Here is a 115,343-nt window from a genome sequence, read left to right as displayed (position 1 = left end):
GCAGGCGATGTGCGGTGTCCTTGCCGATGGCCGGGTCCAGGTAGGCCTTGAGGAAGGCGTGGGATTCGGCGATGTCGAAGGTCAGGGCATCGCTGCCGATCTCGCACAGCTGGCCCATGGCACGCCAGCGCCCCAGCAGCAGAGGCGGGTCCCGGCGCGACGCCAGCACCAGGTGCAGGTTGGTCGGGGCGTTGTCGACCAGGGCCTGGACGACCGGCAGCACAGCGGAGGTTTCCGCCTGGTGGAAATCGTCGAGCAGCAGGTAGACCTCGTCGCCCCATTCCACCAGGGCGTTGATCAGGGGCGACACCAGGAAATGCGGATCGCCATCGATGCCACCGCCCTGCTCTGCCGGAATGCTCACTCCAGCGTGGCGCAGCGCGCCGGCCAGGTGCGGCACGAAGGTTTCAGCCTCGCCGTCGTCGGGCGTCACCGACATCCAGGCGACCGTCGCCCCCTCTTTCACCAGCATCTGTCGCCACTGCGCCAGCAGGGTCGATTTGCCGAAACCGGCCCCACCGATGATCAGGAACAACCGGCTCTCGCCGGCGGCCTGCAGCCGGCTGAGCAGATCCTCGCGAAACACCGCGCCGGGGCTTACCCGGGGCGGGGCAAACTTGGTACTGAGCATGGAATGTGGCCGTTGTCCGTATTGTTTTTCGGCCCGTCCGCCGGGACGGAGCAGCCCTCGCATAGTGATGAAGGGCTCTGGGCCTGTCCAGACAGGGTACCGGCGCAAGGCGCTGATTCAACCAGGGCGGGACCACGGTAGCAGTGCTGCAACCGTTTTGCCGGTCCACTCCCCTGGATGGCTATTCAACCACCCTTCGCCATGCCCCACCCCACTCCAGTCGAGTGGGGGATCGCGCCGGCCCACGCGCCTATCCTGCGGACACCTTTCACGCGGGCCAGCCCGCCTCCGCTCGACGAGACCGCGCATGACCCGTGCATTGCTCAACGAACGCGACCTGCGTTTCCAGCTCTACGAAGTGCTCGATACCCAGTCCCTGCTCCAGCGACCGCGCTATGCCGAGCACGACCGAGCGGTACTGGATGCCACCCTGGAAACCGCCCGCCAGCTCGCCAGCGACTATTTCGCGCCGCACAACCGCAAGGGCGACGAGCACGAGCCCACCTTCGACGGTGAGCGCGTGCAGCTGATCCAGGAAACCCAGCAGGCCTGGGACGCCTTCGCCGAGGCCGGCTTCCTCGCCGCCCACCACGACTATGCCGACGGCGGCCTGCAACTGCCCGAAGTCGTACTGCGCGCCTGCATGGCCTATTTCAATGCCGCCAATATCGCCACCCTGGGCTATTCCTTCCTCAGCATCGGCGCCACCAACCTGGTCAAGAGCTTCGCCAGCGACGCACTCAAGGCCCGCTACCTGCCGGCGATGCTGACCGGGCGTTTCAGCGGCACCATGGCGCTGACCGAGCCCGGCCAGGGGTCGGCGCTCGGCGACCTGCGCACCAGCGCACGCCCGGCGGGCGATGGCACCTACCGCGTCTTCGGGCAGAAGATGTTCATTTCCGGCGGCGACCACGAACTTACCGAGAACATCGTGCACATGGTCCTGGCCCGCATTGAGGGGGCGCCGGCCGGCACCCGCGGTATCTCGCTGTTCCTGGTGCCCAAGCGCCTGGTGAATGACGACGGCAGCTGCGGCGAGCGCAACGATGTGGCGTTGGCCGGCCTGCTGCACAAGATGGGCTACCGCAACACCACCTCCACCGTGCTCAACTTCGGCGAGCGCGACGGCGCCGTGGGCTATTTGATCGGCGAGGCTCACCAGGGCCTGGGCTACATGTTCCAGATGATGAACGAGGCCCGTGTCGGCGTCGGCCTGGGCGCCGCCGCGCTGGGCTATCAGAGCTTCGTCCACGCGCTGGACTATGCCCGCCAGCGCCCCCAGGGACGCCTGCCTGCCAGCAAGGACCCGTCCTCGCCACAGGTATCCATCATCGAGCACGCCGACGTGCGGCGCATGCTCCTGCAGCAGAAGGTCTACGCCGAAGGCAGCCTGAGCCTGTGCCTGTACGCCAGCAGCCTGGTGGAGGACAGCCATACCGCGCCGAGTCCGCAGCAGCGCCGCGACGCCGCCGAACTGCTCGATCTGCTGACGCCGGTAGTGAAGTCCTACCCGTCGCGCTACGGCCTGATCGCTTCGGACCTTGGCATCCAGGTGCTCGGCGGTGCCGGCTATACCCGTGAATACCCGCTGGAGCAGCTCTACCGCGACAACCGCCTGAACCCCATCCACGAGGGCACCGAAGGCATCCAGGCCATCGACCTGCTGGGCCGCAAGCTCGGTCCGCGCGGCGGCGACGGTTACCGCCTGTTCCTTGCCGAGGTCCGCCGCTGCCTGCTGCAGGCTGTCGATAGCTCCCAATGCGCCGGGCTGGCGGCAGAGCTGGGAGATGCCCTGGACCTGCTGGAACGGGTCACCCACGCATTGCGCGACCAGATCGGCGCGGACGCCACCCGTGGCCTGGCCAATGCCAGCGTCTACCTCGACCTGTTCGGCCGCGTGGTGGTCGGCTGGACCTGGCTGCGCCAGGCCCTGGTGGCCAGCACCGCGCTTGCCGAAGGCGCTGCCGGAGACGAGGCGGCCTTCTATCTGGGCAAGCTGCACGCTGCCCAATACTTCATGGCCTGGGAACTGGCGCCGCTGGGCGGCATGGCACGACTACTGATGGCGGGCGACAGCCTCGCCCTGGACATGCAGGACGCCTGGTTCTGAGTGGAACCGCGCACCTATCGGGAGCTATCGACATGACTGAACTCATTCACTACCGGCAGCAAGGCGAAATCGCCCTGGTGGGTCTTGCCCGCGCGCCGGTCAACGCCCTCGGCCAGCCCCTGCGTGCGCAGTTGCTGCAGGCTGTGGAGCGGGCCGCGGCGGACGCCTCGGTACGCGCCATCGTGCTGTTCGGCGACGGCCTGCCGTTCAGCGCGGGCGCCGACATCGGCGAATTCGCCACCCCGGCGTCGTTTGCCAGCCCCGACCTGCCGGGCCTGCTGCTGCGCCTGACGCAACTCGACAAACCGCTGATCGCCGCCATCGGCGGGGTGGCCCTGGGCGGTGGGCTGGAGCTGGCCCTGGCCTGCGGCTACCGCATCGCCCAGAGCAGCGCTCACCTGGGGTTGCCGGAGATCAAGCTCGGCCTGCTGCCCGGCGCCGGCGGCACCCAGCGTCTGCCCCGGCTGATCGGCATCGAGGCGGCGGCCGACATGATCCTTGGCGGCGAGCCGCTGAGCGCTGCCAAGGCTCTGGCCCTCGGTCTGCTGGACCGCGTCGTTGCCGACGGCGACCTGCTCGAACAGGCGATGGACTATGCCCGCAACCTGCTGGCCAAAGGTGCTCCTGCCCGCCCCGCCTGGCGCTGGGAACAGCCGGAGGCATCGGCTCCGGCCGGCTACCTGAATGATTATCGGCAGGCCCGGCAGAAGCAATGGAAGACCCAGCAGGCGCCCCTGCGCGCCCTGGCCGCGCTGGAAGCCGCCTGCACCCTGCCGCTGGAGGAGGGGCTGCGCCACGAGGGTGAGCTGTTCAAGGCCGCCGAAACCTCGGCGGAATCCGGCGCGCTGCGCCATGTGTTCTTCGCCGAACGCGACTGCGGCAAGCTGCCGGGCATCACCGCTGCCACGCCCCTGCGCACGATCGACCAGGTCGCGGTGATCGGCGCCGGCACCATGGGCGGAGGCATCGCCATGAATTTCGCCAATGCCGGCATTCCGGTAACGCTGCTGGAGCTCAAGGCCGAAGCGTTGCAGCGCGGCCTGGCGCAGATCCGCCGCAACTACGAGATCAGCGTGCAGCGCGGCAAGCTTTCCGCCGAGCAACTGGAACAGCGCATGGCGTTGCTGCGCGGCACGCTGGAGTATGCCGACCTGGCCGAAGCCGACCTGGTCATCGAGGCGGTGTTCGAGAGCCTGCCGATCAAGCAGCAGGTATTCCGCACCCTGGACGAGGTGTGCAAGCCGGGAGCGATACTCGCCAGCAACACATCCACTCTCGACGTCGACGCCATCGCCGCGGTGACCCGCCGCCCGCAGGACGTCCTCGGCCTGCACTTCTTCAGCCCCGCCAACGTGATGCGACTGCTGGAGGTGGTGCGCGCCGCGAAGACCGCGCCCGAGGTGCTGGTCACCACCCTGAAGGTCGCCCGGCGCATCGGCAAGGTGCCGGTGGTGTCCGGCGTGTGCTTCGGCTTCATCGGCAACCGCATGCTCGAGCCCTATTCCCGCGAGGCGCATCGCCTGCTACTGGAGGGTGCCACGCCGGCGCAGATCGACGGCGTGCTGACCAACCTGGGCCTGGCGATGGGCGTGATCGCCATGCACGACCTCGCGGGCATCGACGTCAGCTACCTGATCCGCGAGTCGCGGCGCGATGCCATCGCCCACGACCCCAGCTACTGCAAACTGGCCGACGAGCTGTACGCACTGGGCCGCTACGGACAGAAGACCAGCTGCGGCTACTACTTCTACGAAGGCCGCGAACGGCGCGACGATCCGCAAGTCGTCGCCCTGGCCGAACACATCGCCCTGGAGCTGGGCATTGCCCGGCGCCCGATCAGCGATACGGAAATCCACGACCGCTGCCTGTTCATGCTGATCAACGAAGGCATCCAGTTGCTGGACGACGGCATCGCCCTGCGCAGCGGCGATATCGACCTGGTGTGGATCAACGGCTACGGCTTCCCCGCCTGGCGCGGCGGCCCGATGCATTACGCCGAAACCCTCGGCCTGCCCCTGGTGCTGGAGCGCATCCGCCATTACCGCGACACCCTGGGCGCCTATGGGGCCATGTGGTTCCAGCCGGCGCCGCTGCTGGAGCGCCTGGTCGCCGCCGGCCGCACCCGTATCGAACGCCTCTGACTGCAGGAGCAGGACATGAAAGAAGCCGTCATTCTCTCCACCGCGCGCACGCCGATCGGCAAGGCCTTTCGCGGCGCCTTCAACCACACCACCTCGCCGAGCATGGCGGCCTTCGCCATCCGTGCGGCCGTCGAGCGCGCCGGCATCGAAGCGGCGGAAATCGACGACCTGGTGATGGGCACCGCGATGCCCGCCGGAACCGCCGGCTGGAACCTGGGGCGCATGAGTGCCCTCGCCTCCGGCCTGCCGCTGTCGGTCAGCGGCCAGACCCTGGACCGCCAGTGCGCCTCCGGCCTGATGGCGATTGCCACCGCCGCCAAGCAGATCATGGTCGACGGCATGCAGGTGACCATTGGCGCCGGCCAGGAGCAGATCAGCCGGGTGCAGAACCGCCACATGGAATGGGCCATGAGCGAACAGGACCCGCTGGTGCTGCGGCATGCCGAGCTGGCCTACATGCCCATGCTGCAGACCGCCGAGCTGGTAGCCCGGCGCTACGGCATCGGCCGCGACGCGCAGGACGCCTACTCCCTGCAATCCCAGCAGCGCACCGCCGCTGCCCAGCAGGCCGGGCGCTTCGCCAGCGAGATAGTGCCGGTACAGGTCACCCGCGCGGTCACCGACAAGGCCAGTGGTCAGGTCAGCTACGAATCGCTGGTCCTCGACCGTGACGAGGGCAACCGCCCGCAGACCCGCCTCGAAGACCTCCAGGCCCTCAAGCCTGTGATCGAGGGTGGCTGCATCACCGCCGGCAACGCCAGTCAGCTGTCCGATGGCGCCAGTGCCTGCGTGCTGATGGACGGCCGCCTGGCCGAACAACGCAACCTGGAGCCGCTGGGCGCTTACCGCGGCATCGCCGTGGCCGGTCTGGCGCCGGAGGAGATGGGCATCGGGCCGGTGCTGGCCGTACCCAGGCTGCTCAGGCAGCACAGCCTGACGGTGGACGATATCGGCCTGTGGGAGCTTAACGAGGCGTTCGCCTGCCAGGTACTGTACTGCCGGGACAAGCTGGGCATCGATGACCAGCGGCTGAACGTCAATGGCGGCGCCATCGCCATCGGCCACCCCTACGGCATGAGCGGGGCGCGCATGGTCGGTCACGCTCTGCTCGAAGGCCGGCGCCGGGGTGTGAAATACGTGGTGGTGACCATGTGCGTCGGTGGCGGCATGGGCGCCGCCGGACTGTTCGAAGTATTCCACTGAGCGAGGCAATGCCATGACCGAGCAATCACAGCGTTTTTCTTTGGCAGGCAAGATCGTCCTGATCACGGGCGCTTCCAGTGGCATCGGCGCACACCTGGCGCAGGTCGCCGCCGCGGCGGGCGCGCGGGTGGTGCTGGCGGCCCGCCGCGTGGAGCGCCTGGCCGAACTGGCGGCGCGGATCGCCGACCAGGGCGGCGAGGCGCTGGCGGTGCCACTGGACGTCACCGACCGGGCCAGCGTGGAGGCGGCCTTCGACACCGCGCAGGCGCGCTTCGGGGTGGTCGACGTAGTGCTCAACAACGCCGGCATCGGCCAGGGGCAGCGTGCCCTGGAACTGAGCGAGGACGATTGGCGCGCCATGCTCGCCACCAACCTCGACGGCGTCTGGCGTGTGGCCCAGTGCGCGGCGCAGCGCCTGGCCCAGGCCGGCCGCCCCGGCAGCATCGTCAACGTCGCGTCGATGCTCGGTCTACGGGTCGGCATGGGCTACAGCCACTACTGCACGGCGAAGGCCGGGGTGGTGCAGCTGAGCAAGGCGCTGGCGCTGGAACTGGCGCGCCAGCGCATCCGCGTCAATGCCATCGCCCCCGGCTACTTCATCACCGAAATGACCGACGGCTACTTCGACAGCGAACGTGGCCGCCAATACATCCACGACGCCATTCCGATGCGCCGCCTGGGTGAATTGTCCGAACTGGACGGCCCCTTCCTTCTGCTGGCCAGCGAGGCCGGCGCCTTCATGACCGGCAGCGTACTGGCGGTGGACGGCGGGCAGTTGGTCAACAGCCTGTAACCGGAAAGGGTTGGCCCCTCCCGTCCCACAGGAGTGGGGCGCGCGAGGGGGCAAGGTCCATAGCATGGCCGGCATCTCCGCGACTACAAGGAATCCCGTCGTGACCACCCATGCCATTTCGACCGTCCAGGCCCCCCGCCCCTCCGGCAAGGGCCTGCCCCTCACCTGGCGCACGCCCGTCCCGGACCGCGATGCGCGCGCCTTCCTGCGCATGCTCAACCTGGCCACGCAGATCAAGCCCGTCGAGTCCTACTCGGTGAGCGAAATCCGCGAACTGTGGCGCCTCACTGCCCTGGCGCTGGGCACTCGCCCGGCGCTCGACAGCGTGCGGCAGTATCAAATCGAAGGACCGGGCGGCGAACTGAGCCTGCGCATCTACAGCCCGGCGCGCAGCGACGCGCTCCGCCCGGCCTTCCTCTGGATCCACGGCGGTGGCTTCATGGTCGGCGGACTGGACACGGCGGAATCGATCTGCCGCAATCTCGCCCTGAGCGCCGGCTGCATTACCATCGCCGTCAGCTACCGGTTGGCGCCCGAGCACGATCTCAACGCCAACCGCGAGGATTGCCTGGCCGTGCTCGACTGGGTCATTGCCCATGCGCAGGAACTGGGCATAGACGCCGAGCGCCTGGCGGTCGGCGGCGACTCGGCGGGCGGCAACCTTACCGCGGTGATCGCCCAGGAAGCGCGACGCCGGGGTATCAAGCTGGCGCTGCAGGTCCTCGCCTACCCCGCCACCGAGCTGGTGGACTCCTTCCCGTCGCTGGCCGAGAACGCCGACGGTTACATGGTCACCCAGCACATGCTCGGCTATATCCAGCGCGCACTGGCGGACTCCACGGCGCACCTGGACACTCGTTCGCCCTGGCTGTCGCCCCGCCGGCAGAGCAATCTGCGAGGCCTGGCGCCGACGCTGCTGATCAGCGCCGGGCTCGACCCCATCCGCGACGACGGCCTGGACTACGCGGCGCGGCTGCGCCAGGCCCGCGTCCCGGTGCAACTGCTGCACTATCCGGGGCAATTCCATGGATTCCTCAACTTCGACGCCATCAACGGTGCCGCCGTAGACGCCCTGCAGCGCATCGGCGCCGCCCTGATCGAGGCCTTCGAAGGGCGCCACAGCGATGCCACGCTGGAAATCGCCGACGCCACGCACAGTACCAATGTCGCCGGCGAAGCCCGCGCCGCCGCGCTGACCTTCTGGAACGCCGCCGATGGCTGGCGCGACGCCCTGCTGGGCCAGGTTTCTCCCTGGCTGGCCCGCACCACTCGCTGGGCGCTGCTGCCCTACTCCGCCAGTACCCGCCCCTTGCGCCGCTGCCTGCAGGGCAGCGCTCCGCTTTCGGCACTGCAGACCTACCCCGCCTGACGACAGGAGAGTCCAGCATGACCGCATCACGCTTTCCCGACCCGCTGCAACTGTGCCGCGAGGCCCTGAACAAGCTCGAAAACGGCATCAACGGTTTTGCCGCCCGGAAGATGGACTCCACTGAATTCGCCCAGGCCATGACCGCCTACACGCGCGCCTCCACCGGCGCCCGCTACCTGGCGGAGCGTTCCATCGCCCGCCTGCTGGAACAGTTGGACCTGCCCAGCCGAGGTGAGGTCCAGGAGCTGGCCGATGCGGTACGCCGCATCGAGGACAAACTCGACCAGCTGCTTCCCGACTCAGCACCCAGCGCCTTGCTGCCCCGCCCGCCCCGTAGCCGGCAGCCCCTGGACCTGCAACCGGAGCAGGCGTTGAGCAAAGCGCGGCAGCGGGCCAGGCAGCCCGCGGCCAAAGCCAAGAGGAAGCCCTGAGCCATGCCATTCGAAAAGACCTTCACCGGGCGCCTGAAAAGCGAAGCCCGGCGCATGTTCAAGCGCAGGCTCAACGCGCTGGACTACATCAGTTCCCCCGGCCCGAAGGTGGGGGAAACGCCCAAGCGCCTCCTGCACCGCCGCGGCACGCTGAGCCTGTATCACTACCAGTCCACGGCCGATGAGGTGTATCGCGTTCCGCTGCTGCTGGTAATGGCCACCACCAACCGCGCCTACCTGTTCGACCTGGCCAAGGGGCAGAGTCTGGTCGAGTTTCTCCTGCACCGCGGCTATGACATCTACGTGGTGGACTGGAACCCGCCGACCCGGGCCGAGCAGCACCTGAAGATCGAGAACTACGTGCTCGACTTTCTTCCCGACTGCCTGCGCCGCGTGCAACAGGACTCGGGGGTAGAGGAAGTCACCCTGGTGGGCTACTGCATGGCCGGCATCCTCTCGTGCATCTACGCGGCGCTGCACCCGCAGGGTCCGCTGAAGAACCTGGTGTGTTTCACCACGCCGGTGGACTGGAGCGAGGTGCACTGGACACGGACCGTGGCGAACCCCGACTACTTCGACGTCGACGAACTGGCCGACCGCCTGGGCATCATCCCCTCGAAGATGATCCAGAACGCCTTCGACCTGCTCCGCCCGGCCGGCCGCATCGCGGGCCAGCTGCGCCTGTGGGACAACCTGTGGAACGACCAGTACGTCAAGGGCTACCGCATGATGACCGGCTGGGGCGCCGATACGCTGCCGCTGGCGGGCGACTACTACCGGCAGATCGTCAAGGAACTGGTCTGGCAGAACAGCCTGTTCAAGGACAGCCTGCGCATCGGTGGACGCGCCGTCCGCCTCGATGCGATCAAGGTGCCACTGCTGCACGTCATCGCCGAGCACGACACCCTGGTGCCTCCGGCCAGCGCGCAACCTTTGCTGCACAAGGTGAGCTCCGTCGACAAGGAAGAACTGATCATTCCCGGCGGGCACGTCAGCCTGGTCGCCGGGCCCGCGGCCATCAAGCGCATGTGGCCATCACTGGATCACTGGTTGGGAAAACGCTCCGTATGAAGAAGCCCACGCAACGAAACTACCCTCGTTACCTCGCACTCAACGACACCCAGGTGGAGTTCCGTCTGATGCGCATGGAGGACGGGCCGCCCCTCACCGAGTTCATCGCCGGGCTACCGATGCGCGACCTGCTGTTCGTGCGCCGCGACATCAGCCATCCCAAGGTCATCGCCGCCTGGCTGGGCTCCCTGGGCAAGGACGTCACCAGCCTGGTGGCCTATTCCGACGGCCAGATGGTGGGCTGCACCGCCGTGGTGGTGGACACCTGGTCCTGGTCATCCCATGTCGGCGACCTGCGCGTGCTGGTGGCGCCGGCCTGGCGCGGCGTGGGTCTGGGCCGGGCGCTGATCAAGGAGTGCGTCAACCTGGCCGTCAGCCTCGGCCTGGAGAAGCTGACCGTGCACATGACGGTGGACCAGAGCGCCGCCATCAAGGCCTTCCAGGAGCTGGGCTTCCAGGCGGAATCGGTGCTGCGCAACCACGTCAAGGATCACGACGGGCGTGCCTACGACCTCGCCATCCTCAGCCTTGAAGTCAGCGATCTTGCCGTGCGCGCCACCGGCCGGGGCATGACCACGGCGCTGAAGGAGTAGATGAAAAAAAGGGGCAGCTCGCGCTGCCCCTCTCGACGTCCCGCGCTCAGTTCGCCGGCGTGGCCTCGGGGAAGCGCCAGCTGCCCGCAAGTACCGAGGATTGCGGCTGGTACAGGCGGACCATGTAGTTCCAGCCCGGCATGATCGGCAGGCAGTTGGGTTGCTCATCGCAGTTCCCGAAGCGCACCCGGATAGCCCCATCGCTTTCCTTTTTGGCCGTCACGCTGTTGAGCGAATAGGCATTGCGCGGATTGGCGACGAAGTAGCCCTTGTCGTTGTAAACGCTGACCGACCAGAAGGCATCCACCGGCACGTCCTTGACGCGCAGCTCGTAGGGCGTGACGCCATCGTTGCGCTGCGGCGTGACGTTCAGGTAGATCGCGTCCTGGCTCGGGTTGCCGCCCCAGGCGGACGCCGTGGCGATCAGGTGGCGCACCGGATCGACCTCGTTCTGTCGACCAAAAGCGCGATTGAGATCAGGTTCCAGCTCCGCCAGTGCGAGCAGCGCCGCGCGCACTTTGTCCTGGCTGCTCTTCTCCCACGCCGGCAACTCCAGCCGCCCGCTGCCACGCTGCTCGACCTTGATCAAGTCCTGCAAGGCATGGGCCTCTTTCATATCCTGTGGACTCTCCGGGTCCGCGAGTACACGAATGCCCACAGCGGCGTAGCGGGTCCCCACGCTGTCGCGGGTCAGCTGGTGCACGCCGGGGCGGTAGAACATGCCCTGAACGAAGTGGTCCTCGTTGATGACCTGCATCGACAGATAGCGCTTGCCGGCATCGGGCAAAGTCACGCTTACCGGGCCCGCGTCGAGATCGAAGACGCCAACCGAATACAACGTATCGCGGTTCAGGCGGATAACTGTCTGTTTGTCGATGGACGCCAACTCGCGATTGTGCCGCAGCTTGCCCAGCCCATCGCGCTGCGCCATCGCCGCGAAGTAGCGATCGGACTCGGCCCTGACGAAATTATCGACGTTGACCGGAATCGCTGTGGACGGCGTAGTGGCGGCGGCTTGCAGGATGCACAAAGGGGTCAGTATCAGACCCGCCAAGTAACGGGATACCGGGGACTTCATGGTTCACTCCAGTTCATTGGAACACAAGTTGACGTCCTCTCTGTGAGGATCAATCCACCACCTGTATCGACGGTTTTCGCCACTCTCCGGAAAGCGCTTCAGGCATGGGCCAGTAGAGACGCATGGCGAGCAGGAACGGCCCTTTGGGGACGGGCAGCCAGTTGCTGCGCGCAGGCCCCTGCGGTGGCTCGCTTTGCAGATGCAGCGTGATGCCGCCGTCGGCATCGCGCTGCAATTGCGGCAACATGGCCGAGTTGATCAGGTAGCGCTGCAGTGGATTGGCGACCAGCGTACGTTGCGGCAAGGTGTAGGGCGTCAGGGACCAGAACGAGCGCACCGGGGGCAGTTGGTCCTTCTCGAAGCGCAAGGTATAGCGCTTCCGACTGCCATCGAGTTTGCTTCCCTGGGCATCCATGTAGTAGGTCGGATACAGCGCCTCTTCAGCGGAGTTGCCGTAGATACCCAGGGCAGCTCCGGCCATGCGGTACAGGTAGTTGCCCGCCATGTGTTCGCGGCTGCCGAAGACATCGGCGCTGCTGACCTTGCCCGCATTGCGCAGGCGTTCGAATTCGGCCATGGACTGGCTCCAGGCATCGGCCATACCCTCCTCCACGGCCTTACGCACTGACGGCGATAAAGTCTGCAGGTCGAAGGTGTGGCCTGGGCCGATGTTCAGCCGTGCGAAACGCTCCATCATGGGTTTTTCTTCGGGCAGTGTCGGGCAGTAGCTCAGCACGAAGTTCAACACCTTGAAGAAATCGGGCGAGCGACGCTCCTGCTCCGCCGTGAGCGGCGCGACAAAATCGATGGCCGGAGCCACCGGCGCCGGTTGGCCGAGGTACGCCGAGAGCGGCTGAACCGTGAAGCCCGCCTGAATCTTGCGCACCGCCTCCAGATCCTCGGCATTGAACAACTGGGTGCGATAGAACACGAAGGCGAACTGGGTATCGGCGCGGATCACCCGCGCAATGCCCGGCGGTGTCGGGCCGTGCCAGTCCGGGCCCGCCAACAGGTAGCGCGCCGCTTTGTTGCCGCCGTTGCTCCGGCTGCCCACGTAATCGAAGTTGTAGGTGTAAGCATCGACGAATTGCAGCGAGTAATAGCGCTCGGGCTCCATGTCGGGAACGCTCAATACCAGGGGCTCTGCCCGCAGGTCGGCGCCCAGTTGCGAATACGGCGTATCGGCGTTGGGCGACTGGAGGGCGGTATCGGCCGGTGTGTACAGGCGCGCCTCGCTGTGCAGGTGGTTCCAGGGGGCCTTGAACTCCGGGCTCGAACGATCCTGGAAGTAGGTGTACTGGATGCGGTAGCTGTCCACCAGCGGGAAGCCGTAGACATAGGCATCCCGAGCGATGGCGCGGGCTTCCTCGGGGGTGGGCTCGCCAGCCAATGCCAGCACGGCCAGGGCCATGGAAAGAGCCCCGATCAGCAATCGAATCATGAGTCGTCCTCTTGCGGCGGTAAGTTCGCCCAGGGCCTTTGGGCTGGCCCAGGGCCAGCCATCAGGCGATGTTGCGCGAGTGTTTTTCCCAGAACGGTTTGCGCAGCTCGTTCTTCAACACCTTGCCCACGCTGGACAAGGGCAGGCCGTCGCGGAACTCCACGCTGCGCGGGCACTTGTAGCCGGCGATCCGCTGCCGGCAGTGCTCGATGATCGCCTCCATGGAAGCCTCCTGCCCCGGCTTGAGGATCACGATGGCATGTACGCTCTCGCCCCACTTGTCGCTGGGAATGCCGATGGCGGCGCACTGCGCGACGGCGGGATGGCTGGCGATGGCGTTCTCCACCTCGGCCGAATAGACGTTCTCACCGCCACTGACGATCATGTCCTTGAGCCGGTCGACGATGTAGACGAAGCCTTCGTCATCCATGTAGCCCCCGTCGCCGGTATGCATCCAGCCGTTACGCAGTGCCTCGGCGGTCGCCTCGGGCTTTTTCCAGTAACCCAGCATCACGTTCGGCCCACGTACGATGATTTCACCCACCGTGCCTCTGGGCACCTCGTTGCCTTCGCTGTCGACGATACGTAATTCGACACAGGCCACCGGCCGTCCGGCCGAATACATCCTGCCGCTGGCCTGATGCTCGGCGCCGTGGAACTCGGCATCGAGCATGGTTCCGCCCGTGGTCAGCTCGGTCATCCCATAGCCCTGGAAGAAACCGGCGGCCGGGAAGGCCTGGCAGGCACGGTCGAGCAGGGCCACGGAAATCGGCGAGGCGCCGTAGATGATGTTGCGGATCCGCTCCAGGGGGACTTCGGCGAGTTCGGGATTGGCGCTTCGTGCATCCAGAATCATCTGGATCATGGTCGGCGCCAGCATCATATCGGTGACGCCTTCGTGCAGAATCGCGCGCACTGCGGCTTCGCCGCTGAAAGCCGGTAACGGCACATGCACACCACCGGACACCATCAGCCCATACAAGGCGGAGAAATCGGCGAGGTGGAACATCGGCATGGCGTGCAGGAACACGCTATCGCTGCGGAAGAAGCCTTTCGCCTGGGCGGCATAGGTGGCGAACGCGAGATTGTTGTGGCTGATCATCACGCCCTTGGGGAAACCCGTGGTGCCGCCGGTGTAGAAGATGCCTAGCAGGGCATCGCCGCCGCGCCGGACATCCTCCACCGCAACGGAGCTGGCAAGCAGTGATTCGTAGGAGAGCATGCCGGGCGGTGTTTCACCGTCTCCGGCGTAGATCACCGCACGGATGCTGGAAGCCTGCTCGGCGAGAACCGCGCCGACCTCGGCGAAAGCGTCGTCAACGATCAGCAAGGTGGATTCTGAGTCATCCAGCGAGTAGAGGATTTCGGCCGGGCTCCAGCGGGTGTTGACCGGGTTGAGCACCCCGCCGCCCCAGGGCACGCCGAACGCGTACTCGATGTAGCGCTGCGAATTGCGCGCCAGCATCGCTACGCAATCGCCGTTGGCCATACCCAACTTCCTGAGCGCACCGGCCAGACGCGCGATGCGGTCATGCAATTCGACAAAGGTGACGCTGCGCCCCTGATAACGGATGGCAGTGGCCTGTGGACGCTGTTGCAGATGGCGATGCAATCCCTGGGTGATGTACATCGATACCTCCATTCTTGTTGTTATGAACGATTGGCCGTCGGACCCTGTTCATTCGCGGTCGGGTGTAACCCCATGATCCGTACGACGTCGCCGTCGGCCCTGTAGGCATGGCAGGTGCCAACAATCCAGTGCGGTTTGGTCGCCGGGTTGTTTTCCTGCTCCTTGCGTGCGGCGTCGTACTTCAAGGTCGCGGTGGTCTGGATGGCCGTCGTCGCCAACGACCAGAGCAGATCGGTGAGATGGGTGCAACCCTTCTCGCTGCCGATCCGTTCCAGCGCGTTGGCACGAAAGCCTTGGGCGATGCTCAGCCCTTGCAGGGCAGCATAGGCGCCGTCGATTTCATAGCAGTAGGGCGTCGGCGCGGAGCCGGTGGTGCCCCTGATCTCGCGAATCACCAAGGCCTCGTCGAGCACCATGGTCATTTGCATGGAATGAACCGCCTCGCCGGCGGCAATCTCCCTGAAGGGCAAGGACGAGTCGTAGGTTTTGCGGTCGTGCAGGCTACCCTCGAATTCGAAGAGCTGATCCTGGCGCCGGTAGCCCTTGCAGACGATCTGCCGAACGTGCAGCAGTTGTCGTCCGTCCGCCTGCACGGAACCTTCGTCGAGCTGATTGGGTGCATCGTTCATACCGACTCCTCATCAGGGTAAGGGGTCTGACCCACGCCGCTCCCGTGGCAGAGCGGCATGGGCGACCTTTCCACATTACAGCGACCGACCGACCAGCTCGCGCTGGATCTCGTTGGCGCCGCCGTAAATGCGCGACACCCGTGCATCAGCGAACATGCGGGCAATGGGGTATTCGTTCATGTAACCGAAGCCGCCGAAGAACTGCAGGCAGGTGTCGATCACCTCGCCCTGACGGTCGGTCAGCCAGAACTTGCCCATGGATGCCAGGGTGGAGTCCAGCGTCCCGTCCACCCAGCGCTGGATGATCAGATCGACAAAGGTGCGCGCAGCAAGAACGGTCGTCTTCACCTCCGCCAGGGTGAACCGGGTGTTCTGGAAGTCCAGGATCGACTTGCCGAACGCCTTGCGGTCTCGTGTGTACTCCAGGGTCAGGGACAAGGCCCTTTCCATGGCCGCGACGGCCTGGATGGCGATCTCCGCGCGCTCGTAAGGCAATTGCTGCATCAACTGGATGAAGCCCTGTCCTTCCACGCCGCCGAGCAGGCAATGTTCGGGTACCTCGCAGTCCTGGAAGAACATCTCCGAGGTGTCCTGGCCGTGCAGGCCGATCTTGTCCAGGCACTTTCCGCGCTGGAACCCTGGCGTGTTGGTATCGACGATGAACAGGGAAATTCCGCGCGAGCCCTTGGCCTCGATATCGGTCTTGGCCACGACTATGACCATGTCGCTGTTCTGGCCGTTGCTGATGAAGGTCTTGGAACCGTTGATCACATAACGGTCGCCCTTCTTCACCGCGCGGGTCTTGACCCCCTGCAGATCGGAGCCGGTGCCCGGCTCGGTCATGGCAATGGAGCAGATGACTTCGCCGGAAGCGATGCGCGGCAGCCACTGGCGCTTCTGCTTCTCAGTGCCGCTGGCCAGGATGTAGTGGCCAACAATGTGGTTGATGCTCAGCGCGATGCTCATGGCACCTGCATAGGTCAGTTCCTCCATGGCCACCGCGTAGTAGGCCGGCGAGCCATCGACGCCGCCGTACTCGGACGGCATGTCCGGAAGGATCATGCCCATCTCGCCACAGGCGAGCCAGGCCTCGCGGTCGGAACGGTGCTGCTCCCGCCATTTGTCCTCGTGGGGCACCAACTGCTCGCGGACGAAGCGGCGGATGCTGTCGCGGAAAGCCTCCAGATCGGCATCCGCCCAGGGCGAACGATAATTTTCGACGCGCATCTTTCTACCTCCGGCAATCAGACCACGGTACCCAGACCACCGCCGCAGACCAGAACCTGGCCGGTGACGTAGTCGGACTCGGGAATGCAGAACATGTACACCGCGCCGGCGGCTTCGTCCGGCGTGCCCGGACGGCCCAGCGGGGTCATGTGTTTGGATTGCTCGACCAGTTGCGGGCTGATGCCGACGCGGATGTCGCGACCCTCGATCTTGACGGTCTTCACTTCGCCCTCGACCGGTACGGTCATACGGGTTTCGATATGACCGTAAGCCACGGCATTGACGTTGACCTTGTGGCGACCCCACTCCTTGGCCAGGGCCTTGGTCATGCCCATCACCCCGGCCTTGGCGGTGGAGTAGTTGATCTGGCCGGCGTTACCGCTGGCCGATACCGAGGAAATGTTCACCACCTTGCGATTGACCACCCGGCCTTCGGCGGCTTCCTGCTTGGCCGCCGCGCTGATGACCGGATAGGCAGCGCGCAGGATGCGGAACGGCGCGGTGAGGTGGCAGTCGAGGATGGCGTACCATTGTTCATCGCTCATCTTCTGGATGACGTTGTCCCAGGTGTAGCCGGCGTTGTTGACGATGATGTCGATGCCACCGTAGTTGTCGACGCCGGTCTTGACGAAGCGCTCGGCGAAGTCCACCGCAGTGACGCTGCCGATGCAGGCGACAGCTTCGCCACCGGCCGCGCGGATCTCCGCGACCACTTCCTCGGCGGGCGTCGAGTCCAGATCGTTGACCACCACCCGAGCGCCCTCGGCCGCCAGCTTCAGGGCGACACTACGGCCGATGCCACGACCGGAACCGGTCACCAGGGCTACTTTTCCTTCAAGCTTCTGCATGTTGTTCTATTCCTGCTAAGGGATTGGCTTGGGCGCTCAGGCCAGGGCTACAACGGCTTCGCCGATGATCTTGGGCTCGCCGTACTGGTTGGCGCACTGGATCTCCAGGCGTACCTGTTTTTCACCGTCACGCTCGAATTTCTCGGTGATGCGTCCGGTGAGATGAGGGATGTTGTCCAACTGGGTAATGCCGACGAAACGCACCGCCAGCCGGCGTAGCTGCGGCTGCGGTACCCACTGGGTGAGCAGACGTCCGAGGTAGGCGGCGGACAGCATGCCGTGGGCGAACACGTCGGGCTGGCGCGCCTTGCGGGCGAAGTCGATGTCGATGTGAATCTGGTTGTGATCGCCCGAGGCGCCGGCATAGAGCGCCAGCGTGGTGCGGTTGATCGGACGCAGCTTCAGCAATGGCAGCTCATCGCCCACCTGAACGTCGCTGTAGAGAGGAATGTTCATCGAGGCACCTCAGCGCTGCACGAGAGACGAGCGGATGTCGGCCACATGCTCGCCATCCTGGTTGGTGACACGGGTTTGCTGGACCACGAACTGCAGTGCCCCGCCCTTCTTCTCGTACACATCGGCGATGTGCGTATCGAAGGTCAGCACGTCGCCGGCAAACGCCATGCGGTGGTAGGTGAACTCCTGCTCGGCATGCAGGATGCGACCGAGATCGAAACCCATCACGTCCTCGACGATGGCCTGCGGATTACGGCCTTCGCTTTCCAGGCACATGAGGAAGGTCGGCGGTACCGGCAGCGAGCGGTAACCTGCGGCGCGCGCCGCCTGCTCGTCGAAATACACCGGATCGGTTTCGCCGATGGCCTTGGCGAAGAAGCGCAGGCGGCCCTTTTCCACTTCGCTGGTGGTCGTGCCGGTAGAACGGCCGATCAAGGATTTGTCTGCCATTTCAACCACGTCCGTACAGGGTGACGACGCCGGCGCCGCCCAGGCCCAGGTTGTGCTGCAAGGCGTGCTGCAAACCTTCCACCTGACGCTTGTCCGCCGTGCCGCGCAATTGATGCGTCAGCTCGTAGCACTGCGCCAGACCGGTAGCACCCAGCGGGTGCCCCTTGGACAGCAGGCCGCCCGACGGGTTGACCACCACCTGGCCGCCATAGGTGTTGTTGCCGTCCATGACGAACTTCTCGCCTTCGCCGACCCGGCAGAAGCCCAGCCCCTCGTAGGTCAGCAGTTCGTTGTGGGCGAAGCAGTCGTGCAGTTCGCAGACGCGAATGTCCTCCGGACCGACGCCGGCCTTCTCGTAGACTTCATAGGCGGCGTCATGGGTCATGCCGACACCGACAATGCTGATCATCGACGGCGGATCGAAAGCCTCGGGCTTATCGGTGGCCATCGCCTGGGCCAGGATGGTCACGTCGGTGCGCAGGCCGTGCTTCTTGGCGAAGCGCTCGGAGACGATGATCGCCGCGGCGCCGCCGCAGGTCGGCGGACAGGCCATCAGTCGGGTCATCACGCCTTCCCAGACCACCTGGTCGGCCATGACTTCCTCGGTGGTGACCACCTTGCGGAACACCGACAGCGGGTTGTTCGCCGCGTGACGGCTGGCCTTGGCGCGGATCGCCGCGAAGGTTTCCATACGCGTGCCGTACTTCAGCATGTGCTCCTTGCCGGCACCGCCGAAGAACATCAGTGCGCCAGGCATGCCCACGCCTTCGGGAAAGACTTCCGCCGCCGCGTCGAAGCCCTTGCCCATGGTCAGCGGGCGGTCGGTCCAGAAGTTCTTCAGCGCGCCGGGCTGCATCTGCTCGAAGCCGAAGGCCAGGGCGCAGTCCACCGCGCCGCTTTCGACGGCCTGGCGCGCCAGGTAGAGCGCAGTCGAGCCGCTGGCGCAGTTATTGTTGACGTTGATGACCGGAATACCCGTCATACCGACTTCATACAGTGCCGATTGGCCACAGGTGGAATCGCCGTAGACATAACCGGCATAAGCCTGCTGAACCAGGTCGAAACTCAGGCCGGCATCCTTCAACGCAAGGCGCACGGCTTCGGCGCCCATCTCGACGTAGGAGCCGCTGGCGCCGGGCTTGGCGAACGGGATCATGCCTACACCGGCAACATAGGTTTTCTGCGACATCGCGATCTCCATTGATCTGTGTGTGAAGGGCCCGCCTCAACCGGCGGACCCTGCCACCATGGTCTTGCATGCCTGCCGGGCTGTATCCCGCCCGAGAGGAGTGGGACCCACCCCACCACTCAGGCAATCGCCCCCTCCTCTCGCAGGGACTGCACCGAGGCTTCGTCCAGCCCCAGCTCCCGGAGAATCTCCAGGGTGTGCGCACCATTGCTGACCGGCGCGCCGGGGGTGGCGGGCGTCCGGCTGAAGCGCGGCGCAGGTCCCGGGTAGACGCCGTGGGCGTCGTGAATGAAGGTGCCGCGGGCGCGCAGGTGGGGATGATGGGTCGCCTCGTCGAAATCCAGCACCGGGGCGAAGCACACATCGGTGCCCTCCAGTAACTGGCACCACTGATCGCGGCTGCGCCCTCGGAACACCGCTTCGAGCTTGCTGCGCAGCTGCGGCCACTGCTCGCGCTCCCATTGCTGCTCGAAAGCGGGGTCATCGATTTCGCACAGCTCCAGTAACTGACGGTAGAACTGCGGCTCGATGGAGCCGATCGAGATCATCCGGCCGTCGGCGCAGGTGTAGCAGCCGTAGAATGGCGCACCGCCGTCGAAGAGATTGCTGCCCCGCCCTCCCCACTCGCCGCGCTGGCGGAACTCGTAATACATCGTCGACATCAGCGCCACGCCATCGCTGATCGCCGCATCTACCACCTGCCCCTTGCCCGAGCGTTGCGCCTCGAACAGCGCCGCCAGCACGCCGGCCACCAGGAACAGCGCGCCGCCCCCCATGTCCCCCACCAGATGCAGAGGCGGGGTCGGCTCCCGGTCAGCGTGCCCCATGGCGTGCAAGGCGCCGGTAAGCGCGATGTAATTGAGGTCATGGCCAGCTACCGGCGCCAGGCTGCCAGTCTGCCCCCAGCCGGTCATGCGCCCGTACACCAACCGTGGATTACGCTGCAGGCAGATTTCCGGCCCCAGGCCCAGACGCTCCATCACCCCGGGACGGAAGCCCTCGATCAGCACGTCGGCGCTATCGATCAGCGCCAGCAGGACCTCCGTCGCACCGGGCTTGCGTGGATCGATGCCAATGCTGCGGCGTCCGCGACCGATCACGCTGCCGTCGCCATTGAGGAAGCCCGATTGCAACCTATCGACGCGAATGACTTCGGCGCCCATGTCCGCCAGCATCATTACGGCGAATGGCGCAGGGCCTATCGCATTCATCTCTACGACCTTGATACCCGCCAATGGTCCCGCCATGCCTTCCCCTCTTGTTCTTGTGTCGTTCGTCCCTCAGGACGAACAGCGGCAGGTGCACGCTGCAACCCAGACACTAAAGGGCGGGTTAACAGGCACAATCGCTCGAATGGCTGAGTGGTCCGGATGAGATGGCAAGGCACGAGCGGCATGGCAATATGCGCGCAGGCAGTTTTCCGCTACCGATAGACGGAGCTCATTGCACAATGGCCGAGCAGCAGTCCCTTCTGGCATTCCTGGCGCGCACGCCGGAAGAACACGGGCAGCCCACCGAAAGCCGCGGCGAGTCGAGAGTGACCGCCGATCTGCTGCAAGGCAGATCCCGCGCTCCGCTACCGAGCAAGGCACATTTGCCCCGGCCACAACTCATCGCTCGCATCGATGCGCATCGCGAGGCGCGCCTGATCCTGATCCGTGCTCCCGCTGGATTCGGCAAGTCGACGCTCATGGCGCAACTGCACGCGGCACGCAGCAACTGTGCCTGGTTGAGTCTCGATGCCGTCGACAACGACCCCCGAATCCTCGCCCGCGCGCTGGCGCTGAGCCTGAACTCCCTGCTCGACGCCCCTTGCTCAGCCGCCGCGGCTCCATCTCCCGGAGACGTCGCGGCAAGCCAGCTGCTGGCCGGGCTGGAGGCGATCCGCAAACCGTTCACCCTGTTCCTCGACGAGTTCGAAGTGCTCAAGTCCACCGAGTCGCTCGAGCTGCTGCGCGAACTGTGGGAAGCCTTTCCACCTGATGCCCAGTTGGTCATTGCCAGCCGCAGCACCCCGAACTTGCGCCTCGGCCAGTTGCGGGCGCAGGGGCAACTGCTGGAACTGACGGCCGATGCGCTGCGTTTCGAGCTCGACGAGACTCGCCGTTTCCTCCAGGAACGCCTGGGTTCCGCCCTCTCGGAAAGCGCAATCGACACCTTGCAATCGCGCACCGAAGGCTGGGTGACTGCACTGCACCTCGCAGCGCTGTCCCTGCAGGACCGCCGCGATCCAGGCTCCTTCGTCGCCACGTTCAGCGGCTCGCAGCACGAACTGGCGGAGTACCTCACCGAGGACATCCTGGCGCACCTGCCTGCTGCCCTGAGTGATTTCCTGCTCAAGACCAGCGTCCTGGATCGTTTCTGCGCCCCACTGTGCAATGCCCTGACCGGACGCAGCGATGCCGCCGAGGTATTGGAGCAGATCCAGCGTCTGGGGTTGTTCCTGGTGCCGCTGGATAACCAGGGCGAGTGGTTCCGCTATCACCGGCTGTTCGCCGGATTTCTCCAGCACATGCTGGCTCGCCACTCCGACACTGAACTCAAGCAGCTTCACCGCATCGCGGCCCAGTGGCACCTGCAGTACGGCATCCCGCTGGCGGCCATCGAACACCTGCTGAAGATCGACGACGCCAGCGCTGCCGTCCAGCAGCTCGACCAGCATCTCAACGAACTGCTCGATGGCGGTCGTTATCGGGCGCTCCTGCGCTGTCTCGACCAGTTGCCCGTGGCGCTGGTCGATCAGCACCCGCGCCTGGCCCTGGTGCACGCCTGGACCCTTCTCCTGGCACGACGCTACCAGCAGGCACTGCAGTTGGTGGAGCGCAATCCGAGCAGCGTGGAGAGCGAAGTCATCCAATGCGTGCTGCTGGCCTTCAGCGACCAGATCGAGACCGCCTGCGAACTCGGGCTGCCCCTGTTCGCCCGGCTACCGGAAAAGGAATTCCAGCAGCGCGGCCTGCTGGGCAGCTGCCTCGCCTACTGCCTGTTCTCCAGCGGGCGCACCGAAGAAGCCCGCGAGGTGCTGGCCAGATTGGCCCGCTCCTCCGGGCAGAGCGCGCTGGTGGTCGTTGAGTCCGTTACCGATGGCATCGAGAGTGTGATCGATCTGGTGCAAGGCAATCTGGCGGCGGCCAGGGCCCGCTTGGAGGCGAGCGCATACCGCCACCTGACGGAGTCCCGGGAGCAATGGCTGGCCGGGCGTATTTCGGTCGATGCCATGCGGGCCCAGGTTCTCTATGAAGCCGGCGAAGTGGAACAGGCGCGGCAGATCCTGCTCAATGCCCCCACCTTTTCCGTCCTCAGCGCAGGACCGGATGTGCTGATCGGCAGCCACGTCCTGCTCGCCCGTATCGCTTACCTGCAAGGACAACGGGCGGCATGGATGAACCATCTCGCTGGCCTCGAACAGCTGGGACGCCAGGGCGGCCCCTGCCGCCTGATCTGTTCGGTGTGGCTGGAGCGTGCCCGCATCGCCACCCTGGAGGGGCATCTGGAGCAGGCGGCACAGGCACTGCGCTCGGCGGAATTCAACAACGGCTGGGAGCGCCCCGGCCTGCTGTTGTACGGGAACGACGTCGATACGCTGTTCATTGCCCGGCAGCGCTGGCGCATCGCCCGCGGCGAAGCCCAGTTGGCGGCCGCGGAACTGAGCGGCGCCCTTGCCGAGGCTGAGTCACGCGGCCATCGGCGCCGCGCGATCAAGCTGCGTCTGCTTCTGGCCATGGCGATGCATGCCAGCGCCCGCGAAGAAGACGCCTTCGAGACACTGGTTCCGGCCTTGCAATGGGCCAGTCGGGAAGGCTTCGTGCAGATCTTCGTCGAGGAAGGTGAACGACTGGGGCAATTGCTGCGGGACTGGCTGGTCAAGATCGGCCCCTCCTGCAGCAGCCTGGAGATTTCGTCCGACTTCGTGCACCGTGTGGCACAGAAGACCGGCAGCAGCTCAAGCCTTGCCGGAATAGAAGAGCAACCGCTCAGCCCCCGCGAACTGGATGTGCTGCGCCTGCTGGCCGGCGGCAACCGCAATCAGAGCATCGCGGACCGCCTGTGCCTGTCACTGCACACGGTGAAGACCCATCTGCGCAATATCAGCTTCAAGCTCGGCGCCGAAGGGCGTACCGAAGTCATCGCCATCGCCCGTGCCCGGCAACTGATCGATTAGGCAAGCAAGCCCAGATCCCGGGCGCGCTTGACCGCCTGGGTGCGACGCTTCACGCCGAGCTTGTGGTTGATGTGGATGGTATGGGCCTTGACAGTGTTGAGCGAAATGAACAGACGCCTGCTGATTTCCAGATTGGTCAGACCGTCGGCCATAAGCCGCAGTACCCCCATTTCCCGTGGTGTCAGCACGCGTGCCAAGGTCGTATCCGGAACCTCTTCAAACGCCGCCCAGGCCGGTTCGGCCAGCGTCGGAGCGGGTTCGGCCAGGACTAGCTCGACACGCGAGCGGGTCAGGCCATTGAGCCCTAGCCGCTCACAGGTTTCCCGCCAGTTGCATGATGCTTCCATGGCCGCCATGCGCTGACCGAGCCCCTCCAGTGTCAGCGCCAGCACTTGCTGGGCGCGATAGCGCAGCGAAGGTGCGTTCAGCGGTGGCAGCACATCGGGCTCGCACAGATCTTCCGCCAGGCTGCGCACCCGCCCCAGCATCTCAGTCCAGCGTTGTTGACGCGCCATCAGTCTCAATGCCTGCAACCTGAGGACCCGCTCGTAGCAGACCGCCTCCGCGCGCATGCACTCCAGATGACGCCGTACCTCGCGCAGGCATGCTTCGGCCTGTGCGACCTCTCCCCGGTGGATCGCGACCTCCGACAAACCGATACCGGCATGCAGGATGAACGGATCGCTGCAGCGGCGAGCATAGGCAAAGCCGCGCCGGTAGGACGACTCCCCTTGCTCCAGGTCGCCGCCCAACAATGCCATCTCGGCCTGCAGCAGATACAGTCGCCCGAGAAGCATCGGATGCTCGGTGCTTTGGGCATTGAGCAGGTCGAAATCGTGACGCAGCAGCTCGTCGGCCTGCGCCCATTCGCCGGTAAGGATCAGCAGACGCAGGCGATCGGTGTCGATCAGCACTTCACTGGCCACGCAGCCATGCCGGCGCGCCAGCCGCACAGCACACTCCAGCAACTCGGCGGACTGCGTCACATCCCCCTCGGACATGGCGATCCGTGCCAGGGTCGAATAACACAGGTGGATCGAGTGCCAGTCCCGCGCATCCAGGTCATCGAGCGCCGACCGGCAATGTGCCTTCGCCCGCTTGGCATCTCCACGCAATCCCATCAGAGTCCCCTGCAACGCCTCCCAGTTCGCGAGCATACGCCGCTGATGCTGGGCGCACGGTTGAGGCAGTTGCCAGCCGAGACGATCGATGCAGGTCTGCGCTTCGTCCAGGCGCCAACCGATGAGCAAGGCCTGGGCATTGAGATAGATCAGGAACGGCGTGCTTTCCAGCAGACTCGGAGAAAGCCGCTCGCGCCACCGCAACCAGCTGTTGAGGTGGGAGCCGGCGTACAGCCAGGCGAGAGCGACGCGCTCCATGTAGCTGGCCGCCGTATCCACCTGCCCTTCGCTGAGCGCCAATTCCACCGCATCGCCGACGAAGCCCGCATCGCGCAACAGGCGGCAGGCTTGCAGACGCAAGCGGCTGAGCTCGCGCGGCGGCAACTCGTCGACCAACGCCCGTGCCAGCGCCGGGTGCATCTGCCACCAGCGCGCCTCGGCATCCAACGGCATCAGCAGTCCCAACGACAACAGCTGGGTAGCGAACTCCCGGCTGGCATCCAGCTCCGGCCACAGTTCGGCGCACATGGCCGCGGATACCTTGGGTAGATGAGCGATGCCGCACAACATAGAGCGCTGCGCCTCATCCAGACGGGCCAGCAACTGCTCCCGGACATATTCTCGCTGGCGGAGCACCGGAGGCCGGATTGCATTATCCGCACCCTGCAGGCCCAGGCGCACCATCGCGCACCAACCCAAGGTCAGGTCCCACAATTCATCGCCGAACGACTCTGCGTCAGCATCCGCAGCCAACGCCATCAGGCGGTCGAACTCCTCGCGGCTGAAGGCGAGGCTGTCAGCACCCAGTTCGACCACGCCTCCTTCCAGCGCCAACCGCGCCAGTTGCCAATGCGGACGCTGCCGGGAACTGACCCAAAGCCGCACAGGGCTGCCGCCATCCTCCAGCAACTGGATCAGCCAGTCGTCCAGCTCGGGATCGGCGCCGGCGGGATAGTCATCGAGTATCAGGCAGATCCGGATCGACGACTGACACAGGCGCTCGCGAAGCGCCTCGGGGGCGAGTTCCGCCGGCAACCCCAGCTGACCCGCCAGAAGGCGCGAGAAGACGCAAAGCCCCGGTGTCCTTCCGTGCAGCGACAGCCAGGCGTAACGCACTCCTGCCGGCATCTGCGCAAGGCTCTCGCGCAGCAGGGCTGTCTTGCCGAACCCGCCCGGGGCATTGAGCAAGCACAGGCGGTCAGCGCCAAGTAGCTGGCGACTCAGACGTTCACGCGGCAGATGAGCGAGCGGGCTGGAAGTCGAGGACAGCATGCTGGAGGGCGCCATGGACCGAGTACCAGAGTGACTTTATGGTGATCCTTGTCGCCCATGAGGCTTTCCACCATCAGCCATTCGAGGTATTCGATTCAAACGGTTACAGCGCCGGTTACTTTTTTCCCCGAAACGCCATTTTGCATACGGTCTCCTTCGTTACAAGGGGAGCTCCGGGGCACCGGGTTACGCACGAAATTACCTGAACAGGCAATTCAGGGGCGCTGCACGACTCCCTAGCATGACCACTCCACTGACTCATCGAAGCGTTTCACTGGAGTACCGCATGACTACAAGAACAACAAAGAGCCGCGTCTTCCAGCCGCGTTTACTGGCTATCGCCGTCGCCATGGGCTGCGGCACTCAGGCCAACGCAGTTGATTTCACTATCGGGGAGATCGAGGGCAAGCTGGACTCATCGCTGACCTTCGGCACCAGTTGGGCCACCAGCGCACCCGACAAGCAGTTCATCTCGAACTTCAACTCCATGGGTGTCAAGGGAGGCAAGTCGTCGTCCCGCACCACCGACGACGGCCGTCTCAACTTCAAGAGCGGCGAGAACATCTCGACCGTCGTCAAGGGCATCCACGACCTCGAACTCAAGTACAAGGACAGCGGCGCTTTCCTGCGCGGCAAATACTGGTACGACTTCGAACTCAAGGATGGCCATCAGCACTTCTACGACATCGACGACCATGGTCGCGACCAGGCGGCCAAAAGCTCCGGCGCGATGCTCATGGACGCCTTCGTCTACCACAATTACAACCTCGGCGAATTGCCGGGGAACGTCCGCCTGGGCAAGCAGGTGGTGAACTGGGGCGAAAGCACCTTCATCCAGAACGGCATCAGCTCGATCAACCCGCTCGATGTCGCCGCCCTGCGCCGCCCCGGTTCGGAAGTGAAGGAAGGCCTGGTGCCGGTCCAGCTGTTCTACCTCTCCCAGGGGCTGACCGAGAACATCACTGCTGAAGCCTTCTACCAGATCAAGTGGGACAAGACCGTCACCGATAACTGCGGCACCTTCTTCGGCAGCGACGGCGTAGCCAAGGGCTGCGACGATCGACTGGTCGCCGCCGGCTACGACCTGGCCCCCGGCATCGCCCAGAATACAGGCGGCGGCGCGGCATTGGCTGGCGGGATCGACGACGCCTACATTCCCCGCGCCAAGGATAATGACGCCCGCGATAGCGGCCAGTACGGTCTGGCCCTGCGCTGGTTCGTGCCCGAACTGAACGAGACGGAGTTCGGCGCCTATGCCATGAAGTACCACAGCCGCAATCCCTTCCTCAGCACCGTACGCACCACCAACGCGAACGCGGCTAACCCCCTGGCATCCATTCGTAACACGAAATACTTCATTGACTATCCGGAGGACATCCGCCTCTACGGTCTGAGTTTTGCCACCAACCTGGCGGGAATCTCCTGGGGCGGTGAAGCCAGTTACCGGCCGAACATGCCGCTGCAACTGAACACCGCAGATTTGCTCAGTGCCACGCTGGCACCGCCTGGCGCCCCTTCGCTGTCACCTCTGATCACCACCGGGTTCTCCAGCGGCGTGCCGGCCGGCGGTGTCGTCAACGGCTACGATCGCAAGCCCGTGCTGCAGCTGCAAAGCACCGTGACCAAACTGTTCAATCAGTTCTGGGGCGCAGACCGCCTGACCCTGGTGGGAGAAGTCGGCTACAACCGCATCAATGGTCTGGGCGATGCGGACGGCAGCGATTTGCGCTTTGGCCGCAGCCCAGCCTTCGGCTCAGGCATCCTCCCCACTGCAGCCGGTGCAGCGACCTGTCGCGGCTCCAACCCCGGAAAGCCCAACGCCAGCAACCCGGCGCAGCAGTGCAACAGTCATGGCTTCTACACCGCTGACTCCTGGGGCTACCGGGTGCGCGGCCAGCTCGACTACCCGAACGTGTTCGCCGGAATCAACCTCTCGCCCAACCTGGCCTGGTCCCACGATGTGGAAGGCACTGGCCCGAACTTCGAGGAAGGCGCCAAGGCCGTCAGCCTCGGTCTGAACGCCGACTACCGGAACACCTACACCGCCGCCCTGAGCTACACGAACTACTTCGACGGCAAATACAACACCATGACCGACCGCGACTTCGTTTCGCTGAGCCTCGGCGTGAACTTCTGATTCGTAACCGCGGAGAAGCACACCATGAAGAACAACCTTACCCTGGGCGGCAGCGCACTGGCGCTGTCGCTGCTGGCCAGCAGCGCGTTGGCGGCCATCTCGCCCCAGGAGGCGGACAAGCTCGGTACCAGCCTCACGCCGATGGGCGCACAAAAGGAAGGTAATACCGACGGCAGCATCCCCGCATGGACCGGCGGGCTGAAGCCGGGCGCCGCGCCGGTGCAGAACGGTTTCCTCGGCGATCCCTATGCCAGCGAGAAGCCGCAATTCATCATCACGGCCGCCAACGCCGAGCAGTACAAGGACAAGCTGACGCCCGGCCAGCTGGCGCTGTTCAAGCGTTACCCGGACAGCTACAAGATCCCGGTGTACCCCACCCACCGCAGCGCCGCGGCGCCCCAGGCCGTGTATGACGCGATCAAGAAGGGCGCCACCCAGGTGCAACTGATCAACGACGGCAACGGCCTGTCGAACTTCGAAACCCACTACACGCCCTTCCCGATCCCCAAGAGCGGCGTCGAGGTGGTGTGGAACCACGAAACCCGCTATCGCGGCAACAACTTCCTGCGCTTCTCTTTCCAGGTGGTGCCCCAGGTCAACGGCGATTTCACTGCAGTCGGCTTCAAGGAAAGCGTCGGCTTCCCGCAGGCCATGAGCGACAACGATCCGGCGAAAACCGGCAACATCATGTACTACTACAAGCAGGAGATCATCGCCCCGTCTCGCCTGACCGGTACGGTGAACCTCGCCTACGAGACCATCGACCAGCTCAAGGAGCCGCGCCAGGCCTGGACCTACAACGCCGGCCAGCGTCGCGTCCGGCGCGCCCCCGAAGTGGCCTACGACGGCCCCGGCAGCGCAGCCGACGGAATGCGCACCGCTGACAATTCCGACCTCTACAACGGCTCGCCGGATCGCTACGACTGGAAGCTGATCGGCAAGCGGGAGCTGTACATTCCCTACAACAGCTACCGCATGATGTCGCCCAAGCTGAAGCTCGCCGACCTGGTGCGCCCCGGCCACCTCAACCCCGACAACACCCGCTACGAGCTGCACCGTGTCTGGGAAGTGGAAGGCACCCTGAAGCCGGGCGCGCGGCACGTCTACGCCAAGCGCCACATGTATTTCGACGAGGACACCTGGACGCTCGCAGAGGTCGACCACTACGACAGCCGTGGCCAGCTCTGGCGAGTTGCCGAAGGCCATCAGGCCGCCGACTACCAGCAAGGTATCAGCCTCTATGCAGCCCAGGCGCTGTATGACCTGGTCGCCGGTCGTTACCTGGTGATGAACCTGATCAACGAAGCCAAGCAGGGCACCCAATACGACCAGCAGTACACGGTCAACGATTTCACCCCGGCTGCACTACGCAACTCCGGCATCCGCTGACCCCCAATGGGCGCTCCGGCCACGGAGCGCCCATCGCTTGCCCCGCCAGTTCCCGCCAAGGTCAATGCCCTCACAGTCCACTTCCGAGCCCTGGGTGAAAACTTCCGGCGCTCAAGGACGGTCAACTCTTCAACAAGCCCCGATCGCCCCACTCGAAGAGAGGGGCGCTGCCCTGGACCGTGTCCGCTTAAATGCAGGCCTTCACACAACCAAGCCGCGCCGCTGGCTGCACAGGAGTTCCAACATGAGTGAGTACATCGCCCCGCTGCGCGACATGCAGTTCATCCTGCGCGAATTGCATCTGCTGGAAACCGTGGCCGAGTTGCCCAACCATGAAGACATGAGCGAGGAACTGGTGAATGCCATCCTCACCGAGGCCGGCCGCTTCGCCCAGGGAGTGCTGTCGCCGCTGAACGTCGTAGGAGACCGCCAGGGTGCACGCTGGCAGGATGGCCAGGTGACAACGGCTCCCGGTTGGCACAATGCCTACCAGCAGTTCGTCGCCAATGGCTGGAACGCCCTCTCCTGCCCTTCCGACTTCGGTGGCCAGGGCGCACCGCGACTGGTTTCCGCACTGGTGGAAGAAATGTGGAACGCCGCCAACGTCGCCTTTGGCCTCTGCCCGATGCTCACCCGCGGCGCCATCGAAGCCATCGAACTGCGCGGCTCCGACGAGCTCAAGCGCACCTGGCTACCGAAGCTGGTGAGCGGCGAATGGACCGGCACCATGAACCTCACCGAGCCCCAGGCCGGTTCCGATCTCTCCGCGGTACGCAGCCGCGCCGAACCCAGGGGTGACGGCACCTACCGGTTGTTCGGGCAGAAAATCTTCATCACCTACGGCGAGCACGACCTCACCGACAATATCGTCCACCTGGTGCTGGCACGTGTACCTGGCGCGCCCGAGGGCGTGAAGGGCATTTCGCTGTTCGTGGTGCCCAAGGTACTGCTGAACGATGATGGAAGCCTGGGCGAGCGCAACGACGTGCGCTGCGTTTCCATCGAGCACAAACTCGGCATCCATGGCAGCCCCACCGCAGTGCTGGCCTTTGGCGACCATGGCGGTGCCACCGGCTGGCTGGTGGGTGAAGAGAATCGCGGCCTGGAGTACATGTTCATCATGATGAACGCCGCGCGCTTCTCGGTGGGTATCGAAGGCATCGGCCTGGCCGAACGCGCTTACCAGCGCGCCGTAACCTACGCCCGGCAGCGCATCCAGGGCGGCGAAACCGGTAGCTCCAGCCGCGAAAAAGTGGCCATCCTGCGCCATCCGGACGTGCGCCGCATGCTGATGTCGATGCGTTCGCGCATCGAGGCCATGCGCGCCCTGGCCTGTGAAGTGGCGCTGGCCATGGACCAGGCTCACGGCCATCCCGTCAGCGCCGTGCGCCAGAAGCGACAAGCCTTCGTTGATCTGATGATCCCGGTGATCAAGGGCTGGTGCACGGAAAACGCCGTGGACATTGCCTCCCTGGGTGTACAGGTCCACGGCGGCATGGGTTTCATCGAGGAGACCGGCGCCGCCCAGCACCTGCGCGACGCCCGGATCACCCCGATCTATGAAGGAACAACCGGCATCCAGGCCAGTGACCTGATCGGCCGCAAGATCGCCCGCGATCGCGGCGAAACGGCAGCCGCACTGATCGCGGAGATGCGCGACACCCAACGCGCGCTGCCGGATGAGGATGCGCAACTGGCCGGCATCCGGCATCACCTGTTCCTGGCGATCAATGCCCTGGACGACGCCGTGACCTTCGTCGTCCATCACTACGATCACCAGGTACGGCAGGTGGCCCTGGGCTCCGTGCCGCTGCTGGAGCTGTTCGGCATCGTTGCCGGCGGCTGGCAGATGGCGCGCGCCGCACGGATCGCCCAACAGCATCTGACCTCCGGCAGTGGGGATGCCGCGTTCTACCGGGCCAAGCTGCGTACCGCGCAGTTCTACGCCGGACACATCCTTACCCGCGCGCCAGGGCTGGCGCAGAGCATCATCGACGGCGGTGACGCCGCCCTGAGCATGGATGACTTCGCGTTCTGACCACAGCAACGCTCACCGCCCGTCCGAAGTCCGGACGGGCGTGTGGAACGTGTAACGCCAGCTTTACACTCCCTCTGCCGTCCGCCGTTCCTGCTCCCTGCTTGCGCCATGCCTTACGGCAGAGCGCTTGGCTATTTCCGCTCCCCCCCTTATGCGGGATTGCTCGTTGACAGTCCGGTGGCGCTTCAGTGAGATGGCCTTTCGTTAAGGCAAATGGCATTGCCGGTTGACTGATGTGTGCGTTGTAGTAGCTGCGATGCCACGATGACGAAGCTCACGCGATCCCGACGGTCGCAGCGGGTTTCATTGATTCATCGACACAGGAGAGGCCGGCGATGCATAACCAGGCAGCCCGGAATACCCCGGAAGTCGATTACGACGATCAGTTCTTCCTCGCCTTCGAAATCCAGGTCCTGCAGAAGGCCCTGCCCGCTTTCGAAGAAGCCTCGCGCTTCGCCCGCGACCGAGGCCTGCGCTGTAGCGTGGAACTCGTCACCAACGCCGACGGCCACCCCGAACTCAGCCTGCTCGCCAGGCAGCGCGAGGACCTGCCGGACAGTTGTTATCGCCTCATTGCCGACCCGGTGACGCAGGGCATCGTCCATGAGGAATTCACCGCCGTAAGCCGGCGCACCCGGCGCCAGCCTTCGCACCTGGCATCGCTCAATGCACAGATGCTGGAGCTGCAATTGTCGGCGTTCTTCATGCATGCCTTCGGTATGCGCCTGGACTACGCCACAGAACGCTGACTCCCTTTCGACCCGCCGGTCGTCGGATCGGTCAGGTAGTTCCGTCGGAGCAGCCCGGTAAAGGATGATTTATGGCAACGCCGAGACAGCGAGAGTCGCTATCATTTGCGGCCTGTGCGCCATTTTGTGCGTGTTTCTCCGCTGTCGCTTTGCCATGAATGAATTCCTAGTCCACTTTCAGGACGGTCACTGCCTGGGCAAGACCGTGCTTCGCTCGTTCTCCCGCCACATGACCCTCTCCGAAGCTCGCGTGCGCCTGCAGGCCTGTTACCCGCTGCGCGTCCCGCACCTGCTGAACATCCTGCACCTCACCCCGATGCTGCCCGGCCGCTGAGGCCAGCCCTGCAGATTTCTCCACCTTTTTTGCCTGCCGATACGCTCCGGTTGTGGTGGATGCTGCTCGCGCCGATTTCACCGAGCACCGCGCCCACTGCGACCGCTCGGCCGAAAAATCGAAACAGGCCCCTCTGCGCCGGTCAAAGCCAGCACCCATAGACCCGTAAAGGAGTGCCGGCATGAACGTGAACATCGACAACCTCAATATCGCGCTGCCAGTGGGAAAGACGCCCACCGACACGCTGGCTATTGAGGTTCCCGGTCCAGTGGCTCTGGCGGAGTATCCAGAGCTGGTCACCCGACTGCCGGACGGCAGCCTGCAGCTCACCGCGCCAACCAGGGGAGCGGCGAGCAAGAGCGTCCATCGAACCCGCTGCGAATGGAAGGAGCCCATCTACTGGAGCCTGACCGGCGCCACCGAGCACGTGAATCACCAACTGATGAAGGTGACCCAGGTGAACTCGGCGCAGAAGGTAGTGGTGGCGCAGATGCACGTGAAGAACGACGACAGCCCGCTGCTCAAGGTGTTCTGGCAGAAAGGCAAGCTGACCATGGGCTTTCGCCAGAACTTCAACCAGACCACTCCGGTGAACAGTACGGTGCTGGACAACGTGCCGCTTGGCGCGGATTTCGACATCCTGATCCTGGCCACGTCCAGCCTGATGCTCAGCGTGCAGGCCAGCTGCAACGGCCGCACCTCCAGCGTGCCCACGATGCCGCTCGACGCCAGCTGGGCGGCGCAGACCTTCGACTTCCATGGCGGGGTGTACAACCAGGTGGACTTCAGCGACACCACGTTGGCCACCGATGCCTCGGTGTGCGTGATCAAGGATCTGCAGATCTGGCATATCTGAGAGCTGGTCGGATTGGCGGCCTGCGGCCGCCATCGCGGACGGAATCCATTCCTAGGTGTGCGTGACCCGTTCTTGTAGGAGCGGGCCATGCCCGCGATTCGCGCCCACGGGGCGCTCCTACGGGGAGAATTGGCGCCGGAATCGGTTCGCTAGCAAGCTCGCTCCTACAAAAGCGCGTCTTGTGGATTGGCTTTTGTAGGAGCGGATCTTATCCGCGATAAGGTGCCGCACCGGCGCGATGGCGGGGTCAGGAGGCGAGTGCCGATATCTCCGCATCGCGCTCCAGACTGACCGCCTCCAGCCGGCTGAACGCTGGAACCCTGACGCCGGCAGCCACCCGCACACCAGGGCCGAACACCACGCAGGGTTCCACCAGCACATCGGCGTCCAGTTCGGTGTCGGCACTGAAGTACACCGACTGTGCATCCGCCAACGTCACCCCCGCGCGCATCGCCTGCTGGCGGCGGCGGCGCTGGAACACCTGTTCGGCAGCGTGCAGTTGCTCGCGGTCGTTGACGCCGAGGATGTCTTCCTCCTCCACCTCCACCGCCGTCACCTTGAGCCCGGCACGGTTCGCCACTTCCACCACGTCGGTCAGGTAGTACTCGCCCTGGGCGTTGGCATTGCCGATGCGCTCCAGCAACCACAGGCAGTGATCGGCACGCAGCCCCATTACCCCGCCGTTGCACAAGCGCACCTGCAATTCCTCCGCCGTGCAGTCCTTGGCTTCGCGAATGGCGCGCAGATGGCCGTCTTCCACCAGCAACCGGCCGTAGCCGCCTGGCCGCTCGGTGGTGAAGCCCGCCACTGCCACCGCCGCGCCGTCGATCAAGGCGGCGCGCAGCCTGGCGAGGGTTTCGACGCTCACCAGCGGCGAGTCGCCGAACAGCACCAGCACGCAGCCTTCGTTGTGTTCCTCCAGCGCCGCGCGCGCCGCCAGCAGCGCATGGGCGGTGCCCAGGCGTTCGCGCTGGACGAAGCGCCGCGCCCCTGGCGCCTGGCGCGCCAGGTAATCACCCACCGCCGGCGTGTCCGGCCCCTGCACCACCGCCACCTGATCCACCCGCGCGGCTTCGCAGGTGGCCAGCACATGGCCGAGCAGCGGCCGGTGGCCGACGCAATGCATCACCTTGGGCAGCGACGAGCGCATGCGCGTGCCCTGTCCGGCGGCGAGAATCACCGCCAGAGTCGAGTAGTTATTCATAGGCCCTCCTCGGCGCCTGTCCGGAATCGAGCCAGGTCGTGCCGCGGCGCCATGGGTGCGCCGCGGCGGCTCGAAAAAAACGGGCGCTGATTTATCACAGGCCAATCGCAGCACCTCTCGGGGATGCGACGGCCTGCACGCGCCCTGATGGAACCTTGAACCGGTTCTCAGCCCTGGTAGAACACGTCGTCGGCGTAGGGGTACCACCAGGAGTGGAGCTGCGGCTGGTGATCGATGATCACCATCTTCGAGCGACGGAAGGCGTCCAGGCCCTGGCGGCCCAGCTCGCGGCCGACGCCGGACATCTTCGAGCCACCGAACGGCAGCGCGTCGTTGTCGATCAGCGGGTTGTTGACCCAGACCATGCCTGCTTCCAGCCGCTCGGAGGCTTCCATGACCTCCGCCAGATCGGTGGAGAACAGGCAGGCGCCGAGGCCGAACGGCGAGTCATTGGCCAGCTGCAGCGCCTCCTCGAAGTCCTTGACCTTGCGGATGGCCGCCACCGGTCCAAAGATCTCCTCGTGGCAGATATCCATGTCGGCAGTGACGCCGGTGAGGATGGTCGGCTCGTAGAACCAGCCGACCGGGTTCGCCGGCGGAATACGCCCGCCACAGACGACGGTCGCCCCCTTGGCCACCGCATCGTTCACCAGGCGGATCACCTTGTCGCGCGCCGCCTCGCTGACCAGCGGGCCGATCTCGCTGCGTTCCAGACCGTGACCGATGCGCAGCTTGCGGGTGCGCTCGGCGAAGCGGGCGACGAACTCATCGTGAATGTCCTCGACCACATAGAAGCGTTCGGCCGAGGTGCAGATCTGCCCGGTCAGGTGGAAGGCGGCGGTCACCGAACCGGCGGCGGCGATGTCCAGCGGTGCGTGCTTGCTGATGATCATCGGGTCGCTGCCGCCGGCCTCGATGACCGCCGGCTTCATCCGCTCGGCGCAGGCCTTGGCCACCGCCTGCCCGGCTGCGACGCTGCCGGTGAAGGCGACGGCGTGGGTGCGCTCGGACTGCACCAGCAGCTGGGCGGTCAGGGCGTCGCCCGGCACGCAGGAAACCAGGCCCGCGGGCAGCACGCGGAAGTGCTCCATGAACTTCAGCGTGCACAGTGTGGTGCCTTCGGCCGGCTTGACGATGCAGGCGTTTCCGGCGGCCAGCGAAGCGGCCACCGTCCAGCAGATCAGCAGGATCGGGAAGTTGAACGGCAGGATGTGGACGCTGACGCCATAGGGGTCGTAGCGCATGTGCTGGAAGGAGCCAAGCTGGGTGGTGCCGGCGATCTTGCCGGCATCGTCCCGGGCCATTTCCGCGAAGTAGCGGAATATCGGCGGGCAGTTGGCCAGCTCACCCATGGCCTCGGGGAACGGCTTGCCCATTTCCAGGGTCAGCAGCCGCGCCACTTCGCGCTTGAGGGCCTCATCCCGTTCCATCGAGTCGGCCAGGCGATGCAGCAGCGTGGAGCGGGTCTTGGCGTCCACCTGGCGCCAGTCCTTGTGCGCCGTGTTGGCGGCGTCGATGGCGGCTTCCACATCGTCCTGCTCGCACAGGGCGATGCTGCCGACCTGCTGCAGCGTGGCCGGGTCGATGTTGTGGCGCACGCGGCGGGTCACCGGAGCCCGGTAGTCAGGGTTGATGAACAGCGCGGGGGTATCACAGGTGAAAGTGGTCATGGCATTTCCTTGAATGTCAGAGGATTGGTTCGCGCAGGGCATCCAGGGCGGCGGCGGGAAGCTCGTCGCGCCAGGGCGCCAGGTTGCAATCGAGGAAGTCACGCAATGGATGCAGCACCGGCCTGTCCAGCGCCTCGCGGAACAGGCGCAGCACACGTGGCAGGTGATCGAGGTAGCCGAGCTTGCCGTCGCGCCGAGCCAGGCGGACGAAGATGCCCAGCACCTTGGCGTGACGTTGCGCGGCCAGCGCCTGGTAGTCGGCCATGAAGCGGCGGCCATCGACTTCCGGGCGCTGGTCCAGGTAGTGCGTCAGCAGCGACGCCCGCAGCGCCTCGGGCACATCGCGGCGGGCGTCTTCGAGCAGGGACATCAGGTCATAGGCGGGCGAGCCACACAGGGCATCCTGGAAATCCAGCAGGCCGCAGGCGGCGACGCCTTCCCTGCCCTCCAGCAGCATCAGGTTGTCGACGTGGTAGTCGCGCAGCACCAGCACCTCGCGGCACAGGGCGACTTCGCGGCACGCCGTGGCGAAGGCATCGAGATAAGCCCCGCGCAGTCGCGCTGCAGCCTGCTCGCCAACCAGCAACGGCGCGTACCAGTCGATGAACAGTGCCGCCTCCTCGTCCAGCTTCCGGCCGTCATAGGCCGGCACGCCATCGGCGGCCTGGGGGCCAGCCCGATGCAGGCGCACCAGCGCATCCACGGCGAGGCGATACAGCGCTTCCTCGTCGTGGCCGGTGGCGAGCAACCGGGTGTAGGTGGCGTGACCGAAGTCCTCCACCAGCGCCAGGCCAAGCTCGATGTCGGAGGCCAGCACCTTGGGCGCCGACAGCCCGCAGCCGCGCAGCAATTGCGCCACCTGCAGGTAAGGCATCAGCGGCTCGGCGCCGGGCGGCGAATCCATCAGCAGCAGGCCCTGCCCTTCCAGGCGGAAGTAGCGCCGCGCCGAGGCGTCCGCCGGCAGCGCGTGCAGGCGCTGGCCGGCATGGCCGCAGCCGGCGAGAAACATCTCGCGGGCGGCGGCACGGTGGGTTTCCAGGGTCAGGCTCATGGCATCACCGAATCATGTAGACCTTTTTCACCGTCTCGTGGACGGTGCACACGCCCTTCCAGTCCTTGGGGAAGAAGGCCGCAGTGTCCGGGGTGATCTCGATCACCTCGCCGGACTCGTGCACGTAGGTGCAGCGGCCTTCGAGGAAATGGCAGAACTCGTCGCTGGTGACATGGCAGAACCACTTGCCCGGCGTGCAGTGCCAGATACCGCATTCGGACTGGCCTTCCGGCCCCTTGTGCAGGACCACGCCGCTGACGTGGGATTCGCCTTCGAGCATGGTCGGGATCACGCCCCAGTCCTTGAGTTCGGTGACCTGCAGCGGGCGGTGGATTACGGGGGTCTTCATTGTTCACTCCTGTTCACAAGCTCGGACTCTCGCGCCGAGCTCTTGTAGGGCGGATAACCGCTTGCGGTTATCCGCCGATGGGCTTGGGTGGCAATCACGCCAGCATGTAGAGGTTGCGAATGGTGCTGTGCACGGTGCATTCGCCGGTCCAGCCGGCCGGGAACAGCACCAGAGTGTCGGCCTCCACCTCGATTACCTCGCCCTCGTCGGAGCGATAGGTGGCGCGGCCGGCGACGAAATGGCACAGCTCGTCGCGGGGGATCGACAGCCGCCAGCGGCCGGGAGTGCAGACCCACAGGCCGGTCTCGGGGCTGTTGTTCGGCCCCTTGAACAGCAAACGGCCGCTGGAGTGCGAAACGCCTTCGAGGGCGTCGGACTGCACGCCCCAGTCCACCAGGTCGTCGTAGTCGCGGGCACCGCGGATGTGCGGTGCAGTGGACTCTCCCTTGAAGAAAGCAGCCTTGAACTCAGGCATGGTTCACCGCCTTGCCGGCGATGAGCCGGTCGAGGATGCGCGCCGCATCTTCAGGGCCCTTGCGCGAACGCATGTAGTCGCTGGTGCGCGCCAGTCGCTCGCGCATCAGTTCGTCGCCCAGCAGCTGCGCAAGGTTCCGCGCCAGGTCTTCCTCGCTCCAGTCGTAGCGGTCCATGCGCAGGCCGTGACCGCTTTCCTGGGCGCGCATGGCGTTGTCGTGGCCGTCCCAGACGTAGGGCATGACGATGGCCGGCTTGCCGAAGAACAGGCACTCGGTGAAGCTGTTGTTGCCGCCGTGGTGGATCACCGCGTCGACCTGGGCGATCACCGAGGGCTGCGGGTACCAGTTGGAGACGATCACGTTGTCCGGCAGGTCGGTGTACTTCTCCACGTGCTCGCCGACGTTGAACAAGGCGCGATACGGCAGCTTGCCGACGGCAGTGACCAGGCGCTTGAGCAGGTCCACGTCGCCCGAGCCGAGGCTGCCGAAGCTGACATACAGCAGCGGCTTGTCGTTGTTCGCCTTGAACTGCGGGATGTCATACGGCTTGTCGGTCCGCACGCAGCCCTGCAGGTAGTGGAACTGCCGGGCCGGCAGCGGATGGCGGCGCTCGAACTTCACCGGGTCCGGGTAGAGCAGCAGGTTCATGTAGGGCGACTCTTCGAAGAACACGCCCAGCGGATACGGCCGCTCACCGCACTGGGAGAGGAAGTCGTTGAAGTCGGCATGGATGGGCGCGATCACCTCCTCGAAGCGCTTCTGGAAGCGCGCGTGCCCGGCCTTGTCGTCCACGCTCATGCCCGACAGGTACGGCGGGATGTCCGGATCGTGCACCTCGTTCTCCGAGCAGGAGATGATGCGCACCCAGGGCTTGCCGTACTGCTTGATGGCCGGGAAGAGAATCACGTTGTCGACGCAGATCAGGTCCGGCTTGATCTTGTCGAGGATCGCCGGCAGATCCTTCTGCGCCCACTTGGCGGTGGAGACGATGGCCTCCCAGCACTCCTTCACGTAGTTGTCGAGCTGGTCGATGGGAGCCTTGCGGAAGTTGGGGATGTGCCCGTTGATGAAGTCGGTCCAGTAGCGCGCCATCTCCTCGGCCGGCATCGGCTCGGACATGTTCACGTAGTGCTCCTCGAAGCCATAGGCCGAGTAGACCCCGGTCATGCCCGGGTCGGTGAGGAACACCGCCTTGTGTCCCAGCGCCTCGCAGGCCTGGGCGATGCCGACCGAGTTGAGGGCCGGGCCGTAGGCGGCCTCGGGGAAGAATGCGATGACTTTGCGTTCACTCATGGTGCTCTCCTGTAGGTCTTGTTGTTCTAGGCAGTCAGTGAGTCAGCACGCGGGCATGCCGCGCATCCCAGCCCAGGCGCACCGGCATGCCGGCGGCAAGGCGCAAGAAGTCGTAGTCCGAAGACGGCACGCGGACGATCAGCGGCTTGCTGGACAGCGCCGTGTTCACGTGCAGGTTGGTGTCCAGGCCGTGGTAGGCCACTTCGGCCACCTCGCCCTGGATCTGGTTGTCGGTGGCGGGCGTGGCGTCGGTAATCACCCGCAGGCGCTCCGGGCGCAGGGCCAGGGTCACGCTTTCCGGGCTCGATTCGGCGGTGGTTTCGATATGGAGAATCTGCTCGCCGGCCTGCAGGCGGTTGGTGCCCACGCGGCGGCCGTCGATCAGGTTGCTGACGCCGATGAAGTCGGCGACGAAGCGGTTGCCCGGGTTCTCGTACAGCTCGCTCGGGCTGCCGCACTGGCAGACCTTGCCGTCGCGCAGCACGGCCATGCGGTCAGACATGACCAGGGCTTCTTCCTGGTCGTGGGTGACCATGATGAAGGTGATGCCGCTCTCGTGCTGCAGGCGCTTGAGTTCCAGCTGCATCTTCTCGCGCAGCTTCTTGTCCAGCGCGCCGAGCGGTTCGTCCAGCAGCAGCACGCGCGGGCGCTTGACCAGCGCGCGGGCCAGGGCCACGCGCTGGCGCTGGCCGCCGGAGAGCTGGTCCGGACGGCGGTTGGCCAGTTGGCCGAGCTGCGCGGTTTCCAGCACCTGGTCCACCCGCTGGCGAATCTCGCTGGCCGGCAGCTTCTCCATCTCCAGGCCGTAGGCGATGTTGCTGTGCACGGTCATGTTGGGGAACAGCGCGTAGGACTGGAACATCAGGTTCAGCGGCCGCTTGTTCGGCGGCAGCGGCGAGATGTCCTGGCCGCCGAGGTAGATGGCGCCGGAAGTGGGCGTCTCGAATCCGGCGATCATCCGCATCAGGGTGGTCTTGCCGCAGCCGGAGGGGCCCAGCAGCGCGAAGAACTCGTTCTCGCGGATCGCCAGGGAAACCTGGTCCACGGCGGTCATACCCTCGCCATAGGATTTGCTCACCTGGTCCAGCACGAGCAGGTCGGAAGACTTATTCATGGGCTTTGGGCACCTTGTTCAGACGTTGGGAAGCGAACAGCGCGGTGAAGCTGACCAGCATCACCAGGGTGGCGAGGGCGTTGATCTCGGGGGTCACGCCGAAGCGGATCATCGAGTAGATCTGCATCGGCAGCGTGGTGGAGGCGCTGCCGGAGCCGGCGTTGAAGAAGGCGATGATGAATTCGTCCACCGACAGGGTGAACGCCAGCAGCCCGCCCGCCAGCACGCCGGGGAAGATCGCCGGCAGCAGCACCCGGCGCGCGGTGGTGAACCAGCCGGCGCCCAGGTCGATGCTGGCTTCGAGGATCGAGTAGTCGAAGTGCTTGAGCCGGGTGCGCACCACCGCGCAGACGAAGGCGATGTTGAACACCACGTGGCTGAGGATGATGGAGTGCAGCCCCAGGCTCATCTTCAGCAGGTTGAAGAAGCTCAGCAGCGCGATGGCCAGCACGATGTCGGGGATGATCATCGGCGCCATCAGCAGGGTGTCGGCGAGATTGCCGCCCTTCTTGCCGCCGCTGCTGCGCGAGCGCATCTCAACGCCCAGGGCAAGCAGCGTACCGAGCAGGCAGGCGATGAAGGTCGAGGTCAGCGCGACGATCAGGGTGTTCAGCGCGGCGTGCTGGATCGAGGCATTGGCCAGCAATTTGGCGTACCACTTCAGCGAGGCGCCGCCCCAGGCGGTGGGCAGGCCGCTGGCGTTGAACGACAGCAGGATCAGCACCAGGATCGGTACATAAAGGAAGGCATACACCAGCCAGAGGTGCGCACCGAGAGCGATACCGGAAGAGTTACGCATGGTTTTTGCCCTCCGCGCCCTGGGCCCGGCGCGAAACCAGGGCCTGGATGAACAGCAGGAGCAACATGATGCCGATCAGGAAGAAGCTCAGTGCCGAGCCGAAGGGCCAGTCCCGCGCGGTGAGGAACTGCGCGTAGATCAGGTTGCCGACCATCTGCACCTGCTTGCCGCCGAGCAGGTCGGCAGTGATGAAGTTGCCGATCGACAGCACGAAGACGAACACCGCGCCTGCCGCCACGCCGGGTACCGACAGCGGCAGGATGACCCGGCGGAAGGTGGTCCAGCCGGAGGCGCCGAGGTCCCGCGAGGCTTCCCAGAGCTCGTTGTCGATGCGCGACAGCGAGCTGTAGATGGCCAGGATGACGAAGGGGATGTAGTTGTAGACCAGCCCCAGCACCACGGTGGCGTCGGTGTAGAGCAGGTTGATCGGCTCGCCGCTGTAGCCCAGCAGGCTGAACAGCCGGTTGAGCAGGCCCTCGCGGTTGAGCAGGACGATCCACGCATAGGTGCGGATCAGGTAGTTGCTCCAGAACGGCAGCATCACCAGGAACAGGTAGGCTCCCTGCCGACGCGGCGAGGCGCGGGTGATGGCGTAGGCCGCCGGGTAGCCGATGAGCACCGCGAAGAGCATCGCCAGGCCGGCGATCTTCGCCGAGCGCAGGAGGATGTCGAGGTACAGCGGGTCCACCGCGCGGCGGTAGTTTTCCCAGGTGAACACATAGTCGATGCCACCGTAGGCACCGCGTTCGAGGAAGCTGTAGAGCAATACCAGCAGGCACGGCAGCAGCAGGAACAGGGCCAGCCAGCCCAGACCGGGCGCGAGCAGCCAGGCCGACAGTTTTCGGTCGGCGGACAAAGCGGTCATGCGTAGTTCCCCCAACCCCGCGAGGCGAGGTGGTTCAGGGTTGTCGTATGGGTGAGAAGCCGGGGCGCGATTGCGGCGCCCCGCTGGCAGGGGCTGTTACTGCGCCGCCATGATTTCCGTAACGGCGCGGGTATAGGCCTTCTGCGTGGACCCGCCGACGTCACGCAACTGCTGCTGCTTGACCAGCTCGGCCGGCGTGGTGGTGAGGTTCGGGTACTTGGCCAGCAGCTCGGGCTTGAGCGTCGACATCGCCGCCTGGTTGGGCACCTTGTAGAGGATGTTCTCCGCGACCCACGCGTGGTTGGCCGGTTCGAGCATGTAGTTGATGAAGCGGTAGGCCGCCTCGGGGTTCTTCGAGCTTTTCAGCACCACCATGGTGTCCACCCAGAGGTCGGAGCCCTCCTTGGGCACGACGAACTTGATCGCGTCGTTGGCCTGGGTGCCGTAGTTGCACCAGCCGTCCCAGGCGTGGGCCATCAGCGCCTCACCAGACGCCAGCTTGGAGTAGAAGGTGGTGTCGTCGAAGGACAGCAGGCGCTTCTTGGTGGTGATCAACTGGTCGCGCACCGCGTTGATCTGGTCCGGGTTGCCGTCGTTCACCGACCAGCCGTTGGCGAGGAAGCCCGCGCCCAGCAGCCAGCGGTCGGTGGCGAGCATGGTGGTCTTGCCCTTGAGGGCATCGGACGGTTTGAGCAGGTCGTTCCAGCTCGACGGAGTCGGGCTTACCTTGTCCGAGCGGTAGCAGATGCCGGTGGTGCCCCAGGTGTAAGGCACGGAGAAGTGGTTGCCCGGGTCGTACTCGAGCTTCTGCGCTTCGGGGTAGAGATTCTTGAGGTTCGGCACCTTGGCCGGATCGATGTCGGCGAGCAGGCCCTGCTTGTGCAGGATCTCGGCGAACGGAGAGGAAACGAACACCACGTCGTAGCCTTCGCCGCCGGAGGCCATGAGCTTGCCCATGATCTCCTCGTTGGTGGCGTGGAGCGACTTGTCGGCTTCAAGGCCCGTGGCCTTCTGGAACTTCTCGAGGGCATCCGGGGCCATGTAGCCGTCCCAGATGGAGATCACGAGATCCTTGGCGCTGGCGGTGGTGGCCGACAACGTAAGCGCGAGGGTGGCCCCCGCGTAGAGCATGGTCTTCAGCTTCATGTTGCGCACCTAACGATGGTTGTTGTTGTTTCGAAGGCAGCGGATCGAAAAAGCGTGTTACATGTCTTTTTTTCAAAATAAAAACCGAACGCCTGGCGAAGTCAACAACTTCCTGCATCCTTGTTGCACCACCCGCCCTGTGGCATAAGGGGCTCGCATCGCTGAAACCCCTGTCGGAGAGAGAACGGTTTGAGCAAGGACACCGAAAAAAAACCGCGTACCAATCATCTGGAACTCGCCCGACGGATCATCGAGCACGCCCAGGACAATGGCCTGGGTGATGGCGACGCGCTGTCCGAGCAGCAACTGGCGCGCACCTTTGGCGTGTCGCGGACGCTGATCCGCGCCGGCCTCGACCTGCTGCTGGAGCAGCAACTGGTGGTCCACGAGCCGGGCAAGGGCTACCGCCTGTGCGCCGACCCGTCCGCCCGGGTGCTCGGCCCCGCCCTGCCCCAGGCCGAGGAACAGGCGCTGGCCGCCTCCGTATTGCGTGACCGCATGGCCGGCCGGCTGGGCAACAGCCTCAGCGCCAGCGAGTTGATGCGCCGCTACGACATCAACCGTGCCGCCGCGCAGAAGGTGCTGGCGCAGCTCAGCGAAGACCAGGTGCTGGAACGCGGCGCCGGGCAGAGCTGGTCGTTCCGCCCGCTGCTGAACAACCTCGCGGCGCTGGAAGACAGCCTGCGCTATCGCCTGATCCTGGAGCCCGAAGCCCTGCTCGCCCCCGGCTTCGACCCGGATCTGGCGCGCCTGGCGCTGCTGCGCGGGGCCATGGAGGAACTGCTGGCGGCGCCCATCGAGCGCTTCGACGTGGCGCAGTTCCGCGAGCTGGACATCAGCTTCCACGAGCTGATTGCTCTGGGCTGCGGCAACCGCTTCGTCGGCGACGCGCTCTTGCAGCACCAGCGCCTGCGCCGCCTGCCCAACCTGTTGCCGATGGTCAGCGTGCACCGCCTGCAGGAAGCGCTGCGCGAGCATTTGCGGATCATCGAGCAGATCGAGCGCGGCCAGCTGGAAGTCGCCGCCGACCTGATGCGACTGCACCTGCGGCTGTCCGCGGCGCAGCGTCCGCAGACGGCCAATCGCGGAATTCCGCAATCACCGGCGGCTGCCCGCCGATAATTTTTTCATTCTCGGTGTTTTTTTTATCGAAAAAAGGCACTATCCATTTTACGCAGTGCCCGCTCGATCGTGGATGTGCCCATGACGCAAAGAAACAGAACCATCGCCTTCTTCCCTGAAGCCAGCTTCGGCGCCGCGCTGAACTGCATCGGTATCGCCCAGGCGCTGCGCGACCTCGGCGCGCGACCGGTGTTCATCTGCCATTCGCACTTCCAGGGCATCTTTGCCGAGTACGGTTTCGCCGAGTACCCGCTGCAACTGGACTCGCCGCTGTCCGCCGCTGACCACCAGCACTACTGGGAGCGCTTCATCGAGCGCAACGTGCCCTACTTCGACCAGACGCCGCTGGCGCAGATCGACAGCTACGTGGCGCCGGCCTGGGAAGCCATCATCGATACCGCCATCGAGTCGGAAAAGCCGCTGCAGCAACTGCTTGCCCGCCTGAAACCGGACGCCATCGTGCTGGACAACGTGGTCGCCTTCCCGGCCATCGCCGCCGCCGGCTGCCCCTGGGTGCGCATGGTTTCCTGCGCCGAGACCGAACTGCCGGACCCAGCCGTGCCACCCTACCTGTCCGGAGCCAGCAGCAGCGATCCCGAGGCCTGCGCGACCTTCCGCGAGCACTACCTGCAGGCGGTGAAACCCACCCACGAGCGCTTTGCCCGCTTCCTCGCCGAGTGCGGGCATCCCGCCCTGCCCCCCGGCCAGTTCCTCGAGGATTCGCCCTGGCTGAACCTGCTGCTGTCGCCAACGCCGATGCGCTACCCGCGCAGAACCCCGCTGCCGGCCGAACGCTACCTGTACCTGGACGGCTGCGTGCGCAGCGAGGCGCCTTACATCCCGCCGCAGTTCCCCCGGCACGATGATGCTCCGCTGATCTACGTGAGCTTCGGCAGCCTGGGCGCCGCGGACGTGGCGATGATGCGCCGACTGATCGACGCCGTGGCGCAACTGCCCTACCGCTTCCTGATCAACGTGGGCGCCTACCGCGAGCATTACGACACGGTGCCGGATAACGTCTACCTCGACAGCTGGTTCCCGCAGCCGGCGGTGCTGCGCGAATGCCAGCTGTTCGTCCATCACGGCGGCAACAACAGCTTCTGCGAGGCGCTCTACCACGGCCTGCCGTCGGTGATCATCCCCTACTGCTGGGACGGCCACGACAACGCCCGCCGCGCCGAGGAAGTCGGCGTCGCACGCTACCTGCCGCGTTTCGAGGACCCGATCGCGGCACTGCCTGAAGCCCTGTCCGAACTGCTCGCCGACCAGGCCATGGGCCAACGCCTGGCCGCCGTGCGCGAGCAGATGCAGGCATCCCGCGGGACCGAGATGGCGGCGCGAGCCATCCTCGAAATCTGCGCCGACTGACCATTCGCTGGCAGCGTCAGATGCACACCTGAATGGCTCTGCACAACGGACGCGGTGAACCAGCCCCCTGGTTTCACCCCGTCCGCCCCCTCAGATGCTTTTGTTCACAACGCCTTCATTTCGGCAATGTCGCGCGCCACCTGATCCGCAGAGTGGTCGAACATCGACTGCTCCTGGGCATCCAGCGGCAACTCGATCACCCGCACAAGTCCCTGGTCCGCCAGTACACAAGGGACGCCCATGGCGATGTCCGTTCGCCCGTACTCGCCCTCGAGAATCGCCACCGTCGGCAGAATGCTGTTTCGTCCATTGGCGATGGCATCCACCATCTGCGCAATGGCCACGCCCGGCGCGTCGCAGGCGCTCCCCAGCTTCTTCAGGCCGAGGATCTCGCCGCCACCCTTGCGGGTGCGCTCCACGATCCGCTCGATCTGCTCGCTGGACAGGAAATGGGACAGCGGCACCGAACCGATCGCACAGTAGCGCATCAGCGGCACCATGCTGTCGCCATGCCCGCCCAGTACCAGCGCCGTGATATCCCGCGCGGAAAAGCCTGTCTCGTCGGCAATGAAACACTTCATGCGCGCGGTATCCAGCACGCCCGCCTGGCCGAACACCCTGCCGCGCCCCAGCCCGCTGAGGCTCCAGGCCCGATAGGTCAGCACGTCGACCGGATTGGACACCACCAGCACCGTCGCCGCCGGGGCATGCCGATTGATATCCCGCATGATGCCGTCGAGAATCGGCAGGTTGATGCTCAGAACATCCTGGCGTGACTGACCCGGCTTGCGCGGCACGCCTGCCGTAATCACCACCAGTTCGGAATCCTGCAGCATTCCGGCATCGGCCCCGCCATGAACCCGGGTATCGGAACCGGACTCGACGGCCGCCTGCCAGACGTCCAGCGCCTTGCCCTGGGCCAATTCGCCCTGCACATCGATCAACATCAACTCACGACAGAACTCTTCCCGGGCGATGATCTGGGCCGCCGCCTCGCCCACCATGCCGGCACCCACAATCGATAGTTTGTTCACCTCACACCTCCCGGCGGCGCGCTACCAGGAACACGCCTGCCTGTACAGGGAAGTATTGCCCGCTCAGGCTAAAAGGCCACCCGATACGACCGGCGCCGTCTCCCGCCGACGTTCGCCGGCCCCGCGACGCTGGCAGACAGAAAAACGTCGGTGTGCTGCCTTCCCAAGCACGACAGGCGACCGGCAAGATAGCCCGACTCGCTGCCGCGTTTCGGTAGCCCAACCTGTCGACCTGGAAATCCCATGCAACCGCGCGACCTTGCCGCCTACCTGTTCCTGGCGATCGGCTGGGGGCTGTCCTTCCTGGTGCTGCTCAAGGCCATCGCCGGTTTCGGCTGGGTCGGCGCGGTCAGCTTTCGCGCGCTGATCGCCAGTTTCACGTTGTTCGCCGTGGCGAAGCTGTCCGGTCGCAAGCTGAATTTCGAGGGTTTGTGGAAGCCGCTGTGCGTGGTCGGCGCCACCACGGTGGCCGGCCAGTTGATCGGCATGACCTATGCCACCCCGCGCATCGGCACAGCGATGGCGGCGATCTTCGTGGCCGGGATTCCGTTGTTTTCCATGCTCATCGGCCGCGTCTGGGGCCTGGAGCGCATTACCTGGAGCGGACTGGGCGGGCTGGCCCTGGGCTTCTTCGGCATGGTGCTACTGGTGGGCTTCCCGGCGGTGCCGGTGACCCACGCGTTCATCCTCGGCTGCGTCGCCTCGGTGTTCGGCGCGGTGTGCGCGGCCTTCGGCAGCAACTATGCGAGCTTGCGCCTGCGCACGGCCGGCCCCTGGGAGGTGACCTGCGGCGCCTTCCTCATCGGCGGCCTGCTGACCCTGCCGCTGCTGATCTGGGTGCCGGTTCCGGGTACGCCGCAGCCGATGGATTTCCTCTACCTGTTGCTGTGCGGCTGCGTATTGAGCGCGGTGAACTACGTCGTTTACTTCAAGCTGGTATCGCGCATTGGCGCCACCAGGACCATCAGCGTGGAATTCGTGGTCACGGTGGTTGCCGTGCTGGTCGGCGCGCTGGTGCTGGGCGAGAGCCTGTCGCTGATCCAGGGCCTGGGCGCGCTGACCATCCTGGTCGGCTGCGCCCTGGTGCTCGGTCTGGTACCCGGCACCAGGGCACGCACCGCCAGTTAGACCACGGACGCCTGTGCGGCGCTCGGCGCCGAGTCGTCGCGGTCGATCACCTCCATAGGCAGGCGCGAGGTTTCGCGCAGCATCCAGGAGCAGAACGCCACCAGCGCCAGCGCTGCCGCGCCGTACAGGGACACGCCGAAGGGATTGCGATCGGTGGCGATGAGGATGGCGGTGGCGACGCTGGACGCCGTGCCGCCGCCCACTGCCGCGCCGATCTGGTAGCTGAAGGAAATCCCCGAGTAACGCATCTCGCGCGGGAACTGCTCGGCCAGGAACGACGGAATCGGGCCCTGGGTCGCGCCCATGAAGAAGCCCACGGCGATATAGGCCAGCAGCGCCAGCGGCAGGTTGTGCTGGCCGATCATCGGGAAGAAGGCGAACAGCCCCAGGGCCATGATGCCCGCCCCGAAGATCATCACCGTACGGCGACCGAAGCGGTCCGACAGATGCCCGAAGAACGGCGCCGAGACGACGATGGCCACCGACAGGGAGAAGTCGAACAGCAAGGCTTCGCTGCTGGTGTAACCGATGTCGGTCGCATAGGCGAGGAAGAAGGTGCTGCCGATGTAGGCAATGGTGACGTAGCCGAAAGCGATACCGATGCACAGCAGCAGCTCGCGCGGACGACGGCGGAAGGCTTCCATCAGCGGCATGCGCGCCGGAGCCTTGGTGGCGGCCTTGGGCTGCGACTCCACGGTGTTCTGCAGGCGCGCATAGAGGCCGATCAGCACCAGCACGCCGCCGAGCCAGAACGGAATGCGCCAGCCGATTCCGGTCAGGTCGTCGTTGAAGGCGAAGCTGACGATGGCGAACACGGCCGAACCGAAGATACCGCCGATACCGATCCCCATGCTGGTGAAGCTGCCCCACAAGCCACGGCGGCCCTTGGGTGCCACTTCGATGCCGAACAGCGCGGCGCCGCCCCACTCGCCACCGGCGGCGAAGCCCTGCACCAGGCGCAGCAGCACCAGCAGGATGGGCGCCGCGGCACCCAGCGCGTCATGGGTTGGCAGGAAGCCAATCAGCAGGGTGCTGCAGCCCATCAGCACCAGGGTGGCGACCAGCGCCTTCTGGCGGCCGTAGCGGTCACCCAGGTGGCCGAACACCACGCCACCCAGGGGGCGGGCGAAGAAGCCGGCACCGAAGGCCGCGAAGGCGATCAGCACGGCGGTGAGGCGATCCATGCCGGGGAAGAACAGTTGCGGGAAGACCAGCGCCGCGGCGTAGCCGTAGATGATGAAGTCGTAGAACTCCAGCGCGGTACCCATGCCGGAAACGCAGAAGGTGCGAAAGGCCGAACGGGACCCCGGTGCAGCAGGTGTGTGATCGATCATGGCGGTTCACTCTTGTTTTTGTGGCAACACGAAACCCGCGCGACGGCCGTCAGGCCGTCGCGGGGCACGAGGATCGGAACTACGGGATTACGTCAGAAGCGCAGGAAACCTTCGTCCGCCAGCTTCTTCGGCGTGCCGGCGACGTACTCCAGGGCGCAGCCTTCGGTGTCGATGCCGACGCTCAGCAGGGTTTCCCAGCGCTCGGTGTCCGGCTCGGACATATCCGGGTGGAAGCAGACGATGGCCTGGTCGCCTTCGGCGCCACAGAAGGCGGCGGCGCGCTCGCGCAGGGCCACGCCGGTCATGCCGGCGGTGCCGGCCTTGAGGTGGTCCAGGCGCGCATAGGTGGTGGAAACGTCGGCGGTACGCTCGCCCCAGCTCAGTTCGCCATCGAGGAAGTGGTTGGTGTGCAGCAGCCAGCCGTCCTCGCGCGGCACCACCACGGAGGTGTGCGCCGGGCTCATCTCGATGCTGGCGGCGCGGGCGCGCACGTCTTCACGGGTGAACACGCTGAGCACGGTGGAAGCGCTGACCCGCGCCGAACGCGCCATCTCGACGGCCTCGGTGACGCTGGTGGCCTCTTCCAGCACGCGGCGGGCAATGGCATGCACCGGCACGCCGGCGCTGCCGTTGTCGCTGGCGTGGTGCAGGATGTTGAAGTGCACGCCCAGGCCCGCGCTGTTCACGCCGATCTTGCCGAGCATGCCGAACTCGGTGAACAGCTTGGCGGTCAGGCCGGTGGCGCCGGGGAACTGCAACAGCAGGCCGTGGGGCACCAGGCTGTCGTGCCAATCCCAGGTCTGCAGGCTGCGCGGGGCGGTGGCGCCGGCGGGCGCGTGGATGGAGGTCGAGCACTCGCCTTCCACCGGCTGCTGCGGCATGACCGCCAGCACTTCGGTGCGCGCGTTCAGCGCGGCCAGCTGCCACAGCGGCAGGTTGACGCCGAGGGCGAGGCCCTCGACTTCACGGGCCAGCGCCGGGCACCAGTCGGCCAGCGCGCCGAGGCTGCCTTCACCGATGGAACGGGCCTTGTCGATCTCCACACCTACGCGCGGGAAGAAGTCCAGGTACAGCGCCACGGTCTGGCGGATCTGCTCGGCGAAGGTTTCGCCGATCTGCCGGCCACGCTGCAGCGGGTCGCGGATGTCGGTGGTGAAGGTGTGAAGAATCACGGCAAAGCTCCTGCAATTACTTTTTTCAGCGAAAGTGGAGCGCCGGGGCGCTCCGGGTGGATCAGAGTTTGTCGTCTGGACGACTATAGACTTCGCGGCCGGCGAACCAGGTCTTGAGCACCTGGGTGTCGCGTAGCGCTTCGGGCTCGACGGTGAACACATCGCGGTCGACCAGGATCAGGTCAGCCTGCTTGCCGGGCTTGAGCGAACCGATGCTGTCTTCGAGACGGATGGTGCGCGCGGCGTTGAGGGTGTAGGCCTGGAACATGGTCAGGCGGTCGATGTCCTCGGCGGCGTTCAGCACACCCTTGGGGCCGACGCGCTTGACTGCCTGGTAGATAGCCTTCCACGGATCGGGCGTGGTGATCGGCCAGTCGCTGGCGCCGGCGATGGTCGCGCCGTTCTTCAGCAGCGAACGCGCCGGGTACATGTGCATGAAGGCCATGGCACTGACGTAGGGCTTGACCAGGTCCACGCTGTTCTCGTCGGCGGCGGCCCAGTAGAGCTGCATCGAAGCGATCACGCCGAGCGGCTTGAAGCGGGCGAAGTCCTTCGGGTTGACCATCTGCAGGTGGGTGATGGAGTGCGGGATGCCGCTGTTGCGGTCCTTGCGCGCCTGCTCGATGCCATTGAGGGACTCGCGCACCGCGCGGTCGCCGATGGCGTGGACGTGTACCAGCCAGCCACGGGCGTCGGCGGCGCTGACCAGCTCGCCGAAGTGCTTCGGATCGATCAGCAGTTCGCCGAACTTCTTCGAGTTGCTGTAGGGCTCGAGCATCGCCGCGCTCTGCGCCGGCATCTCGGCCACGCCGTCGGCGAAGACCTTGATGCCCGGCAGGCTCAGGTTCTTCACGCCGAGGAACTGCTGGCGCACCTTGTCCAGTTCGTCGAGGTCGGCCGGGGTGGCCTTCGAATCCGCCATCAGCAGGGCTGCGACATGAGCGGTCAGCCCGCCCTGCTCCGACAGCATCTTGTACGCCGGCAGCACGCCCACCGAATCGTTGTGGATGTCGCCACCGGGGTTCTCGTTGGCAAGGGGCTCCATCCAGGCGGTGATGCCCAGCTCGTGGTAGTAGCTCTGCGCCCCCTTCAGGGCTTTGAGCAGCTCGTCGTTGGTCGCCAGCGGCAGCAGCGCCTGCACCGGGTAGAGGCCGGCATCGACCAGGAAGCCGTTAGGCTTGCCGTCGGCGCCGTGGCCGATGGTGGCCTGTTCTTCTCCTTTGAGCGACTGCACCTTGGCGGCGTCGATGCCGGCCAGATCGAGCAGCGCCTGGTTGGCCCAGCCGGTGTGGTAGTCGCCGCCGGCCAGAAGGATCGGTTGCTTCGCCCATTCGCCCTGGTTGAAACGCTGCTGCAACTCGCCCAGCTCGTCCCAGAAAGCCGTGGGCACGCCACCGACATAGAGGAACTGGCCACGGCGGGCGCGGCCATCGTCACGCCACTCGCGCAGCTTGCTCTCGAACTCGGCGATCGGCATGTCCTGGTTGTCCAGGTTGGCCTGGAGCATCTGCAGGCCGCCCTTGACCAGGTGGGTGTGGGAATCGATGAAACCGGGCATCAGCACCTTGCCGTGCAGGTCGATGACCTGGGTGCCGGCTTGCTTGAGCTTGAGGATCTGCGCATCGGAACCGACCGCGAGGATGCGACCGTTCTCCACCGCCACCGCCTGCTGCAGCGATTGCCCCGGCTCGGCGGTATAGACCTTGCCGCCATGGAGGATGAGATCAGCGGCCGCCATACTTTCCATCGAGGAAAAAGCGCATGCCATGGAAAGCAGCGTCGGAATCAGTAGTTTCATCGCAGATCCTTAGTTATTGTTGATCTGTGGCGAAGGTTAAGCAAAAGCCCTGTCGGCTTTAACACTGACTTCCCGCACAACTTCTATTCCCATCAGGAAGTAATCCTTGGACAAGATGACCGCGCTCACCATGTTTGTCGCCACGGCCGACCACGGCGGCTTCAGCCGTGCCGCGGAACAGCTGGGCAAGACGCCATCGGCGATCACCAAGGGCGTGGCGCAGTTGGAAGCCGAGCTGGGCCAGCGCCTGTTCGAGCGCACCACGCGACGAATGGCGCTGACCGAAGCCGGACACATCTACCTGGAGGGTGCGCGCCAGGCGCTGATGCAGTTGCAGCGCGCCAGCGAGGAAGTCGAGCAATTGCAGACCGAACTGCGCGGCAGCCTGCGCATCGCCGCCCCGCCCTCCTTCGCCCCGGCCTTCTTCAATGCCGTGTGCTGCCGCTTCCTGCGCGAGCATCCGCAGGTGCGCCTGGAGGTGGACCTGGCCGACGAATTCGCCGACCTGGTGGAAGGTGGCTACGACCTGGCCCTGCGCGACGGCCCCATCGACCTGCCCGACGTGATCGCCCAGCCACTGATCGAGAACCGCCTGATGCTCTGCGCCACGCCGGCCTATCTGGCCGGCAAGGGCATGGACGTGACCCTGGACAACTATGAGCAGCACGACTGGCTGATCTTCCGCCACCCGCTGCTGAACCGGAATTTCTGGTGGGTACAACGCGACGGCGAACGCATCCGCATCCGTCAGCCGACGCCGCGCGTCGCCAGTGACAACTACGACTTCCTGCTGTCCTGCCTGCTCGACGGTCAGGGGCTGCAGTTCCTCCCGCAATGGAGCGCGCAGCCCTATCTCGCGAGCGGCGAACTGGTGGAGCTGCTACCGGACTGCTGGCGCGACCAGAGCGCCTTCGGGCCCTGGGTACATGTGCTCTACCTGCCGCACCGGCGCAGTACGCGCAAGGTGCGGGTATTCATCGAATACCTGCGGGAGCATCTGCTGGGGAAAGGGTTGGTCTGACCTTCAGATCGACGCGGTGGCGCAATCGATCGCGGACGGAGTCCGCTCCTACGCAGCCAGAAATGCCGGCGTCCACCTGTAGGAGCGCGCCATGCGCGCGATCGCGGGCGCTGCCCGCCCCTATACGGGATTCCGGTTTTGCTTTCGTAGGAGCGGACCCTGTCCGCGAAATCCAGCGCGGCGGAGTCCGGCCCTCCCCGGTGACTGCAGTGCTCAGCGCCGAATCGTAGGAGCGAGCTTGCTCGCGAACCGGCCAAGCGCTAGCCCTGCCGGCGGATCGCAGGCATGGCCCGCTGCTACAGGGAGACACCGGCATGGCCGGTGCCTCACCACGCCTCACATCACTTGATGTACCACCCCCACGGCTGGTCGCTGAGGTACTCGGTGACCTGCTTGGTCTCCAGGTAATTATCCAGTCCCCACACGCCCAGCTCGCGGCCAATGCCGCTCTGCTTGTAACCGCCCCAGGGCGCCTGGGTGAAGGTCGGCTGCGAGCAGTTGACCCAGACTATGCCGGCGCGCAGGCCGCGACTCACCCGCTGGCAACGCGAAGGATCGGCGGACATCACCGCCGCCGCCAGGCCGAACTGGCTGTCGTTGGCCAGGCGCAGCGCCTCGGCTTCGTCCTTGCAGCGGCGCACGGCGAGGACCGGGCCGAAGATTTCCTCGCGCCAGACGGCGCTCTCCAGCGGCGCATCGATGAACACCGTCGGCTCGACGAACCAGCCCTTATCGCGATGGGCCGGACGCTTGCCGCCGGTGACCAGCTTCGCGCCATCACGCACGCCGGCCTCGATGGCCTGCAGCACCTTGGCGTGCTGTCCGGCGCTGACCAGCGGGCCGAGCAGCACGCCTGGCTCCAGGCCGTTGCCGAGGGTGATGCGGCGGCTTTCTTCCACCAGGCGTTCGATCAGCCGGTCGTGCAGGCCCTCCTGCACCAGCAGGCGCGAGGTGGCGCTGCACACCTGGCCCTGGTTCCAGAAGATGCCGAACAGGACCCACTCCACCGCCGCCTCGATATCCGCGTCATCGAAGACGATGAACGCCGACTTGCCGCCCAGTTCCAGGCTGACGTTCTTGATGTCCTGCGCGGCCGCCTGCATGATCGCGCGCCCGGTCGGCACGCTGCCGGTGAAGGCCAGCTTGTCCACGCCCGGGTGCGCCGAAAGCGGCGAACCGGCGTCACGGCCCAGGCCAGTGACCACATTGAGCACGCCCTTGGGCAGGCCCACGGCATCGGCGGCGGCCGCCAGTTCCAGGGCAGTCAGCGGGGTCAGCTCGGAAGGCTTGAGCACGGCGGTGCAGCCAGCCGCCAGTGCCGGCGCGACCTTCCACGAAGCCATCAGCAGCGGGTAGTTCCACGGGATGATCTGCCCGGCCACGCCGACCGGCTCGCGCAGCACGCGGCAGGCGAAACGCTCGTCGGGCAGCGCGACCACGTCCCCTTCTCCGTTCAGCCCTTCAGCCAGCTCGGCGTAGTAGTCGAAGCAGCCGATGGCGTCGTCGATATCCCACTGCGCCTCGGGCAGCGGCTTGCCGTTGTCCTGCACCTCCAGGCGGGCCAGGTCTTCGCGGCGGCCACGCAGGTTGTCGGCAATGGCGCGCAGGTAGCCGGCGCGCTCCTTGCCCGTGCTGCGGCCCCACTCGCCCTCATCGAAGGCCCGGCGCGCGGCCTGCACGGCACGGTCCACGTCCTCGCCGGTCGCGGCGGCGACTTCGGTCAGCACGGCTTCGCTGGAGGGTTCGTACACCTCGAAGCGGCCGCCCTGGGCGGGCGCCTGCCATTGGCCGTCGATATAGAGCTGGTCGCGCATGCAAGGTCTCCTGAGCGTGTTGGAATGCTTGTGGGCCGAGCATAGGGAAATGGGCACGGGATTGATAACGCGCCAGCCGTACATGCGGGCACGCGCGGAGCGGCCCGCCCCCTTGCTGAGGCTGTCTGTAGGAGCGAGCTTGCTCGCGAACCACCCAGCTGCGGAGCCGACGGGAATCCCCGTAGGATGGGTGGAGCTTGCGATACCCATCGGCAGGGTCACCCGCGATTGATGGGTATCGCTTCGCTCCACACCATCCTACAAATGCGATCCGCTCACGAAATCGCCTTCTGTTCCAGGTACGCCTTGGGCGACAGCCCCGTCTCCTCGCGGAAGCAGCGGTAGAAGGTCGACAGCGAGCGGAACCCCGCCGCCCGCGCCAGTTCGTCGATGCGGGTAACGCTGGTGGCGCCGTCGAGCTGGCTCAGCAGATGACGCAGGCGCAACTGGTTCAGGAACTGGTAGAAGCTCAGGCCCAGCACCTGGTTGAGGAAGTAGGAAATCTGGTTGCGCGTGTAGCCGGTGGCCGCCGCGACCTGGGGCATGTCCAGGTCGGGGTTGAGGAACGGCCGGCTCTGCTGGAAATACTGCTGGATATCGCCACCCAGTTGACTGAGCTGCCGGGCGGACAGCCCCAGGCGGCTGTCGGCCATGCGCGGTTGCGGGTCACTGGCGGGCTTTTGCGGCTGGCCGACCAGCGCCGCGTGCTCGTTGACCCGGACGATCCGGCCATCACGCACGGTGTACGCCTCGGTGGCGCGGAAGGACACCAGCCCCTGGGTGCCGCGCAGGGTCACCTGGTACTGCAGGAACGCCGTGTCGCCATCCACCCGCAGGCGGTCGGTGTAGACCTGCGACTCATCCCCCGCCGCCGGCATGCTGGTCCGCAGATACTCGCGCAGCTCCGCCGGATCGATCCGACGCCCCTGAAAGAAATCGGTGTACTCCACCTTCGGGTCGAACAACGCCATCAGCGCATCGATGTCATGGCTGCGCCAGGCCTGGTGATAGCGCATCACCACGGCGTGGGTGGCGGCGCTGTTCGGGTCGGCCTGGTAGGTCGCACCTTCGAGGGTGGCGCTCCAGAGCTGCTCATCGCTCATTCAAATTCCCCTGCCGGTCTGTGCCGGCTCCGATGCTCCGGGCGTGCCCGCAAAGAGCGGCGGACCGTATGCCTGGCCCCCGTGAGCGTTACAAGATTTCGGACGCGGCCCGCTGGCCGCATTTTTCTTCCGACATTCTGCCGGAGTTTTCCGATGACATCCGCCCAACTTGCACGCGCCACTCCCAGACCCTTCTGGCTCGACACGCTCGAACCTGCACCCGCCGCCCCCGCGCTGGAGGCCGATCGCCGCTTCGATCTGGTGGTGGTCGGTGGCGGCTTCACCGGCCTCTGGACCGCCCTGCACGCCCGCCAGCGACAGCCGGGCGCAAGCATCGCGGTGGTCGAAGCACGTCGTTGCGGTGGCGAGGCCAGCGGGCGCAACGGCGGCTTCTGCGCGCCGAGCATTTCCCACGGCGTAGGCAATGCGCTGCGCCGCTGGCCGGAAGAAGCCGAAACCCTGATCCGCCTGGGCCGACAGAACCTCGATGAGTTCGAGGCGGACCTCAAGCGCTTCGGCATGAACGTGGAATTCGAACGGCGCGGCAAGCTCAGCGTCGCCATGCAGCCCTGGCAGGTCGACGGTTTGCGCAGCATGCAGCGCAACTACCAGCGCTTCGGCATCGACTGCGAGTGGCTGGAAGGTGCGGAACTGGCACAGAAACTCGATTCGCCGATGTACAAGGCCGGCGTCTTCGAACCCAATTACGCGCTGCTCAACCCGGCGAAGATGGCCGCCGAGCTGCGCCGGGTGTGTCTGGAGCAGGGTATCGAACTGTTCGAGAACACCCCCGTGCACGAGCTGCACCCACTTGGTGACCGCCTGATGCTGCGCTGCGACCGTGGCGAGCTGGAGGCCGGACAGATCGCCCTGGCGACCAACATCGCGCCGCCGCTACTCGGCCACCTGAACACCAGCGTGATCCCGGTGTACGACTACTCGCTGGTGACCCAGCCGCTCTCCGACGACCAGTTGCGCGCCATCGGCTGGGTCGACCGCTACGGCATCGCCGACGCCGGCAACCAGTTCCATTACCTGCGCAAGACCGCCGACAACCGCATCCTCTGGGCCGGCTTTGACGCCATCTACCACTTCGGCAGCCGCCGCGACGAAGCCCTGACCCAGCGCCCGGAAAGCTTCCGGCGCCTGGCCCAGCAGTTCCACGAGGCCTTTCCCCAGCTCGGCCCGGTGCAATTCAGCCATGCCTGGGGCGGCATCATCGACACCTCGGCACGCACCACGCTGTTCACCGGCTGCGTGCTCGGCAACCGCGTGGCCTACGCGCTGGGCTTCACCGGCCAGGGCGTGGCGGCCAGCCGCTTCGCCGCGCTGAACATGCTCGACCAACTGGCCGGCGAGCGCACCGAGCGCACCCAGCTGCGCATGACCTCGCAGAAGCCCTTCCCCTTCCCGCCCGAGCCGCTGCGCTACCTCGGCGTACGCCTGGCCCAGCGTTCGCTGGCCAAGGAAGACCGCACCGGCCGCCGCGACCTGCTGCTCAAGACCTTCGATGCCTTCGGCATCGGTTTCGATTCCTGATGGAGACCTTCATGTCCACCCTGCCCCGCCACGTCATCGACTTCGCCAACCCGCAGCTCGCCCCCCAGGAGCGCGAGATCAACGACCCGACCATCGTCGATGCGCCTTACCGGAGCCGCAGCTGGCGACACTTCGCGGCGCCCGAGAAGAGCGCCATCGCCGGCATCTGGGAAGCGGGCGTGCACCTGGAGCGCTGCGAGTGCGACTACGACGAGCTGTGCCACATCCTCGAAGGCACCGTGCGCCTGACCGACGCCAACGGCGTGGCGAAGACCTTCGGCCCGGGGGATTCCTTCGTGGTCGCGGCGGGCTTCAAGGGCACCTGGGAAAACCTCACGCCAGTGCGCAAGGTGTATTTCATTCTCGGCTGAGCCCAACTCCAGGATGGATTCACAGGATTCGTAGGAGCGGACTCCGTCCGCGATTGGCTTCGCCCAATTCCGGACGACCCGCGCGGCGGTGATTCGATCGCGGACAGAGTCCGCTCCTACGCAAAGGTTGGCCTCTTCGAGAGAACCCCGCCTAATTGCCCCCGCCCGACACACCGGAACACCTGCGAGCCGTACGTCTGCACAAGCTCCAAGCCTGGCAGGAACGGTTATAACTAGCGGAACGAAACGGCGGACCGCCCAGGCTCCCCCTGCAACGACCGCCCCTGCTGGCCTCTATCCTTTGCCCGGATCAGGTTTCCCGGCCTGATCGGCGCTCGCGGCGCGGAGCGGTGTGATGACTTTCAGAGCAAGGCAATGGGCTCGCAGCAGCCTTCCCGGCTGCATCGGATTGGCTCTGCTGGTCGCGCCGCTTTACGCCAATGCCCTGTTCAAGTGCCAGGCACCTGACGGCACCGTCAGCCACAGCAGCCACGCCATACCCGGCGCGCGCTGCACCCTTCAGAATGGCAAGGCTGGTCGGAGCGGCAGGACGGGGACCAGTTCCCGCGCAGAGGCCACGGCCGCGCCAGGCACCGAGCTGGGAGCAAATCGCATCCGGGTGTACACCTTCGTCCACAATGGCGTGCGCCAGTATGTGAGTCGACGCCCCGTCGGCATCTCCGCGCGGGTCGATGTGCTGGAGGTGTATTACATCAAGGGTTGCTACCTGTGCCGGGCGCCGAAGGACTTCAATGTCGCTGCGTTGCGCCTGGATACCAACTCCTACCGGCGGGAGATCGAGGCCGCTTCGAGCCGCTACGGCGTCGACCGGGCCCTGGTCCGTGCGGTGATCCATGCCGAATCGGCGTTCCAGCCCAACGCCGTTTCCATCGCCGGCGCCCAGGGGCTGATGCAATTGATGCCCGACACCGCCGAGCGCTTCAACGTGACCAACCCCTTCGATGCGCGCCAGAACATCCGCGGCGGCGTGCGCTACCTGGCCTGGCTGCTCAAACGCTTCAACGGTAATCAGCGGCTGGCGCTGGCCAGCTACAACGCCGGTGAAATGACCGTCGACAAGTACAACGGGATACCGCCCTACGCCGAGACGCAGACCTACGTCGCCCGCGTGCAGTCGCTGACCGAGCGCTATCGCAATCATCGGTAAAGGTTCTGGTGCAGCGATGGTTCGCGAGCAAGCTCGCTCCTACAGCCAGGCCAAACTCCGGCGCGCTCTTTGTAGGAGCGAGCTTGCTCGCGAACCGCAGCGCACCGCAGCGGTGTGTAGGGGCGGATAACCTGGAACAGGTTATCCGCCGGACCGTCCTGCCCCGCGTAGGGGCGCTATCTGGGCATTTCCCGGTAAGAGCGGATTCATCCGCGAAAGATTTCGCGGACAAGGTCCGCTCCTACGGGAGCGGGTCCTCGCTCGGAACCGGCTTTTCGTAGGAGCGGAGCCTCTCCGCGATTCGCCGGCAAGGCCGGCGCCAGGGCGGTCCGCAGGTATCTGACCCGCTGCTCAGCCCTTCCGGTCGTTCAACAGGAAGTGCGACAGCGCCGGAATCAGCAGCAGCGCACCGAGCATGTTCCAGAGGAACATGAAGGTCAGCAGGATGCCCATGTCGGCCTGGAACTTGATCGGCGACCAGGCCCAGGTGATCACCCCGGCGGCCAGGGTCACGCCCACCAGCGCCACCACCTTGCCGGTGAAGATCACCGCCTGCTGGTAGGCCATCGCCAGCGGGAATCCGGCCCGTTGCAGCTGCAACTGCACGCTGAGCAGGTACAGCGCATAGTCCACGCCGATGCCCACGCCCAACGCGATCACCGGCAGGGTCGCCACCTTCACGCCGATGCCGAGGAACACCATCAGCGCCTCGCAAAGCATGGAGGTCAGCACCAGCGGCAGCATCGCCACCAGGGTCGCGCGCCAGCTGCGGAAGGTGATCAGGCAGAACAGACTGACCGCGCCGTAGATATACAGCAGCATGGTGCGGTTGGCCTGGTGCACCACGCTGTTGGTGGCGGCCTCGATACCGGCGCTGCCGGCGGCGAGGAGGAACTGGCGGTCCGGCGTGCTGTTGGCCTTGGCGAAGTCCTCGGCGATGGTCGTGACTTCTTCCAGGGTCCTGGCCTTGTGATCCTTGAGGAAGGCGATCACCGGCATCACCGAGCACTCGGTGTTGAACAGCTCGGGCGTGTTCACCGAGGCCTGCTGGGCCGAGTAGTTGAGCACGTCCTGGTTGCGCTGCAGGCTGGCGAACTTGGGGTTGCCCTCGTAGGTGCCGGCGGTGATCTGCCGTACCGCGTCGGCCAGCGACACGGTGGCCTGCACCCCCGGATGCTGCTGCAGCGCCCAGCCCAGGCGGTCGGCGAGGATCAGCGTCTTGTAGTTCAGGCAGCCTTCGGCCGGGGTCTTCACCATCACCGCGAACAGGTCGCTGGACAGCGCGTAGTGGCTGGTGATGTAGGCGTTGTCGCGGTTGTAGCGCGAGTCGGCACGCAATTCCGGCGCGCCGGCGTCGAGATCGCCGATCTTCAGGTGCTGGCTGACCATGAAGCTGCCGGCGCCGATCAGCGCGGCGACCGCCAGGGCGATGGTCGCCCAACGGCGCTCGGTGAAGCGGTCGAGCAGGCTCCACAGCCGGCCCAGGCCCTGCTCGCGGGCTTCCTCGTGCTCCTCGCGCAGGGCGCGGGCGGCGGCGCGCGGGCTGACGCCGATGAAGGACAGCGCCACCGGCATCAGCAGCAGCGAGGTGAAGACCAGCACTGCCACGCCGATGCTCGCGGTGATGGCCAGGGCCTTGATCACCGGGATGTCGATCAGCATCAGCACGCCGAAGCCGACGGCATCGCAGAGCAGCGCGCTGACCCCGGCCAGGAACAGCCGGCGGAAGGTGTTGCGCGCCGCCACCTGGCGATGGGTGCCGCGGCCGATGTCCTGCATGATGCCGTTCATCTTCTGCGTGGCGTGGGACACGCCGATGGCGAAGATCAGGAACGGCACCAGGATCGAGTACGGGTCCAGCGCATAGCCGAGCCAGGCGATCAGGCCCAGCTGCCAGATCACCGCCAGCAGCGAGCAGACGATCACCAGCAGGCTGCTGCGCAGGCAGCGGGTGTAGAGCAGGATGATGACGAAGGCCGAGACCACCGCCAGGCCGAAGAACATCATCACCCGCACCAGGCCGTCGATCAGGTCGCCGACCAGCTTGGCGAAACCGATGACGTGGATGCGCACGTTGCCCTTGCCCGGTTCGCCGGCCTCGAAGGCACGCTGGTCACCCTGGTATTCGTACTTCAGGCGCAGCGCGTCGAGCTGATGGGAGAACTGCCGGTAGTCGATGCCCTTGCCGGTGGCCGAGTCGTGGTCCAGCAGCGGCACCACCAGCATGCTCGAACGGAAATCGTTGGCCACCAGGCTGCCGACGATGCCCGCGCGGGCGATGTTCTGGCGCAGCTGGGCAATGCTCGGGGCGTCGCCGGCATAGCCGTCGGGCATCACCGGGCCGCCCTGGAAGCCCTCCTCGGTCACTTCGGTCCAGCGCACCGCCGGCGACCACAGCGATTTCATCCAGGCACGGTCGACGCCAGGGCTGAGGAACAGCTGGTCGTTGATCTGCTTGAGGGTGTCCAGGTAGGCCGGGGCGAAGATGTCGCCGTCGCGGCTCTCCACCACCACCCGCACCGAGTTGCCCAGGCCGCGCAGCGCGCCGCGATTGTCCAGGTAGTTGCGGATGTAGGGATGGCTCTGCGGGATCATTTTCTCGAAGCTGGGCTTGATCTCCAGGCGGGTCACCGCCATCCAGCCGAGCAGCAGCGTGACCACGGCGATCAGGCTGATGAAGAGGATCCGGTGGTTGAACACCAGGCGCTCCAGCAGGCTGCCGCTGTGCGCGTCGAAGTCCCGCAGATCGCTGATGACGGGCAGCTGCCCTTGCTTGAGGTCGACCATAGGAGGCTGTCTCTTTCTTATTGTGAGAGCGGCAACGCGCTGCGTTGCAGACCGCGATTGCCGACCAGCAGCAGGCTGTCGCCGCTGACCAGGGCGCCGCTGACCGGCGTGCGCTGGGCCAGGGTCAGGGGTTTGAAGGTGGCGCCGCCGTCGCGGCTTACCAGCCCCTGGCCGGCCTGGCTGAACAGGTAGAGGCCGCCATCGGCGCCCTCGCTGGCCGCGGTGAGGCTGACCGGCAGGCCGGTGGCCACCTCGCTCCAGTTCGCGCCGCCGTCGACGCTGCGCACGGCGTTGCCGCGCAGGCCGTAGGCGAACAGCAGGCCGGGCTTTCCGAGCACGCCGAAGAAGGTGCCCTTGTACGGCGAGTTCAGCGCGACGAAGCGCTGGCCCTGCGGGTCGAGCTTGAGCAGCAGGCCCTGCTCGCCGACGATGAACAGCTCGTCACCCACCGCCGACATGGCGGTCAGGTGCAGCGATTGAGGATTGTCGATGCGATGGTTCCAGGGCTCCCAACTGCGCCCGCCATCGGTGGTGTGCAGGATCAGGTTGAAGGCACCGATCACGAAACCCTCCTGGGCGTTGCGGAACCAGAGGTCGAGGAACGGCTTGTCGGCCCCCTCCTCCTTCATGCGCCGCGACTGCTCCAGCAGGGTTTCGTTATCCGCCTGGGGGTGGGCCGTGTAGTAATCGAGCATCAGTTGGCCGATGGCGCGGCCATCGAGCTGGCGGGTCCAGTGTTCGCCGCCGTCGGCGCTGTGCAGCACCACGCCGTCGTGGCCCACCGCCCAGCCATCGCGCGGCGTGGGGAAGCGCACGGCGGTGAGGTCGGAGCTGACCGGCACCTCGGCCTGCCGCCAGTCCTTGCCGTCGTTGTCGGAATAGAGAATGTGGCCGCGCTGGCCGACAACCACCAGGCGCTTGTCGGCGCGGGCGATGGCGGTCAACGGGCTGCTCATGGCCAGGGCGGTGGGCTGCGAGGGCAGGTCCAGCACGTCGACGAATTCGCCGGCAGCGGCGTGACCAGCGAGCAGCGCCAGTCCCAGCCCGGCGGAGGCCAGGGTGAGCTTGAAGGGAAATTGCATACGGCTACCTCGGTGGGAAAGGCGCGGCGGCCTCGTGAGCCGCCGCGACTGGACTCATCCGCTTAGCGGATACCGCTGCCCGCGAGGGCTTCAGGCGACCACTGGGTAGCGGCCAGCGGATCGATGTAGGTGATGCCGCCGTACGGGCCAACGACGCCGTTGATGTTGTAGGAGCCGGCGGTCAGGTCGTAGATCATGAACGGCGTGGCGTCCGGGATGCGCTTGTCGTAGCTCTGGCTGAGGAAGGCGAAGGAGCCGCGATACAGCTGGCCACGGGCGTCATACTGGTCGGAAGCGACAGCCACCCAGCTGTCCTCGTCGAGGTAGAAGCGACGCTTGGCGTAGATGTGGCGCGCACCGGACTTCAGCGTACCTTCGACGACCCACACGCGGTGCTTCTCCCAGCGCACATAGTCCGGCGACAGGTGATTGGGCGTGACCACCGGCTTGATGTCGCTGGTGTAGGTGAGGCGGTAGGTGTTGTACGGCACGATCATTTCCTGCTTGCCCACCAGCTTCCAGTCGTAGCGGTCCAGCGCACCGTTGAAGACGAACACGTCGTCGTAGGTGCCGGCGCCGGCCATACCGGGGTTCGGCGTGTCGTAGGCCAGGTTCGGCGCCAGCTTCACGCGGCGCTGGCCGGGCAGGTACTGCCAGGCGCGGCGCGGCTGCTGCAGCGGGTTGGCCGCGTCCTTGAGCATCATCGCCTCGCCGGCGCGGCGGGCCGGGCCGCTGTAGTACAGCTTCATCTGGTAGTAGACCTCGGAGCCCTTCACCGGCTGGGTGAGGTTCTCGTAGATCGGGTAGTTGATGAAGGCCTGGCCGGTGGTGGCGAGGTTCGCGCTGCCCGAGGAGTCGACGTTCCAGGAGTCGTACTTGGCCTTGATGTTCACCCCCTGGTAACGCAGCAGGAAGTTCCACATGGCCTCGGCGCCGGTCTTCGGAATCGGGAACGGCACGCCCGGCAGTGCGTTGTCGATGGCGGTGCCGCCTTCCAGGGACTGGGTGGCGACGGCGTTCTTCTTGCTGTTCTCCAGCACCGCGTCAGGCAGCGCGGCGGTGCGGTGGGTCGGGTAGACGTCGACGCGGAAGCTCGGGTAGCGCTTGGCCAGCTCGACGGTGGTGGCGGTCAGCTCGTTCTTGTACTGGTCGACGTTCTTGCCGTCGATCACCAGCAGCGGCTTCTCACCGGCGAAGGGGTCCGGGCGCATGCTGTCGCCGGCCTTGAAGCCGGCCGGGGCGCTGGTCAGGCCACCTGTGTAGGCCGGAATCGCACCATCGCTGCTGGCGGCCTTCTCGGCGCCGACCAGGGTCAGGGTGGAGCCCAGCTGGGCGGCATCCTGGGGCGATACGGCGGCCTGGGCGGCGCCGCAGAGGACCAGGCCGAGGGCCGTGGCGATCAGGGTAGGTTTGAAGTTCATGCTGTTTTTCTCCTGCTCCGGGTAGGGAGCCTGGGGTGAAATCAGAAGGTCGCCTTGAGGGACGCGGTCACCATGCCGCGGTCCTTCAGCAGAGGGGCGAGGCCGCCCTGCGAGGTGATCTGCCCGGGGATGCACTGGTACTGCCCATTAGCCCCGGGGGTGTTGTTGTCGTGTCCGCTTTCGCAGGTATCGAAGGGACCGAACGCGTCGACGTACTTCAGATCGACGCGGTATTTCTGATGGAAGTCCGCCGCCACGCCGACCGAGTAGCTGCCAGCGTCTTCGTTGCCGCCCAGCTGCACCGCCGAGTTGCCGTGCAGGCCGACGTTGTAGGCCACCGGCATGGACAGGTCGACGCCCGGGAAGGCCTGGTACCAGGTCGGGGTGAAGTTGGCGGACATGGCGTAGGCATTGGGGGTGACCTTGTCCACGCCGTGGTAGCTGGAGTCGCCCTTGAAGGTCTGTTCGCCTTCGGTGACTTCGACCAGGTGAGTCAGGGTGCCTTCCACTGCCAGGGACGAGGCGTCCCACAGCGGGGTGGCGCCGAAGGTCACCAGGCCGTTGAGCACCACGTGGAAGGTCTTGCCGCGGGCCAGACCGGTGTCGCCGTCGCTGGGCAGCGAGCCGATCAGGTTGGCGCCGTTGATCAGGCCCTTCTGGGCTGCCTTGTAGAGAGTCGAGTTGACGGTGGTGAAGTTGCTCGCCAGCGGCATGTTCTCGCGGTAGTTCAGGTCCATGCCGACGCTCACCCCGCCGACTTCCTTCGACAGGCTGATGCCGTAGATGTCGATGTCGTCGGCGTAGGCGGTGAAGTAGTTCATCCCCTTCAGGCCGGCCAGACCGGGTTTTTGCAGGTTCGGCGCGTCCACCAGCACCGCCGGCAGGGTGTCGGAGGTCTTGCGGAAGTAGAAGCCGAGGGTGCCGTCGAGCCATTCCGGGCTCCACTTGGCCATCAGGCCGTAGTCGCCGGTGTTGTCGGGCTCGCGGTCATGGCCGCGCGGCGCGCCATAGAAGGCATTGAGCGCCGGCAGCGGCAGCCAGAACACGTTGCCGCCGTCGTTGAGCATGTCGTAGGGGCCCATGTAGGTGCCGCCTTCGGGGAAACGCGAGTTCTCGAACTCGAGGAAATACTGTGCGGCCAGGGTCAGCTCCGGGTTCACCGTCAGCGACGCGGACAGCTGGTTGCGCGGCATGAACAGCTCTTTCGCCTCGGTGCCCGGCACGTTGTACAGCTTGCCCAGGTCCAGGGCTGACTGGCCGTAGTTGATGCCGTTGGCGGCACTGAACAGGGTCTCACCCCAGTACACGGTGTGGCGACCGAGCTTGCCGCTGAGCAGCATGTCGTCGCCCACCTGGCGGCTGCCGAAGACGAAAGCGTCGAGCAGCTCGCCGGAGGGGCCGTTGTAGTAGCGGTCGGCGAAGTTGCTCAGGCCGTCGGTGACGGGCTTGGCACCGGGCGGAACGATCACGTTGCCGTTCTTGGTGACCAGGTGGCCGGCGTTGCCTTTCTGGCCGGGGAACGGGTTGCTGGAGCCGACGTTTTCGTAGGCGTTGTCGTACCAGCCAGCGGCGCTGACACGGAAGCCCATGCTGTCGCGATAGACGAAGTCCAGCTCGCTGAGCAGGTCGAAACGCTGGGTCACCGGGCTGCCGGAAGAGAAGTTGCGATCACCGTCGTTGGTGTTGGCGGTGCCGGCGATCTTGCTGTTGGCCGCTTCCACCCGCTGCCCGTAGCTGAGCTTGACGGTATTGTCGAAGCGTACGGCGATGTCGGGGTTGCCGGTGTTCAGTTCGAACGCCTGGGCAGCGGTGCCGCCGAAGGCGCTGACGATTGCCGTGGCGAGAAGGCAGCGGCGCAGCCGCGGTGAGTTGCTCTGGTAGTGCATTCGTGTGCTCCATTTCTTGTTGTTATCGGGACGCTATCCGGGCCCGTCCCGCGGCCCTCGCCCGCGCCACCCTCAGGGCGCACGCGAGCCCGCCCCGGCGCCAGGCGCCGGAACGTGAACTTCCTGTCAGGGATCAGCGATCCAGCATCTGGATCAGGTTGTCCGCCTCCGGCCAGTCACCGAAGCCGGATGCAGGGTTCATGTGGCCGACACGGCCCAGCTCCACCAGGCTTGCGCCCCAGGTGTCGGCCATGCGCTGTACGGCCTCGGGCGTGGCGAGCGGATCGTTGTCGCTGGCCGCCACCAGGGTCGGAAACGGCAGGGGTTGCTGCGGCAGCGGCGACCAGCCTCGTTCGGCGAGGCTCGCCGGGCTTGGGTAGTGCTCCGGCCACTGGCCTTCGAGATCGGGCGGGGTCACCAGCAGCGCACCCTTGATCGGGCGGTCATGGCGGGCGGCCCAGTGCGCCACCATCAGGGTGCCGGCGCTGTGGGCGACCAGGATTACCGGGCCGTCGATCTGCGCCAGCTCGTGCTGGATGGCGGCGACGCGGGCGTCGAGGTCAAGCTTGTCCTCGGTCAGCGGCGGTACGCTGCGCGCATTGGGCAGGCGGGCCTGGAGATGGGTCTGCCAGTGTTCGGCCACGTGATCGCGCAGGCCGGGAACGATGAGGACGGTGGTGGAGTTGTTGTGTTTCACCGGGTCACCTTGCAGCTATTTTCGAACTTGTTGGACAAGACAGTAGAGGCAGCCCGGCTACGCTGCTTTGCATAGAACGTCAGGCACTTCGCAATTGATGACAGCACATTCGTCATCCGGCACTCTGTACCTGGGCCAAATCCCACGCATTACGCGAGCTAGGGCGGTTCGATGGCAGTCAGGACGCTGGTCGATATGCGAAACTTCGTACACGCTCTACTGAACTCACCGATAGAATCTGTCGTCATCGAACAAGCCATACGCGCTCCGGTGAGGGTTCGGCACCTGTCATTTGGTGACAGCCCCCACCGGCGCGACGCAGCCACAAGAACAAGAAGGCAATCGGCATGACCCCAATGGTTCGTATTGCGGCACTGACCAACTATCTGGAAGTGGCTCGCCACTTCGGCCTCAACCCCCAGCAACAGCTCAGCCAGGCGGGGCTCAGCCTGTCCATGCTGGAGCACCCGGAACAGCGCGTGCCGATCACCCCGGTGGTGAGCCTGCTGGAAGAGTCGGCCCGCGCCTGCGGCTGCGAGACCTTCGGCCTGCGCATGGCCGAATCGCGCCAGCTCGCCGATTTCGGCGTGATCAGCCTGCTGATCACCCACCAGGCGACCCTGCGCGAAGCCATCGACACCATCGTCCAGTACCGCCACCTGATCAACGAATCGCTGGCCCTGTACGTGGACCAGGAAGGCAAGACGGCGATCCTGCGCGAAGAGATCATCACCGTGCCACCGATGCCCATGCGCCAGGGCATCGAGCTGGCCATCGGCACCCTCTACCGCCTCTGCGCCGCCCTCCTCGGCCCGCACTGGCGCCCGATGAGCGTGAACCTCACCCACGACGCGCCAGCCGACCTGCAGGTGCACAAGCGCCTGTTCGGCTGCAAGGTGGAATTCGGCAGTGAGTTCAACGGCATCGTGATTCCGGCGGCCGACCTCGACGCCGCCAACCCCATGGCCGACCCGGCCATGGCGCGTCATGCGCGCAGCTTCGTCGACTCGCTGCCCGGCGCCACCGACGGCAGCACCCTGAACGAAGTACGCAAGGCCATCTACCTGCTGCTGCCCATGGGCCGCGCCACCATCGAGCAGATCGCCCAATCGCTGGGGCTTAACGTACGCACCCTGCAGCGGCGCCTGGAAGAGAACGGCGTGACCTTCTCCGACCTGATCAATGAAGTGCGCCGGGAACTGGTGCTGCGCTACATGGAAAACCCGCGCTACTCGCTGAGCCGGATTGCCGACCTGCTCGGCTACGGGATGCCCAGCTCGTTCACCCGCTGGTTCACCATCCAGTACGGAATGTCGCCGGCGGCCTGGCGGCGGGAGCATATGGGCCGGGAGTTGGAGTGAGGATTCGCTGGGAAGGGCTTTCGTAGGGCGGATAACGCCTAAGGCGTTATCCGCCGTTTTGTTCGGTGTTCATGCGCCGCTTCGGCGTGCTCGGATGTCTCTTATTTCGCCCCCCTACTCATCCCCCTCCGGCCGCAGGATCAGGCAGCCCAACGGCGGCAAATCCAGGCTCAGCGACTGCGCCTGCCCATGGGCGGCTTCCGGCTGGCTGCGCAGCACCCCCTGGCTGCCGGCGTTGGAGCCGGCGTAGGGCTCCGCATCGCTGTTGAGCAGTACCCGCCAACCGCCCGCCAAGGGCACGCCGACGCGGTAACCGGAGCGCGGTACCGGGGTGAAGTTGTGCACCACCAGCACGCAGTCATCCCCCGCCCGCCTCAGCCAGGCGTACACGCTGTTGCGCGAGTCATCGCCAATCAGCCAGTGGAAGCCCTCGGCGCGCTCGTCCCAGGCATGCAGCGCGGGCTCCTCGCAGTACAGGCGATTGAGATCGCGCACCAGCCATTGCACGCCCTGGTGCTCGGCGAAGCGCAGCAGGTACCAGTCGAGCTGGCCGTCGTGGTCCCATTCGCGCCACTGGCCGAACTCGCAGCCCATGAACAGCAGCTTCTTGCCCGGGTGCGTCCACATCATCGACAGGTACAGGCGCAGGTTGGCGAACTGCTGCCAGCGGTCGCCCGGCATCTTGCCCAGCAGCGAGCCCTTGCCGTGCACCACCTCGTCGTGGGAGATCGGCAGGATGAAGCACTCGGAAAACGCATAGAGCAGGCCGAAGGTCAGGCGGTGATGGTGGAAGCTGCGGTGCACGGGGTCTTCGCGGATATAGGCGAGGCTGTCATGCATCCAGCCCATGTTCCACTTGTAGGAAAAGCCCAGCCCGCCCTCCTCGGTCGGCCGGCTGACGCCCGGCCAGGCCGTGGATTCCTCGGCAATCATCAGGACTCCCGGCGCTTCGCTGGTTCGCCAACGATCCGGAGCGGGCCTCCGAGGCCGGCCGCAAGGGTGGCGAGCACAGCCATGGTGGCGGTCGCAGCTGATCACAGGAGGTGACCATGACTCATGGTGTCGAGGGCAGGTCCCCTGCCAGCATCATGACCTACCTAAAAGGGATCGACTATCCCGCCAACCGCAGGATGCTGATCGACAAGGCCAGGAGCAATGGAGCCGATGACAGCCTGATCGACGTGATCAGTCAGCTGCCCGACAAGGAGTACGGCAACATGGCCGATGTCATGGAGTGCTACAGCAGCACCTAGTCAGGAAACTTCAATTTGCCACGTAGTGTGTAGCGCCTGGCAGCCGAGGGTTGCCGGGCCGTTTTTTCGATTCATTTCCCGCAAGCGACTTCCCAGCCGGTGTGCCTGGCATCTGATCGTACTCGTGCCGCGCGCTCCGTTCATCACGGATGCCAGCTTCATCCCGGCCTGCCCTCCGCACTGCCCTTCGCAACCGCGACAGTCCGGCAAGCCCGTGTTTCCCGCCGGCCGCCGGTCCGCACACCTGAATGCGTTATCCCGGACGCTTGCCTTCACCGCCCCCGGCGACATCGATATCGTCGGGAGCGAATTCGGGCTGTTGGCGAGGCGGCGGGTCGGCGCGCCCCGCACCACGCTGCCCCCATTCGGGATGCAGCGGCTCGGGGATATTCTGTCGGCCGCGATCCGTCGCCTGGCGTGGCGGATGATTCTCAGCGTTCATCACGGGCTCCTTCCGGAATTGGGCGCCCCTGCTCGACAGGGGCTATTCATCGCCTGGCTGCGGCGAGCGAACGCTCAATAGCCGGACCCCGACGAGGAGCCGGAATCCTTCATGGTTCCGCTCTTCTCCTGCTGCTTGCCGTCCTGCTGCTTCTGATCCTTGGGCTTCACTTCACTGCTATCGTCGGTGCGGCCCTGATTCTTCTGGCGCTGCTGGGACTCCGGCTGCTGCGGCGTCTGGGTCGGTGCCTGGCCGTGGGGTTTCTCGTTGGTCGGTACCTGCTTGGGCTGTTCGGCGCCGTAGGCCGGAACCAGGCCGATAGACAGCCAGGCCAGCAGCAGGGCGGCGAACGGACGGGTGACTTTGCTCCGGGTGAGTTTGCTGTTCATGGTGCGCGTCTCCTTCCTTTCCAGTGATGGGCACAACGCCCTTGTCTGGACGACAGGTCACCAGGACGGCAGTTCAGAAATATCGCGCCAGCGGAAAGCGGCCAATGCACGTCACCCTGCTGCGATTGCTCACCCATTCTTCCCGGGTTTCTGCAGTGCCATCACCAGGTCGATGTCCTGGCTCAGCCTGTGCACCAGGGACGCCACGCCGGGAAGGCTGTCCCATTCGCTGCGCGAAACGTGGGGCACGATCAGGAACGGTTCCCGGATGCCGGGCTCATAGAACGACAGCATCATCTCGCTGTAGCGCTCGAGATGGCATCGGCAATGGTAGGGCGGAAAACTATCTTCCAGAATTCGTTTGGCTTGAAGATAGGTTTGCACAGGCATGTCCCCCCAGACGTCGAATTGCTCCTCATCGCTCAGCCGGCGACGAGCGTTCGTATCGGGCATTGAAAGCTTCGATGAAGGCGTTACGCAGAATGCCCAGCAAAGCCTCGAAGCCGTTGACGTCCTGGCGGTGCACGTTGCCGCTGATCGCTACGCGGGTGGCGAACTGGTCCTTCTGCTGGTTCTTCAGCGCCGTCTCGCCACCGCCCACCAGGGCCTCCCAGATCGAACGGAAGAGGCTCTTGTCGTGCGCCTCCACGTCCTGCTGCCAATTGAACACGTCCACGCCCCGCAGCAGCGGCTTCAGGTAGCCGCTCAGGCGGCCATGGTCGGCCTGGGCCTCGAGCACCAGGGTGCCCCGCCCCTGATTGAAGTCGAATTTTCCATAGGCTGATGCGAAGTCGTTCAACCGGCGCAGCTCGACGTCCTCGGCGCGCAGGCGCAATTGGAACTCGTCGAATCCGGAGAAGGGATCGAAGGTCGCCTGGACCTGCAGAGGGGCCTGTCCGAAGAGTTGCGCATGGCCGTCGAAACGCGCGACCCGGCGGCCGCGTTCATCGGCGACATTGGTGAGGTTGTAAAGGCTCGCCTGGACCGCACTCGCGCTCAGGTTCACCGGCGGCCTGGACTGGAAATTGCGGAAATGGATCCGCCCGTCCTCGACGCGCACTTCGTCGAGGGTGATCGGCAGCAGTTTCTCCAGCACCGCCCGCCAATTGGTGCCCGCGCCGGTCTGGGAGGACTGACTGTCACTGCCATCGACGAAGTTCAGCTCCGGGCGCAGGAACAGCACCCGCGCCACAATGGCCTGGTTGTGCCAGAGCGCCGACCAGCTTACCGACAGGTCGATGACCGGGGCGTCCAGCAGCGGCACCGGCACCTTGCCGGTGACCTTGACGATACGCAGGTCGTTGATGCGATAGGCACCCCGCCACAAGGCCAGATCCACATCGGTGATCTGCCCATGGTAGTCGCCCATATGGTCGAGCTTGCCGTTGAGGTAGTCGCGAATGACATAGGGCAGGACGATATGCGCGATCACCATCAGCAGCAGGATCACCATCACGAGCACAAGCGGCGCGCCGTAGCGCTTCTTCATGTCCACCTCCGGGAGTCTTCCGCGGTGGACTCGTGCGCCTGATGCAAGTTCAGCTTCGATCGTTGTTCCGTTCGCGACACCCGCAGGTTACCGGCTCCGCCTGCGCGGTCGCGGGGCCTGGCGGAACTCGCCCATGGCACGGCGCAGCGCGAAGGCCACGCCGGCGCCGAGGATGCCACCCAGCAAGGTGGCGACCAGTTGCGACAGCAGGGCCATGGCGCCCGCCAGGCTCAACTCGCGCAGGAAAGTGGCCGCTTCCGGCCAGAACGCCAGCCAGAGACCGATGAACAACAGCACCAGGTCATACCAGACGGCACTGACGCCAGCCGGGCGATAGCCCCGCACGAAGCGGATGAAGGCGCTGAACGCCAGGGCGAGCAGCAAGGTGCCGAGGAACCGGCTGAGCCCATCGGAAGCGAACATCGCCGTCACCCCTCGCCACCACGCAAACGCAGGCACGCGCGACGATGCAGGCCCAGCTGCAACTCGTCGAGCAGAGCATCGGCGCAGGACAGCGCGAATGCCGCCTCCTCGTCAGGCGCGCCGACCGCACGACTGAAAGCGTCGATCCGCAGCCCTTCCGCCACGGCGGGTTGCTCTACCAGCGTCCAGTCCAGCCCGCTCACCTCCAGGCTGCGCGCGAGGCCGGCTCCAAGCTGCTCGTCGTCGGACGTTGCGGGTTCCGTCAGCCACCGCCAGTGTCCGAGCAGGAACAGGCGAGGCACTCGCACGCGCAAGGCGCCATCGATCAACGCGCCGCACTGTGGCGGCAGGCGGTGCGGCGGCTCATGGCCGAGAAAGGCGAAGATCGCGTCGAGCCCCGCCACCGCCTCGCTGACGCTGATCGAGGACTCCAGGCTGCCCAGCTTGCAACGCAGGCCGGGACGGGCCTTGAGTCGATTGAGGTCGTCGAGCAGCGCCGTGACTTCATGCTGGCGATGCAGCGCAGCCGCAATCAGCGCCTGGCCCAGGCTGTCGAAAGGATGGAACAGCCCCAGCTTGACGGTTGGCGTTTCGAGATTGTGCATGACCTGTCCCTCTGCTGGCCCCCTTCGTTCGAAGGGCGCCGCCGCCGGAGGTTCCGGCAGACTCTCGAACGGTGCGTTCAGCCAAACGGACGAGCGCAGATTTCACAGCGCGCACATGGGCCTCGATCCAGCCCAGCCAAGCGAAACCTGCTCGCGTTCCCGCCGCTACCTGCCTTTCGTCGAGTCACCGAAGACGGATTCAACTTTCACCTGCACCGGCAGTCCCCCTTTCAGGGGACGGGCAGGTTTCACGTGCGCTTTCGGCCGCGCTTCGGGTCGCCCGTTCGCACGTCATCGCAAGGCAGCGTGCTGCCGCAATACAGGTGATCAATGACAGACATCCATTCACTGCTGACGTGGAGTGAGCCCATTCTGCGCGGCGGGCAGATCATTCTTATCCTGACCCTGGCCTGGCTGGGCCAGCGCCTGCTCGGACGGATGCTGAACCAGCTCAGCCGGCGCTATCCCCTCCCCCCGGAGCTCCTGCTGCCGCTGGGCACGGCGCTGCGCTGGCTGTTGCTCGGTTCGGCCCTGATCCTGGTACTGGAGCGCGTGGGCGTTTCGGCGAGTGTGCTGTGGTCGGCGCTGACCGGGTTCGCCGCCGTCGGCGCGGTGGCCTTCTTCGCCATCTGGAGCGTGCTGTCCAACCTGTTCTGCGCGGTGCTGATCTTCACGGTCGGGCCGTTCCGCCTGGGGGACCTGGTCGAAGTCGTGGAAACACCGGACCAGCCGGGAATGAAAGGCCGCGTGGTGGCGATCAATCTGCTCTACACCACGCTCAAGGAAGCCACCGAAGGCAGTGCCGCCTATGGAGCGCTGCTGCAGGTGCCCAACAGCCTGTTCTTCCAGAAAGCCGTGCGCCGCTGGCGGGGGCCGGATTTCCCTTCCCAGTGAGACCAGGTTCCCCTCACTGCCCGCCGAGGAACCATCGGTAATAGGGGTTATCGCCCTCCTCCCGAGCGATCTGCCGCACGTCCCGCGCCCAGGCCTCGCGCTCGCCACGGTAGGCGTGCAGGCTCAGGCCGTAGAAGCGGCGCAGGCTCTGCCACTGGTCATCCACCGCGCCGCGGAACGAGGGTTCGGCGCCTTCCAGCGGAGGCGGCGAACGTAGCGCCAGGAGGGTCGGCAGCACACGGGTGATTTCCCGCGAGCGTACCCAGGGGGCGTATTCGATGCGCGGCTGGTCGTCGGTCACTGCCGGGGCGTCGCCGGCATAGCGCTCAAGGCCTTCACGATCGGTGATCCAGGTGGCCAGCAAGGCTTGTGGCGAATCGACCCCCACCGCGCCCAGGGCCGCCGCGATCTCGGGCTGCTCGAAGCGCTGGCGGATGCGCGGGACATCCAGTTGCAGCGGTTGCAGCGAGCCGACCAGCAGCATCTCGTGGAACTCGGTGGTCCACAGCGAGGCGTAGGGGAACACGTCGATGAAGCTGCGCACCAGCGAGCGGCTGTCTTCGTCGTTCTGGGTCGGCAGCGGCAGCCACTGGGCGACCACGCCGTTCTCCCGCAGGCGGCGGGCGGCCAGTTGGTAGAAGTCCCGCGAGTACAGGTTGACCACGCCGGCCGCCGAGGGGGGCGGCGGCTCCAGGGTGATCATGTCGTAGCGCTCATCGCTGCGCAGCAGCTCGCGACGGCCGTCGCGCAGGCGGATGTCCAGGCGCGGGTCGCTGATCGCGCCGAAAGTGCCCTGGAAGTTCGGCGCGGCGGCCAGCACTTCGGGCAGCAATTCGGCCACCACCGGATGCTCCAGGTCGCGGTAGCGCAGCATCGCGCCAGCGGTGATGCCGGTGCCGAAGCCAATGACCAGCGAGGAGCGCGGCTCGCCCCGGTGGATCAGCAGCGGCAACAGGGCCTGCAGGCGCATGTAGCGCAGCGACGGCATGGCGTCGCCGGTATTGGATACGCCCTGGATGTAGAGGCGGTTGAAACGCCGGTCGCCCTTGCCCTGCTGCACCACGGCGACGGTGCCACCCCGGCCTTCCTCGTAGAAGGTGATCTGCCCGTTGCGCGCCGCCGGCATCAGTTCGGCCAGGTGGCGTGGCGGCGTCAGCACCGCGGTCGCCAGGGTCGCGAGGGCTATCGCCAGGACGGCGATACGCCCGCCCTTGCCCACGCCGCTGCCGCGCCATATCGCCAGCAGGCCGATGGCCGCGGCAAGAATGGCGAGCACCGCCAGGGTATGCACCAACCCCAGGGCCGGCACCAGCAGGAAGCCGGTCAGCACCACGCCGAGGATGCCGCCCAGGGTATTCAGCGCCACCACCAGGCCGACATCGCGGCCAACATGCCCGCGCTCCACCGCCAGGCGCAGCGCCAGTGGGAACGCAGCGCCCAGCAAGGTGGTCGGCAGGAACACCACGCTCAACGCGGCCACCGCGAAGCGCGCGGACATCCCCGCCAGTTCGCTGCCCCCCAGGCTCAGCACCGTCATCTCGACGGCGCTCTGCGCCGCCACCAGCCACTGCCCAAGCCCGGCGATCTGGAGGATGGCGAGCAGGCCGGCCGCCGCGATCAGCACCGCGAACACGCCCCAGGGGTCGCGCAGGCGGTCGGCCCGCCGCGCGTAGATCGCGCTGCCCAGCACCAGGCCGAGCAGGTAAGTGGCCAGCACCACCGCGAAGGCGAAGGTACGGGTACTCATGAATTGCACGATGGATTGCGTCCACACCACTTCGTAGCCCAGTGCGACACCGCCGGCGAGGCAGTAGAGCGCGGTGGCCATGCGCGCCGCCGGACTGCGCTTGCCACTGGCCGTGGCGGATTCGGCGACGGGTTCGACGGCGCCGCGCTGGGCAAGCAACGCCCCGGCGGCCGCCAGCAGGTTCAGGGCAGCCGCGGCGCAGGCACTGCCCACGACCCCAAGGGCCGGCAGCAGCAGGAAGGCGGCCAGCAGGGTCCCGGCGATGGCGCCGGCGGTATTGGCCGCGTACAGGCCGCCGCCGGCGCGGCCCATCTGCCCGGTGTCGGGCTGCACGGCGCGCATCAGTACCGGCAGCGTGCCGCCCATGAAGAAGGCCGGTACGCCCACCAGCAGGAACGGCAGCAGCCAGGCCAGCAGGCCGACGCTGTCCTCCAGGCGGGCAAAGGGCTCCGCGCAAATCGACAGGGCCAGCGTGGCGGCGACGCCGAGAATCGCCACCAGCAGTTCCAGGCCCGCATACAGAAGCACCGGACGCTTCAGGCGGTCGGCCCAGCGTCCGAAGGCCAGGCCACCCAGGGCCAGGCCTGCGAAGAATGCGCTGATCGCGGTGGTCACGGCGAACACTTCGACTCCCACCACCAGCGACAGCTGCTTGACCCACAGCACCTGGTAGACCAGCGCCGCGCCCCCGGAGACGAACAGCAACAGCGCGGGGATCAGCAGACGCGCCTGCCTGCCCTGGTGGATGCTGCGTTCTGCGCTGCGTGAGGTACTCATGCGGGAGGAGCCGGCGGCTGAGGACATCGGATAAGCCTTCTCAGACAGAGGAAAGCCCGCGACGGACAATCCGTCGCGGGCCGGGTTCGGACACCTGAGGCAGGCGCCCATTGCGCAGTTCAGATTACTTGGCGCCCTGCTTCATCTTCGCCTCGATCTTTGCATCCACGTCCTTGCGGATCTGGTCGATGCTGAAGCTGGCCGGACGCTGACTCGGCGGATAGTCGACGAAGGTCTGCAGGAAGGCTGCCGCCTTGCGAGTCCCCTGGAACAGCAGATAGTCGTTCTTGGTCAGCCAGTCGTAATACTGGTCGGAGACCACATCCGCCCGCTCGTAGGGGTCCATGCGCAGGTTGAACAGCTTGGGCACGCGCAGGCAGGTGAATGGCTCGCTCCAGACCTTCAGGCCACCCGGTGCGCGCTGTTCGCACCAGACGATTTTCCAGTCGTTGAAGCGCATGCCCACCAGCTCGGCCTCGTCGTTGAAGTAATAGAACTCCTTGCGCGCGCTCTCTTTGGACTTGCCGGTCAGGTAGTCCAGCTGGTTGTAGCCGTCCAGGTGCACCTTGAAGTTCTTGCCACCCAGATCGGTGCCTTTGAGCAGGCGGTCCTTGATGTCGGTGTCACCCACTGCCGCCAGCAGGGTCGGGAACCAGTCCAGGCCGGAGAACATCTGGGTGGAGACGGTGCCCGGCTTGACGTGGTTCGGCCAGCGGATCATCGCCGGCACCCGGTAGGCGCCTTCCCAGTTTGAGTTCTTCTCGTTGCGGAACGGGGTGGTTGCCGCATCCGGCCAGGACCACTGGTTCGGGCCGTTGTCGGTGGTGTAGACGACGATGGTGTTGTCGGCGATCTTCAGGTCGTCCACCGCCTTGAGCAGCTTGCCGACGTCGCCGTCGTGCTCGAGCATGCCATCAGCGTACTCGTTGCCCGGCATGCCGCTCTGGCCCTGCATGGATTCGCGTATGTGGGTGAAGGCGTGCATGCGGGTGGTGTTCATCCAGACGAAGAACGGCTTGTCGGCCTTCACCTGCTTGTCCATGAAGTTGATGGCGGCCTGGGTGGTCTCGTCGTCGATGGTCTCCATCCGCTTCTTGTTCAGCGGGCCGGTGTCCTCGATCTTGCCGTCGGCGAAGGAATGGATCACCCCGCGCGGCGAAGCGGCCTTGATGAAGGCCGGGTCGTCCTTCGGCCAGTACGGGCGCTCCGGCTCTTCCTCGGCGTTGAGGTGGTAGAGGTTGCCGAAGAACTCGTCGAAACCGTGGTTGGTGGGCAGGTACTCGTCGCGGTCGCCCAGGTGGTTCTTGCCGAATTGGCCGGTGGCATAGCCGTGGGCCTTGAGCGCCTGGGCGATGGTCACGTCACGGGCCTGCAGGCCCACCGGAACCCCCGGCATGCCGACCTTGGACAGGCCGGTACGCAGGATCGCCTGCCCGGTGATGAAGGTGGATCGCCCGGCGGTGCAGCTGTTCTCCGCGTAGTAGTCGGTGAACATCATGCCTTCCTTGGCGATGCGGTCGATGTTCGGCGTCTGGTAGCCGACCACGCCGAACGAGTAGGCGCTGATGTTGGTCTGGCCGATATCGTCGCCGAATATCACCAGGATATTCGGCTTGTCGGCCGCCTGGGCGACAGAGCACCCCACTATCGCCGTCGCCGCGAGGGCGAACCGCGATATCCATTTTCCCGTGCGCTTCATTGATGCTTCTCCATTTCGCTCACTGTGTCGTATCCGCGACTGCGCGCATTGGGGGCGCCGACGGCTCGGCTGGAATCCCCCCCTACCCTGCGGTGTGCTGGCATTCGCCCTGTTACTGGTCGAACGGATAGACGCGCTTCCATTCCGTGGCCATGTCCACGACCACCCAGCCTTTGCTCTTCGCCTCGTCGAGCGCCTTGTCCAGCCGCCCGACCTTGCTCTGCCGGTCATAGGCCCACTCTCGCTGGGCGTCGGTGTGGTGGACCAGCGCGGCCAGGCGCTTGCCCTTGCCGGCCATGGTCCACTGCAGCATCTGCAGGTCGCCGTCGGAGTTGCCGAAGGCCAGGATCGGCCGGCGGCCGATGATGCTGTCGATGCTTTCCGGCTTGCCCGGACCGTCATCGTTATGGACCAGCTTGGGCAGGCGTTGGATCGACAGCTGTCCGTCGTGATCCTGGAAGCGGCTGCCCAGGGTGGTGCCGATCACCTGTTCCGGCGGAATGCCATAGACCTCCTCGGCGAAGGCGCGCATGAACGCCACTTCGCCGCCGGAGACGATGTAGGTCTTGAAGCCGTTGGCACGCAGGTAGTCGAGCAGTTCCAGCATTGGCTGGAACACCATTTCGGTGTAGGGCTTGTGACTGCGGGGATGCCTGGCGCTGGCGAGCCAGCGGCGGGCGTTACCGATGAACTCGTCGGTGCTCATGCCTGCATGGGTCACGGCGACGATTTCCAGGATGCCCTTCATGCCGCTTTCGGCGAGAGTCTTCTGGTCATTCTCCAGCACCGCCTTGAACGGCTGCCGGGTCTTCCATTCCGGGTGCTGCGGCGCCTGCCGCTTGACTTCCTCCAGGGCGAACAGCACCTGGAAATACATCGGCTGCTCGCTCCACAGGGTGCCGTCGTTGTCGAACACCGCGATGCGCTCGGCGGGCGGTACGTAATCCGGGCCGCCTTCGCGGGTCACCGCCTCGACGAAGTTCTCGATGGCCTGGCGCGACTGGCCGTCGTTCCAGGATGCCAGTTCGGCGGCCTGGCCCAGCAACGGCAGGGTCAGCAACAGGGTGAACAACCAGCGGGAGGCAGCGTGTCGGTGCATGTAACGTCCTTGATGTGTACCGGCGCGATTCAGCGATTCAGCGGCTTCAGGCCGTATTTCTCCTGGGAAGCGGTTGATCGCCGGGCGGTGGCCTGGCGCAGCTCCGGCAGTGCGGCGACCAGTTGGCGCGACGCACTGGCGTTGCGTTCGCGCCCATAGCGAACTCTGAGGAAACCTAGCAAAGGTTTACGCACCGCGTCGGAAAGTTCTCGGGTGTGCGTATTCATTTCGCGACAACCGCTCGTCCGGCGAATCCACAGATACAGGGCGCCAAGTTCAGGTGGTGTACCGGTGAGCTGGCCGCGAATCTTCCCCCAGGCGTATTCCGGAGACTCCAGCCAGGCCTGATGGCGTACCTCGCGACGACGCTTCCAGGCATCGCACAGCGCGGTTCCCCAACAACTCCAGAGGTAACCCAGCGCGCCGGTGAGCAGCAGTGCGCCGAGCAGGAGCAGCCAGTGTCCGGCGATGCGCACCTGCGTCTTGCGGCCCAGTTCGCGCAGGTCCTCGGTGATCGAGAACGGCGCCTGGTAGCCGGCAGCGGCCGCCGCTTCGATTTCCATGGCCGGAACCGAGGCGGTACGGGCCTCGCCGCTCGCGGCGTCCCACCAGTGCAGCTCGATGGCCGGCAGCTGGTATGTGCCCGCCTCCCTGACCACATAGGTCACCGCATCGTCCCGCACCCCGCCGCTGACTCCGCCACGGCCGTCGCTCAAGGGGCGGACGCTGGGCGGCTGGACGTAGCGCTGCAAGCCGCCGATCTCCGCGAAGCCGGGCGCTGGGATCAGCATCGCCTGGGCGCCGGCGGCTTCGACGTGGAGGTGGCGCTCTACGCTGTCGCCGACCCGCAGCGGCTGGTGGGAACGCTTGAACGTCTGGTTCAGGGTGACCTGCCGGGCCACCAAGCGCTGTGGATCGCCCTCCCCCGCGCCAGCCGGCTGCCGGGCGATGAAGTGTTGCGGCGGGCTGCGCACCATGACCGGGCCGCTGCCCTGGCCGGGCGTGACCTGGATGTCCAGCGGCGGAATCTCGAACGAACCCGCCTGCTGCGGGGTTATCTGGTAGGTGAAGCGCAGGCCGAAGAACGCCGTGCCGTCGATCTGCTCGTTCAGGTGCTCCGCTTCGCCGCCGGGCTCGGAGACGACCGCACCGGCCAGGGTCAGCTTGGGCAGTCTCGGCGCGGCGGTGAACCAGGTGTCCACCAGCAGGTCGACTTGCAGGCTCAGGGTGCCGCCGACCAGGGCGGAGTCCGCCGGCAGCAGCTGGCTGCGCACCTTGACCTGGGGCTGCGCGGAGTCATCGGCTTCCGCGGCCAGGCTCCACAACGGCAGCAGAAGCATCAGCAAGACAGCGAACAATCTCATGGCGCACGCTCCCTGGCGGCATCCTGCAGCTGGAACTTGCGCCGCAGGAACTGTTCCGGCGAGGTGGTCAGGTTGTTCAGCCACAGCTGGTCGGAGCTGGCCTGCTGGCTCTTCAGTTGCACCGACTTGCCCTTGCCCGTGTCGTTGTCGAACTCGATCTTGTCCGCCTTTTCGCTTGGCGGCCCGGCCTCCTGCTGGTCATCGCGATCCTTCAGCAACGCCTCGGCCAGGGCGAGGTTGGCCTGGGCCTCGGGGAAGTCCGCCTGCACGTGCAGCGCCTGGCGATAGGCGGTGATGGCCTGTTCGAATTTCGACAGGCGCACATAGGTATTGCCCAGGTAGAAAAACCCTTGCGCACTGTCGAGACGGGCAAAGGTCGCCAGGGCGACGTCGAACTGCGCCGCGCGGTAGGCCGCCAGGCCTTTCCAGTAGGTGTCGTCGAAATGTTCGGCGGCTTGCGGGTAATGTCCGTGTTCGAAGGCCCAGCGTCCCTGCTGGTCCGGCGTGAAGAAGGCATCCGCCAGGGCGCCGGCCTGTGCCGGTTGCGGCGGCAAGCCCAGGCTCAGGGCCAGCAGCACGCCACTCAGCCAGTGCACCCGCCAGCCACGGCGCACACCGAACAGCGCCAGCAGCAACAGCGGCCAGCACAGCCAGTAGCCGGCGTCCTTCCAGTGCACCGTCCGGTCGTCACCGCGCACCGCCTGGAAGTGTCGCTGGGAGTGCAGCTCGATCCAGTCCAGCACGTCATCGTTCAAGGTCAGGCTGCCCAGCGGAGCGTCCGCCGCGTCGGCCAGGCGCTTCAAGCCATCCGCATCGAAGCGACCCAGTTGCGGCCGGCCCTGGTCGTCGAGACGCGACTGGCCGTTGCCGCCGGGCAACAACCCGCCATCCCGGCTGCCGACGGCCAGTACCAGTACCTGCAGGTCGCTGCCCTGCAACTGCCGGGCGATGGCCTCGAACTGGCTGGCATCGGCGCCATCGGTAACCAGCACCAGGGTGCCGGGGGACTGCTCGGCCGCCAGCAGGCGCTTGGCCAGCACGATAGCGCCCAGCGCATCCTTGCCGCTGCGCTCGATCAGCCGGGTCGACAGGGCTTGCAGGAAGCTGTCGAGCAGCGCCGGATCGTCGGTGGCGGGCAGCACCAGGTGTGCGCTGCCGGCATAGGCGATCAGCGCGACGCGGCTGCCGGCGCGGCGCTGGATCAGGTCGTGCAGTTTCTGCTTGGCCGCCGTAAGGCGCGAGGGCGGCATATCGTCGGCGTCCATCGACGGGGACAGATCCACGGCGAGGATCAGCGGCGCGCGATTGTCGAGGAAATCCGGGCGGTCCTGCTCCCAGGTCGGCCCGGCGGCCGCCACGCCGCCCAGCACCAGCAGCGCGCCCAGCAGGTGCACCGGGCGCAGGCGCTGGTTGTCGCGCGGGGTGATGACCAGGTGCTGCAACAGGTGCGGCGCGATAATGCCGTTGAGCCGGCGCGTCAGGTCCTGCCGGCGCGTCCACAGCAACGGCAGCAGCACGCCGGGGATCAGCACCAGCAGCCACAGCGGGCGCAGGAAGTGGAAGGCGCTCAGGTCGATGTTCATCTCAGCCCTCCTCCGCCGCCGTCTTCCGCCGCCGGCGCGGTGCACGTGCCCGCGAGGCCAGCAGCGCCACGCCATGGGCCAGCAGCAGCGCCAGCAGTGCCGCGCCCAGCGGCAGCCAGAACAGGTCGCGCTTGGGCTGGTGACTCAGGGTCTTCACCCGGTGCGGAGTGATCTGGTCGAGGGTCGTGTAGACCTGCTGCAGCGCATCGCGGTCGCCTGCACGGAAGAAGCGCCCGCCGGTGGTGGCGGCGATCTCCTGCAGGGTTTTCAGGTCGACCTTGGCGTCGCCGCTCGCCTCGGGGTCGCCGATGCCGATGGTATGCACCACGATGCCCCGGTCGCGGGCGATGGCGGCGGCGTGGTCCGGGGTGATGGCGCTGCCGGTGTCGTTGCCGTCGGTGAGCAGCACCAGCACCTTCTCCTCCTCCTGGGCGTTATCGAGCAGCTTCACGGTCAGGCCAATGGCATCGCCCAGGGCGGTGTTCGGCCCGGCCATGCCGATGCCGACTTCATCGAGCAGGATGCCGAGGCTGGCGTGGTCCAGGGTCAACGGCGCCTGCGGGTAGGCCGCGGTGCCGAAGACGATCAGGCCGATGCGGTCGTCCTTGCGCTTGGCGATGAAGTCCCGCACCACGCTTTTCACCGCCGTCAGGCGGTCCACCCGGGTGCCGTCCGGGGCATCGTAGTCGGCGGTCTGCATGGACTGCGAGATGTCGATGGCCAGCATCAGGTCGCGGATCGGCTGCTCGTGCTCGATGGGCTTTTCCACCAGTACCGGCCGCGCGCAGGCGGCGAGGACCAAGGCCCACACCAGCAGGTTCAGTGGCAGTTGCCAGCGCCCGCCAGCGGCACTCGCGCTGCCCGGTTCCTGTCCAGCGGCCCTGCTCATGGCCGCGAAGAACGGCACACGCAGCGCACTGCGCGCCTCGTTGTAACGCCCCAGCAAGCGGTAGGCCAGCCAGGGTAGCGGCAGCAGGAACAGCAGCCAGGGATAGTCAAACTGCCACACGGTGAGCCTCGATCCATTGCCGGCTCGCGCCGAGCAGCGCGTGCACTTCATGATCCGCCAGCGTCGCGACGCGCTCCGCCGGGGCATAGGCCAGCAACGCCAGACGCTGGGCGAAATCCGCTGGCAACGGTGCCGGGCCATGACGCTGGAGGAAGCTTTGCCATGGGCTGCCGCCCAATTGCGCGGCCCCTTCCCCTCCCGGCATCGACAGGGCTACGCGCTTGAGCAGCTGCGGCAGCTCACGGAGCGCGGCCAGGCGGCCCTGCGGGTCTCCCAGCGCCTGCGCCAGTTCATCGAGCCGCGCCAGCGCCTCGCGCCGGTAGCGATCGCGCCGCCAGCGCAGGTAACGCCAGACGCCCCAGGCCACCAGCAGCGCCAGCAACAGGAGCGCCAGTACCAGCCAGCCCCAGGTCTGCGGCCAGTAGCTGGCCGCCGGCGCAGGCAGGGCCAGTTCGCGCAGTTGATCGATACGGGGGACGTTCGCCGTGCTCATCGTTGCCCCACCGTCAGGCGGCCCAGCTCGGCGCGCAGTTGGTCGAGGCTGTCGCGCCCTGTGCTGAACATCATCAGCGGCACCTGGCTGCGGCGCAGCAAGGTCGCCACGTCCTTCAGCCGCCCGGAAAGGAACTCACCCAGGGGCCGATGCACCTGGCGCCGCTCCACTTCCAGCTCCACCTGCAGCTCGCCCTGGGTCACCGTCACCCGGCCCCGGTCGGGAATCTTGAGCGCGATTGGATCGAATACCTGCAGCGCCAGCACGTCGTTGTGGGTGTTGAGCTGGCGCAGCAGCTGCAAGGTCTGCTCGGACACCCCGGCGAAGTCGCTGACGATCACGATCAGGTGGTCATGCGTGGCGATGCCCAGGCATTCGCGCAACACCCGGTCCAGTTGGCCGGGCGCCTCGTCCTCGGTGCGCATGGCGTGCAGGGCATGGTTATGCCGGACGATGGCCGAACACAGCGCCTCGACCCGCGCCCGGCTGCGCAGCGGCCGCACGTGCTCGACCTGATGGTCGTCGAAGACGATGCCACCGACCCGGTCCCCGGCGTGGAAGGCCATCCAGGCACCGATGGCGCCCAGCTCGGCGGCGGTCACCGACTTGAAGTTGCGCTGCGAGCCGAAATACATGCTCATGCGCTGGTCGACCAGCAGCAGGGTCGGCCGGTCGCGCTCCTCGGTGTAGCTGCGCACGAAGGGCTTGCCGTAGCGCAGCGACGCGCGCCAGTCCAGGTGGCGCAAGTCGTCACCGGGGTTGTACTGGCGCAGCTCGTCGAAACTCAGGCCACGGCCACGCAGGCGCGCGGCGTGGTTGCCGGAGAGCACGCTGGAGAGCGGTTGCCGCGAGAGGAAGCTCAGGTCGCGAACCCGATGCTCCAGCAGCATCAGTTGCGGCAACGAGGCGTAGACGAAGCCGTCGGGATTGGGGCGTTGCTCCTGCATGGCCCTGCCCTACGCCGGAACCGCCACTTTGTCGAGCAGGCGGTCGAGCACCTGATCGGCGCCCACGCCATCGGCCACCGCGTCATAGGAAAGCAGCAGGCGGTGGCGCAGCACCGGGTGCAACACGGCGCGAACGTCATCGGGGGACACGTAGTCGTTGCCATCGAGCCAGGCGTGGGCGCGCGCCACGCGGTCCAGGCTGATGCCGCCACGCGGGCTGGCGCCAACCCTGATCCAGCGCGCCAGGTCCGCGTCGTAGTCGGCGGGCCGGCGCGTGGCGTTGATCAGGTCCATCAGGTAGCGGTCCAGCGGCTCGGACACATGCACGCGCCCCACTTCGCGGCGCGCGGCGAAGATCACCTCCTGCGGCAGCTGCGCGGGGGGCTCCTGGAGCGCACCGGTCTGCTGGCGCTGCTCCTCCTCGCGCACCAGGCGCAGCACCTGGGTCTCGTCTTCGACCTTGGGGTAGTCGATGAGCAGTTTCATCAGGAAGCGGTCCATCTGCGCCTCGGGCAGCGGATAGGTGCCTTCCTGCTCGATGGGGTTCTGCGTGGCGAGCACCATGAACAGCCCCGGCATGATGTGGGTCTGCCCGGCCACGGTGATCTGCCGCTCCTCCATCGCTTCCAGCAGCGCGGCCTGGACCTTGGCCGGCGCGCGGTTGATCTCGTCGGCGAGGATGACGTTGCCGAACAGCGGCCCGGGCTGGAACCTGAGCTGGTTGCCCGCTTCGGTCTGCTGGAGGATTTCCCCGCCGGTGATGTCGGAGGGCAGCAGGTCTGGCGTGAACTGGATACGGCTCATCCGCGCATCCAGGTGCGTGGACAGCGCCTTCACCGTGCGGGTCTTGGCCAGCCCCGGAAGGCTCTCCAACAGCACATGGCCGTTAGCCAGCAGGCCCAGCAGGATATGGCGAATGCCCTGTCGCTGGCCCAGTACCTGCGATCCGATGCTGGCTTCCAGGTTGACGATCTGCTCGCGAGTATCCACCGTGTTCATCCTTGTTCTGCTTGATTCGAATCGATTGCGCGGCCGCCACGGCGCGCTCCGGCGCCCCCGACGACGAGTCAGCATAGCCCGTCTGGCCGGGAGGCATAACCTGCAGTGTCCCTGCCGGGTGTCGCGAAATGAATAGATCAATTGGCGTAAAGAGCTGAGCGGCTCCCCCGCGGCGGATGGACAGGCTGCGCGATGGGACTGGCCTTTTCACGATGCAATGAAGACGTCAACGGCGTGGGGTATCTGCCGGGGCAGCGCCCTGTCGCTACCGCCAGTGACCATCCGGAGCATGGACTGGACGTACACGCCGCCTACACTCCTCCGTGGCTGGGCGATCCGAACGCAAGCACGACAAACCGCGCACCGGCACTACGCCATCGGGGGTTACGGGAACGGCGCACTGCAGGTACCGGGCGACGGTGAGGTAGAGGCATTACGAGGCCAGCCGCAACATTTCCATGACAAGCCGACTGCTATCACTGCCCATTGCCTTACCCATGACCATTAAGGAGCATCACGATGAAGTCGAAGTTTCTGCTGGCGACGCTGTGCAGCGCGTCCATTGCGTTGTCTGGTTGCGCGAGCAAGTACGTGGAGCCTGAGCAATATTCCGGGTTCCTGAAGAACTACAGCATCCTCAAGGAAGAAAAATCGCCCTCCGGTGCGGCGGTCATGCGCTGGATCGATCCGAACGTCGATGTGAGCCGCTTCTCCAGCGTCTACATCGAACCCAGCCAGCTCTATCCGCAGCCCAAGCCCACTGAGAAGATCCCGGCCAGCACCCTGACGGGCATCACCCAGTACTACGACCAGGCGCTGAAGACCCAATTCTCCAAGGCCCTGCCGCTGGCCAAGGGCCCCGGCCCGGGCGTGCTGGTGGTGCGTCCGGCGATCACCGCCGTCAGCGCCAAGACCAAGAGCCTGCAACCCTATGAAGTCATCCCGATCGCCCTGATCGCCGCCGGCATCAGCACCGCCACCGGCATCCGCGACCAGGACACCAGCATCGCCACCGAAGCGGCCTTCCTCGACGGCGGCAGCGGCAAGACCGTCGCCGAAGTCGTCCGCAAGGGCGCCGGCACTGAACTGGAGAACTCCGAACAGGTGATGCAGGCCAAGGACGCCCGCGCCGTGCTCGACGGCTGGGCCTCGGACATGCTCAAGTCCTACCAGACGCTGAAGAACAAGTAAGCCCACGGCCCGGCACGCACCGCGCGTCCGGGCCTTGTTTGCGCTTTCGCGACAACCCGCAATACTTCCCCACACCCGAGACCGGAACCGCTGGCAGGAGCCAGGGGTCTGTAGTACCCGCTTCCCCGTTTTTCGATTCAGTGTGATGACATGGACAGTATCCGCGGCACCGCTTTTCTCCAGTTTGGCGAACTGCTCTCCGAGCAGGGCGCATCGCTTCGCGACCACCTCTCCCCCCATCACGTCAGCCTCGACGTGGTCGGCGACTTCGAGAAGTCCTTCTCCTACAAGAGCCTCGTGCAGATCTACGAGGGCAGCGCCCACGCCATCAACATGCCCGAGCTCGGGCTGGAGCTGGCGGCACGCCAGGGCTCTTCGCTGCTCGGCCCGCTGCAGCACCTGGCCCGCTCGGCACCGACCGTGGGCGATGGCCTGGTCGCGGTGCTGCGCTACATGCACCTGTACAGCCCGTCGATCCACTACCGTCTGGAGCGCCGTCCCGGCAGCGCGATGCTGTACTTCGACAACGCCCTGCCCTGCATCGAGGACATTCCGCAGATCGTCGAGAAGTCGCTGCTGCAGGGCAAACTGCTGATCTCCGAGCTGATGGGGGCCGCATTCCGGCCGCGCTCGGTACTGTTCCGACACCAGCCCCAGGCCGATATCGCCGTCTACCGGCGCTATTTCGGCTGCCAGGTCCTGTTCGGCCAGGATCACAATGCCCTGGCGCTCTCGCCTGCATCGCTGCAACGCCCGTGCATCCAGCATGACGCGGTGCTGCACGCCATCGTGCGCTATTACCTGGAGGCCCAGAGCAGCCAGGATGAGGACCTGCGCAGCCAGGTGGCGCAGCATATCCAGATGCTCCTGCCCAAGTGCCGCTGCAATCTCCAGCAGGTTGCCCGCAACCTGGGTCTGAACCCGCGCACCCTGCAGCGGCGCCTGGCCAGCGAGGGCCTCGACTTCGAGGGACACGTCGAGCAGATCCGCCGCCAGCAGGCCGAACAGCTGCTGTGCCATACCAGCCTGACCGTGGCCCAGATCGCCCGCGAGCTGGGCTACAACCGTACGGCGTCATTCTGCCGGGCTCACCTGCGCTGGTTCGGCATTCCTCCACTGGAGCACCGGCGACTGCGTGGCGAGGGCCCATTCCGGGCGGCCACGGACGCCGACGGCTGATTCCCGGGCAGCCTGTCGCGCATCAAGGGCCGGCCTTGCCCAGCGTCTATCATCAAGGCCAGTCGCCGTCGGACTCATGGATGGAAGCATGGCCAAGGTACTCCTCATCGATCAGCAGGCGCTGAGCTCCCTCGGCGCCGAAACCGCCCTGCGCAACGCCGGCCACAGCCTGACCGGCATTGCCAGGAACGGCCTGGACGGCCTCGCCGCATTTCGCGAGCAGGCGCCCGACCTCGTCGTGCTGGAGCTGGACATTCCCAAGCTGGGCGGGCTCGACCTGATCAAGCGAATCGTCGCCAGGAAGACCGCGACCCGGATCCTGGTGCTGACCGCGCTGCCCGCCGACGTGTACGAACACCCTTGCCTGGCCGCCGGGGCGACCGGCTTCGTGTCCAAGGACGACTCGCTCGAAACCTTCCTCGATGCGGTGGCCAAGGTGCTGTCCGGGCGGACCTATTTCCAGGCCAGGGCCATTCACCTCGAAGCGGGTACGGCCGCCGAGGGCGCCGGGGAACAGCTGACGGCGCGGGAGGTGACCGTGCTGCACTACCTCGCCGAAGGCTATCGGGTGAAGCAGATCGCCGGTGAGCTGGCGATCAGCGACCGCACCGTCAGTACCTACAAGACCCGCCTGCTGGAAAAGACCGGGACCCACTCGCTGGTCGAACTGCTGCAGGTCGCCGCGCAGCGCGGCCTGCTCGAAGACCGGCCGGGCCGGCCGAAGCGGGATGCCGCCCCGAGCCATCCCGCGAACCACTTCAACGAACTGCTCGACCGGATTCCCGTCCCTGTCTGCCTGCGCGCGCCGGACGGTCGGATACAGGCCGCCAACCAGGCCTTCCTCGCGCTTGTGGGCCTCCCCCGGGACCAGGTGCTGGACGCCCGCCAGCGCGACCTGGGCGTGATCGACCAGGAACACCTGGACTATGCGCGCAAGACCTTCGAGACCGCCGTCGAACAGCGCATTCCCTACATGATGGTGATCGCCGTGCATGTGCGCGGCCAGCGGCGGGTGTTCCGCCACAGCGGCCATCCGGTGCTGGCCGATGACGGCGAGCTGCTGGGCATGCTCTGCACCTCCGTGGACCTGAACGAGGAAGCCGAGCAGATCCAGTCGCTGCGCAACCAGCTGAACTACCTGTCGTCGATCCAGAAGCGCCGCGCCCATTACCTGCTGCAACAGGGCGAGGACATCGCCGAGCACATCGCCGGCGCACGGCGAATCCTCCAGGGACGCGAGGCCAGCGATTTTCGGGGCGGCGTCGGCGCACTCCTGGAACGCGTCCTGGAGACCGTGCAGATGCTCGCCGAACTGATACGCCTGGAACAGGGCGAGACCGTGCTGGCGCCCTTCCCCGAGGACCTGAACGAGCTGACCCAGCAGTGCCTGCGGGAAATGCCCGGTGACATGGTCCCCCGCTGGACCCTCACGAAAGACCCCGCCCGGCCCCGCGGGTGGATAGACCCGGTTCGCTACGGGTATCTGCTCAAGGTCCTGCTGCTGCACCTGCAGCATTCGGGGGCGACGGCGGCAGCGATCCGCATCGAGTCGTTCGAGCGGGAGGCCGGACAGCTGGAGTGGACGCTGCACCTGTCGGGCGACATCGCCCCGGCTGGCAAGCACGCCGCACCGGTGATCTATCGCGCCCTGGCCGATGAGCTGAGCGATCTGCTGCACGGTAGCCTGCGGGTCATCCGGGACGACGAGCAGGTCTTCGAGGCCGCCGTGGCCATGACGGTGCCCATCGCCTAGGTCCCCGGGGGCGCGACACTCAGGATAGGAATCGCACTACAAGGCGTTGCCTGAACGCACGCTTACCCGGCCTCGGCCCGAGGCGAATCATTTCTCCTAGCTAACGCAATCAGGAGAAATCGATGAGCACTCAATCGAAGGCGGGAAAGGGACACCCCTGTTCACCGCTCACCACCCTCTGCATCGCCATCGCCCTGGCCTCGACCGGGGTCACCCTCCCTGTAACCCAGGTGCTTGCCGACAACCTGCCCCAGGGCGGCCAGGTCATCGGCGGCCAGGCGACCATCAGCCAGCAGGGCAAGCAGATGGACGTCAACACGTCCTCGGCCCGCACCGCGATCAACTGGCAGCGCTTCAACGTCGGCCCCGATCACAGGATCACCTTCAACCAGCCCGACGGTAAGTCCGTCACCCTCAACCGGGTGATCGGCGGCGATCCGTCGAAGATCTATGGCGCCATCACCTCCAACGGCCAGCTGATCCTGGTGAACCCCAACGGCGTGATGATCGGCCCCAACGCCCGCATCACCTCCAGCGCGCTGGTGGCCAGCGCCGGCTTCCTCACCGAGGAACAGGCCCGGCAGTTCAGCGCCACCGGCAAGCTGGACATCCAGCTCACCGGCGCGGTCACCAACCAGGGCCACATCACCGTCCATGACAACGGCATGGTCGCGCTGCTCGGCGCCCAGGTGAACAACGCCGGGGTGATCCAGGCCAAGAAGGGCATGGTGCAACTCGCCACCGGCCCCACCGCCACCCTCGACTTCCACGGTGACGGCATGCTCAACATCGCGGTGGGCGGCGAACCCGGCGAGCGGAACAGCGTCAACGGCGACGTCACCGGCGGCGTGCACAACAGCGGCGAGATCGATGTCGGCAACGGCACGGTGGCCATGAGTGCCCAGCGCGCGGCCAAGCACCTGGACTCGGTGATCAACGTCGGCGGCAACCTGGTGGCCGATTCGGTCAGCCACGACGGCGGCACTATCGTGCTGGGTAATTCGGACCGGACCAACGTGACCGGCAACCTCAGCGCCAAGGGCGTCAACGGCGGCCAGATCAAGGTGCAGGGTGACGACGTGAACCTTGCCGGTACCGCGAAGGTCGACGCCAGCGGCACCCAGGGCGCCGGCGGCAAGGTGCTGGTGGGCGGCAGCTACCAGGGCAGGGGCCCGGAACAGGCCGCGAAGTCCACCACCGTCGCCAAGGGCGCCCAGCTCAAGGCCGACGGCAAGACCGATGGCGGCCAGGTGGTGGTCTGGAGCGACGGCAAGACCCACTTCGCCGGCAGCGCCAGCGCCCAGGGCGGGCAGAAAGGCGGCGTGGTGGAGACCTCCGGCAAGCAACTGACCGTTGCGCCCGAGGCCCAGGTGAGTACGCGTGGCGGCCAGCAGTCAGGTAAATGGCTGCTCGACCCGGAGACCGTGAACATCAACGCCGATGGCGGCGCCCCCGGCAGCGACACGGTATCCGCCAGCGCCATCGCCTCGAACCTGAAGAACGGCGATGTCGAGATCGCCGCCAGCAACCGGATCAACGTCAACTCGGCGATCGTTGCGCCCGAGGCGGCCGGCCACACCTTGCGCCTGCTGGGCAACGGCAGCGTCGCAGCGCTCAGCGACTACCAGAACACCGGCAACGCCCTTGCGGACGCCAAGCGCAACGACAGCGGCTCGGTCTACATCAACGCACCGATCCTGCTCAGGGACGGCCACCTGTTCATCCTCGCCACCGGCGATGTGCTGCTCAACGACAACTCCGCCGGCAAGACCGGCGATGCCGCCTACCTGGGCCGCGCGATCATCGATGTCGGTCAGGGCACCGTGTGGATCAAGACCTCCAACAGTGCCTCGGTGATCCAGCAGGACAATACCGCGCTGATCGGCGACAAGGTGGCCGTGCAGGGCGCCAGCGTCCTGCTGCAAAGCCCGCTGAACTACGCCGGCACCCTCGCCGGCAAGGCCGGCAACGGCGTCTTCCACTACAACCAGACCGCCAACGGCGAGGTGAACACCGGCAAGGTGGACATCCAGAACAACGGCGTCACCGAGAGCCTCGACGGGATCAAGGCGCAGACCATCGAGAAGCTCGGCCAGCAGACCATCTGGAACCGCGAAGGCGACGAAGTCCACACCCTCAGTTACAACGGCCAGAGCTTCGAGTACCTGATCTTCGAAGCCATCGACTACGTCGACAACAAGGGCAACCCGCTGGACATGAGCGACAAGAAGTACAGCGCGCTCTCCGACACCGACTACAAGGTCAAATCCATCAGCTTCATCGATTCGGTAACCGGCGACCGCTGGACCATCAGCTCCAATCCCAATGCAGCCAGCCTGCTCAATGTCCTCAAGAACGGCGTCGCCACCACTGAACTTCCGCCGGGCTTCAGCCTGAGCGCAGCCCAGGGCGCCGTGGTCTCCGATACCGACGGCTGGGGCGTACTCGGCGGCGCCGGCGACCAGGGCAAGAACCCGCAGGCGCCTGGCATCACCGACAACCGCAGCACCGGGAAACGCGACCAGTTGCTGGTGGACCTGGGCACCAACACCACCCAGGCCCAGGCGAACTTCACCAGCATGTGGCACGACGGCAACGCGTACGAACGCGGGGTCGTGACCTACCTCGGCAGCCGCGACAACAGCACCACGGGCGGGGTCCAGCTCAACTCGCAGAAGGCGCAGCTCGAAGGCAAGATCGGTGACGTCCGGCGCGAGTACGGCGAAGCCAACCCCGAGCCGCAGATGGTCGGTGGCCTCACCGCGGGTCCCTCGGCGAACAGCCAGGCGGTCAAGGGCGTGGACGACTTCGTCGATCGCCAACTGAACCAGAACCGTTTCGACGCCAAGGTCACCGCTCACACCGATGCGACCGAGCACGCCAATGTCGGCGACTACAGGATCGACGGTCATGTCGACACCGACGGCTTCGTGGGCAAGCGCTATCAGGTCGCGGTTACCCCGGGGACGCTGAGCGTCGACCCTGCCGAGCTCACCGTCACCGCCAAGGACAAGAGCAAGGTCTACGGCGATACCGATCCGAAACTGGATTATGAGGTCTCCGGCGCCAAGCTGGACCAGGCCGGCGAAGACCTGCTCAACCGCGGCGCCCTCTCCCGCCAGGCTGGCGAGGATGTCGGCGAGTACGGCATCAACCAGGGCGGCCTCGGCCTGAACAACGGGCTGGGCGGCAACTACACCCTGAAGTTCGTCGATGGCAGGCTGGAGATCACGCCGGCCGAGCTCACGGTGACCGCCAACAACCAGAGCAAGATCTATGGCAATGGCGATCCGGAGTTCACCTACAAGGTCGATGGCTTCAAGTTCGAGGACGCGCAAAGTCCTGTGCTCAACGACGGAACCCTTGGCCGTGCCGCTGGCGAGGACGTGGGCAAGTACGCCATCAACAAGGGCACCCTCGCCCTCCTCACCGATGGCAAGGGCAAGAACTACACCCTCAAGTTCGTCGAGGGCAACCTCGAGATCACTCCGGCAGAACTGACGGTCAGCGCCGATGGCAAAACCAAGGTCTATGGCAACGCCGATCCGGCGCTGACCTACAAAGTGGTCGGTGGGCTGACCAACGGCGACCAGCTCAGCCAGTTGTCCTTCAGCGGCAACCTGGAGCGCATCGCCGGTGAGGATGTTGGCAACTACGCCATCAACCAGGGTGGCCTGGTGCTGCTCAAGGACGGCCAGGGCAAGAACTACACCCTCAAGTACGTGGGTGACCAGTTGCAGATCACCCCCGCCGAACTCACCGTCAAGGCTGACCCTAAGTCAAAAGTCTATGGCAACGCCGATCCGGAGCTGACCTACAAAGTGGTCGGTGGACTGACCAACGGCGACCAGCTCAGCCAGTTGTCCTTCAGCGGCAACCTGAAGCGCATCGACGGTGAGGATGTTGGCAACTACGCCATCAACCAGGGTGGCCTGGCGCTGCTCAAGGACGGCCAAGGCAAGAACTACACCCTCAAGTACGTGGGTGACCAGTTGCAGATCACCCCCGCCGAACTCACCGTCAGGGCTGACGATAAGTCGAAAGTCTATGGCAACGACGACCCGTCCCTGAGCTACTCGATCATCGGCGGCCTGAAGAACGGCGACAGTGCCGGGCAGTTCACCTTCCAGGGCAGCCTGACCCGCGACTCCGGGGAAAACGTCGGCGACTACCTCATCCGCCAGGGCGGCCTGGCACTGCTCAGCGATGGCCAGGGCAAGAACTACACCCTGAAGTATGTCGATGGAAACCTGACGATTACCCCCGCCACCCTGACCGTGACTGCCCAGGACAAGAGCAAGGTCTATGGTGACGTCGATCCGGCGCTCACCCATGTGGTTTCCGGCCTGAAGTTCAACGACACCGAAGCCTCCGTACTCAACGGCGGCCGCCTGGTCCGTGACGCCGGCGAGGACGTCCGCGCCGGCGGATACACGATCCACCAGGGCAGCCTGGGGCTGAACAACGGCCAGGGCAGCAACTACGTACTGGCATTCGTCGACGGCAAGCTGACCGTCACCCCCGCCTCGCTCAAGGTCAGCGCCGACAACACCGGCAAGGTCTATGGCGACCTCGACCCGAAACTGACTTACCAGGTCAGCGGGCTGAAGGGCAAGGACAGCGCCGCCGACGTGCTCAATGGCGGGCAGCTCGACCGGCAGGCCGGCGAGAACGCCGGCCAGTACGGCATCGGCCACGGTTCGGTGAGCCTGAACGATGGCAAGGGGCAGAACTACATCCTCAGCTATGAGGCCGGCACCTTCACCATCACGCCCGCCACCCTGCTGGTGCGCGCCGACGACCAGAGCAAGGTCTACGGCGAGATCGACCCCGCGCTCAGCTACAAGGTCTCCGGATTCAAGCGCGGTGACGATCAGGCATCGGCACTGGCTGGCAACCTGGCGCGCCAGGCCGGCGAGGACGTGAAGGCCGGCGGTTACGCCATCGGCCAGGGCGACCTGGCGAGCACCAGCCAGAACTACATCCTGCACTATGAAAGCGGCACCTTCACCATCACCCCGGCGTCGCTGCAGATCGATTTCGACAGCCACTCCAAGGTCTACGGCGAAATCGACCCGCACCTGAGCTACCGCATCAGCGGCCTGGCCAACGGCGACACCGCACAGGCCGTGCTCAACGGCGGCGCGGCCAGCCGGGTCGCCGGCGAGAACGTCGGCACCTACGGCATCGGCCAGGGCAACCTCGGGTTGAACGATGGCAAGGGTGGCAACTACATCCTGACCTTCAAGGATGGCCAGCTGGCGATCACCCCCGCCGAGCTGACCGTGACCGCCGACAACAAGACCAAGGTCTACGGAGATCTCGATCCGCGGCTGACCTACAGCGTCGATGGCCTCAAGCGCGGCGACAGCGCCGCGGGCGTGGTCAGCGGCGACCTGGCGCGGATCAGCGGCGAGAACGTGAAGGACGGCGGCTATGCCATCACCCAGGGCAACGTCGTCCTGAGCAGCGGCAACTACCGCATGGTGTTCAAGGACGGCAACCTGCAGGTCACCCCGGCGCAGCTGGTGGTCAGCGCGGACAACCAGGCCAAGACCGTCGGCCAGACCGATCCTGCGCTCAGCTACCAGGTCAGCGGCCTGAAGAACGGCGACAGCGCCGGTGTGGTGAAAGGCTCGCTCGGCCGCGAGGCCGGGGAAACCGCCGGCACCTACGCGATCGGACAGGACCAGGCCTTCACCGCCGGCAGCAACTACACCGTGGTCTTCCGCGACGGCGCCCTGACCATCACCGGCCCGCTGGCTCCGCTCGACCCGGTGCAGCCAGTCGACCCGCTGCCGCCCAGCAGCGGCACGCCGACAGGTCCCCTGCCGGTCACCGCGCAGTCCCCCGGCAACACCCGTTGCACAGCCCTGGAGTCGCCCTCGGCGGCCTCGGCCAACTACACGGTCTCGCCGGCGGTGGCCCGCACCTACGCCGTGCAACTGATCTGCAAACCCCGCGCCTATGGCGACAAGACCAGCACCACGCCGGACATCCGCGACGTGCTCAGTTACGCCAACAGCCTGATCAAGGACGGCAAATTCGTCGCCCCCACCTGGAACCGCAGCGTGATCCCCCACGACCTGAAGGTTCCGAGCAAGGGAGGTAAATAGTCATGAAAACCCATCCCTCAACCCTGACTCGCCTGGCCACCGCGGTGCTCTCCGTCATGCTGCTGGGTGCCCAGGTCCAGGCCGCTCCGCTGGGGCAGCTCAACCCCGGCCGGGTCGAAGTCCCGGATCGCAGCGGCGTCCGTAGCTCCCCCACGGAAATGCCCGGTACCCTGGAACTGCCGGACAGCGTGATCGTCCCGGAACTGCAACCCGAGCCGCAGGAACTGGAAGCCCTGCCGAGCACGCGCTTCCTGGTCAACAAGGTCACCCTCGAAGGCGCCACCAGCTACCCGCGCGGTACCTTCGATGCCGTGCTGCAACGCCTGGAAGGCCACCGGGTGACCCTGGGCGAAATCCAGGCGGTGGCCGACACCATCACCCAGCGTTACCGCAAGGCTGGCTTCCTGCTGGCCAGGACCTACATCCCGCAGCAGCGCCTCGAAGGCGGCAACCTGGTGCTGCGGGTGTTCGAAGGCAAGGTCAACGAAGTCAGCTTCCAGGGCCCGACCAACAAGGCCCTGCAACGCTACGCCGATAACATCCGCCAGGAAGTCCCGCCCACCAGCGCCACAATCGAGCGCAACCTGCTGCTGATGAACGACGTCTCGGGCAACAGCAGCCAGGGCACGCTCAACGCCTCCCCGGTGGAGAACGGCACCGACCTCGCGGTGCAGAACACCCTGCGCAAGTACGAAGGCTTCTTCGGCTTCGACAACCGCGACAGCCGCTACTTCGGCCCCTGGCAGGTGTACGGCGGCGTCGGGGTGAACGACCTGACCGGCAACGGCGACCACCTAGGCATCCGCGCCGGCAAGTCCATCGAAGGCGACAAGATGACCTTCTTCGAGGGGCAGTACGAGCTGCCTGTGGGCAGCCGGGGTGATGTGGTCAGCTTCCTGGCCCAGCACAACGACGGCCACGCCGACACCTACTCCTTCCTCAACGCCAACAGCCAGGGCGACACCTTCGCGGTGCGCATCACCCGTCCGTGGATTCGCCAGCGCGACCAGACGTTCAAGACCTCGGCCGCCTTCACCTACTACAACGGCACCTCCGAGTACCTGGACGACAAGAGCCTGCCGCCCTCCAGCGAAGACCGCATCCGCGCCATTCGCCTGGGCGCGAGCTACGACTGGTTCGACTCCTTCGGCGGCAAGAACCTGGTCAAGGCCGAACTGAGCAAGGGCCTGGCGATCATGGGCGCCAGCAGCGAAAGCCGCGCCAACCCGTCCCGCGAGGGCGGCGAGACCGACTTCAGCAAGCTGCAGGTCGACGCGCAGCGGCTGCAGGACCTGTCCAGGCTCATGGATGGCCTGAACCTCTACATCGCCGGCACCGCGCAGACCGCGTTCGGCCAGCGCCTGCTCTCGCCCGAGCAGTTCGGCGTCGGCGGCAGCGAGTTCGGCCGTGGCTACGACCCGTCGGAGATCACCGGCGACAGTGGCTTCGCGGTCAAGACCGAGCTGCAGTACAACCACCTGCATACGCTGAAGGACTACGCGATCCCGACCCAGTACTACACCTACTGGGACTTCGGTAAGGTCTGGAGCCGCGACCCCACCTGGGTCAGCAGCGAAAGCCTGTCCTCCACCGGTGTCGGCGCCCACTACAACGTCTACCCGGACACCTACGTCTCGCCGGAAGTCGCCTTCCCGCTGACCCGCTCGGTATCCGCCAAGGAGATCGACAACGACAACGGCAAGGCACCGCGTTTCTACATCAACTTCCTGAAGCTGTTCTAGAGGCCGGAGGGCAACGCCATGAGACCGCCATTCGATGCGCCCTGTACCATCCGCAGCGCATCCTTCAACAACGACATCGCGGCCGAACTGCTGCTGGAGCTGCAGCACCGTTACCTGCCACCGCCCGCCCTCGCCGCTCGCATCGAGGATGCGCTGCAGCACATGGACGAGGACGCCCGGGCGCTGGAAGCGCTCTATCAGTCCATCGCCCGGCGCGAGCTGCTGCTGGTCCGCCAGGTCTAGCAACCCGATGGGACGGTGAGCCCGGTTTCTTCCGGCTCACCGTCCCGTCTGCTCCCGCAGTCTTCCTACAGCGAATTTCGTGGCGTGCTATTCATCTGAGGATGTTTCAGCACCTGTATCATTTCGCGACAGCCAGCTTTCGCACGTTGGCAATAAATACCTTCCGAAATAATATTTTTCACCACAGATCACCTCAGATTTACCCCATCCCGCCCGCTTCTCTTCACGAACCATCGCCTGTCGTGAAATGTGCACCTGCGCCCCATTCGCCTTGCGCATCTCTTCTCGCGCTCTAGGCTGTCGTCCAAAGCCAACGAATGGCGCCGGGCGGTTTCGCAACGTTTCAGAACCCGCGGAATAGAGCTGGCCGCATGCCGTCACTGGTAGAGATTCAGCAGCAGGGGATGCTCATGAAGGGATACAAGAACCACGCCGCGCGGATCGGTCTGACGTCCCTGTGCGGACTGTTCGCCGGGCACGCGTTCGCCGGCGGCATCCTGATCTACGAAGCCGGCCAGGAAGGCGCGGGCCTTGCCAACGCCGGCGCCGCCGCCCTGGCCAGCGACCCCAGCGTGCTGATGAGCAACCCGGCGGGAATCACCGAGCTGGTCGGCACCCAGGTCAGCGCCAATGCCCAGGTGATTCTCGGCGACATTCGCTTCTCCCGCGATGGCAATAACCAGTTCAGCGGCAACGAAGGCGGCAACGCCCTGCAATGGCTACCCAGCGCGAGCCTGTTCATCAGCCACCGGATCGACGAGCGCTCGGCGGTCGGCTTCGGCATGTACGGCAATTTCGGCCTGGCGCTGGACTACGACGACGACTGGGCGGGCCGCTATTTCAGCCAGGAAACCGCGATCATCGGCGTGTCCTTCCAGCCCACACTCGCGCACAAGTTCACCGACGACCTGTCCATCGGCATCGGCCCGCGCATCCTGTATGGCTATTACCGCAGCGAAATGGCCATCAACAACAACCTGCTGGGCCTGGCGGACCGGCCGGACGGCCAGCTCGAATACAAGGACACGGACACCGGCGTCGGGGTCAACCTCGGCCTGCTCTATCGCGTCGACGAGCGCACCCAGGTCGGCCTTGCCTACACCAGCAAGGTGAAGCTGGAGTTCGAGGACAGCCCGGACGTGCGCAACGTCAGTAACCCGCTCATCAAGGCCGCGCTGAACCGCCTGGATGTCGACTCGCTGGAACTGGACATGAACGTGCCGCAGACCGTGGTGCTGAGCGTGGCCCATCAGCTCGATGCGCAGTGGAAGCTGCTCGGCAGCCTCGGCTGGCAGGACTGGAGCGACTTCGGCCAGATCGGCGTGGAGGTGGACGCCAACGCCGGCGGCGTGGATCGCACCGTCGACCGCCAGTACAAGGACACCTGGCACGCCTCCGTCGGCGCCCAGTACCAGGCCACGCCGAAGCTGCGCTGGAACATGGGCCTGGGCTACGACAGCTCGGCGGTGGACGACAAGGACCGCACCGTGGACAACCCCATGGCCGAGAACTGGCGGCTGGCGACCGGGGTGAACTATCAGCTCGACGAGGGGCTGGATGTGCACCTGGCCTACACCCTGGTGTGGCTCGGCGACATGGAAGACGAACAGACCAAGTTGCGCTCGGGCACCACGCTGTCGGGCACTTACCACAACGCCGCCCTGCACATCATCGGCGGCGGCGCGACCTGGCGCTTCTAGCGCCACGGACCGGCTCCCCGATCTACCGATCCTCCACAAGGAATGCTGCGATGAACTGGAAACTCCTGACCCTGCCGCTCTGCCTCACCGCCCTGACCCTTGCCGGCTGTGCCAGCAAGTACGTCGAACCCGAGCAGTATTCGGGCTTCCTCAAGGACTACAGCGGACTTGAGGAGCATAAGTCGCCCAGCGGCGCGGCGGTCATGCGCTGGATCCAGCCGGACCTGAACGTCAACCGTTTCACCAGCGTCTACATCGAGCCCAGCCAGCTCTACCCGCAGCCCAAGCCCACCGAGAAGATCCCGGCGAGCACCCTGACGGGCATTACCCAGTACTACGACCAGGCGCTGAAGACCCAATTCTCCAAGGCCCTGCCGCTGGCCACCGGCCCCGGCCCGGGCGTGCTGGTAGTGCGCCCGGCGATCACCGCCGTCAGCGCCAAGACCAAGGGCCTGCAGCCCTACGAAGTGATCCCCATCGCCCTGATCGCCGCCGGCATCAGCACCGCCACCGGCATCCGCGACCAGGACACCAGCATCGCCACCGAAGCCGCGTTCCTCGACGGCGGCAATGGCCAGGTCGTAGCCGAAGTGGTGCGCAAGGGCGCCGGCGCGGAGCTGGATAATTCCTCGCAGGTCATGCAGGCCAAGGACGCCCGCGCCGTGCTCGATGGCTGGGCCTCGGACATGCTCAAGTCCTTCCAGGCCCTGAAGAACCGCTAAACCCGAACTGGCGAAACCACCTTCCGGCCCTGCCGGAGGCCACCTCACGCCCTGGCGGCGCCGAAATGCACCGTCGTTATCCCTGTTGAAACGCACCACGTCAAACATCGCTGGCAGTTACCTGGACGGTACAGCGCACAAGGAAAGCAAGAAGGAGCTTGTCATGAAAGCAATCGCCCGATCCTCAATCCAGCCTGGCAGCCAGGCAGCAACCGGCCTGTGGAAACTCAGCGCCTCGTTCCTGCTCGCGGCCTCCATCTCGATGACCACCCAGAGCTGGGCGGCGGAGACAGCGAAGCCGGCATCGGATGCCACCAAGGCGGCCAACAACGCCCTGCTCAAGGAACTGCCCTTCGAGGACAAGACCTCGTTCGAGCTGGCCCACAAGGGCTTCATCGCCCCGCTGCCCCAGGAGCCGATCAAGGGCGCCTCCGGCAATATGATCTGGGACCCGGCCAAGTACGGTTTCATCAAGGAAGGCGAGGCAGCCCCGGATACCACCAACCCGAGCCTGTGGCGGCAGTCCCAGCTGATCAATATTTCCGGCCTGTTCGAAGTCACCGACGGCATCTACCAGGTGCGCAACTAGGACCTGTCGAACATGACCATCGTCGAGGGCAAGAGCGGCATCACCATCTTCGACCCGCTGATCTCCGAGGAAACCGCCAAGGCGGCGCTGGAGCTGTACTACAAGCACCGGCCGAAGAAGCCCGTGGTCGCGGTGATCTACACCCACAGCCATGTGGACCACTACGGCGGCGTGCGCGGCGTGGTGGACGAGAAGGATGTGAAGGCCGGCAAGGTCAAGATCTATGCGCCGGCGGGCTTCCTCGAACACGCCGTGGCCGAGAACGTGATGGCCGGTACCGCCATGAGCCGCCGCGCCAGCTACATGTACGGCAACCTGCTGCCGCCGAGCGAGACTGGCCAGTTGGGCGCCGGCCTGGGCACCACTACCTCCGCCGGCACCGTGACCCTGATTCCGCCCACCGACATCATCAGCAAGACCGGCGAGAAGCGGGTGATCGACGGCCTCACCTACGAGTTCCTCTACGCGCCGGGCAGCGAGGCGCCGGCCGAGATGATGTACTACATCAAGGAGAAGAAGGCCCTGAACACGGCCGAGGACTCCACCCACACCCTGCACAACACCTACTCGCTGCGCGGCGCGAAGATCCGCGAACCGCTGCCCTGGTCCAAGTACCTCAACGAAGCGCTGAAGATGTGGGGCGACGACGTGAAGGTGATGTACGCCATGCACCACTGGCCGGTCTGGGGCAACAAGGAAGTCCGTGAGCAACTGTCGTCGCAGCGCGACATGTACCGCTACATCAACGACGAGACCCTGCGCCTGGCCAACAAGGGCTACACCATGACCGAGATCGCCGAGCAGGTGAAACTGCCCAAGTCGATCGCCTCGCGCTTCTCCAACCGTGGCTACTACGGCTCGCTCAACCACAACGTCAAGGCCACCTACGTGCTGTACCTGGGCTGGTTCAACGGCAACCCCGCCACCCTGAACGAGCTGCCGCCGGACGAGGAAGGCAAGCGCTACGTCGACATGATGGGCGGCGCCGATGCCGTGCTGAAGAAGGCCAGGGAGTACTACGACAAGGGTGACTACCGCTGGGTGGCCGAGGTGGTGAACCACGTGGTGTTCGCCGACCCGGGCAACCAGGCTGCGAAGAACCTGCAGGCCGACGCGCTGGAGCAACTGGGCTACCAGGCTGAAAGCGGCCCGTGGCGCAACTTCTATCTCACCGGCGCGAAGGAGCTGCGTGAGGGCGTACAGAAGCTGCCGACTCCGGACACCGCAAGCCCGGACACCGTGAAGGCCATGGACCTGGACCTGTTCTTCGACTACCTCGCCATGCGCCTGAAAGGGCCTGAGGTGGCGGACAAGCACATCGCCCTCAACCTGGACTTCACCGACCTGAAGAAGAAGTACCTGCTGGAGATGGGCAACGGCGTGCTGAACCACACCGAAGGCCTGCAATCCAAGGAAGCCGACGCCACGCTCACCCTGACCCGCGACACCCTGAACAAACTGATGCTCAAGCAGACCACCCTCAAGGACGCGGTCGCGGCAGGCGAGCTGAAGGTCGACGGCAACCAGGAGAAGCTCGGCGAGCTGATGAGCTACATGGATAACTTCGACTTCTGGTTCAACATCGTCACCCCCTGATGCTCCTCCCGATGCCTGGAGGCATCGCTGGCAAGCCGTCGGCCAAGGCCGATGGCTTGCCTTTTTTCACGACGGCCTGGCGTCACGGGGCTGTCCGGGACTAAAACTGCTCCCAGCGCTGGAAGCGTAAAGCAGGACGTAACACACCATGGACACTATTCGCGGCACAGCCTTTCTGCAGTTTGGCGAACTGCTTACCGAACGCGGCGCCTCCCTGCGCGCGCACCTTGCGCCTCACCACATCGGCATGGATGTCGTCGGCAACTACGAGAAGAAATTCTCCTACCGCAGCCTGGTGCAGATCTTCGAAGGCAGCGCCCACGCCCTGGCAATGCCGGAACTGGGACTGGAGCTGGCAACCCGGCAGCGATCCACGCTGCTCGGCCCGATCCAGCACCTGGCGCAAACCGCCCCCACCGCGGGCGACGGCCTGATCGCAGCGGTGCGCTACATGCGCGTCTACAGCCCGTCGATCATCTTTCACCTGGAGCGCCGGGGCGATAGCACCCTGCTCTGCTTCGACAATGCCCTCCCCTGCATCCAGGAAATCCCGCAGATCGTGGAAAAATCCCTGCTCCACGGCCGACTGCTGATGACCGAACTGCTGGGCGAGCCGCTCAAGCCAACTGCCGTGCTGCTGCGCCACCCGCCGCAGGCGCCGGCCTCGGTGTATCAACGCTACTTTGGCTGCCCGGCGCTGTTCGGCCAGGAGTACAACGCGCTGGCGATCAGCCTGCGGGACATGCAGCGTCCCTGCGTCCGGCATGACCCGATGCTGCATTCGATCGTGAAGTTCTACCTCGAAGCCCATGCCAACCCCGATGAAAAGCTCGGCTTCGAAGTGGGACGGCACATCCAGGCGCTGCTGCCCAAGTATCGCTGCACCCTGGAGCAGATCGCGCTGATCCTCGACCTGCATCCCCGCACGCTGCAACGCCGACTGGCCAACGATGGCATCGACTTCGAGGAGCACGTCGACGAAATCCGCCGCCGTCGGGCAGAGCAGTTGCTGGGGCAGTCGGACCTGAGCATCGGGCAGATCGCCCACGAGTTGGGCTACCGGCGCTCCACCTCGTTCTGCCGCGCGCACCAGCGCTGGTTCGGCATGCCGCCGCTCGAACACCGGAAGCTGCTGAAGGCGTTGTGACAGCCAAGGGCGGGCGCGGGCATCGTTGCTCGGACCCTGGTGCGGTCTATAGGGCGGGAATCGCGGGATGGATGACCAGCGGCTTGCTGTACCCGGACGGGACAGCGGAAAGCCGCTGGATGTATCAACCGACCGGACAGGGACGCCCCACAGCGGCGCCCTGCCCGATCCGGGGGCTTACTCTGCCGGGGTCGGCTTCCAGTCCAGCAGGTGATGGGTGAAGCCAAAGCTGGCCGACTGGTAGTAGCTGATCGCGCGCTTCACCAGCGGGTCATCCGATTTCGCGCTCACTTCATCGCTCGCACCCAGGGCCTGGTTGTGGCGGCGCAGTGCGGCGCGCGGGCTGAGAATGGCGAGGTCCTGGCCATCGAAGAGGCCCAGGTGCTGGTAGTTGCCAATCACCACGCGCGGCGGCAGGGTGTTTTCCGCCATCAGGTTGCGCCCGTAGAAGGTCGAGGTGTAGCTCAGGTTCAGGATCGACAGCAGGGTCGGCGCCAGGTCGAGCTGGCTCGCCAACTCGCCGCGCTCACCCACGGGCAGCAGCTTGGGCGCATAGATGAACAGCGGGATCTGGTAGTTCACCACCGGCAGGTCTTCCTTGCCCGCGCTGCCGGCCGTGTGGTCGGCCACGAAGACGAAGATGGTGTTGTCGAACCACGGCTTGTCCTTCACCGCCTGGAGGAACTTGCCGATGGCGTAGTCGGTGTACTTGACCGCGCCGTCACGACCATTGCCCGAGGGGATGTCGATACGGCCGTCCGGGTAGGTATAAGGACGGTGGTTCGAGGTGGTCATCAGCTGCAGCAGGAACGGCTGGTTCTTGGCGAAGTCCTCGTCCGCGAGCTTGACTGCCTGCGCGTAGAGATCCTCGTCACTCATGCCCCAGGCATTCTTGAAGTGGATGTCGGACTCCTGGACGCTCGACTGGTCGACGATGCGATAGCCGTTGCCGCCGAAGAAGGCGTTCATGTTGTCGAAGTAGCCACGGCCGCCGTACAGGAAGACCGCATCGTAGCCGACGGCTTGCAACTGCTGGCCAAGGCTGCCGAAGCCGCTCTCGCGGCCGATGCGCTTGACGATGGAGCGTCCCGGGGTCGGCGGAATCGACAGGGTGATGGCTTCCAGGCCACGGTCGGTACGGGTGCCGGTGGCGTAGAAGTTGTTGAAGTAGAGGCTGTTGCGGCGCAGCTCATCCAGGTTCGGCGTGAGGTTGCGGCCATCGCCGTTGCTGCCCAGGTACTTGGCGCTGAGACTCTCGATGGTCACCAGGATGACGTTGTGCTTCTTCGGTGCGCCCTCATTGGTGATGGTGCGGCGGATGTCCATCGGATCGGTACCGACGAAGCGCGCGTTGGGCTCGGCCAGTTCGGCGCGCATCTGCTGGGCCACTTCCTGGGCCGGCAGCGTCGCATAGAACTGCGGGTAGTCCAGTTCGTTGTTGCGGAATGCGGCGAAGAACTGGTACGGGCCGTTGCTCTCCAGCTCGCGGGCATAGGTGTTGCCGCCCTGGCCGCGCGGGCGGTCCTGGTCAACCAGGAAACCGGCGAGCAGCGCCATCAGCACCAGACCTGCGCAGCCCAGGAGGCGACGACGGAAGGCCGGGACTTCGGATGCGCAGATCGCCCGCAGCGCCTTGAACAGGCCCAGGGTCACGACCAGCGAGGCGCCGGCCAGGATGCTCAGGAGCAGGCCGATGGGATAGGACTCGAGGATGTTGTTCAGGACTTCATCGGAGTAGACCAGGTAGTCGACGGCGATGAAGTTGAAGCGGACTCCGAACTCATCCCAGAACAGCCACTCGGCCACCGCGGTGAACAGCATCACGTAGGTACTGACGAAGAGCACGGCGGCCAGAATCCAGCGCCAGGACCTGGCACGCCAGAGCCGGGCGGGAAGCAGCAGCAGCCCTATTCCGAGCGGCAGCAGCGCATAGACCAGGAAGCTCAGGTCGTAGAGCAGGCCAATGACAAAGACCGAGACATGTCCGGCGCCCAGATCCGACAGGTGACCCGCCATGAGAACCACGCGGGTCACGAAGAAGACGATCAGCCACAGCAAGGCGGTCAGCGCGAGGAAGCGCATCGGGGCCGAACGAAGAAATTGCATGGATACTTCCTTATCGTTATGCGCGAGCCCTGGCGGCCTGCAGCGCTTCTAATGTGCCGAGAACGGCTAGCGGCCGTGACTGTACACCGGATTACGAAAAGAAATTGTCAAATTGAACGCGACTGCGGAGCGGTCACGCTTCAGTCCGATATCCCGCATTCGGCGGGGCACTACTCTCCGTGCAATCGGAATCACCACGACTTTTTCACATGTCCTTGACGAGACCTTGATCGCCCAACCCGATAATGGCGGTAACTGTCGAGCCTGTGCCCATGAACGAACCCCAACGCCCATTTGCCTCTGCCGGACATCGCGAGAACGATGGCGTTGCCAGCAACACGCTCAGTGCCTTCCTGCGCACCCGCATTGCCGAATGGCGGAAGAAGCGACTGCTTCGACTGGCCCTGCGCGTTGCCGAAGAGCCCATTCTCATGCTCGAAGTCTCGCAATCGCCAGGCGCCTTCTGGCCCGTGCTGCTGGAACACAGCAACCGGATCATCGTGGCGACCTCCCCGGCCGCCGACTCCCTGCTCGCCGCCCACCAGAAGCTGCCCAATGCCATGACCCGGCGCATCAAGACCATGCCGGGCCCGCTGGACTATTCGGAGCTGGGCGACGGCTCGGTCGATTGCATCCTGATCTCCGAAGTGCCTCCGACGGACTGCAACGCGGCCACCATCCGGCTGCTGGATCAATTGCACCCCGTGACCCGCGATACCGTGATCCTCTTTGCGCGGGTGGGCCGCCAGCGTCCGCTCGATGACACGCAGCAGCCCTGCCCTTGCGGCTCGGGCAGCGAATCCCACGCCGCAGTTCCAACTCCCACCAGCGCAAAGGCCCTGGAACACGCGTTCCAGCAGGTCGGCTTTTCGCAGATCAAGCACTACAACTTCCTGCCCGGCGTGGATGGCATTCGCGTTTACGTACTCAGGAAGTAACCCGCGCTCCAGCGAGGCCGCCCCGTAGCCTCTGGCGCCCCTCTCCCCCCACTGCTTGCCAGGCGCACCCTCCGCGCAATGTTTCGCTCGATTATCAAATGAGAATGACAATTTTTTAACAGGCTTCGAGCGATCATCTCCGTCATTCACCAGCAACGCCCCGGCCGGGGCGTTCGACAGAACCTATCCGGAGTTGCGATTGATGAAAGTACGCGGTGCCTCGTGGGTCTTCCTGGGAGCGGTTGGAGTAGCGGCACTGCTGGGCACGAGCCCGTCGTTCGCGGCGTCGGACAGCAACGGCATCGTGGTCTACAACGCTCAGCATGAATCGCTGACCAAGGCCTGGGTCGAGGGCTTCACCAAGGAGACCGGCATCAAGGTCACCCTGCGCAATGGCGACGACAGCGAACTGGGCAACCAGATTGTCCAGGAAGGCAAGGCTTCCCCGGCAGACGTCTTCCTGACCGAAAACTCCCCGTCGATGGTCCTGGTCGACAACGCCGGGCTGTTCGCACCGGTGGCGCCCACCACCCTCTCCCAGGTTGGCGCCCCCTACCGCCCGGCCAACGGGCACTGGGTCGGCATCGCCGCCCGCTCCACGGTATTTGTCTACAACAAGAACATGGTCAAGGAAGCGGACCTGCCCAAGTCGCTCCTGGACCTTGCCGAGCCGCAGTGGATCGGCCGCTGGGCCGCATCGCCGGCCGGTGCCGACTTCCAGGCCATCGTCGGCGCCCTGCTGGAGCTCAAGGGCGAGGCGGCAACCCTCGAATGGCTCGAAGCGATGAAGGCCGGCGCCAAGGTCTACCGTGGCAACAACTCCGTACTCAAGGCCGTCAACGCCGGCCAGATCGACGGTGGCGTGATCTACCACTACTACTACGTCGGCGACCAGGCCAAGACTGGCGAGAACAGCAACAACGCAGCGCTCCATTACTTCAAGCACAAGGACCCGGGCGCCTTCACCAGCCTCTCCGGCGGTGGCGTACTGGCGTCCAGCAAGCATCCAAAGGAGGCCCAGGCCTTCCTGCAATGGATCACCAGCAAGCAGGGCCAGGCCGTGCTGCGGGACGGCAAGTCGTACGAATACGCCGTGGGTGAAGGCGTGCAGTCGAACCCGAAACTCGTCCCGCTGGATCAGCTCGACGCCCCGCTCATCGACGTTTCCAAACTGGATAGCCGGAAGGTCGTGGACCTGATGACCCAGGCAGGCTTGCTGTAAGTGACCGCCCAACAGTTCGGGCCGAAGGCCCGTACCCAAGACGCCACGGGCGCGGAGAAATCCGCCCCCGTGGCGTTCCTGCGGCGTCGACTGCGCAATGGTTCCGGCCAGCAATGGATGCTGGCCGTTGCGCTTCTGGTTTCCGCGTTCGCCATTCTCCCGCTGCTCTTCGTGGCCAGCGCAGGCATCCAGGCCGGCTTTCCGCTGATCGCCAAACTGGTGTTCCGGCCACGGGTCGCGGAGCTGCTGTACAACACGCTCCTGCTGATCGCCCTGACCGTCCCGCTCTGCGTGCTCCACGGCGTGGCGATGGCCTGGTTGACCGAACGCACCCGGCTGCCCGGCCGGCGGCTGCTGTCCCTGCTGGTCGTCGCCCCGCTGGCGATTCCGGCGTTCGTCCACAGTTACGCCTGGGTCAGCCTCGTGCCGTCGCTGCATGGCCTGTTCCCGGCCGTGCTGGTCTCGGTGATCGCCTACTCGCCCTTCATCTACCTGCCGGCGGCGGCCGCGCTCCGACGCCTGGACCCGGTCCTGGAAGACGTGGCCGAGTCGCTGGGCGAACGGCCTTTCACGGTGTTCCGCCGTGTCGTCCTGCCCCAGTTGCGCGTCGCCATCTGGGGCGGTTCGCTGCTGGTGGGGCTGCATCTGCTGGCGGAATACGGCCTCTTCGCGCTGATTCGCTTCGACACCTTCACCACGGCGATCTTCGACCAGTTCCAGTCGTCCTTCAGCGGCCCCGCTGCGAACATGCTGGCTGGCGTCCTGGCCCTTGCCTGTCTGCTGCTGCTCACCGCCGAGTCGGCCACCCGCGGCTCTGCACGCTACGCCCGTATCGGCGCCGGCAGCCCACGCGCGCCTCGGCAGTACGCGCTGGGCAAGGCCTGCACCGGCATCGCCCTGCTGCTTTGCGCGACCTTCACCGCCCTCTCGCTCGGCGTCCCCCTGGTCACCCTGGGGAAATGGCTGTCGGCGGGCGGCATCGAAGTCTGGCGCTCCGACGAACTCCTGGTCTGCCTGGGGCAGACAGTGCTGCTTGGTGCGGCGGGCGCGCTGCTCACGACCATCGCCGCGGTGCCGATCGCCTGGATTTCGGTACGCGCGCCGAGCAGGCTGCAGCGCCTGCTGGAAGGCAGCAACTACGTCGCCAGCGCGCTGCCGGGAATCGTCGTCGCACTGGCGCTGGTCAGCCTGACCATCAAGTTCGCCCAGCCGCTGTACCAGACCGTCGCCACCGTGCTGCTGGCTTACGTGCTGATGTTCCTGCCGCGGGCGCTGGTCAGCCTCCGGGCCGGGCTTTCCCAGGCGCCCGTCGAACTGGAGAACATCGCCCGCAGCCTTGGGCGCACCCCGATGCAGGCAATCTGGGGCGTCACCATCCGCTTCGCCGCGCCCGGCGCTGCGGCGGGCGTGGCCCTGGTATTCCTGGCGATCGTCAATGAGCTCACCGCGACCCTGCTGCTGTCACCGAGCGGGACCGCCACCCTGGCCACCGCCTTCTGGGCGAAGACCAGCGAGATCGATTACGCCGCGGCGGCGCCGTACGCGCTGATGATGATCCTGCTGTCCCTGCCGCTGACCGGGCTTCTTTACCAACAATCCAAGCGAGTAGCAGGCCGATGAGCACTCTCGAACTCAAGTCCGTGTCTCGGTTCTTCGGCGCGTTCGCAGCGATAGAGAACTTCAGTCTGTCCGTGCCGGCGGGCGGCCGGGCGGCGATCGTCGGCCCTTCAGGCTCCGGCAAGACCACCCTGCTGCGCCTGATCGCCGGCTTCGAAGTGCCTGACCTGGGCTCGATCACGCTCGGCGATACGACGCTGGCGGACAACGCGACCTTCATCCCCGCCCATCGCCGGCTCATCGGCTATGTGCCGCAGGACGGCGCGCTGTTCCCGCACCTGTCGGTTGGCGAGAACATCGGTTTCGGGCTGCCCAGGAGCATGGAGAAGCGCTCGCAGCGGATCGATGAGCTGCTGGAGATGGTCTCGCTGAACAGCAGCATGGCGCAGCGCTGGCCCCATGAGCTCTCCGGCGGGCAGCAACAGCGGGTGGCGCTGGCCCGGGCGCTGGCGCAAAGCCCTCGGCTGATGCTGCTGGACGAACCCTTCTCCGCCCTGGACAGCGGCCTGCGTGCTTCCATGCGCAAGGCGGTCACCCAGGTACTGGGCGATGCCGGCGTTACTGCGATACTGGTCACCCACGATCAGGAAGAGGCGCTTTCGTTCGGCCATCAGTTGGCGGTGATTCGCCAGGGACGCCTGGTCCAGGCCGGCGCGCCCAAGGCGCTGTACTTCCGACCGGTCGACGAGGACACCGCCACCTTCCTGGGCGACGCCCTGGTGTTCCCCGCCGACATCCAGAATGGCTGGGCGCAGTGCCCGCTGGGCAAGGTCCGGGTCGACAGCCCGAAAGCCAGCGGACAAGGGCAGGTCATGCTGCGTCCCGAGCAACTCCACCTGCGCCATGGCCAGGCGCTTCCCTCCGGCACGGACGGCTGCTTCGGCACCGTGCTGAGCAGCGACTTCGGCGGCGACAAGTGCTCGGTCATGGTTCAGCTGGAGGCCCCGCATGCCGAAGCCTCCGCACTGTCGATCCACGTCAGGGTACCGGCGATGGATTGCCCCGACATCGGGACGCGTGTCCACATCGGTGTCAGCGGCGGCGCCCATCTGTTCCCTGCCAGCTAGATCGGTTCGCGGTATCGCCCCCGCGTGGCGATACCGCGCTTCTGCGACCACAGCGACGGCCGCCCCTCAGTCTCAGCTAAGTTTCACCCCTTAGGCTCTCTTCCACGCCAACTGATGCGTAGCCGAAGAGACGCCTCGCCATGACCACCAGCACAAGGGCCAACTGGCTCAATAAAGTCCCCGAGGTAACCCTCGCCTTCTGGGTCATCAAGATCATGTCCACCACCGTGGGCGAGACCTTTGCCGACTTCCTGGCCGTGGATGCGGGCTGGGGCCTCGGTATCACCACGGCAGCCATGGCGGCCCTGTTCGCCGCCGCCCTGGCCGGGCAACTGCGCAGCCGCGCCTACACCCCGTGGATCTACTGGCTGACGGTTGTCGTGGTGAGCATCCTCGGCACCCAGCTGACCGACATCCTCACCGACGTGCTGGATGTCAGCCTGTACACCAGCACCGCGGTGTTCGCCGGGCTGCTGGCGGTCAACTTCGCTGTCTGGTACGGCGTCGAACGCAACCTGTCCATCCGCGAAATCGTCACGCCTCGCCGCGAGCTCTTCTACTGGACCACCGTGCTCTGCACCTTCGCCCTAGGCACCGCCGCTGGCGACCTGGCCACCGAGGCGCTGAGCATGGGGTTCACCGTCGGAGCCGTTCTGTTCGGCGGCTTGATCGCGGCAACCTTCGCGGCCTGGCGCCTCGGAGTCAGCCCGGTGCTGAGCTTCTGGATCGCCTACATCCTCACCCGCCCGCTCGGAGCATCGCTGGGCGACCTCCTCACCCAGGCCAAGACCTACGGCGGGCTTGGAATGGGCGCTACCTGGACCAGCGCGATCTTCCTGTGCGTGATCCTCATCCTGGTCACGGCGGCGCAGCTTGGCGCCAACAAATCCCTCGCTCAATCGAATGCTTCCTGAGGAACCATCATGCCCAACTTCAAGAACGTGCTCTGCAAGGTCTCCCTGGCGTGCGCCATCGCCCTCCTCGGCCTCGCCGCCGGCTGCTCGAAACCGAGCGAGCCCAAGGCCGGCACCACAGCGCAAGCGGCCGCATCCGCCAGCAGCGCCACGCAGCTCGGCGATCTTTCCGAGTTCCGCGGCATCGCCGCCGACGTGACGGGAATGGTGGAGAAGAACGAGCTGGCAAACGCCAAGGCGCGAATCAAGGACCTGGAGCTCGCCTGGGACAATGCCGAGGCCGGGATCAAGCCGCGCGCCGCCAGTGACTGGCACCTGCTCGACAAGGCCATCGACCGGTCGCTCGATGCGCTGCGCGACAGCAGCCCGCAGCAAGCCACCTGCAAGGCGGCGATGGACGACCTGATGAAGACTTTCGACAAGCTCCAGGGCAAGCCGCAAGCCTGATCCAGCGCAGGCTTCCCCTGCAAGGGGCTATCGTCAGATGATGTCGGCGATGCGCAGTCCGCGCATCGCTCGTTCAGCTCCTCCGAGGCAGGGACATGCGAATTCTGTTGGTCGAAGACGACCCGATGATTGGCGAGGCCATCGAGGGCGCATTGAAGGACGCCGGCTACGCCGTGGATTGGGTGACTGACGGCCTGACCGCGCTCGCCGCCCTTGGTACCCATAGCTACGACCAGGTCCTGCTCGATCTGGGCCTGCCGGGGCGAGACGGACTGGGTGTCCTCGAGACGCTGCGGGCACAGGACAACCCCGTGCCCCTGCTGATCATCACCGCGCGGGACAGCCTGGATGACCGCCTGCGGGGCCTGGACGGAGGCGCCGACGACTACCTGCTGAAACCCTTCGAGATGGCCGAACTGCTGGCCCGGATGCGCGCCGTGATGCGGCGCAAGGGCGGCAGCGCAGCGCCTGTGCTGAGCAACGGCGTCGTGTCCCTGGACCCGGTCTCGAAGCAGGCCAGCAGCGCCGAAGCCCGGGACGTGCAGCTCTCCAACCGGGAGTTCAGCCTGTTGCAGGCCTTGCTGATACGGCCGGGAGCGATTCTGTCCCGCAGCGATCTGGAGGACCGCATCTACGGTTGGGGGCATGAAGTGGAGAGCAATGCGGTGGAGTTCCTGATCCACGCCTTGCGGCGAAAGCTTGGCAACCAGGTCATCAAGAACGTCAGGGGGATGGGATGGATGGTCTCAAAAGGCGACTGAACGAGTCGGTACAGTTCCGCCTCTCTGCCGCCCTGTCGGTCACCATCCTGATTGTCGCCCTGCTGGCCGGCCTCTTCGCCTTCGTCTCGGCCTATGACGAGGCGCTGGAGATGCAGGACAACACGCTCAAGCAGGTTGCGGCACTCTTCGAACGCCAGCAGATGACCCTTCGCTATCCCCTGGATACGCCCACTATCGCCGGCGATAACGAGGAAACGCGGGTTGTCGTGCAGTACCTCGCCGACGGGGCCAAGGCTCCGAAAGCAGGCGACAACAGCTTGCCGCTTCCCCTCCCCACCGGGCTGCCTGACGGTTTCTCTACCATCAAGGTTGCCGATGAGCAGTTCCGGGTGCTGGTCCGCACCACAACCACGGGCGAACGCGTCGCCATCAGCCAGGAAACCGAAAGCCGAGAACGCGACGCGCGCGAAAGCGCCTGGCGAGGCCTTGTCCCCTTCGTGATTCTCATACCGGTACTGCTATTGGTAGTGGCCGATCTGATTCGCAAACTGTTCCGCCCGATCGCGACACTGGCCGAGCAGATCGATCGACGGGACGAGCAGGACATGGCGCCTATCGACGCGAGCTACCTGCCGACGGAAGTCCGGTCCTTTGCACTGGCGATCAATCGCCTTCTCGGGCGAGTGGCCAGGTCGATCGAGTCGCAACGCCGATTCGTCGCGGACGCGGCCCATGAACTGCGTTCCCCGCTGACGGCACTTTCGCTTCAGGCGGAACGCCTGGCGGCTACCGAAATGTCCGGCCAGGCCAGGGAGCGGCTGGCGAAACTGAGGCAGGGAATCGACCGCGGCAGAAATCTGATCGATCAGTTGCTGATGCTCGCCAGTGCCCAGTCTTCGTCGCCTGGCACGGCATCGCCCGTCTCGATCCACAAGATCTATCGTACGGTTCTGGAAGACCTGCTCCCTCTTGCGGAGAAAAAGCAGATCGACCTTGGCGTGGATGGTGATGACTGCCAGATCGTCGCGAGCGAACTCGACCTTCAGGCGCTGATAAAGAACCTCGCCGACAATGCCGTGCGGTATACGCCTGCCGGCGGGAAAATCGATCTCCTGGTGCACCGCCGGGGGGAAAGGGTCGTCCTGCAGGTCAGGGATACCGGCCCCGGCATTCCGGAGTCCGAGCGAGAACGGGTGTTCGACGCGTTCTACCGGGTGCCTGGAAACCCGGAAATCGGCTCAGGACTGGGCCTGTCGATCGTGAAGACGATTGCGGCGCGAATCGGGGCGAGCGTCTGCCTGGACTTCACCGATCGCGCGGCGCGGACCGGGCTCTGCGTGTCGCTGGAATTCCAGACGAACGCGGCCTGACAGCCGCACCGGCGTGAAGGGGTCACGAGCGAGGGTTATGCCAATGAGCAACGCTGGCGTTCAACCTGCTGTACTGATCACGATGCCGCACAGCCACTACAGCGAAAAGGCGCGGTGGGCGCTCGACAGGCTGTCACTTCCCTATCAGGAACAACCGCATATCCCCCTGCTGCATCGCCTGGCCACAACACGCAATGGCGGTAGCAGCGTACCGGTGCTGGTTCATGGGGCTGCATATTTCACCGACTCCACCGATATCCTGATGCACGCAGACCGAGCGCGAGGCGGCGGCTTGCTGTATCCGCTCGATGCCGGTCAGCGACAGGAAGTCGAAGCATTTGAAACCCGATTCGACGAAGATCTTGGCATTCACGCGCGACGCTGGGCCTATGCGCAATTGCTGGCCGAGCGTTCCCTGCTCCGGCAAGCGATGTCACGCGGCGTGCCTAAGCTGGAAGCGGCCCTGCTTCCGCTGATCCTGCCGGCAATCGTGCGGGTCATTCGCAAAGCACTCCGAATCACACCGGAAAGCTCAGCGCGCTCCCTCGATCGGGTACGCAGCCTATTCAAGGAAGTCGGTGATCGACTGGAGGATGGTCGACAGTTTCTGGTCGCCGATCGTTTCACCGCAGCAGACCTGACCTTTGCGGCACTCGCCGCGCCGGTACTCTTCCCTACCGGTTACGGTGCCGCCTACCCCGCGCTGGACGAAGTCCCCAGCGCTATGCGCAACGAAGTCCTGCGCCTGCGCGACTCCGACGCCGGCAAATTTGCCCTGCGCCTGTACCTGCAGGAACGCAACCAAACGCTTTCGTAGGAGCGGACTCCGTCCGCGAGGCCGTTGCATCAGCTTGCACAACCGCCCAGGCTGGGCGTCATCCGGCCCACTTTCCCGCGCGCAAAAGCAAAGCCCCCGGCCAGCGATGCTGACCAGGGGTCTTGGGATAGGAGCTTGACGATGACCTACTCTCACATGGAGAAACTCCACACTACCATCGGCGATGCGTCGTTTCACTACTGAGTTCGGGATGGGATCAGGTGGTTCCAACGCTCTATGGTCGTCAAGCAATTCTTTATGGACGCTCGTGGCAAGTGCACACGTTCATCCAGATTCGGGTATGTGACAGGTCTTTGCGGTTCACACGAACTTTCGGTTCGTTACGTCTTCACCGTACAACACGCAAATTGTTTGGGTGTTATATGGTCAAGCCTCACGGGCAATTAGTATC

General features: G+C 65.7%; 94 protein-coding genes, 1 rRNA gene and 2 pseudogenes (1 of these 97 running past the window's edge). 46 read left to right on the top strand and 51 right to left on the bottom strand.

The annotated features are described in order from the left end of the window. Nucleotides 1–631, bottom strand: partial view of a LuxR C-terminal-related transcriptional regulator gene (locus ACQ5BL_RS25500; RefSeq protein ID WP_243808205.1) — the 5' end (the start) only. The gene continues 2,012 nt to the left of window position 1, outside the view; 631 of the gene's 2,643 nt are visible here — the first part of the coding sequence; it begins with the start codon at nt 629–631; its stop codon lies beyond the left edge, outside the window. A gap of 307 nt (nt 632–938) precedes the next feature. Between ACQ5BL_RS25500 and ACQ5BL_RS25495 the strand changes: the two genes are divergently transcribed. The 8 genes from ACQ5BL_RS25495 to ACQ5BL_RS25460 all read left to right on the top strand — a co-directional run bounded on the left by ACQ5BL_RS25495 (nt 939) and on the right by ACQ5BL_RS25460 (nt 10,342). Continuing rightward, nucleotides 939–2,741 (top strand): acyl-CoA dehydrogenase, encoded by a 1,803-nt coding sequence (locus ACQ5BL_RS25495; RefSeq protein WP_243808204.1) that lies wholly within the window; start codon nt 939–941, stop codon nt 2,739–2,741. A gap of 32 nt (nt 2,742–2,773) precedes the next feature. Continuing rightward, nucleotides 2,774–4,882 carry a 3-hydroxyacyl-CoA dehydrogenase NAD-binding domain-containing protein gene (locus ACQ5BL_RS25490; RefSeq protein WP_243808203.1) on the top strand — a complete coding sequence of 703 codons (2,109 nt, stop codon included), beginning with the start codon at nt 2,774–2,776 and terminating at the stop codon, nt 4,880–4,882. Between the two features lie 15 nt (nt 4,883–4,897). Then, nucleotides 4,898–6,085 carry an acetyl-CoA C-acyltransferase gene (locus ACQ5BL_RS25485; protein WP_243808202.1) on the top strand — a complete coding sequence of 396 codons (1,188 nt, stop codon included), beginning with the start codon at nt 4,898–4,900 and terminating at the stop codon, nt 6,083–6,085. Between the two features lie 13 nt (nt 6,086–6,098). Continuing rightward, the gene (locus ACQ5BL_RS25480) at nt 6,099–6,878 is read left to right on the top strand and encodes an SDR family NAD(P)-dependent oxidoreductase (RefSeq protein ID WP_243808201.1); all 780 of its coding nucleotides are present in this window, start codon (nt 6,099–6,101) and stop codon (nt 6,876–6,878) included. Between the two features lie 100 nt (nt 6,879–6,978). Then, nucleotides 6,979–8,247 (top strand): alpha/beta hydrolase, encoded by a 1,269-nt coding sequence (locus ACQ5BL_RS25475; RefSeq protein ID WP_243808200.1) that lies wholly within the window; start codon nt 6,979–6,981, stop codon nt 8,245–8,247. 17 nt (nt 8,248–8,264) lie between these two features. Beyond that, entirely contained in the window at nt 8,265–8,678 is a 414-nt protein-coding gene (locus tag ACQ5BL_RS25470) for a hypothetical protein (RefSeq protein WP_243808199.1), read from the top strand. Between the two features lie 3 nt (nt 8,679–8,681). Beyond that, nucleotides 8,682–9,749: an alpha/beta fold hydrolase gene (locus tag ACQ5BL_RS25465; RefSeq protein ID WP_243808198.1), complete on the top strand. Its 1,068-nt coding sequence runs from the start codon at nt 8,682–8,684 to the stop codon at nt 9,747–9,749. Continuing rightward, a complete protein-coding gene (locus tag ACQ5BL_RS25460; protein ID WP_243808197.1) occupies nt 9,746–10,342 on the top strand; it encodes a GNAT family N-acetyltransferase in 597 nt (198 codons plus the stop codon). Before ACQ5BL_RS25465 ends, ACQ5BL_RS25460 begins: the two co-directional genes overlap by 4 nt. Before the next feature lie 46 nt (nt 10,343–10,388). On the opposite strand, the gene ACQ5BL_RS25455 is transcribed toward ACQ5BL_RS25460, so the two are convergent. The 10 genes from ACQ5BL_RS25455 to ACQ5BL_RS25410 all read right to left on the bottom strand — a co-directional run bounded on the left by ACQ5BL_RS25455 (nt 10,389) and on the right by ACQ5BL_RS25410 (nt 20,537). After that, nucleotides 10,389–11,420 carry a DUF1214 domain-containing protein gene (locus tag ACQ5BL_RS25455; RefSeq protein WP_243808196.1) on the bottom strand — a complete coding sequence of 344 codons (1,032 nt, stop codon included), beginning with the start codon at nt 11,418–11,420 and terminating at the stop codon, nt 10,389–10,391. A 49-nt stretch (nt 11,421–11,469) separates the two neighbouring features. After that, on the bottom strand, nt 11,470–12,861 hold the full coding sequence (locus ACQ5BL_RS25450; protein WP_243808195.1) for a DUF1254 domain-containing protein: 1,392 nt from the start codon (nt 12,859–12,861) through the stop codon (nt 11,470–11,472). A gap of 61 nt (nt 12,862–12,922) precedes the next feature. Continuing rightward, nucleotides 12,923–14,491 carry a long-chain-fatty-acid--CoA ligase gene (locus ACQ5BL_RS25445; protein WP_243808194.1) on the bottom strand — a complete coding sequence of 523 codons (1,569 nt, stop codon included), beginning with the start codon at nt 14,489–14,491 and terminating at the stop codon, nt 12,923–12,925. A gap of 20 nt (nt 14,492–14,511) precedes the next feature. Then, on the bottom strand, nt 14,512–15,120 hold the full coding sequence (locus tag ACQ5BL_RS25440) for a DUF2889 domain-containing protein (RefSeq protein WP_243808193.1): 609 nt from the start codon (nt 15,118–15,120) through the stop codon (nt 14,512–14,514). Between the two features lie 75 nt (nt 15,121–15,195). Further along, nucleotides 15,196–16,347 carry an acyl-CoA dehydrogenase family protein gene (locus tag ACQ5BL_RS25435; protein ID WP_243808192.1) on the bottom strand — a complete coding sequence of 384 codons (1,152 nt, stop codon included), beginning with the start codon at nt 16,345–16,347 and terminating at the stop codon, nt 15,196–15,198. A 17-nt stretch (nt 16,348–16,364) separates the two neighbouring features. Continuing rightward, the gene (locus ACQ5BL_RS25430; RefSeq protein WP_243808191.1) at nt 16,365–17,195 is read right to left on the bottom strand and encodes an SDR family NAD(P)-dependent oxidoreductase; all 831 of its coding nucleotides are present in this window, start codon (nt 17,193–17,195) and stop codon (nt 16,365–16,367) included. 36 nt (nt 17,196–17,231) lie between these two features. After that, a complete protein-coding gene (locus ACQ5BL_RS25425; RefSeq protein WP_243808190.1) occupies nt 17,232–17,651 on the bottom strand; it encodes a MaoC family dehydratase in 420 nt (139 codons plus the stop codon). A gap of 9 nt (nt 17,652–17,660) precedes the next feature. Beyond that, nucleotides 17,661–18,101, bottom strand: a complete 441-nt coding sequence (locus ACQ5BL_RS25420; RefSeq protein WP_243808189.1) for a MaoC family dehydratase N-terminal domain-containing protein — start codon at nt 18,099–18,101, stop codon at nt 17,661–17,663. Nucleotide 18,102: 1 nt separating this feature from the next. Then, nucleotides 18,103–19,290 carry a lipid-transfer protein gene (locus tag ACQ5BL_RS25415; RefSeq protein ID WP_243808188.1) on the bottom strand — a complete coding sequence of 396 codons (1,188 nt, stop codon included), beginning with the start codon at nt 19,288–19,290 and terminating at the stop codon, nt 18,103–18,105. Nucleotides 19,291–19,409: 119 nt separating this feature from the next. Next, nucleotides 19,410–20,537, bottom strand: coding sequence for a CaiB/BaiF CoA transferase family protein (locus ACQ5BL_RS25410; RefSeq protein WP_243808187.1), 1,128 nt, complete (start codon nt 20,535–20,537; stop codon nt 19,410–19,412). A 203-nt stretch (nt 20,538–20,740) separates the two neighbouring features. Here ACQ5BL_RS25410 and ACQ5BL_RS25405 point away from each other — a divergent pair, with 203 nt between their 5' ends. Then, a complete protein-coding gene (locus ACQ5BL_RS25405; RefSeq protein WP_243808186.1) occupies nt 20,741–23,452 on the top strand; it encodes a LuxR C-terminal-related transcriptional regulator in 2,712 nt (903 codons plus the stop codon). Here the strand turns inward: ACQ5BL_RS25405 and ACQ5BL_RS25400 are convergent. Beyond that, the gene (locus ACQ5BL_RS25400; protein ID WP_430293329.1) at nt 23,449–25,845 is read right to left on the bottom strand and encodes a LuxR C-terminal-related transcriptional regulator; all 2,397 of its coding nucleotides are present in this window, start codon (nt 25,843–25,845) and stop codon (nt 23,449–23,451) included. The genes ACQ5BL_RS25405 and ACQ5BL_RS25400 overlap by 4 nt on opposite strands. Nucleotides 25,846–26,131: 286 nt before the next feature. Here ACQ5BL_RS25400 and ACQ5BL_RS25395 point away from each other — a divergent pair, with 286 nt between their 5' ends. The 6 genes from ACQ5BL_RS25395 to ACQ5BL_RS25370 all read left to right on the top strand — a co-directional run bounded on the left by ACQ5BL_RS25395 (nt 26,132) and on the right by ACQ5BL_RS25370 (nt 33,348). Beyond that, a complete protein-coding gene (locus ACQ5BL_RS25395; protein ID WP_243808184.1) occupies nt 26,132–27,982 on the top strand; it encodes a DUF1302 domain-containing protein in 1,851 nt (616 codons plus the stop codon). Nucleotides 27,983–28,006: 24 nt separating this feature from the next. Then, a complete protein-coding gene (locus ACQ5BL_RS25390) occupies nt 28,007–29,371 on the top strand; it encodes a DUF1329 domain-containing protein (RefSeq protein ID WP_243808183.1) in 1,365 nt (454 codons plus the stop codon). A 244-nt stretch (nt 29,372–29,615) separates the two neighbouring features. After that, nucleotides 29,616–31,409 (top strand): acyl-CoA dehydrogenase, encoded by a 1,794-nt coding sequence (locus ACQ5BL_RS25385; protein WP_243808182.1) that lies wholly within the window; start codon nt 29,616–29,618, stop codon nt 31,407–31,409. Nucleotides 31,410–31,744: 335 nt separating this feature from the next. Beyond that, on the top strand, nt 31,745–32,158 hold the full coding sequence (locus ACQ5BL_RS25380) for a hypothetical protein (protein WP_207887599.1): 414 nt from the start codon (nt 31,745–31,747) through the stop codon (nt 32,156–32,158). 154 nt (nt 32,159–32,312) lie between these two features. Next, the gene (locus ACQ5BL_RS25375) at nt 32,313–32,492 is read left to right on the top strand and encodes a hypothetical protein (RefSeq protein WP_207887598.1); all 180 of its coding nucleotides are present in this window, start codon (nt 32,313–32,315) and stop codon (nt 32,490–32,492) included. Nucleotides 32,493–32,673: 181 nt separating this feature from the next. After that, a complete protein-coding gene (locus ACQ5BL_RS25370) occupies nt 32,674–33,348 on the top strand; it encodes a polysaccharide lyase family 7 protein (RefSeq protein WP_243808181.1) in 675 nt (224 codons plus the stop codon). Between the two features lie 247 nt (nt 33,349–33,595). On the opposite strand, the gene ACQ5BL_RS25365 is transcribed toward ACQ5BL_RS25370, so the two are convergent. The 10 genes from ACQ5BL_RS25365 to ACQ5BL_RS25320 form a co-directional block, all read right to left on the bottom strand. After that, nucleotides 33,596–34,552 carry an NTP transferase domain-containing protein gene (locus ACQ5BL_RS25365; protein ID WP_243808180.1) on the bottom strand — a complete coding sequence of 319 codons (957 nt, stop codon included), beginning with the start codon at nt 34,550–34,552 and terminating at the stop codon, nt 33,596–33,598. A 167-nt stretch (nt 34,553–34,719) separates the two neighbouring features. Further along, nucleotides 34,720–36,222, bottom strand: coding sequence for an aldehyde dehydrogenase family protein (locus tag ACQ5BL_RS25360; protein WP_243808179.1), 1,503 nt, complete (start codon nt 36,220–36,222; stop codon nt 34,720–34,722). 16 nt (nt 36,223–36,238) lie between these two features. Next, nucleotides 36,239–37,273, bottom strand: a complete 1,035-nt coding sequence (locus tag ACQ5BL_RS25355; RefSeq protein WP_243808178.1) for an aminoglycoside phosphotransferase family protein — start codon at nt 37,271–37,273, stop codon at nt 36,239–36,241. Nucleotides 37,274–37,277: 4 nt separating this feature from the next. Beyond that, nucleotides 37,278–37,622 (bottom strand): cupin domain-containing protein, encoded by a 345-nt coding sequence (locus ACQ5BL_RS25350; protein ID WP_243808177.1) that lies wholly within the window; start codon nt 37,620–37,622, stop codon nt 37,278–37,280. A gap of 94 nt (nt 37,623–37,716) precedes the next feature. Next, entirely contained in the window at nt 37,717–38,097 is a 381-nt protein-coding gene (locus ACQ5BL_RS25345) for a cupin domain-containing protein (RefSeq protein WP_243808176.1), read from the bottom strand. Then, entirely contained in the window at nt 38,090–39,391 is a 1,302-nt protein-coding gene (locus ACQ5BL_RS25340; protein ID WP_243808175.1) for a glycosyltransferase, read from the bottom strand. The genes ACQ5BL_RS25345 and ACQ5BL_RS25340 overlap by 8 nt, the downstream gene beginning before the upstream one ends. A 34-nt stretch (nt 39,392–39,425) precedes the next feature. Then, nucleotides 39,426–40,505, bottom strand: coding sequence for an ABC transporter ATP-binding protein (locus tag ACQ5BL_RS25335; protein ID WP_243808174.1), 1,080 nt, complete (start codon nt 40,503–40,505; stop codon nt 39,426–39,428). Further along, nucleotides 40,498–41,304: an ABC transporter permease gene (locus ACQ5BL_RS25330; RefSeq protein ID WP_207887589.1), complete on the bottom strand. Its 807-nt coding sequence runs from the start codon at nt 41,302–41,304 to the stop codon at nt 40,498–40,500. Before ACQ5BL_RS25330 ends, ACQ5BL_RS25335 begins: the two co-directional genes overlap by 8 nt. Beyond that, nucleotides 41,297–42,169: an ABC transporter permease gene (locus ACQ5BL_RS25325; RefSeq protein WP_243808173.1), complete on the bottom strand. Its 873-nt coding sequence runs from the start codon at nt 42,167–42,169 to the stop codon at nt 41,297–41,299. The genes ACQ5BL_RS25330 and ACQ5BL_RS25325 overlap by 8 nt, the downstream gene beginning before the upstream one ends. A gap of 96 nt (nt 42,170–42,265) precedes the next feature. Continuing rightward, entirely contained in the window at nt 42,266–43,315 is a 1,050-nt protein-coding gene (locus tag ACQ5BL_RS25320; RefSeq protein ID WP_243808172.1) for a polyamine ABC transporter substrate-binding protein, read from the bottom strand. Nucleotides 43,316–43,504: 189 nt separating this feature from the next. On the opposite strand from ACQ5BL_RS25320, the gene ACQ5BL_RS25315 reads away from it, so the two are divergent. Together ACQ5BL_RS25315 and ACQ5BL_RS25310 are read left to right on the top strand one after the other, a co-directional pair. After that, on the top strand, nt 43,505–44,437 hold the full coding sequence (locus ACQ5BL_RS25315) for a GntR family transcriptional regulator (RefSeq protein ID WP_243808171.1): 933 nt from the start codon (nt 43,505–43,507) through the stop codon (nt 44,435–44,437). Nucleotides 44,438–44,518: 81 nt separating this feature from the next. After that, entirely contained in the window at nt 44,519–45,805 is a 1,287-nt protein-coding gene (locus ACQ5BL_RS25310) for a glycosyltransferase (RefSeq protein WP_243808170.1), read from the top strand. Nucleotides 45,806–45,909: 104 nt separating this feature from the next. Here the strand turns inward: ACQ5BL_RS25310 and ACQ5BL_RS25305 are convergent, their stop codons facing one another. Beyond that, the gene (locus ACQ5BL_RS25305) at nt 45,910–46,839 is read right to left on the bottom strand and encodes a malate dehydrogenase (RefSeq protein WP_243808169.1); all 930 of its coding nucleotides are present in this window, start codon (nt 46,837–46,839) and stop codon (nt 45,910–45,912) included. A 243-nt stretch (nt 46,840–47,082) separates the two neighbouring features. On the opposite strand from ACQ5BL_RS25305, the gene ACQ5BL_RS25300 reads away from it, so the two are divergent. Beyond that, nucleotides 47,083–47,967 carry a DMT family transporter gene (locus ACQ5BL_RS25300; RefSeq protein WP_243808168.1) on the top strand — a complete coding sequence of 295 codons (885 nt, stop codon included), beginning with the start codon at nt 47,083–47,085 and terminating at the stop codon, nt 47,965–47,967. On the opposite strand, the gene ACQ5BL_RS25295 is transcribed toward ACQ5BL_RS25300, so the two are convergent. The 3 genes from ACQ5BL_RS25295 to ACQ5BL_RS25285 all read right to left on the bottom strand — a co-directional run bounded on the left by ACQ5BL_RS25295 (nt 47,964) and on the right by ACQ5BL_RS25285 (nt 52,271). Next, on the bottom strand, nt 47,964–49,301 hold the full coding sequence (locus ACQ5BL_RS25295; RefSeq protein WP_243808167.1) for an MFS transporter: 1,338 nt from the start codon (nt 49,299–49,301) through the stop codon (nt 47,964–47,966). The two genes, ACQ5BL_RS25300 and ACQ5BL_RS25295, sit on opposite strands and share 4 nt — an antisense overlap. Nucleotides 49,302–49,393: 92 nt before the next feature. Continuing rightward, the gene (locus tag ACQ5BL_RS25290; RefSeq protein ID WP_243808166.1) at nt 49,394–50,473 is read right to left on the bottom strand and encodes a C45 family autoproteolytic acyltransferase/hydolase; all 1,080 of its coding nucleotides are present in this window, start codon (nt 50,471–50,473) and stop codon (nt 49,394–49,396) included. A gap of 61 nt (nt 50,474–50,534) precedes the next feature. Next, a complete protein-coding gene (locus ACQ5BL_RS25285; protein ID WP_243808165.1) occupies nt 50,535–52,271 on the bottom strand; it encodes an amidohydrolase in 1,737 nt (578 codons plus the stop codon). A gap of 106 nt (nt 52,272–52,377) precedes the next feature. Here ACQ5BL_RS25285 and ACQ5BL_RS25280 point away from each other — a divergent pair, with 106 nt between their 5' ends. Further along, nucleotides 52,378–53,292: a LysR family transcriptional regulator gene (locus ACQ5BL_RS25280; protein WP_243808164.1), complete on the top strand. Its 915-nt coding sequence runs from the start codon at nt 52,378–52,380 to the stop codon at nt 53,290–53,292. Nucleotides 53,293–53,633: 341 nt separating this feature from the next. Here ACQ5BL_RS25280 and ACQ5BL_RS25275 read toward each other — a convergent pair whose 3' ends face one another. Together ACQ5BL_RS25275 and ACQ5BL_RS25270 are read right to left on the bottom strand one after the other, a co-directional pair. Continuing rightward, nucleotides 53,634–55,106 carry an aldehyde dehydrogenase family protein gene (locus tag ACQ5BL_RS25275; RefSeq protein WP_243808163.1) on the bottom strand — a complete coding sequence of 491 codons (1,473 nt, stop codon included), beginning with the start codon at nt 55,104–55,106 and terminating at the stop codon, nt 53,634–53,636. Nucleotides 55,107–55,381: 275 nt separating this feature from the next. Beyond that, entirely contained in the window at nt 55,382–56,122 is a 741-nt protein-coding gene (locus ACQ5BL_RS25270; protein WP_243808290.1) for a nuclear transport factor 2 family protein, read from the bottom strand. A 240-nt stretch (nt 56,123–56,362) separates the two neighbouring features. Here ACQ5BL_RS25270 and ACQ5BL_RS25265 point away from each other — a divergent pair, with 240 nt between their 5' ends. The 3 genes from ACQ5BL_RS25265 to ACQ5BL_RS25255 all read left to right on the top strand — a co-directional run bounded on the left by ACQ5BL_RS25265 (nt 56,363) and on the right by ACQ5BL_RS25255 (nt 59,287). Continuing rightward, a complete protein-coding gene (locus ACQ5BL_RS25265) occupies nt 56,363–57,748 on the top strand; it encodes an NAD(P)/FAD-dependent oxidoreductase (protein ID WP_243808162.1) in 1,386 nt (461 codons plus the stop codon). 11 nt (nt 57,749–57,759) lie between these two features. Beyond that, nucleotides 57,760–58,119, top strand: a complete 360-nt coding sequence (locus tag ACQ5BL_RS25260) for a cupin domain-containing protein (RefSeq protein ID WP_243808161.1) — start codon at nt 57,760–57,762, stop codon at nt 58,117–58,119. A 355-nt stretch (nt 58,120–58,474) separates the two neighbouring features. Beyond that, nucleotides 58,475–59,287, top strand: a complete 813-nt coding sequence (locus tag ACQ5BL_RS25255) for a lytic transglycosylase domain-containing protein (protein WP_243808160.1) — start codon at nt 58,475–58,477, stop codon at nt 59,285–59,287. 351 nt (nt 59,288–59,638) lie between these two features. Here the strand turns inward: ACQ5BL_RS25255 and ACQ5BL_RS25250 are convergent, their stop codons facing one another. The 5 genes from ACQ5BL_RS25250 to ACQ5BL_RS25230 form a co-directional block, all read right to left on the bottom strand. Further along, on the bottom strand, nt 59,639–62,074 hold the full coding sequence (locus ACQ5BL_RS25250; protein ID WP_243808159.1) for an efflux RND transporter permease subunit: 2,436 nt from the start codon (nt 62,072–62,074) through the stop codon (nt 59,639–59,641). 17 nt (nt 62,075–62,091) lie between these two features. Beyond that, nucleotides 62,092–63,156: a WD40/YVTN/BNR-like repeat-containing protein gene (locus ACQ5BL_RS25245; protein WP_243808158.1), complete on the bottom strand. Its 1,065-nt coding sequence runs from the start codon at nt 63,154–63,156 to the stop codon at nt 62,092–62,094. Nucleotides 63,157–63,218: 62 nt separating this feature from the next. Continuing rightward, entirely contained in the window at nt 63,219–64,577 is a 1,359-nt protein-coding gene (locus tag ACQ5BL_RS25240) for a DUF1329 domain-containing protein (RefSeq protein ID WP_243808157.1), read from the bottom strand. Nucleotides 64,578–64,618: 41 nt separating this feature from the next. Beyond that, the gene (locus ACQ5BL_RS25235) at nt 64,619–66,463 is read right to left on the bottom strand and encodes a DUF1302 domain-containing protein (RefSeq protein WP_243808156.1); all 1,845 of its coding nucleotides are present in this window, start codon (nt 66,461–66,463) and stop codon (nt 64,619–64,621) included. Between the two features lie 133 nt (nt 66,464–66,596). Beyond that, complete coding sequence (locus tag ACQ5BL_RS25230) at nt 66,597–67,160, bottom strand: RBBP9/YdeN family alpha/beta hydrolase (RefSeq protein ID WP_243808155.1); 564 nt, start codon at nt 67,158–67,160, stop codon at nt 66,597–66,599. A gap of 356 nt (nt 67,161–67,516) precedes the next feature. Between ACQ5BL_RS25230 and ACQ5BL_RS25225 the strand changes: the two genes are divergently transcribed. Continuing rightward, nucleotides 67,517–68,521: an AraC family transcriptional regulator gene (locus tag ACQ5BL_RS25225; RefSeq protein WP_430293348.1), complete on the top strand. Its 1,005-nt coding sequence runs from the start codon at nt 67,517–67,519 to the stop codon at nt 68,519–68,521. Nucleotides 68,522–68,635: 114 nt separating this feature from the next. On the opposite strand, the pseudogene ACQ5BL_RS25220 reads toward ACQ5BL_RS25225, so the two are convergent. Continuing rightward, nucleotides 68,636–69,475 (bottom strand): annotated as a pseudogene (locus tag ACQ5BL_RS25220) (alpha amylase C-terminal domain-containing protein); the annotation flags it as partial. Nucleotides 69,476–69,477: 2 nt separating this feature from the next. Between ACQ5BL_RS25220 and ACQ5BL_RS25215 the strand changes: the two are divergent. Both ACQ5BL_RS25215 and ACQ5BL_RS25210 read left to right on the top strand, forming a co-directional pair. Next, nucleotides 69,478–69,555: pseudogene (locus tag ACQ5BL_RS25215) on the top strand (general stress protein); the annotation flags it as partial. 15 nt (nt 69,556–69,570) lie between these two features. Then, nucleotides 69,571–69,774 (top strand): DUF2795 domain-containing protein, encoded by a 204-nt coding sequence (locus tag ACQ5BL_RS25210; RefSeq protein ID WP_430293328.1) that lies wholly within the window; start codon nt 69,571–69,573, stop codon nt 69,772–69,774. A gap of 253 nt (nt 69,775–70,027) precedes the next feature. On the opposite strand, the gene ACQ5BL_RS25205 is transcribed toward ACQ5BL_RS25210, so the two are convergent. The 6 genes from ACQ5BL_RS25205 to ACQ5BL_RS25180 all read right to left on the bottom strand — a co-directional run bounded on the left by ACQ5BL_RS25205 (nt 70,028) and on the right by ACQ5BL_RS25180 (nt 73,122). Further along, entirely contained in the window at nt 70,028–70,216 is a 189-nt protein-coding gene (locus ACQ5BL_RS25205; RefSeq protein ID WP_430293326.1) for a hypothetical protein, read from the bottom strand. Between the two features lie 74 nt (nt 70,217–70,290). Continuing rightward, nucleotides 70,291–70,605, bottom strand: coding sequence for a hypothetical protein (locus ACQ5BL_RS25200; protein ID WP_430293325.1), 315 nt, complete (start codon nt 70,603–70,605; stop codon nt 70,291–70,293). Nucleotides 70,606–70,734: 129 nt separating this feature from the next. Next, the gene (locus ACQ5BL_RS25195) at nt 70,735–71,058 is read right to left on the bottom strand and encodes a hypothetical protein (RefSeq protein ID WP_430293324.1); all 324 of its coding nucleotides are present in this window, start codon (nt 71,056–71,058) and stop codon (nt 70,735–70,737) included. Next, a complete protein-coding gene (locus ACQ5BL_RS25190) occupies nt 71,021–72,094 on the bottom strand; it encodes a DUF748 domain-containing protein (RefSeq protein WP_430293322.1) in 1,074 nt (357 codons plus the stop codon). Before ACQ5BL_RS25190 ends, ACQ5BL_RS25195 begins: the two co-directional genes overlap by 38 nt. Before the next feature lie 87 nt (nt 72,095–72,181). Then, nucleotides 72,182–72,517 (bottom strand): hypothetical protein, encoded by a 336-nt coding sequence (locus ACQ5BL_RS25185; RefSeq protein ID WP_430293321.1) that lies wholly within the window; start codon nt 72,515–72,517, stop codon nt 72,182–72,184. 5 nt (nt 72,518–72,522) lie between these two features. Then, nucleotides 72,523–73,122, bottom strand: a complete 600-nt coding sequence (locus ACQ5BL_RS25180; protein ID WP_430293320.1) for an NAD(P)H-binding protein — start codon at nt 73,120–73,122, stop codon at nt 72,523–72,525. A gap of 330 nt (nt 73,123–73,452) precedes the next feature. On the opposite strand from ACQ5BL_RS25180, the gene ACQ5BL_RS25175 reads away from it, so the two are divergent. Further along, nucleotides 73,453–74,016 carry a mechanosensitive ion channel domain-containing protein gene (locus ACQ5BL_RS25175; protein WP_430293319.1) on the top strand — a complete coding sequence of 188 codons (564 nt, stop codon included), beginning with the start codon at nt 73,453–73,455 and terminating at the stop codon, nt 74,014–74,016. A 13-nt stretch (nt 74,017–74,029) separates the two neighbouring features. On the opposite strand, the gene ACQ5BL_RS25170 is transcribed toward ACQ5BL_RS25175, so the two are convergent. The 9 genes from ACQ5BL_RS25170 to ACQ5BL_RS25130 all read right to left on the bottom strand — a co-directional run bounded on the left by ACQ5BL_RS25170 (nt 74,030) and on the right by ACQ5BL_RS25130 (nt 85,733). Beyond that, nucleotides 74,030–76,540 (bottom strand): fused MFS/spermidine synthase, encoded by a 2,511-nt coding sequence (locus ACQ5BL_RS25170; RefSeq protein WP_430293318.1) that lies wholly within the window; start codon nt 76,538–76,540, stop codon nt 74,030–74,032. Nucleotides 76,541–76,664: 124 nt separating this feature from the next. Continuing rightward, on the bottom strand, nt 76,665–78,239 hold the full coding sequence (locus tag ACQ5BL_RS25165; protein WP_430293317.1) for an arylsulfatase: 1,575 nt from the start codon (nt 78,237–78,239) through the stop codon (nt 76,665–76,667). A gap of 112 nt (nt 78,240–78,351) precedes the next feature. After that, nucleotides 78,352–79,338, bottom strand: coding sequence for an HAD family hydrolase (locus ACQ5BL_RS25160; protein WP_430293316.1), 987 nt, complete (start codon nt 79,336–79,338; stop codon nt 78,352–78,354). A 29-nt stretch (nt 79,339–79,367) separates the two neighbouring features. Further along, nucleotides 79,368–80,702: a hypothetical protein gene (locus ACQ5BL_RS25155; RefSeq protein ID WP_430293315.1), complete on the bottom strand. Its 1,335-nt coding sequence runs from the start codon at nt 80,700–80,702 to the stop codon at nt 79,368–79,370. After that, nucleotides 80,699–82,285: a VWA domain-containing protein gene (locus tag ACQ5BL_RS25150; RefSeq protein ID WP_243808078.1), complete on the bottom strand. Its 1,587-nt coding sequence runs from the start codon at nt 82,283–82,285 to the stop codon at nt 80,699–80,701. The genes ACQ5BL_RS25155 and ACQ5BL_RS25150 overlap by 4 nt, the downstream gene beginning before the upstream one ends. A 1-nt stretch (nt 82,286) precedes the next feature. Further along, nucleotides 82,287–83,294: a vWA domain-containing protein gene (locus tag ACQ5BL_RS25145; RefSeq protein WP_430293314.1), complete on the bottom strand. Its 1,008-nt coding sequence runs from the start codon at nt 83,292–83,294 to the stop codon at nt 82,287–82,289. Then, on the bottom strand, nt 83,281–83,787 hold the full coding sequence (locus ACQ5BL_RS25140) for a DUF4381 domain-containing protein (RefSeq protein ID WP_243808076.1): 507 nt from the start codon (nt 83,785–83,787) through the stop codon (nt 83,281–83,283). Before ACQ5BL_RS25140 ends, ACQ5BL_RS25145 begins: the two co-directional genes overlap by 14 nt. Further along, nucleotides 83,784–84,734, bottom strand: coding sequence for a DUF58 domain-containing protein (locus ACQ5BL_RS25135; protein WP_207888295.1), 951 nt, complete (start codon nt 84,732–84,734; stop codon nt 83,784–83,786). Before ACQ5BL_RS25135 ends, ACQ5BL_RS25140 begins: the two co-directional genes overlap by 4 nt. 9 nt (nt 84,735–84,743) lie before the next feature. Further along, the gene (locus tag ACQ5BL_RS25130; RefSeq protein ID WP_243808075.1) at nt 84,744–85,733 is read right to left on the bottom strand and encodes an AAA family ATPase; all 990 of its coding nucleotides are present in this window, start codon (nt 85,731–85,733) and stop codon (nt 84,744–84,746) included. A gap of 519 nt (nt 85,734–86,252) precedes the next feature. On the opposite strand from ACQ5BL_RS25130, the gene ACQ5BL_RS25125 reads away from it, so the two are divergent. The 11 genes from ACQ5BL_RS25125 (at nt 86,253) to ACQ5BL_RS25075 (ending at nt 103,711) form a co-directional block, all read left to right on the top strand. After that, nucleotides 86,253–86,924 (top strand): DUF3313 domain-containing protein, encoded by a 672-nt coding sequence (locus tag ACQ5BL_RS25125; RefSeq protein WP_243808074.1) that lies wholly within the window; start codon nt 86,253–86,255, stop codon nt 86,922–86,924. Between the two features lie 150 nt (nt 86,925–87,074). Continuing rightward, on the top strand, nt 87,075–88,103 hold the full coding sequence (locus ACQ5BL_RS25120) for an AraC family transcriptional regulator (RefSeq protein WP_243808073.1): 1,029 nt from the start codon (nt 87,075–87,077) through the stop codon (nt 88,101–88,103). A gap of 88 nt (nt 88,104–88,191) precedes the next feature. Beyond that, nucleotides 88,192–89,856, top strand: coding sequence for a LuxR C-terminal-related transcriptional regulator (locus ACQ5BL_RS25115; RefSeq protein ID WP_243808072.1), 1,665 nt, complete (start codon nt 88,192–88,194; stop codon nt 89,854–89,856). Between the two features lie 122 nt (nt 89,857–89,978). Further along, nucleotides 89,979–95,972 carry an MBG domain-containing protein gene (locus ACQ5BL_RS25110; RefSeq protein ID WP_430293313.1) on the top strand — a complete coding sequence of 1,998 codons (5,994 nt, stop codon included), beginning with the start codon at nt 89,979–89,981 and terminating at the stop codon, nt 95,970–95,972. A 2-nt stretch (nt 95,973–95,974) separates the two neighbouring features. Continuing rightward, nucleotides 95,975–97,714: a ShlB/FhaC/HecB family hemolysin secretion/activation protein gene (locus ACQ5BL_RS25105; RefSeq protein WP_243809296.1), complete on the top strand. Its 1,740-nt coding sequence runs from the start codon at nt 95,975–95,977 to the stop codon at nt 97,712–97,714. Between the two features lie 18 nt (nt 97,715–97,732). After that, nucleotides 97,733–97,957 (top strand): hypothetical protein, encoded by a 225-nt coding sequence (locus ACQ5BL_RS25100; RefSeq protein ID WP_207888287.1) that lies wholly within the window; start codon nt 97,733–97,735, stop codon nt 97,955–97,957. Between the two features lie 410 nt (nt 97,958–98,367). Next, entirely contained in the window at nt 98,368–99,657 is a 1,290-nt protein-coding gene (locus ACQ5BL_RS25095; protein WP_430293312.1) for an OmpP1/FadL family transporter, read from the top strand. 50 nt (nt 99,658–99,707) lie between these two features. After that, a complete protein-coding gene (locus ACQ5BL_RS25090; RefSeq protein WP_243809292.1) occupies nt 99,708–100,379 on the top strand; it encodes a DUF3313 domain-containing protein in 672 nt (223 codons plus the stop codon). A gap of 163 nt (nt 100,380–100,542) precedes the next feature. Next, on the top strand, nt 100,543–100,968 hold the full coding sequence (locus ACQ5BL_RS25085; RefSeq protein WP_430293311.1) for a hypothetical protein: 426 nt from the start codon (nt 100,543–100,545) through the stop codon (nt 100,966–100,968). A 12-nt stretch (nt 100,969–100,980) separates the two neighbouring features. Beyond that, entirely contained in the window at nt 100,981–102,564 is a 1,584-nt protein-coding gene (locus tag ACQ5BL_RS25080) for an alkyl/aryl-sulfatase (protein WP_430293310.1), read from the top strand. Nucleotides 102,565–102,712: 148 nt separating this feature from the next. Further along, entirely contained in the window at nt 102,713–103,711 is a 999-nt protein-coding gene (locus ACQ5BL_RS25075; RefSeq protein WP_243809289.1) for an AraC family transcriptional regulator, read from the top strand. A gap of 177 nt (nt 103,712–103,888) precedes the next feature. On the opposite strand, the gene ACQ5BL_RS25070 is transcribed toward ACQ5BL_RS25075, so the two are convergent. After that, entirely contained in the window at nt 103,889–105,817 is a 1,929-nt protein-coding gene (locus tag ACQ5BL_RS25070; RefSeq protein WP_243809288.1) for an LTA synthase family protein, read from the bottom strand. A gap of 272 nt (nt 105,818–106,089) precedes the next feature. Here ACQ5BL_RS25070 and ACQ5BL_RS25065 point away from each other — a divergent pair, with 272 nt between their 5' ends. The 9 genes from ACQ5BL_RS25065 (at nt 106,090) to ACQ5BL_RS25025 (ending at nt 114,931) form a co-directional block, all read left to right on the top strand. After that, nucleotides 106,090–106,755: a hypothetical protein gene (locus ACQ5BL_RS25065; RefSeq protein ID WP_243809287.1), complete on the top strand. Its 666-nt coding sequence runs from the start codon at nt 106,090–106,092 to the stop codon at nt 106,753–106,755. A 202-nt stretch (nt 106,756–106,957) separates the two neighbouring features. Next, on the top strand, nt 106,958–107,977 hold the full coding sequence (locus ACQ5BL_RS25060; RefSeq protein ID WP_243809286.1) for an iron ABC transporter substrate-binding protein: 1,020 nt from the start codon (nt 106,958–106,960) through the stop codon (nt 107,975–107,977). 117 nt (nt 107,978–108,094) lie between these two features. Further along, entirely contained in the window at nt 108,095–109,597 is a 1,503-nt protein-coding gene (locus tag ACQ5BL_RS25055; protein WP_243809298.1) for an ABC transporter permease, read from the top strand. Then, a complete protein-coding gene (locus tag ACQ5BL_RS25050; protein WP_243809285.1) occupies nt 109,594–110,661 on the top strand; it encodes an ABC transporter ATP-binding protein in 1,068 nt (355 codons plus the stop codon). Before ACQ5BL_RS25055 ends, ACQ5BL_RS25050 begins: the two co-directional genes overlap by 4 nt. 140 nt (nt 110,662–110,801) lie before the next feature. Continuing rightward, on the top strand, nt 110,802–111,575 hold the full coding sequence (locus ACQ5BL_RS25045; RefSeq protein ID WP_430293309.1) for a COG4705 family protein: 774 nt from the start codon (nt 110,802–110,804) through the stop codon (nt 111,573–111,575). A gap of 9 nt (nt 111,576–111,584) precedes the next feature. Further along, the gene (locus ACQ5BL_RS25040) at nt 111,585–112,022 is read left to right on the top strand and encodes a hypothetical protein (protein ID WP_243809282.1); all 438 of its coding nucleotides are present in this window, start codon (nt 111,585–111,587) and stop codon (nt 112,020–112,022) included. A gap of 95 nt (nt 112,023–112,117) precedes the next feature. Beyond that, nucleotides 112,118–112,783: a response regulator transcription factor gene (locus ACQ5BL_RS25035; protein ID WP_243809280.1), complete on the top strand. Its 666-nt coding sequence runs from the start codon at nt 112,118–112,120 to the stop codon at nt 112,781–112,783. Then, on the top strand, nt 112,759–114,114 hold the full coding sequence (locus ACQ5BL_RS25030) for an ATP-binding protein (protein WP_430293308.1): 1,356 nt from the start codon (nt 112,759–112,761) through the stop codon (nt 114,112–114,114). The genes ACQ5BL_RS25035 and ACQ5BL_RS25030 overlap by 25 nt, the downstream gene beginning before the upstream one ends. 43 nt (nt 114,115–114,157) lie before the next feature. Further along, nucleotides 114,158–114,931: a glutathione S-transferase family protein gene (locus tag ACQ5BL_RS25025; RefSeq protein WP_430293307.1), complete on the top strand. Its 774-nt coding sequence runs from the start codon at nt 114,158–114,160 to the stop codon at nt 114,929–114,931. Nucleotides 114,932–115,064: 133 nt separating this feature from the next. Here ACQ5BL_RS25025 and rrf read toward each other — a convergent pair. After that, nucleotides 115,065–115,180, bottom strand: a 5S ribosomal RNA gene (gene rrf / locus ACQ5BL_RS25020). Between the last annotated feature and the right edge of the window lie 163 nt (nt 115,181–115,343).

The organism is Pseudomonas sp. B1-22 (assembly GCF_050474425.1).
Classification (GTDB): Bacteria; Pseudomonadota; Gammaproteobacteria; order Pseudomonadales; family Pseudomonadaceae; genus Pseudomonas.
Note: the sequence above shows the minus strand (reverse complement) of the source record. Positions and strands in the feature narration are given on the sequence as shown.

Coding starts and splice junctions, on each gene's coding strand:
- ACQ5BL_RS25495 (WP_243808204.1), top strand. CDS start 939: ATGACCCGTGCATTGCTCAACGAACGCGACCTGCGTTTCCAGCTCTAC.
- ACQ5BL_RS25490 (WP_243808203.1), top strand. CDS start 2,774: ATGACTGAACTCATTCACTACCGGCAGCAAGGCGAAATCGCCCTGGTG.
- ACQ5BL_RS25485 (WP_243808202.1), top strand. CDS start 4,898: ATGAAAGAAGCCGTCATTCTCTCCACCGCGCGCACGCCGATCGGCAAG.
- ACQ5BL_RS25480 (WP_243808201.1), top strand. CDS start 6,099: ATGACCGAGCAATCACAGCGTTTTTCTTTGGCAGGCAAGATCGTCCTG.
- ACQ5BL_RS25470 (WP_243808199.1), top strand. CDS start 8,265: ATGACCGCATCACGCTTTCCCGACCCGCTGCAACTGTGCCGCGAGGCC.
- ACQ5BL_RS25465 (WP_243808198.1), top strand. CDS start 8,682: ATGCCATTCGAAAAGACCTTCACCGGGCGCCTGAAAAGCGAAGCCCGG.
- ACQ5BL_RS25460 (WP_243808197.1), top strand. CDS start 9,746: ATGAAGAAGCCCACGCAACGAAACTACCCTCGTTACCTCGCACTCAAC.
- ACQ5BL_RS25455 (WP_243808196.1), bottom strand. CDS start 11,420: ATGAAGTCCCCGGTATCCCGTTACTTGGCGGGTCTGATACTGACCCCT.
- ACQ5BL_RS25450 (WP_243808195.1), bottom strand. CDS start 12,861: ATGATTCGATTGCTGATCGGGGCTCTTTCCATGGCCCTGGCCGTGCTG.
- ACQ5BL_RS25445 (WP_243808194.1), bottom strand. CDS start 14,491: ATGTACATCACCCAGGGATTGCATCGCCATCTGCAACAGCGTCCACAG.
- ACQ5BL_RS25440 (WP_243808193.1), bottom strand. CDS start 15,120: ATGAACGATGCACCCAATCAGCTCGACGAAGGTTCCGTGCAGGCGGAC.
- ACQ5BL_RS25435 (WP_243808192.1), bottom strand. CDS start 16,347: ATGCGCGTCGAAAATTATCGTTCGCCCTGGGCGGATGCCGATCTGGAG.
- ACQ5BL_RS25430 (WP_243808191.1), bottom strand. CDS start 17,195: ATGCAGAAGCTTGAAGGAAAAGTAGCCCTGGTGACCGGTTCCGGTCGT.
- ACQ5BL_RS25425 (WP_243808190.1), bottom strand. CDS start 17,651: ATGAACATTCCTCTCTACAGCGACGTTCAGGTGGGCGATGAGCTGCCA.
- ACQ5BL_RS25420 (WP_243808189.1), bottom strand. CDS start 18,101: ATGGCAGACAAATCCTTGATCGGCCGTTCTACCGGCACGACCACCAGC.
- ACQ5BL_RS25415 (WP_243808188.1), bottom strand. CDS start 19,290: ATGTCGCAGAAAACCTATGTTGCCGGTGTAGGCATGATCCCGTTCGCC.
- ACQ5BL_RS25410 (WP_243808187.1), bottom strand. CDS start 20,537: ATGGCGGGACCATTGGCGGGTATCAAGGTCGTAGAGATGAATGCGATA.
- ACQ5BL_RS25405 (WP_243808186.1), top strand. CDS start 20,741: ATGGCCGAGCAGCAGTCCCTTCTGGCATTCCTGGCGCGCACGCCGGAA.
- ACQ5BL_RS25400 (WP_430293329.1), bottom strand. CDS start 25,845: ATGCTGTCCTCGACTTCCAGCCCGCTCGCTCATCTGCCGCGTGAACGT.
- ACQ5BL_RS25395 (WP_243808184.1), top strand. CDS start 26,132: ATGACTACAAGAACAACAAAGAGCCGCGTCTTCCAGCCGCGTTTACTG.
- ACQ5BL_RS25390 (WP_243808183.1), top strand. CDS start 28,007: ATGAAGAACAACCTTACCCTGGGCGGCAGCGCACTGGCGCTGTCGCTG.
- ACQ5BL_RS25385 (WP_243808182.1), top strand. CDS start 29,616: ATGAGTGAGTACATCGCCCCGCTGCGCGACATGCAGTTCATCCTGCGC.
- ACQ5BL_RS25380 (WP_207887599.1), top strand. CDS start 31,745: ATGCATAACCAGGCAGCCCGGAATACCCCGGAAGTCGATTACGACGAT.
- ACQ5BL_RS25375 (WP_207887598.1), top strand. CDS start 32,313: ATGAATGAATTCCTAGTCCACTTTCAGGACGGTCACTGCCTGGGCAAG.
- ACQ5BL_RS25370 (WP_243808181.1), top strand. CDS start 32,674: ATGAACGTGAACATCGACAACCTCAATATCGCGCTGCCAGTGGGAAAG.
- ACQ5BL_RS25365 (WP_243808180.1), bottom strand. CDS start 34,552: ATGAATAACTACTCGACTCTGGCGGTGATTCTCGCCGCCGGACAGGGC.
- ACQ5BL_RS25360 (WP_243808179.1), bottom strand. CDS start 36,222: ATGACCACTTTCACCTGTGATACCCCCGCGCTGTTCATCAACCCTGAC.
- ACQ5BL_RS25355 (WP_243808178.1), bottom strand. CDS start 37,273: ATGAGCCTGACCCTGGAAACCCACCGTGCCGCCGCCCGCGAGATGTTT.
- ACQ5BL_RS25350 (WP_243808177.1), bottom strand. CDS start 37,622: ATGAAGACCCCCGTAATCCACCGCCCGCTGCAGGTCACCGAACTCAAG.
- ACQ5BL_RS25345 (WP_243808176.1), bottom strand. CDS start 38,097: ATGCCTGAGTTCAAGGCTGCTTTCTTCAAGGGAGAGTCCACTGCACCG.
- ACQ5BL_RS25340 (WP_243808175.1), bottom strand. CDS start 39,391: ATGAGTGAACGCAAAGTCATCGCATTCTTCCCCGAGGCCGCCTACGGC.
- ACQ5BL_RS25335 (WP_243808174.1), bottom strand. CDS start 40,505: ATGAATAAGTCTTCCGACCTGCTCGTGCTGGACCAGGTGAGCAAATCC.
- ACQ5BL_RS25330 (WP_207887589.1), bottom strand. CDS start 41,304: ATGCGTAACTCTTCCGGTATCGCTCTCGGTGCGCACCTCTGGCTGGTG.
- ACQ5BL_RS25325 (WP_243808173.1), bottom strand. CDS start 42,169: ATGACCGCTTTGTCCGCCGACCGAAAACTGTCGGCCTGGCTGCTCGCG.
- ACQ5BL_RS25320 (WP_243808172.1), bottom strand. CDS start 43,315: ATGAAGCTGAAGACCATGCTCTACGCGGGGGCCACCCTCGCGCTTACG.
- ACQ5BL_RS25310 (WP_243808170.1), top strand. CDS start 44,519: ATGACGCAAAGAAACAGAACCATCGCCTTCTTCCCTGAAGCCAGCTTC.
- ACQ5BL_RS25300 (WP_243808168.1), top strand. CDS start 47,083: ATGCAACCGCGCGACCTTGCCGCCTACCTGTTCCTGGCGATCGGCTGG.
- ACQ5BL_RS25295 (WP_243808167.1), bottom strand. CDS start 49,301: ATGATCGATCACACACCTGCTGCACCGGGGTCCCGTTCGGCCTTTCGC.
- ACQ5BL_RS25285 (WP_243808165.1), bottom strand. CDS start 52,271: ATGAAACTACTGATTCCGACGCTGCTTTCCATGGCATGCGCTTTTTCC.
- ACQ5BL_RS25275 (WP_243808163.1), bottom strand. CDS start 55,106: ATGCGCGACCAGCTCTATATCGACGGCCAATGGCAGGCGCCCGCCCAG.
- ACQ5BL_RS25270 (WP_243808290.1), bottom strand. CDS start 56,122: ATGCGCTATCACCAGGCCTGGCGCAGCCATGACATCGATGCGCTGATG.
- ACQ5BL_RS25265 (WP_243808162.1), top strand. CDS start 56,363: ATGACATCCGCCCAACTTGCACGCGCCACTCCCAGACCCTTCTGGCTC.
- ACQ5BL_RS25260 (WP_243808161.1), top strand. CDS start 57,760: ATGTCCACCCTGCCCCGCCACGTCATCGACTTCGCCAACCCGCAGCTC.
- ACQ5BL_RS25255 (WP_243808160.1), top strand. CDS start 58,475: ATGACTTTCAGAGCAAGGCAATGGGCTCGCAGCAGCCTTCCCGGCTGC.
- ACQ5BL_RS25250 (WP_243808159.1), bottom strand. CDS start 62,074: ATGGTCGACCTCAAGCAAGGGCAGCTGCCCGTCATCAGCGATCTGCGG.
- ACQ5BL_RS25245 (WP_243808158.1), bottom strand. CDS start 63,156: ATGCAATTTCCCTTCAAGCTCACCCTGGCCTCCGCCGGGCTGGGACTG.
- ACQ5BL_RS25240 (WP_243808157.1), bottom strand. CDS start 64,577: ATGAACTTCAAACCTACCCTGATCGCCACGGCCCTCGGCCTGGTCCTC.
- ACQ5BL_RS25235 (WP_243808156.1), bottom strand. CDS start 66,463: ATGCACTACCAGAGCAACTCACCGCGGCTGCGCCGCTGCCTTCTCGCC.
- ACQ5BL_RS25225 (WP_430293348.1), top strand. CDS start 67,517: ATGGTTCGTATTGCGGCACTGACCAACTATCTGGAAGTGGCTCGCCAC.
- ACQ5BL_RS25210 (WP_430293328.1), top strand. CDS start 69,571: ATGACTCATGGTGTCGAGGGCAGGTCCCCTGCCAGCATCATGACCTAC.
- ACQ5BL_RS25205 (WP_430293326.1), bottom strand. CDS start 70,216: ATGAACGCTGAGAATCATCCGCCACGCCAGGCGACGGATCGCGGCCGA.
- ACQ5BL_RS25200 (WP_430293325.1), bottom strand. CDS start 70,605: ATGAACAGCAAACTCACCCGGAGCAAAGTCACCCGTCCGTTCGCCGCC.
- ACQ5BL_RS25195 (WP_430293324.1), bottom strand. CDS start 71,058: ATGCCCGATACGAACGCTCGTCGCCGGCTGAGCGATGAGGAGCAATTC.
- ACQ5BL_RS25190 (WP_430293322.1), bottom strand. CDS start 72,094: ATGAAGAAGCGCTACGGCGCGCCGCTTGTGCTCGTGATGGTGATCCTG.
- ACQ5BL_RS25185 (WP_430293321.1), bottom strand. CDS start 72,517: ATGTTCGCTTCCGATGGGCTCAGCCGGTTCCTCGGCACCTTGCTGCTC.
- ACQ5BL_RS25180 (WP_430293320.1), bottom strand. CDS start 73,122: ATGCACAATCTCGAAACGCCAACCGTCAAGCTGGGGCTGTTCCATCCT.
- ACQ5BL_RS25175 (WP_430293319.1), top strand. CDS start 73,453: ATGACAGACATCCATTCACTGCTGACGTGGAGTGAGCCCATTCTGCGC.
- ACQ5BL_RS25170 (WP_430293318.1), bottom strand. CDS start 76,540: ATGAGTACCTCACGCAGCGCAGAACGCAGCATCCACCAGGGCAGGCAG.
- ACQ5BL_RS25165 (WP_430293317.1), bottom strand. CDS start 78,239: ATGAAGCGCACGGGAAAATGGATATCGCGGTTCGCCCTCGCGGCGACG.
- ACQ5BL_RS25160 (WP_430293316.1), bottom strand. CDS start 79,338: ATGCACCGACACGCTGCCTCCCGCTGGTTGTTCACCCTGTTGCTGACC.
- ACQ5BL_RS25155 (WP_430293315.1), bottom strand. CDS start 80,702: ATGAGATTGTTCGCTGTCTTGCTGATGCTTCTGCTGCCGTTGTGGAGC.
- ACQ5BL_RS25150 (WP_243808078.1), bottom strand. CDS start 82,285: ATGAACATCGACCTGAGCGCCTTCCACTTCCTGCGCCCGCTGTGGCTG.
- ACQ5BL_RS25140 (WP_243808076.1), bottom strand. CDS start 83,787: ATGAGCACGGCGAACGTCCCCCGTATCGATCAACTGCGCGAACTGGCC.
- ACQ5BL_RS25135 (WP_207888295.1), bottom strand. CDS start 84,734: ATGCAGGAGCAACGCCCCAATCCCGACGGCTTCGTCTACGCCTCGTTG.
- ACQ5BL_RS25130 (WP_243808075.1), bottom strand. CDS start 85,733: ATGAACACGGTGGATACTCGCGAGCAGATCGTCAACCTGGAAGCCAGC.
- ACQ5BL_RS25125 (WP_243808074.1), top strand. CDS start 86,253: ATGAAGTCGAAGTTTCTGCTGGCGACGCTGTGCAGCGCGTCCATTGCG.
- ACQ5BL_RS25120 (WP_243808073.1), top strand. CDS start 87,075: ATGGACAGTATCCGCGGCACCGCTTTTCTCCAGTTTGGCGAACTGCTC.
- ACQ5BL_RS25115 (WP_243808072.1), top strand. CDS start 88,192: ATGGCCAAGGTACTCCTCATCGATCAGCAGGCGCTGAGCTCCCTCGGC.
- ACQ5BL_RS25110 (WP_430293313.1), top strand. CDS start 89,979: ATGAGCACTCAATCGAAGGCGGGAAAGGGACACCCCTGTTCACCGCTC.
- ACQ5BL_RS25105 (WP_243809296.1), top strand. CDS start 95,975: ATGAAAACCCATCCCTCAACCCTGACTCGCCTGGCCACCGCGGTGCTC.
- ACQ5BL_RS25100 (WP_207888287.1), top strand. CDS start 97,733: ATGAGACCGCCATTCGATGCGCCCTGTACCATCCGCAGCGCATCCTTC.
- ACQ5BL_RS25095 (WP_430293312.1), top strand. CDS start 98,368: ATGAAGGGATACAAGAACCACGCCGCGCGGATCGGTCTGACGTCCCTG.
- ACQ5BL_RS25090 (WP_243809292.1), top strand. CDS start 99,708: ATGAACTGGAAACTCCTGACCCTGCCGCTCTGCCTCACCGCCCTGACC.
- ACQ5BL_RS25085 (WP_430293311.1), top strand. CDS start 100,543: ATGAAAGCAATCGCCCGATCCTCAATCCAGCCTGGCAGCCAGGCAGCA.
- ACQ5BL_RS25080 (WP_430293310.1), top strand. CDS start 100,981: ATGACCATCGTCGAGGGCAAGAGCGGCATCACCATCTTCGACCCGCTG.
- ACQ5BL_RS25075 (WP_243809289.1), top strand. CDS start 102,713: ATGGACACTATTCGCGGCACAGCCTTTCTGCAGTTTGGCGAACTGCTT.
- ACQ5BL_RS25070 (WP_243809288.1), bottom strand. CDS start 105,817: ATGCAATTTCTTCGTTCGGCCCCGATGCGCTTCCTCGCGCTGACCGCC.
- ACQ5BL_RS25065 (WP_243809287.1), top strand. CDS start 106,090: ATGAACGAACCCCAACGCCCATTTGCCTCTGCCGGACATCGCGAGAAC.
- ACQ5BL_RS25060 (WP_243809286.1), top strand. CDS start 106,958: ATGAAAGTACGCGGTGCCTCGTGGGTCTTCCTGGGAGCGGTTGGAGTA.
- ACQ5BL_RS25055 (WP_243809298.1), top strand. CDS start 108,095: ATGCTGGCCGTTGCGCTTCTGGTTTCCGCGTTCGCCATTCTCCCGCTG.
- ACQ5BL_RS25050 (WP_243809285.1), top strand. CDS start 109,594: ATGAGCACTCTCGAACTCAAGTCCGTGTCTCGGTTCTTCGGCGCGTTC.
- ACQ5BL_RS25045 (WP_430293309.1), top strand. CDS start 110,802: ATGACCACCAGCACAAGGGCCAACTGGCTCAATAAAGTCCCCGAGGTA.
- ACQ5BL_RS25040 (WP_243809282.1), top strand. CDS start 111,585: ATGCCCAACTTCAAGAACGTGCTCTGCAAGGTCTCCCTGGCGTGCGCC.
- ACQ5BL_RS25035 (WP_243809280.1), top strand. CDS start 112,118: ATGCGAATTCTGTTGGTCGAAGACGACCCGATGATTGGCGAGGCCATC.
- ACQ5BL_RS25030 (WP_430293308.1), top strand. CDS start 112,759: ATGGATGGTCTCAAAAGGCGACTGAACGAGTCGGTACAGTTCCGCCTC.
- ACQ5BL_RS25025 (WP_430293307.1), top strand. CDS start 114,158: ATGAGCAACGCTGGCGTTCAACCTGCTGTACTGATCACGATGCCGCAC.